Origin of the sequence: Naasia sp. (genome assembly GCF_025465545.1) — a bacterium.
Classification (GTDB): Bacteria; Actinomycetota; Actinomycetes; order Actinomycetales; family Microbacteriaceae; genus Naasia.
Map to the genome: position 1 here is coordinate 1 of NZ_JAODMK010000011.1, position 91,468 is coordinate 91,468.

A 91,468-nucleotide genomic window follows, 5' to 3' on the forward strand; every position below is an offset into this window, starting at 1 on the left:
GCGAAGCCGCCCGCTTTGAACGCGCCGAACAGGATGCCTGCGGCGAAGATGCCCCACGGCTTGCTTCTGCCGAGCAGGGCCACGGTGATGGCATCGAAGCCGATGCCGGCGTCGATGCCTGCAGAGAACCCGGTCGTCACCGTCCCGAGCACCTGCATGACACCCGCGAGGCCGACGAGGCCGCCGGAGATGAGCATCGCGTAGACGTAGGTGTTCTTCACGTTGATGCCGGCGACCCGTGCAGCATTGGGGTTCTCGCCGACCGCCCGGAACTGGAACCCGAGGCTCGACCGGTTGAGCAGCCACCAGGCGAAGAAGGTTGCCGCGATGACCAGGAGGAAGCCGAGGTGGAGGTTGTACCGCGGACCGAGGATCTCAGGCAGTGTCGCCGTCTCGAACATGGCAGGCGACTTCGGGTTGACGGAGCCGGGCTTCTGCAACAGGCCCGGAGTTCGGAGCATCCAGGAGATCAGGTAGAACGCGACATAGTTCAGCATGATCGTGAGGATGACCTCGTGGGCGCCGGTGCGTGCCTTGAGGAAACCGACGAGGCCTCCCCAGAGGGCGCCTCCGGCGATTCCTGCGACGAGCGCGACAATGAGGTGGACACCCCATGGCAGCTGGAACGAGAAACCCACCCAGCCGGCGCACGCGGCGGCGATCAGCATCTGGCCGCGGCCACCGATGTTGAACAGGCCCACCCGGAAGGCGATCCCGATTCCGAGCGCTGCGGCGATGAGCGGCGTCGCGAAAGTGAGCGTCTCGGTCAGCGGCTTGATCCCATCCAGGAAACCGTCGCGGCGGAAGTTGTAGATCGAGCCCTGGAACAGCGCCCCGTACGCGCCGGACACCGCGTTCCAGATGGCACCGAAGGTGTCACCAGGGGCGGCGAAGAAGTAGCCGGATGCGGCCTGCACGTCTTCATTCGTCACAGCGATGAGGATGGCGCCGATCACCAGCGCGAACAGCACGGCGAGGATCGAGATGACGAAGCTGCCGTTGACGATGTCCGAGAACACCTGGTTGCTCCTGGAGCGTCCCTCCGGCTCCGGAGCGAGCTTCGGCTCGTTGGCCGACGGAGCCGTCGTCGCCGTGGTCTCGCTCACGCGGCAACCTCGCCCGGGATCTCGCCGGCCATCATGAGGCCGAGAACGTTCCGTGGGGTGTTCCCGGGGACGATCCCGACGATGGAACCTCTGTACATCACTGCAATCCTGTCTGCGAGAGCGACGACTTCGTCGAGTTCCGTCGATACGACGACGACAGGGATGCCGGCATCCCGCGTCGCCACCATTCTCTTGTGAACGAATTCGATCGACCCGACATCGATTCCTCTGGTGGGCTGGCACGCCACGAAAAGCTTGAGGTCCCGGCTCAGCTCACGGGCGAGGACCACCTTCTGCTGGTTACCGCCGGAGAGCTGGCCCGCCTTCGAGTTGATCGATTCGGCGCGGATGTCGAACTCGTCCTTCTTCTCTTGAGCGAACTCCGCGAGGTACCCGAGCTGCAGGTTGCCGTTTCTCACGAAAGGCTCACGGTCCGACCTGTCGAGCATCAGGTTCTCGGCGATGCTGAAATGACCCACCAATCCGTCCTCGGTGCGGTCCTCGGGCACGAACCCGACTCCGGCGTTGAGGATCTTGCGCACGCTGAGGCCGGTGAGAGGTTTCCCGTTGAGGCTGATCTCCCCGGTCACCCTGGGCTGGAGGCCGAGGATCGCTTCGGTGAGTTCGGTCTGGCCGTTGCCTTGCACTCCTGCGATCGCGAGAATCTCTCCCGCGTGCACCTCGAAGCTGACGTTGTTGACGACCTTGAGTCCGAGGGGGTCGATCACGTCGAGGTTTCGGACGACGAGTCCTGCCGCACCCGGCCGCGCCGGTTGCTTGTGAACGGTGAGTTCGACGGCGCGTCCGACCATCAGGGCGGCCAGCTCCGAGTTCGATGCGGCCGGGGATGCTTCACCGACGACCTTCCCGAGGCGGATGACGGTGATCCGGTCGGCGACTTCCCGCACCTCACGCAGCTTGTGGGTGATGAAGACGATCGAGGTCCCCTCGGCCTTGAGCTGGCGCATGATCGTCATCAGCTCGTCTGTCTCCTGCGGCGTCAGCACAGCGGTCGGTTCGTCAAAGACCAGGACCCGGGCGTTCTGAGAGAGAGCTTTGATGATTTCGACCCGCTGCTGGACGCCGACAGGGAGGTCGCCGACGAGGGCGTCTGGGTCGACGTGGAAACCGAACCTGGCCGAGATCTCGCGGACCTTCGCTCGGGCGGCGTCGAGATCGAGCCGTCCCCCGAAACCGGTCTGCTCATGGCCGAGCATGACGTTCTCCGCCACGCTGAAGACCGGGATGAGCATGAAGTGCTGGTGCACCATCCCGATGCCGGCGCGCATGGCGTCGCCGGGGCCAGCGAACCGCTGCACCACGTCGTCGAGCAGCACCTCTCCCTCTTCGGCCTGGTAGAGGCCGTAGAGGACGTTCATCAGGGTGGATTTGCCAGCACCGTTCTCACCGAGGAGGCAATGGATCTCGCCTGGCTGGACGGTGAGGTCGATGGAGTCGTTGGCGACCAGCGATCCGAATCGTTTGGTGATGCCGCGAAGTTCGAGCTTCATGGGGAAATCCTACGTTCCAACAGATTGGGGAGACCAGCCGGAGCTGGTCTCCCCTTCTGTTTGCGGGTGTGACGTGAGGGAACTGCTACTCGGAGGCCGGTGACGACGGCGAGGTGACCTTGATGGACCCGTCGATGATGCCTGCCTTGATGTCGTCGAGTTCACCCTGCAGGGTGTCGTTGACCTTGCCCTCGAAGTCGTGGAACGGCGCAATGCCGACGCCATCGTTCTCCAGGGTGCCGACGTACGGGGATGCGTCGAACTCGTCGTTGCCCGCCGCGACGACGACGTCATAGACGCCTGACTTCATCTGCTTGAGGATCGAGGTGAGGAACAGTTCCTGACCCGAGTCAGCGGTCTCGTACAGGTCGGCGTCGACACCGAGCATCGCGACCTCCTTGCCGGAGTCCGCGATCGCCTCGATGGCGCTGAGGAAGATCGGTCCGCCGACGGGGAGCAGCACATCGGCGTCCTGCCCGATGAGCGTCGTTGCGAGCTGCTTGGCCGTGTCGTTGGCCTCGAAGCCACCGGTGAATGAACCGGTCTGGCCGGCGACATCCCAGCCGACGACCTTGACGTTCTTGCCCTTGGCCTCGTTGTAGTACGCAACGCCGTCGGCGAAGCCGTCCATGAAGATGGTGACGGTCGGGAACTGCATGCCGCCGAAGGTTCCGACAACGCCGGTCTTCGAGTAATCGGCTGCGGCGTACCCGGCGAGGAACGCGGCCTGGGCGGTGTCGTAGATGATCGGCTTGACGTTCTCAGCATCGATCGATGCGTCGTCGAGCATGATGAAGTTCACATCGGGGTTTTCCTCGGCAGCGGCAGCTGTCGCGTCGGCGAGAGCGAAACCGATGGTGGCGATGAGGTTGCAGCCCTGGTCCACGAGGCTCGTGAGGTTCGGGGCGTAGTCGTCTTCGGTGTCCGACTCGACCTCTTTCATCTCGACGCCGAGTTCGTCGGCCGCCTCTTTCATGCCTTCATAGCTGGACTGGTTGAAGGATTTGTCGTCGAACCCACCCGCGTCTGAGACGATGCAGGGCAGGAAGTCGGATGCCGCCTCCTTCGAGTCGCCATTGCTGGCCGGAGCCTGTCCGCAGCCGGCGAGCAAGGCGAGAACACCTGCACTGGCAAGGCCGGCGAAAGCGACCTTGCGGGTATTGATTGTCAATGTGACCTCCAGGATGCTGCCCTGCGGGACTCGCTAGGGCGGGTATGGGTACGTTACCGAATGTTACGAAGGTCGCTGCGCTCGGCGGAACTCTCGAAACAGAAGCGTTACATAGCGGTTCCCCGCGAGCGTATGGGGAACGCGTGAACGGGGGGCCTGTTCTCTCATGAGCATGTCTCCTCGAGCCGGCTGCCCGGATGAGCAGAAAGCCCTGCGGGAGAGCACAGCGCGGGATCCCACCCGACGTGCCACAATCAACCCATGAACGGGCGATTGATGCTTCTGGACACCGCGTCGCTGTACTTCCGCGCCTTCCACGGCCTACCCGACACCCTGCGTTCCCCAGACGGCACGCCCGTGAACGCGGTACGCGGCCTGCTCGACTTCATCGCGAAGCTGGTCACCGACTATCAGCCCGGTGAACTCGTCGCCTGCTGGGACGACGACTGGAGACCCGAGTGGCGGGTCGACCTCATCCCCAGCTACAAAAAGCACCGCGTCCTGGCCGGCGGCGAACCCGACGTCGAGCAGGTCCCCGACCTCTTGGTCGCGCAGATCCCCCTCATCCGGCAGGTTCTCAACACGTTCCGGATCGCTGTGGTCGGGGCGGCGAATCACGAAGCAGACGACGTCATCGGAAGCCTGACCGCCCAGGCGACCGGCCCTGTCGATGTCGTAACGGGAGATCGGGACCTCTTCCAGCTCGTCGATGACGCCCGCGACGTGCGGGTCATCTACACGGCTCGGGGCATGAGCAAGCTCGACGTGCTCACTGAGGATGTCATCCGCGCCAGGTATGGCGTGTCGGCTTCGCAGTACGCCGACTTCGCAGCCCTCCGCGGTGACACGTCTGACGGCCTGCCGGGTGTTTCCGGTGTCGGGGAGAAGACGGCTGCCGGGCTGCTCGACACCTTCGGTGACCTCGACGCGATCGTCGCCGCCGCCGCCCAGCGGGGTTCAGGCATGTCCGAATCCGTGCGGGCGAAGATCCTCGCCGCTGCGGACTACCTGCGGGTGGCCCCCACGGTTGTCAGGGTCGTGCGCACGCTCGAGCTTCCGAAACCGGAATCCCGCGTTCGCCCCCTGCCCGATGACGCACTCGATGCAGCGCGCCGGCTGGCCGCTGAACTCGGCCTCGGCGGGTCTGCCGACCGGGCGCTCCGCGCTTTGGGAAACGACCGGGAAGCATCCGCCGGCCCTGACCGCTCCTAGAGGACGTCGTCCCTGCCGGACAGCTTCAGGGCGTCGACGACGCTTTTCACCCGCTGGGCGTTGGCGCTTGTGGTCACCAGGAGGGCGTCAGGCGTGTCGACGACGACGATGTCCTTCACCCCGATGAGGCTGATCACCCGGCTGGTCTGGCTGACGACGATGCCGCTGGACGCGTCAGACAGCACCCGCGCGTTCTCGCCGAGGATCGCCAGGTCGGTCTTGCGCCCGCCGGAGTTGAGCTTGGCGAGCGAGGCGAAGTCCCCCACGTCGTCCCAGTCGAAGTGCCCGGGCACGACTGCAAGCCGGCCGGCGGCGGCAGCGGGTTCCGCAACGGAGTAGTCGATGGCGATCTTCGTCAAAGTGGGCCAGATCCGGTCGACGGCTGGGCCGCGAGTTGCCGGGTCGTCCCAGACGGATGCCAGCTCGACCAGTCCGGCGTGGAGCTCCGGCTGGTTGCGGGCCAGCTCCTCCAGCAGCACGTCCGCACGACTGATGAACATTCCGGCGTTCCAGAGGTGGGCGCCCCCTGACACGTATTTCTTCGCTGTGGCGAGGTTCGGCTTCTCGACGAACGAGTCGACGAGAAGCGCCGAGTCGGCGCCTTCCACGTCGAGCGCCGCACCGCAGTGGATGTAACCGAAGCCGATCGCCGGCTCGGTCGGCTGGATGCCGATGGCCGTGATGTAACCGGCATCGGCGGTTGCAACGGCCTGGGCGACGGCCGAACGGAAGAGGCGGTCGCCGCGGATCACGTGATCGGCCGCGAACGACCCGATGATGACATCCGGTTCGCGGTGCATGAGGATCGCTGCGGCGAGGCCGATCGCTGCGGACGAGTCACGGGGATCGCTTTCCAGAACGACGTTGTGGTCGGCCAGGTCCGGCAACTGGGCTTCGACGGCGGCCCGGTGCGCGCGACCGGTGACGACCATGATGCGCTGTTCGCCGGACAGGGGGACGAGCCGGTCCCAGGTGGCGCGGAGAAGGGTGCTGCCCGAGCCGGTCAGATCGTGAAGGAACTTCGGGGCGTCCGCCCTAGAAAGCGGCCAGAGCCTCGATCCGATGCCGCCGGCGGGGATCACACTGTAGAAGCGTTCGAGTGGACTGGTCATGATGCCCAGAGTACGGCACCGTCGTTTCGCGCCCGCTCGCGTCCAGATATCTCGACGTCAAGATGCTTAGGTTCCCCTTACCGGCGGACCGATGCCCCAGGACCGTAGACTATTGGGGCGCCGTTGTGACGCATGACCGCCTCATCAGCGGCCAGGAACGCTTTCAAACAGGGAGGGCCGTTCGTTGTCAGCGAAGACTGCAAGAACACCACCATTGGATTCCACTACCTCTCCACGCCCGGCAGGGACTCTCTACCGTGGGCGCGAGGGAATGTGGTCGTGGGTGCTGCACCGGATCACCGGTGTCGCCATTTTCTTCTTCCTGCTTGTGCACATCCTCGACACGGCCCTCGTCCGGGTGTCGCCTGAGGCGTACAACGCGGTCATCGGCACCTACCAGACACCCATCATGGGTCTCGGCGAGGTCGCGCTCGTCGGAGCGATCGTGTTCCACGCGTTCAACGGGCTCCGCATCATCCTCATCGACTTCTGGTCGAAGGGCACGCGCTACCAGAAAGTGATGTTCTACGTGGTGATCGCCCTCTGGGTTCTCACGATGCTGGCCTTCACGCCCCGCCACCTCATCAACGTCTTCAGCCACTAGGAGGGGAAGCACAATGTCTGCAACTCTCGACGCTCCCCGCACCGCGCTCCGTCCCGCCCGCAAAAGGGGCGTGAACTGGGAGAAGTGGGGCTGGATCTACATGCGCGTCTCCGGTGTCGTGCTCGTCGTCCTGATCTTCGGCCACCTGTTCATGAACCTGATCGTGGGCGACGGCGTCAGCGCCATCGACTTCGCTTTCGTCGGCGGCAAGTGGGCCGACCCGTTCTGGCAGTGGTGGGACGTCGTCATGCTGTGGCTCGCGCTGATCCATGGCGGCAACGGCATGCGCACCCTGGTCAACGACTACGCCCGCGGCCCGCGGATCCGTGCAGCTCTCAAGCTGTCGATCCTCGCCGCCGTTGCGATCCTCATCCTTCTGGGCACTCTCGTCGTCTTCACCTTCGAGCCGTGCCCGGTCGGGCAGCCCGCCGACCTCCTCCCCTCGTTCTGCACCGCGTGACGAGGAACTGAACATTTTGGATGCATCTGTGACTCAGGACCCAAGCGACGACGTCATCATCGACGGAGTGCACTACCACCAGTTCGACATCGTCATCGTAGGAGCCGGCGGCGCCGGCATGCGTGCGGCGATCGAAGCCGGCCCAGGCGCCAGGACGGCGGTGATCTCCAAGCTGTACCCGACGCGCTCCCACACCGGAGCCGCGCAGGGCGGCATGGCGGCGGCGCTCGCCAACGTCGAGGAGGACAGCTGGGAGTGGCACACGTTCGACACGGTCAAGGGGGGCGACTACCTCGTCGACCAGGATGCCGCTGAGATCCTCGCGAAGGAGGCCATCGACGCGGTCATCGACCTCGAGAACATGGGCCTCCCCTTCAACCGCACCCCTGAGGGCAAGATCGACCAGCGTCGGTTCGGGGGCCACACCTCGGATCACGGCAAGTCGCCCGTTCGACGGGCGTGCTATGCGGCTGACCGCACCGGGCACATGATCCTCCAGACGCTGTTCCAAAACTGTGTCCGCCTCGGCATCAACTTCTTCAACGAGTTCTACGTGCTCGATGTCATCATGAGCGACGTCGACGGCGTCGAGCAGCCCGCAGGCGTCGTGGCTTACGAGCTCTCCACCGGTGACCTGCACGTCTTCCACTCGAAGGCGATCATCTTCGCGACCGGCGGGTTCGGCAAGATCTTCAAGACAACCTCCAACGCGCACACCCTCACCGGTGACGGCGTCGGAATCATCTGGCGCAAGGGACTCCCGCTCGAGGACATGGAGATCTTCCAGTTCCACCCGACCGGCCTGGCCGGCCTCGGCATCCTCCTCACCGAGGGCGCGCGCGGCGAGGGCGCCATCCTCCGCAACGCGGACGGCGAGCGGTTCATGGAGCGCTACGCCCCCACGATCAAGGACCTCGCACCACGTGACATCGTGTCGCGCTGCATGGTGCAGGAGGTGGCGGAGGGCCGCGGCGCGGGCCCGCTGAAGGACTACGTGCTGCTGGACTGCACCCACCTCGGCGCCGAGGTGCTCGAGAAGAAGCTCCCCGACATCACCGAGTTCGCCCGCACCTACCTCGGGGTCGACCCGGTCGTCGAGCCGGTCCCCGTGATGCCGACCGCGCACTACGCGATGGGCGGCATCCCCACCAATGTGCGCGCCGAGGTGCTGAGCGACAACGACACCGTCGTTCCCGGCCTCTATGCCGCCGGCGAGTGCGCGTGCGTCTCGGTGCACGGCTCCAACCGGCTCGGCACCAACTCGCTCCTCGACATCAACGTGTTCGGCAAGCGGGCCGGCAACAACGCGGTCGAGTACGTGCAGACCGCCGAGTTCGTGCCGCTGCCCGCTGACCCGGCACGGGAGATCCGGCAGCTCCTCGAGCAGCTGCGCACGTCCACCGGCACCGAGCGGATCGCCGCGATCCGCAAGGAGCTGCAGGACGAGATGGACCGCAAGGCTCAGGTGTTCCGCACCGAGGAGTCGCTCGGCGAGATGATGGAGATCATCGTCGGGCTGCGCTCGCGGTACCGGAACATCGCCGTGCAGGACAAGGGCAAGCGGTTCAACACGGACCTGCTGGAGGCCATCGAGTTGGGCTTCCTGCTCGACCTGGCCGAGGTCGTCGTGTACTCCGCCCGCAACCGGCACGAGAGCCGGGGCGGGCATATGCGCGATGACTACCCGAAGCGCGATGACGCCGAGTACATGAAGCACACGATGGCCTATCTCACGGGCGACCCGCACTCCTCGCACGCCGACGACCACATCCGGCTCGGCTGGAAGCCGGTCGTGATCACGAACTACCAACCGATGGAACGGAAGTACTGATGTCGACAGTCACCGTCGAAGCGGCTCAGGGCCCGGCGCTCGGGGACGACCTCGAGGCGGCCCCTCCCGGCTCCTTCCTCGTCACGCTGATCATCCGGCGCTACATTCCCGAGATCGACGACGAGCCCCGCTGGCAGGACTTCGACGTGCGCGTGCTGCCCACGGACCGCATCCTCGACGCCCTGCACAAGATCAAGTGGGAGCAGGACGGCTCGCTCACCTTCCGCCGGTCCTGCGCGCATGGAATCTGCGGCTCGGACGCGATGCGCATCAACGGCCGCAACCGGCTGGCCTGCAAGACCCTCATCAAGGACCTCGACCCGTCGAAGCCGATCTATGTGGAGGCCATCAAGGGCCTGCCGCTGGAGAAGGACCTCGTGGTCGACATGGAGCCCTTCTTCGAGTCCTACCGGCAGATCCAGCCGTTCCTCATCGCGAGCAGCGCCCCACCCGAGGGCCGTGAGCGGATCCAGAACGCGGTCGCCCGCGAACGGTTCGACGACACCACCAAGTGCATCCTCTGCGCCGCGTGCACCTCATCCTGCCCGGTGTTCTGGACGGACGGCCAGTACTTCGGGCCGGCCGCCATCGTGAACGCGCACCGCTTCATCTTCGACGACCGCGACGAGGGCTCGAAGGTCCGCCTCGACATCCTCAACGACAAGGAGGGCGTGTGGCGCTGCCGCACGACGTTCAACTGCTCGGAGGCCTGCCCCCGCGGCATCGAGGTCACGAAGGCCATCCAAGAGGTCAAGCAGGCTCTGCTCACCCACCGCAGCTAGCCCTTTCCCTTCGCTCAGCAGGCATTTCGAACGCCGATCCTCCCTGCGCGCCCTTTCTGCCTGCGCAAGAGAATTGTGCCTGCTGAGCGAGAGTGAGAGGCGGCGGAGAACGCCCCTCCCCAGGCCCCGCCGGGCAGCGGCTCTCCTCGGTCGAGACACGGGTGGAGGTGCAGCGGGCTGAGCAGGCGAGGACACTGCCGGGATGTCCGCGGGATACGCCTCACCGCTACTTCGCACCTCCGCCCTTCGAGGTCGCGGAATGACCGCCGCGCAGATCGAGCGCGCAGTCGCGAGCGGAGATCTGTGGCGCGTCGTCCGCGGCTGGTACGCCGAGCCCGGGACCGACCCAGAACTGATCCGCGCGATGCGTCTTGGCGGGCGGCTCGGCTGCGTGTCGGCGCTCCGCCTGCACGGCGCATGGACACCGCCTGACGCGGGCATGCACCTCGCGATGCCCACGTCGGCGTCCGGCCGCCGGCTTCGGGACTCTCGCGAGCTCGTCGATGTCACCGTCCACTGGCGCTCCAAAGTCGGTCAGCAGGAGTGGCGTGCCGGAGTCAGCTCGGTGCCGAACGCGCTCGCGCACGCCGTCGAGTGTCAGCCGCCGCACCTCGCGGTCGCCGTGCTCGACTCGGCTGTTCGCCGCAGGCTCGTGTCACGGTCGGTCGTCCTGGCCCTTCTCCGCTCGCTGCCGGCGCGTCACCGTCCGATCGCGGAATTCCTCGACGGGCGCTGCGAGGAGGGCATCGAGAGCATCACCCGGTATCGGCTCGCCACAGCTGGGATCCAGGCAGAGCCCCAGGTGGTCGTCGACGGGGTCGGGCGCATCGACCTCCTGATCGACGGCTGGCTCGCGATCGAACTCGACGGGCGCGAGCACCATGCGCAGGAGCTCGCCTTCTCCCGAGATCGGCGTCGCGACGCCCTCCTGGCACAGCACGGGTTCTCGCTGTTGCACTTCAGCTACTCGCACGTGCTGTACGACTGGCCGCTCGTCCAGGCGAGCATCGAGTCGGTTCTGCAGCGCCGATGACGCGCGCGTCGCGGACCCAAATTGGGTACGTCGGCAGGCGAAATTCCTTGAGCAGGCAAATCGGGCCGCATGCCGACATCAGAGTCGTGGACGCCTGCTGAGGAAAGGGGACGACGGTTCTGCCTGCTGAGGGAAGGGGACGAGACACTGCCTGCTGAGCGGGAGTGCGGGGCGGCATCCCGGGCTGCGCGGCGGGTCAGTCGATGAAGGGCTTCTTGGGCGTGCTGTCGACGAGTTCCGCCCGGTCGAGGCGAGCGGTGGCGACGACACATGCGACGGATGCGCCGCCCATGACGGCGGCGAGAACGGCCATCCAGGATTCGATGTACATGGCAACCTCCTGCTTTCCTGAGAGGTATTCGGCGCCCTCGCTTCTGCGGTTTGGCGCCGTTTCCGGCCCTCGCCCAACACCGTAGGCTCTGGCCATGGCGAAAGACGCGGACGCGCTCGCGGTTCGCGACAATGAGGCCGTACTGACCGCCGCGAGCGCCAAGGCGACCTCGGCGCCCCCGCTCACGGGGATCGCCGCCCTCATCGACAAGCTGATGCGCACCCGCCCGATGCGGGTCTTCCAGCACTACAACGCCGACGGCGGCCCTCTGATGGCCGCGGGCATGAGCTACAACGCCGTGTTCGCCACGTTCGCCGCACTCTGGGTCACGTTCTCGGTGGCGGGCTTCATCATCTCGGGCAACGAGCTGCTGAAGCAGGGCCTGCTCAACGGGATCAACTCGGCGGTGCCCGGACTGGTGTCGAAGGACGGGGTCATCGACCCGAACGACCTCCTGTCCGCCAGCACGCTGAGCTGGGCCGGCGCGATCGCCCTGGTCGGCCTGCTCCTCACCGCCCTCGGCTTCCTCGCGTCCATGCGGGACGCCATCCGGCGCATCTTCGCCCTCCCCGGCGACACCACGTTCTTCTTGCTGCAGAAGGCTCGCGACCTGGGGCTCGCCCTCGGCTTCGGGGTGCTGATCCTGGTCTCGGCCGGACTGTCGTTCATCAGCAATGCGACTCTCGGCGCGATCCTGAACATCCTCGGCATCGACGAGAAGTCGATCTTCGCCGCCGTGCTCCTGAAGATCGCGAGCTATCTGCTCGTGTTCCTCGTCGACCTCGTGACGGTCGCGGGCGCCTACCGGATCCTCTCCGCCGTCGAGATCCCGCTGCGCCGGCTCCTCGTCGGTGCGGCGATCGGCGCTGCGGGGATCGGCATCCTCAAGGCCGCCTTCGGGCTCGGCCTGATCGGCGGCGTCGGCAACAACCCACTGCTGACCGGCTTCGCGGTGATCTTCGGCCTGCTCATCTTCTTCAACTTCTTCTGCCAGGTGCTGCTCGTCGCGGCGTCCTGGATCGCGGTCGGCATGGCTGACGCGGGGATCGATGCTCGCGCCCTGGGCCCGATGCAGGTGGAGCTCGACGACGCCGTGCGACTGGAGGAGGCACGGCGGCTGGTCGCCGACGCCAACCACCGGAAGGCCGAAGAGGAGTACCGCGCCGCGCGAGGCATCCGGAAGTGGCGACTGCGGCGCCGGATCGCGCAGGACGCCCGGAAGGAGGCTCGGCGGCGCCAGGCGGTGCCGACCACGGACGAGTTCGCGGCCGCCGAGGGGACGCAGGAATCGGGGTCCTAGGGCCCAAATAGGATGGGGACATGGCCGCAGGCAGCACCCCCCTCCGCCTCGCGACCGTCAACGTCAACGGCGTGCGGGCCGCCTTCCGGCGCGGAATGGGAGAGTGGCTCGAGGGCCGCGGGGTGGACATCCTCGCGCTGCAGGAGGTCCGGGCCTCGACCGAGGACCTGGAGGAGCTGCTCGGTGCCGAGTGGAGCATCCTGCACGACGCCGCGAGCGCCAAGGGTCGCGCCGGGGTGGCGATCGCCAGCCGGAACCGCGCCCACATCCACCGCGTCGCCATCGGCGAGGAGGACTTCGACACCGCAGGCCGCTGGCTGGAGGCCGACTACGAGGTCGCCGGCACCATCCTGACCGTCGTCAGCGCCTATGTGCCCTCCGGGCAGGCCGACTCCGACAAGCAGGTCGAGAAGTACCGGTTCCTCGACGCGATGGAGGCACGCCTTCCCGAGCTCGCCGCGCACAGCGAGCTCGCCGTCGTCGTCGGCGACCTCAACGTGGGCCACCGCACGCTCGACATCCGCAACTGGAAGGGCAACGTGAAGCGGGCCGGCTTCCTGCCCGACGAGCGCGCCTGCTTCGACCGGATCATCGGCGCCGAGGGCGAGGACGGCTACAACGATGGCGCCGGGATCGGCTGGGTCGACGTCGGGCGCAAGGTCGCCGGCGATCTGGCCGGGCCGTACACGTGGTGGTCGTGGCGCGGCAAGGCGTTCGACAACGACTCCGGCTGGCGCATCGACTATCAGCTCGCCAGCAAGGCGCTCGGCGATCGCGTGACCGACTGCGTCGTCGACCGTGCCTCCTCCTACGACACCCGATTCTCGGATCACACCCCCGTGGTCGTCGACTACGCCATCTGACGCCCGAACAGGACCATGAGCACCCTTCCTCCCTCCTCCCCCGCCCGGCTCTTCTCCGGCATGCAGCCGAGTGCCGACTCGCTGCACGCCGGCAACTACGTGGGTGCCCTGCTGCAGTGGCGGGAGCTGCAGCAGACCCACGACGCCGTGTTCTGCGTGGTCGACCTCCACGCGATCACGGTTCCCCAGGACCCCGAGTCCCTCCGCGACCAGACCCGTCGCACCGCCGCGCAGTACATCGCGGCCGGCATCGATCCGGAGCGGTCGATCCTCTTCGTGCAGTCCCACGTGGCCGCCCACCCGCAGCTGGCCTGGGTGCTCAACACGATCACCGGCTTCGGCGAGGCCAGCCGGATGACCCAGTTCAAGGACAAGGCCGCCAAGCAGGGCACCGATGCCGCATCGCTCGGCCTGTTCACCTACCCCGTGCTGATGGCCGCGGACATCCTGCTCTACGGCACCGATGTCGTGCCGGTCGGCGACGACCAGCGCCAGCACGTGGAACTCACGCGCGACCTCGCCCAGCGCTTCAACACCCGGTTCGGCCGCACCTTCGCGCTTCCCGAGACCCTGACCCTGCGCGAAGCCGCGCGCATCTACGACCTGCAGAACCCCACGTCAAAGATGAGCAAGTCGGCCACCACCGACCAGGGCGTCGTCTGGCTGCTGGACGAGCCCGCCAAGACGGCGAAGAAGATCCGTTCCGCAGTCACCGACACGGGCCGCGAGATCCTGTTCGACCGGCAGGGCAAGCCGGGCGTATCGAACCTGCTCACGATCCTGTCCGCGTTCAGCGGCACGGCGATCGCCGGCCTCGAGGCGGAGTACGCGGGGCGCGGCTACGGCGACCTCAAGAAGGATGTGGCCGACGCGGTGGTGTCGGTGTTCGAGCCGATCCGAAGTCGCGCGCTCGAGCTGCTCGACGATCCCGCCGAGCTCGATCGGCTGCTCGCCTCCGGCGCCGACCGTGCCGCCGCGATCGCCGACCGCACGCTGGCGACCGTCTACGACCGGGTCGGCCTCCTCGGCCGCCCCTGAAGCAGAGGAGGCCGCCATGGACGCCGTGCTGTTCGATCTGGACGACACCCTCTTCGCCCATCGCGCCGCCGTCGAGGCGGGACTGGTGGCGCACCTGGGCGGCAGCGACGCGATCGAGGACCCCGAGAAGGTGCTCGATCGGTGGCGGGAGCTCGAGGAGCGGCACTATCCGCGCTACCTCTCCGGCGATGTCTCCTTCCTCGAACAGCGCCGGGTGCGCGCCCGCGAGTTCGCTCTGGGCTCCAGCGCCACGCTCTCGACCGACGCGGATGCGGACGCCTGGTTCGAGGCGTACCTCGGCAGGTACCGGGAGGCGTGGACGCTGCACGACGACGCGCTGCCCTGCCTCGACGAGCTGCGCAGCCGCATCCCGGGCGTGCGGATCGGGATCATCACCAACGGCGAGCTCGACTTCCAGACCACCAAGCTGGAGGCGGTGCGCCTCTCCGATCGCGTCGACGCGGTGATCGCCTCCGGCGATGTGGGCGTGGCCAAGCCTCAGGCGGAGATCTTCCGGATCGCCTGCCGGCAGCTCGGGGTTCGGTTCGAGGCTGCCGCGTATGTCGGCGACCGGCTGCGCACTGACGCCATCGGCGCCGCGGGCGCAGGGCTGCTGGGCGTATGGCTCGACCGGCGGAGCGAGCCGGCCACCGCGGAGGACCTCGCCGAGGCGGCTTCTCTCGGGGTGGTGCGGGTCTCGTCGCTGGACGAGGTGCCGGAGATCATCGCGCGGCCCGCCTGACGCGCGATCCGGCTGGCACTGCTCGACACCTGGAATAAATCTCACTTCCCTGCGTTGCCGTATAACTGAACACAAGCAACACGTGCTCCGGGGTCGGTGCAATTCCGAACCGGCGGTCAAAGTCCGCGAACCGGCGAGCGTCTCCGCGAGGAGCCGCACGTCGGCCGATCCGGTGGAACTCCGGAACCGACAGTCAGAGTCTGGATGAGAGGCAGCACGGACGTCCGGGCGACCCCGGACGTCGATGGTCGCGCTTGCCCGCCATCTCCCGGAGTCCCGACAGGACGAGAACGAGATGAGCGAAACCTCCGGCGCGATCCGGGAGCCCGCAGTGGCTCCGGACCTCGAAGCCGCCATGGCGCATGCCCTCGAGCTCGCTCTCCGAGGCCCCGCCTGGACCGCGAACCCGCAGGTGGGCTGCGTGATCCTCGACGCCGCCGGCCGGGTCATCGCCGAGGGCTGGCACCGCGGTGCCGGAACCCCGCACGCCGAGGTGGCTGCGCTCTCGCACCTCCCGGCCGGCGCCGCAGCCGGCGCCACCGCAGTGGTGACTCTCGAACCGTGCAATCACAACGGCCGCACCGGCCCGTGCAGCGAGACCCTCCTCGCGGCGGGCGTCGCCCGGGTCGTGTACGCCGTGTCCGACCCGAGCGCCGAAGCCGCGGGCGGTGGCGCACGCCTCGCTGCCGGAGGCGTCGACGTGCAGGCCGGAGTGCTTGCCCCCGAGGTGGAGGAGGCGCTGCACGCCTGGCTCACGTCCGCACGCCTGCGCCGTCCGCACGTGACCGCCAAGTGGGCGGCATCGCTCGACGGCCGCATCGCCGCGGCCGACGGCTCGAGCCAGTGGATCACCGGCGACGCGGCCCGGGCCGACGTGCACCGACTGCGCGGCAGCGCGGGCGCCATCCTGGTGGGCTCCGGCACGGTCCTCGCCGACGACCCCTCCCTCACCGCGCGCGACGCGGACGGCGCGCTGCTCGAGCACCAGCCGCACGCCGTCGTCCTCGGCCGCCGCCCTGTGCCTGAGGACGCGGCGGTGCGGCGTCATCCCGCCGGGTTCACCGCCTACCCGGGCGACGACCTGCACGCCGTGCTCGCGGACCTCTGGCACAAGGGCATCCGCACCGTCTTCGTGGAGGGCGGACCCACTATCGTCAGCGCGCTGGCGCGAGCGGGCCTCATCGACGAGTTCGTCGTCTACCTCGCCCCCCTCCTGCTCGGCGGCCCCAAGCTCGCGCTCGACGACCTCGGCGTCGGCACCCTCGCCCACGCCCTGCCCCTCGACCTCGTCTCCGCCGAACGCATCGGCTCCGATCTTCGCGTCGTGGCCCGGCCGCGCGCGCTCCCCCACAGCCCCGAGGAGGACTGACCCGTGTTCACCGGAATCATCGAAGAGGTCGGACAGGTCGTGAGCTTCGCCGATCTCGCCGACGGGAGCGCCCGGCTCACCGTGCGGGCCCCCCTGGCCGTCTCCGACGCCCGCCACGGCGACTCCATCTCGGTCGGCGGCGTCTGCCTCACCGTGGTCGACCAGGGCGAGGACTGGTTCGCCGCCGACGTCATGGGACAGACCCTCGCCGTGTCGGCGCTCGCCGGCGTCGCGAGCGGCGACCCGGTCAACCTGGAGCGCGCGGCCCGCGTCGGCGACCGACTCGGCGGCCACATCGTGCAAGGCCACGTGGACGGGGTGGCGACCCTGCTCGCCCGGACCGACCTCGAGTCCTGGCGAGTTCTCCGCTTCGCCATCGACCCGGCGCTCGCTCCGCTCCTCGTGGACAAGGGCTCGATCACCGTCGCGGGAGTGTCCCTCACCGTGTCGGCGGTGAGTCCGGCCGAGGCACCCGAGGGCTCCTGGTTCGAGGTGAGCCTCATCCCCGAGACCCTCGCCGCGACCACACTGGGGTCCCTCGAGGTCGGCGGAGCGGTGAACGTCGAGACGGACGTCCTCGCCCGGCACGTGCAGCGCCTCCTGGCGTTCGGCACAGCAGCAGCAGCGCCCCCAGTTGGCGCGGAAGGAGGTGCGAGATGAGTCTCGCCCGGATACCCGAGGTCCTCGAGGCGCTGCGCGCCGGACGGCCCGTGATCGTCGCCGACGACGAGAGCCGCGAGAACGAGGGGGACGTCATCCTCTCCGCCGAGCTCGCCTCGCAAGAGGTGCTCGCCTGGACGATCCGTCACACCTCCGGGTTCATCTGCGCCCCGATGAGCGACGAGATCGCCGACAGCCTCGAGCTGCCCCTCATGGTCGCCGTCAACGAGGACCCGCGCGGGACCAACTACACGGTCACCGTTGATGCGGCGGCCGGCATCAGCACGGGCATCAGCGCGGGGGATCGCGCGCACACCCTGCGCGCGCTCGCCGATCCGACCGCGACGCCGTCCCGCCTGCACCGGCCGGGCCACATCCTGCCGCTGCGCGCGCTCCCCGGCGGAGTGCGGGAGCGCGGCGGCCACACGGAGGCGGCTGTCGACCTGATGCGCCTCGCGGGCCTCCGACCGGTCGCCGCCATCGGCGAGCTGATGTCGGACAACGGCGAGATGATGCGCCTGCCCGAGCTGATCCGGTTCGGGCAGGAGGAGGGCGTGCTGGTCACCACCATCGCGGCCCTGATCACCTACCTCGACGAGCACCCCGACGCGGAGGTCCAGGACGCCGTCGTCCCTCCCGCCGAGTCCCCTCGGGTGCGGTTCGAGGTGGAGACCAACCTGCCGACCATCCACGGCCCATTCCGGATCCGCGCCTACCGCGACGGGATGACCGGGGCGGACCACGTCGCCGTGATCGTGGGCGAGCCCGGCGACGGCGCACTCGTGCGGGTGCACTCCGAATGCCTCACCGGCGAGGCGTTCGGCTCCCTCAAGTGCGAGTGCGGTCCCCAGCTGGATGAGGCGCTCGAGGCGATCCAGCGGGAGGGCGGCGTGGTCGTCTACCTCCGCGGCCACGAAGGGCGCGGCATCGGCCTCGTCAACAAGCTGCGCGCCTACCGACTCCAGGAGGAGGGCCTCGACACGCTCGACGCGAACCTCGCCCTGGGGCTGCCGGCCGACGCGCGCGACTACGGAGCAGCGTCCGCGATCCTCGCCGAATTGGGCGTCGACCAGGTGCGGCTGCTCACCAACAACCCCGAGAAGGTGCGCCAGCTGGAGGAGCACGGCATCACCGTCGCGAGCAGGGTGCCGCTCGTCGTGGGCGTCACCGCCTACAACGAGGGCTACCTGACCACCAAGCGGGATCGGATGGGACACGAGCTCACGGATGACGCACTCGCGTCGTCCGTGCTCAGCGGAACGGAAGGACACACCAAGTGAGCGGAGCAGGATCGCCCAGCGGGTCCCTCGAGGGCGTCGACGCGACCGGCCTGAAGATCACCGTGGTCGCCGGAACCTGGCACCCGGTCATCACCGACGGCATGAAGGCCGGCGCGCGCCGGGTGCTCGAGGCCACGGGCGCCACGATCTCCGAGATCGACGTGGCAGGCAGCTTCGAGCTGCCCGTCGTCGCGAAGGCCGCACTCGACGCAGGCGCGGACGCCGTGGTGGCGCTCGGCGTGATCATCCGCGGCGGCACGCCGCACTTCGACTTCGTGGCGGACGCGGCGACCTCCGGGCTCACCCAGGTCGCGCTGCTCACCGGCAAGCCGGTGGGCTTCGGCGTGCTCACCCTGGACGATGAGCAGCAGGGCCTCGATCGGGCCGGCCTGCCGGGGTCCAAGGAGGACAAGGGGGCCGAGGCCGCCGAGGCCGCGGTCCGCACCGCGCTGACGCTCCGGGAGCTCCGCGGCGCCTGACCGGCGTTCCGCGACGACTCGGATCGCCGGCCTGTCAGTACAGGCCGCGAGCGGCTTAAGGTTGATGGTCGGCTCTGCCGTCTGTCACCCCTCTCTGCGAACCAGCACAGCGCGAACAGGACCTCGATGAGCTCGACCACCGCCCCCCTTGCTCCCGCCAACCCGCGCTCCCGGGTGATCCTCGCCAGCCTCATCGGCACGTCGATCGAGTTCTACGACTTCTACGTCTACGCCACGGCGGCGGTGCTGGTCTTCCCGGCGCTGTTCTTCCCCAACACCGACCCGACGACCTCCCTTCTCGCCTCGTTCGCGGCCTTCGGCGCCGCGTTCGTGGCTCGGCCGCTCGGATCGATCCTGTTCGGCCACTTCGGGGACCGGATCGGCCGGAAGGGCGCCCTCGTCGCCACGCTGCTCACCATGGGCATCGCGACCGTGATCATCGGGGTGCTGCCCACCGCCCTCACGCCGGGCTGGGAGTTCCTCGCCCCGGCCCTGCTCGTGCTCATGCGCTTCTGTCAGGGTCTCGGTCTGGGCGGCGAATGGAGCGGCGCGGCCCTTCTCGCCACGGAGAACGCGCCCGAGGGCAAGCGGGCCATCTACGGCACCTTCCCGCAGCTCGGCGCCCCTCTCGGCTTCATCCTCGCGAACGGCGTCTTCCTGATCCTCGCCACGACGCTGCCTCCTGACGGCTTCGCGGCATGGGGGTGGCGGATCCCGTTCCTCGCCAGCGCGGTGCTCGTTCTCGTCGGCCTCTACGTGCGGTTCAAGCTCATCGAGACGCCGGCCTTCACGCGGGTGCTCGAGCAGGGCGAGGTCGTCAAGGTTCCCGTCGCCCGGGTGTTCCGCACGAGCTGGCGGCCGCTGATCCTCGGCACGTTCATCATGCTCGCCACCTATGTGCTCTTCTACCTGATGACGACCTTCACGCTCACCTACGGGACGGCGCCCGCGACGGTGGAGGCCGCGCAGGCGGCGGCCGAGGCGGCCGGAAAGCCGTTCAAGGCCGCCGCGTTCGTGGCCGGCCTCGGCTACGCCCGAAACGCATTCCTCATCATGCTGATCGTCGGTGTGGTCTTCTTCGGCATCCTGACCCTGGTGTCCGGCCCGCTCGCGGAGCGGTTCGGGCGCCGCAAGCACCTGATCTGGACCACGCTGGGCATCCTCGTGTTCGGTCTGCTGTTCGTGCCCCTGTTCGGCGGCGGCTTCGCGGGCGTGATGGCGCTGCTCATTCTCGGCTTCTCGCTGATGGGGCTCACCTTCGGCCCGATGGCGGCGGTCCTCCCGGAACTCTTCCCCACCAACGTCCGGTACACCGGCTCAGCCATCAGCTACAACGTCTCCAGCATCCTCGGCGCCGCGGTCGCGCCGTTCATCGCGGTGGCGCTCTGGCAGGCGGCCGGCGGCAGCACCGTGCTCGTCGGCGTGTATCTGAGCAGCATGGCGGTGATCACCCTGATCGCCCTCCTGCTCACCCGCGAGACCCGGGACGCCGCCTACGAGTCGAACGTCAGCTGACGACGGCGAGCGGCTGGAGCGCCGTCGATAGGATCGAGGCTCCCGCGCTGAACACGATCGAAGGAGACCGATGCTCAAAGGAATCGACCCCGTCCTGAGCGGCGAGCTGCTCAAAGTCCTCGACGAGATGGGCCACGCCGACAAGCTGCTCCTCGTCGACCGCAACTACCCCGCGTTCGCCAGCGGCCGCCCGGTGATCCAGCTCGGCGAGATCACTCAGAAGCGCGCCGCCGAGGCGATCCTCTCCGTGTTCCCCCTGGACACCTACGTCGAGCACCCGCTCGAGCGCATGGAGGTCAACGACGACGCATCCATCGTCGCCGAGGTGCAGGCGGAGGTGCTCGACGTCGCCCGTGCCAACCACGAGAAGCCCCTCGACTACCTCGTCGTTCCCCGGCTCGAGTTCTACGTGCGCGCGGCAGAGGCCTTCGCGGTCGTGCGGACGCTCGAGACTCGGCCTTACGGCTGCTTCATTCTGCAGAAGGGTGTCGTCTTCGACTGAGGCGGGCCGCTGTCGACTTCGGTTGACAGCCCCTGACGGCGTCAACTACGGGCGTTGATCGCCGTCGCGCTCGGCGTCAGCCGCCAGGCGGTGCACAAGCGATATGGGAGAAGATGAGCACGCGATGAGCACCGAAACCCCCCGCTTCGGACGGCGTTCCCCCTCGACCGGTCCGCGCGCCTCCCTCAAGCACCTCCTCCCCTACCTCCGCGAGCACCAGCGCGTGCTCGTCCTCGTGCTCGTCCTCAGCCTGCTCGCCTCGGTGGCGGACCTCGTGCAGCCCCTGCTCGTCAGCTCGGTGATCTCGGTGGTGCAGGCAGGCAAGCCTCTCGGCGGGCTCGTGTGGCTGCTCGTGATCCTCGTCGTCGCCTCCGGCCTGCTCAGCGGATACGTGCACTACCTGCTGCAGCGCACCGGCGAGGGCGTGGTGCTCAGCTCCCGCCGGCAGCTCGTGGCCCGCATGCTGCACCTGCCGATCCGGGAGTTCGACACCCGCAGGGTCGGGGACCTCGTCTCCCGCGTCGGCTCCGACACCACCCTGCTGCGCGCCGTCCTCACTCAGGGTGTCGTCGAGTCGGTGGGCGGCGCAGTGACCTTCCTCGGCGCGCTGATCGCGATGGCGATCCTCGACCCGGTCCTGCTGCTCCTCACCCTGCTCGTCGTCGCGGTCGCTGTGATCGTCGTCGTGTCGATGTCGGCGCGCATCCGGCCCGCCGTGCGTGAGGGGCAGACCAAGGTGGGCGATCTGTCCGCCGCGGTCGAGCGCTCGATCAGCGCCATCCGCACGGTGCGGGCCGCGAACGCGACCGAGCGCGAGGTGGCAGCGATCGATCGGGACGCGGTCGGCGCCTGGGCGCAGGGCGTCAAGGTGGCGAAGATCTCCGCGCTGCTGGTGCCCATCGCGGGCGTCGCAATGCAGGTCTCGTTCCTCGTCGTGCTCGGCGTGGGCGGCTACCGGGTGGCGAGCGGCGCCCTCTCCGTCGCCAACCTGATCGCCTTCATCCTCTTCCTCTTCCTGATGATCCTGCCGCTCGGCCAGTTCTTCGGCGCCGTCAATGCGGTCAATCAGGCACTGGGGGCGCTCGGCCGCATCCACGAGGTGCTGTCACTGCCGACAGAGAGCGAGCACGACCGGGAGATCGCGCCGCTCGCCGTGGTGGTCGGCGCGGCCAACGTGTCGGTGCGACCGGATGCACCCGCGCTCGAGTTCCTGGAGGTCCGGTTCAGCTACGTCGCCCTGGCGGACGACGCGGAGAGCACGGCGCCGGGCGACCGCGAGCTCGTTCGGCAGCCGGTGCTGCACGGCGTGAGCTTCAGCGTGCCGCGCGGATCGCGGACCGCCCTCGTCGGGCCGTCGGGTGCCGGCAAGAGCACCATCCTCTCGCTGATCGAGCGCTTCTACGATCCGGACTCCGGCCTGATCCGGCTCGGCGGCATCGACATCCGCGGGCTCCCGCGCGAGGCTCTCCGCTCACAGATCGGCTATGTGGAGCAGGACGCGCCGGTGCTCGCCGGGAGCCTCCGGGACAACCTGCTGCTCGCGGCGCCGGAGGCGACCGACGCGCAGTGCATCGAGGTCCTCCACCGGGTGAACCTCGGCGACGTGCTCGACCGCGACGAGGCGGGGCTCGACGCGCAGGTCGGCGAGGACGGCATCATGCTCTCCGGCGGCGAGCGTCAGCGGCTCGCGATCGCGCGAACCCTGCTCGCGGCCCCGCCGATCCTCCTGCTCGACGAGTCGACGTCGAGTCTCGACGGCGTGAACGAGCAGCTGATGCGGGAGGCGATCGACGCGGTGTCCGAGGATCGCACGCTCCTCGTGATCGCGCACCGCCTATCGACCGTCGTGGACTCCGATCAGATCGTGGTGCTGGAGCACGGGCGCGTCGTCGGGTCGGGCTCCCACTCGGAGCTCGTCCGCACGGTCCCGCTGTACAAGGACCTCGCGAAGCGGCAGCTCCTCGTCTGAGCCGCTCTCGCTCAGCAGGCAGAATTTCCTTCAGCAGGCAGGATCGGCCCGATCCGGTCCTCTGATGGAATTTCTGCCTGCTGGGCGAAGGACCGGGCTCAGGCGAAGGGGTTCGGGGTCATGGTGTACTTCGTGGAGAGGTACTCGTGGATGCCCTCGAAGCCGCCCTCCCGACCGACGCCGGACTGCTTGATCCCACCGAACGGCGCGGCCGCGTTGGAGAGCACGCCCACGTTGAGGCCCATCATGCCGGTCTGCAGCCGCTCGATCAGCCGCTGCCCGCGCGCCAGATCCTTGGTGAAGGCGTAGCTGACGAGCCCGAACTCGGTGTCGTTCGCCAGGCGAACCGCCTCGTCCTCGTCGGCGAAGGGGACGATGGTGATCACCGGACCGAAGATCTCGGTGCGGAGGATCGCGCTGTCCCTCGGCACATCGGTGACGACCGTGGGCGCGTAGAAGGACCCGGCGCCGTCGACCCGCTTGCCGCCGGTGCGCACGGTGGCTCCCCGGCTCACCGCGTCCTTGACCAGGCTGTCGACCTTCTCGACCGCGTCCTCGTTGATGAGCGGGCCGATCTTCACGTCCGGCTCGGTGCCGCGTCCGATCTTGAGACCCTGCACCCGCTCGGTGATCCGGTCGCTGAACTCGGCGGCGACCGACTCGTGCACGAGGAACCGGTTGCCGGCCGTGCAGGCCTGGCCGATGTTGCGGAACTTGGCGAGCATCGCGCCGTCGACGGCAGCGTCCAGGTCGGCATCCTCGAAGACGAGGAATGGCGCGTTGCCGCCCAGCTCCATCGAGGTGCGCAGCACGTTCTCGGCGGCCTGCTGCATGAGCTTCACGCCCACCGGGGTGGAGCCGGTGAAGCTGAGCTTGCGCAGCCGGGAGTCGGCGATGATCGGAGCCGAGACCGCACCGGAGGTCGACGTGGTGATCACGTTGAGCACCCCCGCCGGCAGACCCGCCTCGGTGAAGAGCTTCGCGATGTAGAGGGTGGTGAGCGGAGTCAACTCGGCAGGCTTGATGACCACGGTGCAGCCCGCCGCGAGCGCGGGGGCGATCTTGCGGGTCGCCATCGCCAGCGGGAAATTCCACGGCGTGATGAAGAAGCACGGTCCGACCGGATGCTGGGACACGATGGTGCGCCCGGTGCCCTCCGGGTTGATGCCGTAGCGACCGGTGATGCGGACCGCCTCCTCGGAGAACCAGCGGAGGAACTCGCCGCCGTAGGCCACCTCGCCGAGCGCCTCGGACAGCGGCTTGCCCATCTCCATGGTCATCAGGAGCGCGATCTCGTCGCGCCGGTCCTGCACCAGCTGCCAGGTCTTGCGGAGGATCTCACCGCGCTGCCGGGGCGGGGTCGCCGCCCAGTCGTCGGCGGCCGCGACGGCCGCGTCGAGGGCACGGATCCCGTCCTCCGGCGATGCGTTCGCGATGGTCTTGAGGACCTCGTTCGTCGAGGGATCGCGGACGACCAGCGTTGCCGACTCTGCGGCCTGCACCCATTCGCCTCCGATGAGCAGGCCGTGCGGGACGCGATCGAGCAGGGCGGATTCGTCGGCGCTGGCCATGCGGGGCTCCTCGGGGAAGGGATTTGCTTCCATGCTAGAGGGAGCGGCCGGCCGCTTCCGCCGCAGAGGTTTCGCCCACGATGGCGATGCCCGCCGCGCGCATCTCGACGAGGGCGGCGGCGCTGGACTCGTGCGCCACGCCCGCCACGAGCTCGGTGAGCACACGGACCCGCTTGCCGTCGTGGGCGGCATCGAGCGCCGATGCGCGCACGCAGTAATCCGTCGCGATGCCCACCACGTCGACGTCGGTCACTCCCCGCTGGTCCAGCACGTCGCGGATGGGAACGCCGTCCGCGGTGGCGCCCTCGTAGATGGAGTACGCCGGCACGCCCTGCCCCTTGAGGATGTGCACGTCGACCGCGGCGGTGTCGAGATCCGGGTGGTACTCCGCGCCCGGACTGCCCGCCACGCAGTGCGCCGGCCACGAGTCCACGAAGTCCGGGGCTGCGTCGGCGGCGAAGTGCCCGCCGTTGTCGTTGCGCCCGTCGTGCCAATCCCGAGAGGCGACGACCACCTGGTAGCGCCCAGGGTGCTCGCGCAGGTATCGCGAGATTCCCGCTGCGACCGCGGCGCCACCGTCGACGCCGAGGGCTCCCCCTTCGGTGAAGTCGTTCTGCACGTCGATGATGAACAGCGCGGAAGTCATGGCGGAGATCCTAACCGGCGGCCTGCGCGCGGATCGAAGGGTCCGACCGGGCTCCGCGGAGGCCCGCGGACGGGCGTACGGGAGGATCGGAGAATGGTCTCCCGCCCCTTCGCCCAGGTCGATGTCTTCTCGACGACGCCGCTGCGCGGCAATCCCGTGGCAGTCGTGCTCGACGGCGCGGGCCTGCGCGACGACGAGATGCGGGCGTTCGCGCGATGGACCAACCTCTCCGAGACGACGTTCCTGCTCCCGCCCCGGCATCCGGACGCGGACTACCTGCTGCGCATCTTCACCCCGGGCGGCGAGCTGCCCTTCGCCGGGCACCCCACGCTCGGCAGCGCGCACGCCTGGCTCGAGTCCGCGGGGAGCCCGCGGACGCCCGGCGGCATCGTGCAGGAGTGCGGCATCGGTCTGGTGCGCCTCCGCGCGACCGGCGACACCATCGCCTTCGCCGCCCCGCCCCTGATCCGGGAGGGCCCCGCCGACCCGGTCGACGCCGCGCGAGCGATCGCCGTCCTGGGGGTGGATCCCCGCCAGGTCGTCGACGTGCAGTGGGCCGACAACGGGCCGGGCTGGCTCGCAGTGCTGCTCGACAGCGCAGAGACCGTGCTCGCCCTCCGGCCGGACTTCGTCGCGATGGGCAGCCTCAAGGTCGGCGCCGTCGGACCGCACCCCGCGGGCGGGGGCAGCCAGTGGGAGGTCCGCGCCTTCGTGCCCGGCATCGGGGTGCCTGAGGACCCGGTGACGGGGAGCCTCAACGCAGGCCTCGCCCGGTGGTTCTTCCGGGACGGCATCGCCGACGGGCCCTACGTGGCGAGTCAGGGCGCCGCGCTCGGCCGTCGGGGCCGGATCACCGTGCGGCCGGAGGATGGCGAGCTGTGGGTGGGCGGGGCGAGCACCACGGTGGTGCGAGGCTCCGTCGAGCTGTGACCGGCGGCCGCTAGTAGTTCGAGAGGTTGTCGCCGCAGTCGTAGAACGCGGTGGCGAGCGTGTCGATCGCCTGCTTCGCGTCGTCGCTCACGTCTCCGAGCGCGTAGATCGCGAAGGTGAGCGGGGTGCCGTCGGCGGCGTCGATGATCCCGGCGAGCGTGTAGCCGTCGTCGATCCAGCCCGTCTTCGCGTGCACCGCGCCATCCGCGCGCGCATTGTCGCCGGCGAAGCGGTCGGAGTAGCCGAGCGAGCCGAACTCCCCCGACACGGGCAGCCCGTCGTAGAGCACCCGGAGGTCGCCGTCGCCCGCGCGCACCTTGCGGAAGAGCGAGGTGAGGTAGGACGGCGGCACGGCGTTGTTCCCGCTGAGGCCCGAGCCGTCCGCGATGGTCAGCTGCGATGTGTCGATCCCGTAGGCCTGGAGCCCGCTCGTGATGCCCTCCTGCAGGTCGCCGAAGCTGCTGCCTGCACCCGCCTGGATGGCGGTCACCCGAGCGAGCGCCTCGGCCAGCGTGTTGTCGGACACGATGAGCGCCTGGCGGATCAGGGTCGACACGGGCTGCGACTCGACGATTCCGAGCACCTGGGCCCCCTCCGGCGCCGTGCCGATCTCCACGGCGGATGCGCCCAGCTCCGCGGCGAAGGCGTCGCCGGCGCGGCCGAGGGGATCCTCGCTGCGGGCGGAGACGTTGGCGTACGGGTCGTCCCGGTCGCCATCCACCATCAGCGCCGTGATCTCCGGCATGTAGCCGTCGAAGAGCTCCTTGCGGTTCCAGCTGGGATCCCAGGCATCGCCGGAGAAGTAGGACGCGTCGACGACGACCCTCTCGATGGCCGTGCCCGCCGTGTCCGGGTCGGACTCCCAGGCGTCCCGCACCTGATCGGCGAGGTCGTCGAGGTGCGGGGCGCCCTCGTATGCGGTGCTGTCCCCCGACGGCGTGCGGGAGAGGGTCGGGTCGCCCCCGCCGACGAGGACGACCGTCCCGGTGCCGGCTCCGCGGACGACCTTCGTCTCCAGCCGATAGTCGGGGCCCAGCACGGAGAGGGCTGCCGCACCGGTGAGCACCTTGAGGACGCTCGCGGTTCGGGACGGAGTCTCGCCGCCCCGGTCGAAGAGCACCTCGCCGGTGTCCGCGTTCACGACGCGCCCCTGGAAGTTCGCCAGCCGCCCATCCGTCGCCGCCCATTCGACCGAGCAGGTGCGCACGGGGGCTGCGGGAGCCGGGTCGTCGGGCACCACCCGAGGAACGGGTGTCGGCGTCGGGGTCGGGGCGGACGCGGTCGGGGCGGACGCCACCGGGCGCGGCTGCGGCGCCGCCGCTGCGGGCTTTCCCGTCGCCGCCGCACCGAACGCGACCGCGCCTCCCGCGGCGGCGAGGTAGACGACGACCGCCCCGGTGATCGCCGCGACGATGCGGCTGCGTCGGGAGAGGCGAGGCGTCACCCGAGCAGTCTAGGCAGGCGCCTCACCCGGATAGCGGAGGCCGATCTGGCTGCGGATGTCGTCGAGGACATCCATGATGGCGACGCTCTCGGCCGGGGACAGTCGCGGGCTGGCGATCTCACCCGCCCGGATCAGCCGCTCGGCCTCCAGCGCTTCGTACTGCATCCCGCGGCCCTCGATCGACGACTCGTACCGCTCCACCATGCCGCCGGTGTTGTCGTAGACGGTGAACGAGGTGGGCGAGTACCAGACCGAGTCGATGTCGACCCGGCCGAGAGTGCCGATCACGCTCGCGGTGTTCGGGCCCTTCGTGTCGAGGGCCGTGTGCAGCAGCGACTGCCTGCCGCCCTCGTGCTCCAGCAGGATGGCGGTCTGACGGTCCACCCCGGTGGCCGTGAAGCTCGCCATCGCCGAGACGCGGGTCGGCGCGCCGAGCATGTCGACGGCGAACGAGACCGGGTAGATGCCGAGGTCGAGGAGGGCTCCGCCGCCGAGATCGGGGTTGTTGATGCGGTGCTTCGGATCCTTGGGCAGGTCCTGGTTGTGGTCGGCGATCACGGTGCGCACGTCGCCGAGCGTGCCGTCGTCCAGGATCTCGTGCAGGCGGATCATGTGCGGCAGGAAGCGCGGCCACATGGCCTCGAGCACGAGCAGGTTCTTCTCGGCGGCGAGGCTCGTGACCTTCCGCGCCTCGTCAGCGTTCACGGTGAAGGGCTTCTCTATCAGCACGTGCTTGCCTGCCTCGAGGGCGAGCAGGGCCGCCTCGGCGTGGCCGGGATGCGGCGTGGCGATGTACACGATGTCGACGTCGGGGTCCTGGACGAGCGCCTCGTAGCTGGGGTGCCGGTGCGGGACGCCGAACTCCTGGCCGAACGCGTCCGCGGACTCCTGAGAGCGGCTGCCGACGGCGACCGCGGTGAGCCCTGCGACCGCGAGGTCCCGCGTGAAGGCCTTGGCGATCCCTCCGGTGGCGAGGATCCCCCAGCCGATCTGCTCAGACATGTAGGCCCTTCGGCTCCGTTGACGCGTGGCGGGTCAATGCTAGCGACGGGCTGACCTGCCGGCTGAGTAGCAGCGTCGGCCGTGGTTCCTCCTCGGGGAGGAGGGGTCAGCAGTCCGTCCAGCGGGCGGAGGCCCGGGTGAAGGCGAGCGGCTCGTCCGGCAGACCGCCGTGCACCATCGCGAACGCGATGCACACGTCGTCGAGGGACACTGTCTCCGCCGGCCGGTACAGCGATGCCCGGTGGTGCGGCGACTCCCACCACTTCTGAGCGACGGTGGCGCCGGTGTTGCCTGCGCCGCCGGCGAGGTTGCCGTCGCAGCCGGTGCTCGGCAGGCCGTCGCTGCGGACAGCGCCGTCGTGGCCCCAGGCGCTGCCCGGGTCCTCGCTCGGGTCCTCCGCCATCCATCGCAGGCGCTCCTGCAGGCAGGAGTCGAAGACGAAGTTGGCGGCGGGGATCGGCTCGAGGCAGTGCGTGGCTCGGATCTCGTTGAACCGGGCGGCGAAGCCGGCCAGGTCGGCGGACGTCGTGCCACGGACGTTCCCGTCGTCCCAGACAGAAGCGGGCGCCTCTGCGACAGAGGCGTCGGGGACGAGGCCGGAGCAGTGCGAGTCGAGGACCTCCGCATCGATCACGGAGGCCTGCTGCCGGGAGGCGGAGGAGTCGTCGACGCCGGCGAGGAAGGCGATGCGATCGGCTGCGACCGGCACGAGGAGCGTCAGCGCAGCGGTCAGGGCCGCCGCCGCCATCGCAGATCGGGCCAGGTTCAGCATGCGGTCGTTGTCCCCCAACAACTCGGGCACCCATCTACCCAATGGCGCCGTGTGCGGTCGCTTCCCCCGCAACCTGTCCCCCAAGTTATGCCGAGTCGAAGTGTCGGCACAAGCGCCCGAGACCCTTTCAGCCGTGTTCTGGGGGCGTGCGCTGGCCCTCCCGGCTCGGCTGGCGCCATTTCAGCGGGTCAGGAGGGGACCGGGTAGTTCGCCGCCGAGAGGAGGGCGGCCAAGTGCACGGCATTGGCGGCCGCCGTCTTCGTGGCGGAGAGCACCTGCTCGGGCGTCTCGTCGAGATCCTTGTAGTCAACGGACCCCATGGCCTGGCCGTTCCAGTACGTCACGCCCTGGGCCGGGATCGTGAAGCCGACGTCGTTGAGCGCCTGGAAGAGTTCGGCGCTGATCTGGTGGGCGCCGTCCTCGTTGCCCACGACGGCCGCCACCGCGACCTTCCCGAACATCGACGGTCGCCCCTCGTCATCCTGCTCGGACAGCTCGGCGTCCAGCCTCTCGAGCACCCGCTGGGCGACGCTCGACAGGTGCCCCATCCAGGTCGGCGTCGCGAGGACCAGGATGTCCGCCGCGAGCACGCGCTCACGGATGCTCGGCCACTGATCGCCGTCGCCCATGTCTGCCGCGACGCCCGGCTTGACGTCGTAGTCGACGACGCGGATGAGGGACCCTGGTGCTCCGGCGGCCTGCAGCTGGTCGAGCACCTGCCGCGCCAGCAGCTCGGTGCTCGACTCCGCTGGCGAGGGACTGAGCGTGCAGACGAGGGCGAGGGCTGTCAGTGGTGTGGCCATGGGCTTCCTTCCGAGGATGCGGGAGCCGTCCACCCGCATCCCCGAAGCCTTCCGCTCCTCCGCCGTGCGTTGGCTGTGCGCCTCCGGGCCTGCCGACGACCGGCTTCAGGTCAGACCGGCTGGAGGAGCCTCCGAGGGGGCCGACGAGCCGGCGCGCGTCCGCGGATCTCCTGCACGGGCCGGAACGGCGCCCGAGGGTCGCCCGTCCAGACGCAGAGGGTGGAGTGGCTCGTGTGCAGAGCTCCCGCTTGCGAGGATCGGGAGAGGTAGAACAGGCCGTTCCCGAGGGCCTCGAGACCCACGTCGGCGCTCTGGTACCAGCCCCGGACTCCGGTCGCCGGGTCGACGAGCCCGTCGTCGGCGAGCGCGAGAAGGAGGCCCCGTTCCCCGCCGAGGCCGCTCAGCCGAGTTCTGCGGGGGCGGCTCTTGGCGTCGACCGCGAACAGGGTGAAGTTGGGGAACCGCGCCTTGGCGCCGGCGTAGACGCCGAGGAACCAGCGTCGGAGGCAGGAGTCGTACTCGAGGTTCTGGACTCCGAAACGGGTGTTGCCGGTGAAGAGGAAGTACTTGCCCGTCACCTGGGGTGGGCCGCTCCGATCTGGGGCCTGGGTGAGGGGCCGCTGATACCGGGCCCAGTTCCGGATGTCGTACTGCAGGAGCACCTGGTGGTCGTTGTCGCTGCGTTGCACGCCCGAGTGAACGCCGTAGGCGACGGTGAGGAGCTGGGGACCGGTCGTCTGTCCGAATCGTGGCCCGAAGGTGATCCCGTCGATGCCACTGCAGCCGTAGCGTGAGGCGGGGAGCTCGATCCCGCCCCGGGCCCGCTCCCCGCCGCCGGTGTAGTCGCGAGCGACCTCCGCCAGGTGCACTGTGGTGAGCACCGTTGCGTCCTCGGCCCGCATCCCGACGCCGATGATGGCGTCGACCTCGACGACAGCCACGGAGAAGGCACCCGCCGCCTTGTCCTCCAGCGACGCATAGAGTCGCCGGTTCTCGGGGTTGAAGGTCACATCCCCCATGTGCCCCGGAATCCCGGTCACCGTTCCCAGAAGCGCTCCGGACAGGTCGGTCTTCACGAGGACCGTCGTGAAGGAGTAGTAGACGCGGCCCCGCTCGCGATCCACTGCGATCCCCTGCACGTGACCGGTCTGCCACAACCCCGAGTTCAGGGCGGGCGGATAGCCGAGCAGAGTCGCATCCATGTCTGCCGACTACACCGGCCGCAGATGAACCCCCGGGCTCCGGCGGGTTGCGCCCGTCGGAACAGCAGAGGGCGGGACGAGGTGGATCCCACCAGACGGGTCCCCGCGCGCATTGCACAGTTCCCGTCGGAAATCAGCACGAGCCGGCCCGGGTATGCGCGTCCGGCCCGGTGGGGTAAGACGGAGGTATGAAGAACCTGACGTTCCCCGGCACCGGTCTCTCCCCGTCCAACATCATCCTCGGGCTCATGCGCATCCAGGACCTCAGCGACGAGGAGATCAGGACGCTGATCGGCACCGCCCGCGACGTCGGCATCAACTTCTTCGACCATGCCGACATCTACGGCTCCACGACGCACGGCTGCGAGACGCGCTTCGGCGAGGCGATCACGCTCAGCCCGAGCGAGCGGGAGCAGGTGATCGTGCAGAGCAAGGTGGGCATCGGGAAGGGCTACTTCGACTTCTCCCGCGAGCACATCCTCACGTCCGTGGACGAGTCGCTCGCCGCACTCAACCTGGACTACCTCGACATCCTCCTGCTGCACCGCCCCGACACCCTGATGGAGCCCGACGAGGTGGCCACGGCGTTCGACGAGCTCCAGGCGGCCGGCAAGGTGCGCCACTTCGGGGTCTCGAACCAGACTCCGGGACAGATGGAGCTGCTGCGGCGTTCGCTGGCCCAGCCCATCCTCGTGAACCAGGTGCAGCTGAGCATCACCCACGCATCGCTGCTCAGCCAAGGCGTCGCCGTCAACATGGCCGGGCTCGACCAGTCGATCGATCGCGACCTGGGCATCCTCGACTACTGCCGCCTCAACGACATCACACTGCAGGCCTGGTCGCCGTTCCAGAAGGGCTTCTTCGACGGCGTCTTCGTGGGCGACCGCAAGGCCTACCCGGAGCTCAACGACCGCCTCGACGAGCTCGCCACCAAGTACGACGTGACGCCAACGGGGATCGCGGTGGCCTGGATCACCCGGCACCCCGCGAACATCCAGGTCGTGCTCGGCACCACCAAGCCCGAACGGGTGCGCGACTCCGCTGCCGGCTCGGAGATCCCGCTGACCCGCGAGGAGTGGTACGGCCTGTTCCGGGCGGCGGGGCACATCCTGCCCTGAGCTCCGGCTCGGTCGGGGTCGGGTCAGCCGTCCTGGTCGGGATCCGTCGCGGACCCGGTGAGCCAGCAGCGGTAGAGCTCCGCACTGTCCCGCACGACGCCGCGCGCTCCGGACCGCACCAGGCGGTCCGTCCACCCGCCATAGATGCGGTCGTACTGCACGCCGTCGAGCGAGGCGAGCAGCCGGGCGAGGTGACGCGCGGGCATGGGCAGCAGCATCGGGTAGCTGCGCATGAAGGACACCCGACGGCTGCCCGGCAGCACCATCATCGTGTCGCTCACGAGCAGGGCGCCCCTGCCCTCGGCGGCTGCCGCGAGATGGAGCACGGCGCTGCCGGCGAAGTGCCCGCCGGTGCGGATCAGCGTCACGCCCGGCGCGACCTCGAGCCGGTCGTCCCACCAGTCCACCGCATCCCACGACCGCAGCACCCATTCGGCGTCCCGGCGCGGGATCCAGAGCGGCGCACCCCGGCCGTCGCTCCGCCGGAACCGGTCGCTCCACTCCCCCTGCACCCCGCAGAGGTGGGGGTGGCTCTGCGCGACACCCAGCAGCCCGCCGTTCGCTCGCACGAACTCGACGGCGGCCTCGTCGAGGAACCCCGGCGGATCCCAGAGCACGCCGCCCCTCGGGGTGTGGACGAGCAGGCCGCGGTGTCCGATCCCGAGTGACGGGGTCACGGCGAGTTCGAACAGGCCGGGCTCGAGCTCGGTCCAGGACGTGCGGTGCCCCTCAGCGGCGAGCTCCTCGAGACTCGTCCACTCCTGGCCGGTCTCGGGCACGTACTGCCGCTCCTCGGCGCAGATGCGGCACTTCCCCGGCGGCTCGGCGGAGGCGGGGTACTGGTTGGCGCAGGTCCGGCAGATCCAGGACACCTCGGCGGTCATCGCGTCGCACCTCCGTCTGCTCTCGCCCATCCTGCCTCCCCGCTCTCGGCACCGAAAGGGCGGCGCAGCAGGTGCATGTCCGTCGACGACGACCGGGACCGGTGCTCCTCATCGTGCGCCAGTGCGCCCCGCCACCAATTGCTTCCAGGTCTCCTCCAGCGGCTTCAGCACCGTGATCCTCGAAGAACTCCACCCACGACGCCGCCACGTGACCGAGCGGATCCCAGTCGTGCACCAGACAGGGCAGGTGCGAGCGCCGGGCCCGGCGCCCCCATTTCGCGATTCTTGGGCACGCTTCCCGCACGTCGGGTTCCTGCTCGGTTACGCCTGCCGCTGCCAGCGCGACCGAGGGGTCAGGGACGCTCGGGCACCTTGAGGAACAGGCCCACGGCGAGCAGCGCTCCGGCCGCGAGGATGTGTGCGGCCGACCACAGGGGTCCGGCGAACTCGAACGGGGCCACCGGGTTCCAGAGGACAACGATCGCCCCGAGCACCGGAAGCCACCACCACGCCCGGCCCTGGACCGCGAACACCGCGATGATGCAGGCCAGGATGCTGAGGAGGAGTCGCACGGCGAAGTAGAGGTCGGACCCGATCAGGAAGATCCCGATCACGGCGGCGATAGCGGAGAGCAGTCCGGGCAGCAGAGCCGGGCGGAGCATCTCCGGCTGCGGGGTTTCGCGGGCCCGGCTCACCGTCGGACTCTACCGCTCGGTGCCGCACTCGTCGCCCCCGGCGTCGCCGTCGGTGTCAGCTGCGGAAGTCCTCGGGGTCGGCCTCGTCCAGGAACTGCCGGAACTCGGCGACCTCGGCCTCCTCGTCAGGGGCGTCCTCGGTGACCTCGTCCGGGATGCCCGCCGCCGCCAGCACCTCGTCCGCGACCCAGATCGGCGCATCGACGCGCGAGGCGAGGGCGACCGCATCGGAGGGGCGGGCGTCGAGGGTGTGCCGACCGGTGGGAGTGAGCAGCGTGATCTCCGCGTAGAAGGTGCTGTCCTCCACCCGGGTGACCTCGACCCGGGTGACGGCAGCTCCGGAGATCTCGAGCAGGCTCTTCATCAGATCGTGCGAGAGCGGGCGGGCGGCCTGGGCGCCCTCCACCGCGAGCAGGATCGAGCTCGCCTCCTGGCCGCCGATCCAGATCGGCAGAACCGTGCCGCTGCCCGGCTCGTCGCCGATCGGCTTCAGCAGGATGACGTGCTGGCCGACGGGATCTCGGGCTACTCCGGCGACGCGGACCTGAACCATGACGACTCCCTGAAAGGGCGGCGGGACTGCCATCGTAGGCCAGCAGCATGCGCAGAGGGCGGGAGAGCCGCATCCCACCGGCCAAACCGCATCGGCACGCGGTCGCGCCGTGGCCGCACCGTTGCGGTCGTGCGAGCACGCGCGAGCACAGGCGGTTCGCCGCTTCATCGTCCCGATCTCGCATCGAGCCGATATGCCCTCCAGTGCGTACGCATAGCCTTCCGGCACATCCTCGGGTCGACCCCTCCGCCAGGAGAGGGAGACAGAAGGGACATCACAGATGACGAAGCGCAGAACGCTCACCGTCGCGGGGCTCTCCGTTGCCGCCGCGATCACCGGCGCAGCACTCACCGCAGCCGCACTGCCTGCCATGGCAGAGGGTGCCACACCCTCCCCGAGCTCGAGCTCGAGCTCGAGCGAGTCGACGACGACCACGCCGTCGGCGGACGACCCGAGCAAGGGCGGCCACCAGGCGAACGGCGTCACCGAGGAGCTCCTCACCGGTGACGCCGCCGCCAAGGCGACGGCGGCAGTGCAGGCGAAGTACCCGGATGCCACGATCCAACGGGTCGAGAACGACGCCGAGGGTGACTCCTACGAGGCGCACATCCTGCAGGCCGACGGCAGCTCCGCCACCGTCAAGCTCGACGACTCGTTCACCGTGACGGGTCTGGAGGCCGGCGGTCCTGGCGGCGGCCGGCACGGCGACCGGCAGGGCGACGACGATTCGACCACCTCCGACAGCTCGTCCACCACGACGTCCTGATCCGGCCGGCGGTGGGGGCGATCCGCGTCCTCACCGCCGATTCCCCGGCCCCTCCCGCAGAGTTCGACGCGGACCGGCCGTGAGCGCCTCAGTCCGGCAGCGCTCTCGCCAGCTCCTCCCAGAGGAAGGCGAGGGTCGCGGCGCCATCGAGCAGGGTCGGAAGGTGCACGCTCTCGTCGCTGTCGTGCCAGTCGTCCTCGATGTAGCCGGTGCCGAAGAAGACGATGGGAGCCTTGAGCATCCGGGCCATGAGCTCCGCCGGACCGCCGCCGGCGTTGCCCATCCGGCCGACCGTCGACACCCGGAAGCCGCGGCGCATGGCCGCGTCGAGAGCATCGACGGCGGGTCCGCGCGGCGTCTCATAGGCGAGCTGCGCGCTCTCCTCCGCAACCTCCACGGTCGCCTCGACCGTGTCGGGCAGCCGCTCCTCCGCCCAGCGCCGGATCTGCTCGGCGACCCGGTCGTTGCGCTGACCGGGAACCGTGCGGAACGAGATGTCGGCTGCCGCCACTGCCGGGATCGCCGCCCGGGTGGGGCCCACCGGATCTCCCGCGATCATCGAGATCACCTCGACGGACGGGCGCAGCCAGAGCTGTTCGAGGACGGTGTACCCGCTCTCGCCGCCCACCTTCCGGGTATGGGACCGGGCGAGCCAGTCCTCCTCGTCGAAGGGCAGCGCCGCGAGCTCCTCGCGGCGCTCGTCCGGGATGGGCCGGGCGTCGTCATAGAAGCCGGGCAGAGCGATCCTCCCCGACGAGTCGAGCACCGACGCGAGCAGCCGCGAGAGCTCCAGCGCCGAATTGGGAGCCGAGCCGGACGCCGCGCCGCTGTGGATGTCCTTGACCGGCCCGTACACCTCGATGTGGGCGCTGATCATGCCCCGGACGCTCGTGCAGATCGCCGGGGCGCCCGCCCGCCAGAGCAGGGTGTCCGAGAACACCACGAGATCGGCGGCGATCTCCTCCGCCTTCTCCTCCAGCAGCCCCGCGAACGACGGCGAGCCCAGCTCCTCCTCCCCTTCGACCAGGAACTTGAGGTTCACCAGCGGCGCTCCGTGCTCCGCGAGATGCGCTCGCAGACCCCAGAGATGGGCGAGGATCTGCCCCTTCGCGTCGGAGCTCCCTCGCCCGTACAGGCGCCCGGCGCGCACGACCGGCTCGAACGGGGCGGTCTCCGACCAGTTCTCCTCCTTGACGGCGCGGACGTCATGGTGGCTGTACACCAGGACCGTTGGCGCATCGCGATCCACCGCCCACTCGGCGAAGACGGCCGGCGCCTCGCCGGCCCACCAGATCTCCACCCGGGGGAAGCCGGTGTCCCGGAGCGCCCCTGCCAGCCAGGCCGCCGAGCGGCGCAGGTCAGGGTCCCGATTCGAGCCCGCGACGGACGGGATGCGGACCCACTCGGCCAGCTGCGCGACGAGCCGGTCCTCGTTCGCACGCAGGAAGTCGTGCACCCGGTCGTCGTCGCGCTCGTGGCCGTCGTGTTCGCGGCCGGATCCGGCCGGTGCACTGAGCTTCTCCGCAGTCATGGCGTCCTCCGGAACGAAGGCTACGGCGAGCCGCTCGCCGCGTTCAGCCCTTGACGGGGGCGTCAGACGCGGGTCCCGATCGCCTTCGACCGACGACCGCAACGCTGCGGCCAAGGTGCAACCGTGCACGGTTGCAGGTTGGCCGGACGGGTGCGTTCCTCGGCTCAGCCCTGGGCGACCGCGACCGCGAACAGGCCGACCAGTCCGTGGGTGTGCAGCATGAGCACCGCGAACCCCAGGCCGAGGATGCGCCGCTGCGGCCGGAGGAGATGCCGAGGGAAGAGACCAGGGTCGACAGGATGCCGATCCCGGTCAGGCGGATGCCGGTCGACTGCGCCCCGGGAAGCGCGTCCTTTCCGGAGCTGGGCGTCGCCACGAGGAACAGCACAGGCAGGAACGCGTTCCCGCCGGAGATGTCGTTCACCGCCAGCTTGTGGTCCCCCTGCCTGACCGACGCGAGACCGGTCGAGATCTCCGGCAGCGAGGTGGCGAGCGCCAGGATGGTCGCACCGAACAGCTCACCGGACGGACCGATCTGGCCGGCCATCCCGCTGCCGCTGCACTGGAGGTGCACGCCGGCGCCTCCCCACTGACGTGCCACGGCAGGCCCTTGCCCACCCGCCGCACGGGCAGCGGCCCGGTGACCCGGAGGACAGTGATGAGCACCCGCCCGGGCTCAGGTCCCAGACGACGAGCCCGGCGGGCAACTGGCTGCTCAGCTGGATGCCCCGCCATCCAGACGCGACAGGCGGAAGCTCCACTACACCTCGTGCGGGCCGGCGTGTCCAGCCCTCCCGAGGTCCGCAGCACGGGCGTACGTTCTCGCCATGATCGATCGCATCGCCGACATCTGGGGGACCCGCACGCCGTTCGCGCAAGGCGAGCGATGGCCGGTTCGGGTCGACATGAAGCTCGCCCAGGGACTCGACGAGGACCAGGTCGACCGCTGGGTGCAGTCCGCCTGCGTGCTCTGCAGCAACGGCTGCGCGGCCGACATCGCCGTCAAGGACGGCCACATGGTGGGCATCCGCGGACGCGCGATCGACCTCGTCAACCATGGCCGACTGGGCCCGAAGGGGCTGTTCGGCAGCTGGCAGGGCGTCGACAACGGCGACCGGCTCACCCGCCCGATGATCCGCGAGGGCGACCGCCTCGTGGAGACCGACTGGGACACCGCGATGTCGCGGATCGCCGACCGCAGCAGGAAGCTGCTGGCCGAGAAGGGTCCTCTCTCGCACGGCTTTTACACGAGCGGCCAGCTCTTCCTCGAGGAGTACTACGCGCTCGGGATCCTCGGCAAGGCCGGCCTCGGAACGCCGCACATGGACGGCAACACCCGCCTCTGCACCGCGACAGCCGCGACCGCGATGAAGGAGAGCTTCGGCTCCGATGGCCAGCCCGGCAGCTACGCCGACATCGACGAGTGCGACGCGATGTTCCTGTTCGGTCACAACATGGCAGAGACCCAGACGGTGCTCTGGATGCGCGTGCTCGACCGTCTGGCCGGACCGAACCCTCCCCTGCTCGTCTGCGTCGACCCTCGTGAGACGGAGGTGGCACGCCAGGCCGCCGTGCACCTCGCGGTGCGGCCCGGCACGAATCTGGCACTGATGAACGGCCTGCTCCGGGAGCTGATCGCCATCGGCGGCGTCGACGAGGACTATGTGGCGGAGCACACCGTCGGCTTCGAGACCCTGCAGGGCGCCGTCGAACCATGGACTCCTGACGAGGTGGCCCGGGTGTGCGGGGTGGCCGCCGACGACGTCCGCCGGGCCGCCTCGATCTTCGCCACCTCGGAGCGCGTGCTGTCCACCGTGCTGCAGGGCTTCTACCAGTCGAGCCAGGCGACGGCGTCGTCGTGCCAGGTGAACAACCTGCACCTGCTGACCGGCAAGCTCGGCCTTCCTGGCTCCGGGATCCTGCAGATGAACGGCCAGCCGACCGCACAGAACACCCGGGAGAGCGGCGCCGACGGGGACCTGCCCGCGTTCCGCAACTGGGAGAACCCGGCCCATGTGAAGGAGCTCGCGGACCTCTGGGGCGTCCACCCGGACAAGATCCCGCACTGGGCGCCGCCCACCCACGCCATGCAGATCTTCCGCTACGTAGAGCAGGGCAGCATCCCGTTCCTCTGGGTGTCCGCCACCAACCCGGCCGTCTCGATGCCCCAGTCGGAGCGCATCCGCAGGATCCTGCAGAAGCCGGATCTGTTCCTCGTGGTCCAGGACCTCTATCTGACGGAGACGGCGCGGCTGGCCGACGTCGTGCTGCCCGCCGCGGCCTGGGGCGAGAAGCAGGGCACGTTCACGAACGTGAACCGCACGGTGCACCTCTCGGACAAGGCGATCGAGCCGCCTGGCGAGGCCCGCAGCGACCTGGACATCTTCCTGGACTACGCCCGCCGGATGGACTTCCGGCGCGACGACGGCGCTCCCCTGCTCGACTGGACCTGCCCGGAGGACGGCTTCCGGGCCTGGCAGGAGTGCACACGCGGCAAGCTGTGCGACTACACGGGCATCTCCTATGAGCGTCTCCGCGGCGGCAGCGGCATCCCCTGGCCCTGCAATGAGGATCATCCGGATGGAACGATGCGGCTCTACGGCGACGGCATCTTCCCCACCGAGGTGGAGCGGGCCGAGACCTACGGACACGACCTGCTGACCGGGGCGTCCGTGGGCCCGGAGAAGTACAAGGCGATGCGGCCGGACGGCCGGGCGATCATCAAGGCCGCACCGTACACGGCGCCGCACGAGCTGCCGAGCGAGGAGTATCCGCTGCAGTACTCCACCGGGCGGACCGTCTACCACTTCCACACCCGGACGAAGACGGCCCGAGCTCCCCAACTGAATCGGGCGGCGCCGTCGGCCTGGGCCGAGCTGTCCCGGGCCGACGCGGCGCGCTGCGGCATCGGTGAGGGCGATCTGATCCGCGTCGTCTCCGCCCGGGGCGAGATCGTCGTGCCCGCGCGCGTGGGGGACGTGCGCGAGGGGACCGTCTTCGCGCCGTTCCACTACGGCTACTGGGAGGACGAGCGCACCGGACCGGACGGCCGTCCGACCGCGGCCAACGAGCTCACCCAGACCGAGTGGGATCCGGTGTCGAAGCAGCCGATCTTCAAGGTCGCGGCGGTGCGGGTCGAGAAGGTGGCCGATGCCACCGGCCCGGCTCCAGCTCCCACCACCACGGCGTCCCGTCCTGCTGACCCCGGGTCGGCGCCGCCGACGAGGGGTGGCCCGGACGCCGAGACGATCGAGCAGCTCCGGCCGACCGAGCCTCCAGCGGTGCCGACCTCCGAGGAGCACCCGTGAACGTCGACCTCTACCTCGGCCTCCTCCGCACCGGCGAGCGCGTGCTCGGGGAGTCCTTCCGTCAGGTCGCCGAGGGCCACGGAGACGAGCCGGACGTCTACCGGCTGTGCACCACCCTCGCGGAGCAGTGCGAGGACCACGAGCGCCGGCTCGGCCCGATCGTCGGACGCTACGGCGAGCGACCCGACGACGAGCCCGAGAGATTCCACGCGGACGCCATCTCGGAGAGCCGGTCCGGTCCGGTTGGCCTGCTCCGGGACCTGCAGGACCTCTACCTTCTCGCCTCCCTCGTGGACGTCACCTGGGTCACGGTCCGCCAGGCGGCGCTCGCTCTCCGGGACGAGGACCTGCTGACCCTCATCGAGGACTGCGAGGCGGAGACCGGGGTCCAGCTCGCGTGGATCCTGACGAGGATGAAGCAGTCCGCACCGCAGGCGCTCCTGGTCGCCTCATGAGCGCGTTCCTCGGCGGCCCGGCCGACGGCCTCCGCCGCAGACGCGCCGGTGCGGCAGGGTACGCGGCGGCGCTGTGCCTCGTCGTGCTCGCCCTCTCCGGGGCGATGGGGCTCGCCCTCACGCAGCCGTGGCTCTTCCCGAGTCTCGGTCCCACGGTGATGCTCTTCTTCGAGTCGCCCGAGCAGCCCGCGTCGCGCCCGCTCAACGCCCTGGTCGGCCATGGCGTCGGACTCGTCGCGGGCATCGCCTGCCTCCTGGCCCTGGGGCTGGCCGGTCAGCCGTCGGTGCCCGAGGCGGGACTGACGCTCCCCTACCTCGTCGCGGGCGCCCTCTCGGTCGCGATCACGACGCTCGTGCTGACGCTGATCACGCTCCCTCATCCTCCCGCCGGCGCTACCACGCTGATCGTGAGTCTCGGGATCCTGACCCAGCCGCTGCAGCTCCTGTCGATGGCGGGTGCGGTGATCCTGATCACGGTCGCCGGATGGGCACTGAACCGGCTGCTGCTCGGGCGGCGCACCCAGTGACCTGTGCGGTCCGGCGGGATTCCGGAGACGCCCGCAACGCTCCGGCCAAGGTGCAACCGTGCCTGGTTGCACCTTGGCCGGACGGATGCGTTTCTCGGCTCAGCCGCGCCCCTGGCGTGGGGCCTTCTCCTGCTTCCGCATGGCGCAGGCGCTCCGCCGATGGCGAGCCGGGTTCGGCGGTGCAGATCATCAGCACCAGGCCGGGCTGCACGGTGATCGTGAGCTCCTCGCAGCCGAGCACCAGCTCGCCGACGAGAGGAGGGGTGAAGCGCTTGGTGCCGGTTCCGTGGGTGCGCGCATCGTGGGCCCCCCACAGCGTCCGGAACGTCTCGCTGCGGGGGGACAGCTCCCCCACCAGGTCCTGCAGGCCCCGGTCATGCGGATCCCGGCCCGCCTCGACGCGCATGATCGCCACGCACATCTCGGAGAACAGCTCCCAGTCGGGTAGAAGTCGCGGGTCGCGGGGTCGGGGAACTGGAAGCGGGCGAGGTTGGGCGTCCGCCCCGCGTCGCCGATCACCGGCGAGTAGAACGCGCGGCCGAGCGGGTTCATCGCCGAGCACGTCCTGCTGCTGGTTGCGGACGAACGCGATGCCGTCGACCGACGCGGATGCGCCGGTGATCGCTCCGCGCTCCAGCTTCGAGCAGAACTCGACGCTGACTCCGGCGAGCGCCGCGACCTCGGTCAACCTCGCCATCTTCGGCGCCGGCATCCTCGGAGCGGCCCTCCTCGTGCCCTTCGACGGCCTCGTGCGCCCCGTCGCGGTGCTGGCGCTGGCCTCGTCGCGCTCCTGCTCACCTTCTCCGGCCGCCGCTGCGCGTTCCCCGGCAGGCGGTGAAACCCGCCGGAGCCCGCCGGAACCCGCCGATCCGCGCTCAGGCGGGGCGCAGCGCCGACCCACCGGTCGGCTCGTCCGATGGCAGCTCGCCCCGCCGCACGGCCTGCACCAGCCGAGCGTGGTCGGACTCGGTCTGATCGGCGTAGGCCCGCGCGAAGCGGACCATCGCCTCGTCCAGGCGGCCCGAGCCGCCGACATAGCCGGCGATCATCGACGCGCCGCTGGTCCGGGCGTGGCCCTTCGCGAGAAGGTGACCGACGATGCCGGCATAGTCGGACACCGCAGCGGCATCGATCGCGTCGATGGCGATGGTCCCCTTCATGTTGCGGAACTGCCGCACGTAGAACTGCAGGCCGTCGATGGTCGTCCAGCCGAGCAGCGGGTCGGACACCGTCTGCAGTGCCTGCTGGTATTCGACGACCCGCTGCCCCTGGTGCGCGTGCCAGGCGGAATCGCCGTGCACGAACGGTGCCAGCACGGAACGCCTGGCCTGTTTGAGCTGCAGGAACAGCACATCATCGGGACTGCTCCCCTCGAGCAGAGCCACGTAGGCGCGCAGACCGACGCTGCCGACACCGACGACCTTGTGGGCCACGTCGACGAGCGTGTAGCCGCCGACGGCCCGCCGCCAATGCGGCGCCAGCGTGGAGAGGTAGTCGTCGAGGGCCGCTCCCACCAGTTCCTGCTCGGCGTCGTCCAGTCGAGTGATCAGGGGCGGTTCCGCCACGATCCGCCGTCGGCCCTCCCGCTCTTCGGTGAACCGGGGCAAGGCTCGGTCGCTCGTCCGGTTGCGGGCGCGCTTCGCGGACCGCCGGATCTCGTCCCGCAGCGACTTCTCCGTCGCGGTCTCGTGCAGCCGGTCCACGTCGAGCCGGTTGTAGGACCTCTGCAGCAGCGGCTGATCGGCGAGGAAGCGAACCTCCTTGCGGTATGCAGCGACACAGGATCGCACCGAGTCCGCGCACTGGTCCTCGCTGGAGCCGTTCTCGCGGCCGGCCACCCAGATGCTCGCGACGAGGCGTCGCAGGTCCCACTCCCAGGCGCCCGGATGCGCCTCGTCGAAGTCGTTGAGGTCGATCACGAGCTCCCCCTCGGGCGAGGCGAAGAAGCCGAAGTTGCCCAGGTGTGCGTCACCGCAGATCACCGGGGTGATGCCGGTCGCCGGGAGGGAGGCGACGTCCGCGGCCATCACGACTGCCGAGCCGCGGAGGAAGCCGTACGGGGAATGCATCATCCGGCCCACCCGGACCGGGATCAGCCCCGGCAGGCGGCCGACGTGCGACTCACGGATGAGGTCGACCGGATCCGGCCGCAGATCGGAGGGCGACCAGATCCCCATGCTGCCCCGGGGAACTTCGCTCCTCAGCGCCTTCCCTGTGGCGTAGCGCTCCGTGCGGGACGTGGGCCGCCGTCGCACCGAAGTGAAGGCCTCGCCGCCGACCGAGGGAAGGACGGTATGGCTCTGCCCGGACCGATCGGCGAGAGATCCAGCGACCTCAGGTCGTGCCGGGTGGGTGCCGTCCGCCGGTCGGTTCGCAGCCCAGGGCGTCTCCGTCATGCCACTCGCTCCACGGCCACAAGCGTAGCGACGGGCATCCCGCACACTGTGGCGGGGCGGGCGGCTATGGTCTCGGGGCGCCCGCTCCGCTCACCAGCCGAGGGTGCCGGGGGCGCCCTTGAACGGCCCCACCACTCGGGGGGTGATCCAGCCGCCGTAGAAGCCGCCCTGCTGCGGCTCCACTGGTTCCCCGTCCACCTCGCACGCGTCCATCGCTCCGGGGTAGAGGGAGACGTGATCGACCAGCTCCTCGTAGCCCGGCAGTGGGGACGAGTAGGTCCACGCGGCACGCTCGGCGACGGCTCCCCCTCCCTCCACATCCAGGTAGGAGGCGCGTCCCTTGTACTCGCACACCGAGAACCCGGCCGCGGGGGTCAGCGCCCCGGGGGCGAACGCCGACCGCGGGAGGTAGTAGGCAGGCGGATGGCTCGTCTCGAGCACCCGGAGGGCCTCACGGGTGTCGGCGACAACGACGCCGCCCAACCGCACGACCACCCGCTGCCCGCTCGCCTCCACGCGGGGCGGGCGGGGGTAGCCCCAGACCGACTCCTGGCCGGGGCCCGGAGGAATGCGCGTTGTCGTCATGCCGGCACGCTAGGGGTTCGCGCTGACCGAACGCCGACGACCGGTGCGCGTTACGTCCTGTGGCGGCTCGCCATCGAGACTCCCGTCCGCGCCCGGTACGGTGCCCTCATGACCGACCGCGCCTACGGCTTCCGCACCCGGGCCATCCACGCTGGCAACATCCCCGACGCCGTCACCGGCGCGCGTGCCGTTCCCATCTATCAGTCGACGGCCTTCGTCTTCGACGACACCGCGGACGCCGCGTCGCGGTTCGCCCTGCAGAAGTACGGAAACATCTACAGCCGCCTGGCCAATCCCACCGTCGCGAGCTTCGAGGAGCGGATCGCGTCGCTCGAGGGTGGCCTCGGGGCGGTGGCGACGGCGAGCGGGCTGTCGGCGCAGTACATCACCTTCGCCTCCCTGGCCGGCGCGGGGGACCACATCGTGGCGAGCGCGTCCCTCTACGGCGGCTCGGTCACCCAGCTGGACGTCACCCTTCGCCGCTTCGGGATCGACACGACGTTCGTGCGGGGAACCGATCCCGCCGACTACGCGGCGGCCATCCGTCCGGAGACGAAGCTCCTGTTCGTGGAGACGATCGCCAATCCTTCCGGCGAGATCGCCGACCTCGAGGGTCTGGCGGCCGTCGCGCACGCGTCGAATGTCCCGCTCATCGTCGACTCGACCGTCGCGACCCCCTACCTGAATCGGCCGATCGAGTGGGGCGCCGACGTGGTCATCCACTCCGCCACCAAGTTCCTCGGCGGGCACGGCACCACGCTCGGCGGCGTGGTCGTCGAGAGCGGACGCTTCCCCTGGGCGAACGAGCGCTTCCCCCTCTTCGACCAGCCGGTCCCCCATTACGGCGGCCTGAACTGGCATGGGAACTTCGGTGAGTACGCCTTCCTCACCCGGCTGCGCGCCGAGCAGCTGCGCGACATCGGTCCCGCGCTCAGCCCGCATTCGGCGTTCCTCCTCGCCCAGGGCGTGGAGACCCTGCCGTTCCGGCTCCAGGCGCACGTGGACAACGCGCGCCTGGTCGCCGAGTGGCTCGCCGGCGACGACCGCATCGAGTACGTCAACTGGGCGGGACTCCCAGCTCACCCTCACCACGAGCGCGCGGCGAAGTACCTGCCGAAGGGTCCTGGGTCCGTCTTCAGCTTCGGCGTGAAGGGCGGCCGAGAGGTCGGCAGCCGCTTCATCGAGTCGCTCGACCTCGCAAGCCATGTCGCCAACATCGGCGACACGAAGACTCTGGTCATCCACCCGGCATCCACCACGCACGCCCAGCTCAGCGAGCAGCAGCTCAGCGACGCGGGAGTCGGCCCGGGGCTGGTGCGGATCAGCGTGGGCATCGAGGATGGAGACGACATCGTCTACGACATCGATCAAGCGCTCACGGCGGCACGGAAGGCGGCGGGATGACCCTCACCGAAGATTCCCCGGAGCAGAGCGTGACGAGCCAGCTCGCCAACGGACTCACCTGCGACCTCCCCGCCGGCTCCCCGCTGGCGAGGCTCCTCAAGTCGCAGCGCACCTGGGTGGGCCCGTCGGCGAAGGAGCGGCTCGCCATCCTTCGCCGCGCCAAGTCGATCGCCATCGTCGGCGCCTCCCCCAACCCGTCACGGTCGAGCTACTTCGTGGGCACCTACCTGCTGCAGTCCAGCGACTACCGGGTCTACTTCGTGAATCCCCATGCGACAGAGATCCTCGGTCACCGCGCCTACCCGGACCTCGCGTCGCTGCCCGAGGTCCCCGACATCGTCGATGTGTTCCGCAAGGCGAGCGACATCCCGTCCGTCATCGACGACGTACTGGCGGTCGGCGCCAAGACCGTGTGGGTGCAGCTCGGCATCTGGAACCAGGAGGCCGCCGAATACGGTGAGGCTCATGGACTCACCGTCGTGATGGACCGCTGCCTCAAGGTGGAGCACGCCCGGTTCCACGGCGGGCTGCACCTCCTGGGCTTCGACACCGGTCAGATCAGCTCCCGCAAGGCGATCCGCTAGCACCTCGCCCCCGCCTCGCCTCGCCCGGCACTGCGGAGGCGATCGCCCATAGTGGCGCGCTCTCGCCCTCACGTCCACCCCCCGCGGACCGCGAGAACACGCCCGATCCGCGGCGCGGCGGGCAGGGATCGAGCTCCGCGGACTTCGGCGCCTCGTCACGGAGAGTCATGTGGCGTCGCGGTCCGTAACGAGAATTCCTCGCTTTGTTCCGAGTGGCTAGCGTCGCCGCCACACCTTCCTCTGAGCATTCCGGAGTTCCCATGTCGATCGACACGTCCGCCCCCTCGTCCGCCCAACCTGCCGAGCGCGGCTTCGAGTTGCGCAAGCGACGCCGCTGGCCCTGGATCGTCGCAGCGCTGGTCGTCGTCGCGCTGGTGGCCGGCTTCTTCGTGGTGCGGGCTCTGCAGAGCGGCGGCGCCAACGCTGCGGCGGGCGACCACTTCGGCCGCGACCTCAAGGTCGCGTTCCTCAGCACCGATGCCGCACAGGAGGCATTCCTCCAGTTCATCGCAGACGACATCGCCTCCGATTACGACATCACGGTGGAGCCGGTCGGCGTCGGCGACCCGAACCAGCTTCACGCGGCGGTCAGCGACGGGGAGATCGCCGCAACCATCTACGCCCACGCGCCGTGGATCGAGCAGGCGAACGCCGCGAACGGCTGGACCCTCGAGCCGACCGAGCCGGTGTTCCAGTGGGCGTACTCCCTCTGGTCGTCCCAGTACGGGAGCTTCGACGAGCTGCCGGACGGGGCGAACATCGCCATCCTCGACGACCCGGCCAACACCGCGCAGGCCCTCCTGCTCCTGGCGAACGACGGCCAGATCACGCTCGATCCCGGGGTGGACGCCGCCAAGGCCACCCTCGACGACATCGCCGAGAACCCTCGTGAGCTGCACTTCACGCCGATCGCATTCGGCACCGCGGCGCGCACCCTCGACGACTTCGACGGGATCATCAGCTACAACTTCGAGTTCGCCGCCGCTGACATCCCCGCCGAGTACAAGATCTACGCCCCCGAGGCGCCCCTCGTCTTCGCGTCGCAGCTGGCGATCAGCCAGCCGTATGTCGACGAGGCGAGCGTGAAGGACCTCATCGCGGCCTTCGCCGACCCTCGCGTGGAGGACTTCCTCGCGACGACCGAGGACCCGGCCGTCAAGGGCCAGCTCGCGCCGGTCAGCGGGCGATGATCGTCCTCGACCGGCTCACCAAGGAGTACGTCGTCGGGGGCGCCGCCTCCCGGGTCCTCGACGACGTGTCCCTGACGGTCGAACGCGGTGAGATCGCCGCCGTGGTCGGGCCGAGCGGCGCCGGAAAGAGCACGCTCGCGAAGTGCATCAATCTCCTGGAGCGGCCGACCAGTGGCCGGGTCCTGGTCGACGGAGTCGAGCTCAGCGCGCTCCGTGGACGGGCGCTGCGCCGCTCCCGGCATTCCATCGGCACCATCTTCCAGGGCGCCAGCCTGCTGCGGCGCCGGACGGCCGCCGACAACGTGGCCCTTCCCCTCGACTACTTCGGCGTCACCCCCGCCGACCGCCACCGCCGGGTGGCCGAGGTGCTCGAGCTGGTGGGACTCAGCGACAAGGCCGCCGCCTACCCGGCCCAGCTCTCCGGCGGCCAGCAGCAGCGCGTGGGAATCGCCAGAGCGCTCGCCCTCCGGCCGGGCATCCTGCTGGCCGACGAAGCGACCAGCGGACTCGACCCGGACACTACCGCGTCGATCCTCGGGCTCCTCCGGGACCTGCGGGACGAGCTCGACCTCACCGTGATCCTCATCACCCACGAGATGGACGTGGTCCGCGACGCGGCGGACACCGTGTGGCGGCTGGAATCCGGCCGGGTCGCCGAGTCCGGTCCGCTGACAGCGATCCTCGCCGACGCGGGCTCGCGGTTGCGGGGCCAGCTGCTGCCGCACCGACCGGCCGCGGCCGGGGACGAGGGCGTGCGGACCTGGCAGCTCTCCTACGGCGCTGACCTCGTTCCGGCGGATTGGCTGCTCCGGGTGGCCGACGAGGTGGACGCACGGATCGGGCTGCTCGGCGCCACGGTCGAGTCGGTGCACGGCCGCCTCGCCGGCCGCGTCACGGTCGCGTTTCCCGGCGATCTGCCCGAGGGCCGGATCCACGCCGCTCTGGGGAGGGTGGGCCTCACCGGGCAGCCGACGCTCGTCCCGTCAGCTCAGGCCGAGCTCCCGGAACGGGCGAGCGCATGAACACCCCCTGGAGCGACGTGCCGGAGCTGCTGATCCCGGCGCTCGGCGAAACCCTCGTGATGGTGGGGATCGTGATGCTGCTCATCGTCCTGCTCGGCACTCCCCTCGGGCTCGTGCTGCACAACACCTCGCCCTCCGGCCTGTTCCCGAATCGGGGGCTGTACGCGGCGATCTCCAGCATCACGAACGTCGGCCGGTCGCTGCCCTTCCTCGTCCTGATGGCGGCGGTGATCCCGTTCACGCGGTTCGTGGTCGGCACCAACATCGGAGTGGGCGCCGCGATCGTGCCCATGACGCTGGCGGGCATCCCGTTCGCCGCCCGGCTCGTGCAGAACGCGATCCGGGAGGTTCCCCGCGAGATCACGGCGGCGGGGATCGCGGCGGGAGGCTCGCCGGTGCAGATCATCCGCACCGTGCAGCTCTCCGAAGCCCTCCCAGGTCTCGTCGGCGGCTTCACCATCAACCTCATCGCCCTGATCGAGTACTCCGCGATCGCCGGCGCCATCGGCGCGGGCGGCCTCGGCTACCTCGCCGTCAACTACGGCTACCAGCGCTTCGACGGCACCATCATGCTCTCCTGCGTCGTCACGCTGATCCTCGCAGCGCAGCTCCTCCAGTTCGCCGGCGACCGCACGGTCGCCCGGCTCACCCGCACCGCCTCATGACCCTTCCGAATCCAGCAGAGGACACGACATGACCACGCAGCGCATCGCCTTCAACGCCTTCGACATGACCTGCATCGCGCACCAGTCCCCCGGGCTCTGGACGCACCCCCAGGATCAGTCCACCCGGTACAAGGACCTCGACTACTGGACCGAGCTGGCCACGCTGCTCGAGAAGGGCAAGTTCGACAACCTCTTCATCGCGGACGTGCTCGGCGTGTACGACACCTACCAAGGCTCGCCCGACGCCTCCATCCGCCGGGCCATGCAGGTTCCCGTGCACGACCCGCTGATGCAGGTCTCCGCCATGGCCGCCGTCACGCAGAAGCTGGGCTTCGGCATCACCGTCTCGGCCACCTACGAGCAGCCGTACGCCCTCGCGCGCCGCTTCAGCTCCCTCGACCACCTCACCAAGGGCCGCATCGCCTGGAACATCGTGACCAGCTACCTCGACGGCGCCGCCCGCAACCTCGGTCACGCCCGCCAGATCTCCCACGACGAGCGCTACGCCCTCGCTGAAGAGGTCGTCGAGGTCTGCTACAAGCTCTGGGAGGGATCATGGGACGACGACGCGGTCATCGACGACCGGGCGGCGCAGATCTACGCCGACCCGGCGAAGGTCCGCGGCATCGGCCACGAGGGGACCTACTTCTCGGTGCCCGGCGTGCACCTCTCGGAGCCGTCGCCGCAGCGCACCCCGGTGATCTGGCAGGCCGGCACCTCGTCCACCGGGCGCGGCTTCGCCGCGAGGCACGCGGAGGCGGTCTTCACCGTCGCACCGACGCCCGCCACGCTCCGCCGCTACGTCGACGACATCCGCAGCACCGCCGAGCTCGAAGGACGCGACCCCCGCAGCCTCAAGATCTTCACCGAGATCACGATCGTGACCGCCGCGACCGACGAGGCCGCGCAGGCGAAGTACGACGAGTACCTCTCCTACACCGACTACGAGGGAGCGCTGGCGTTCTATGCCGGCATCACCGGCATCGACCTGTCCCAGCTCGACCCCCACCAGCCCCTGCAGTACGTGGACACCGACTCCGCCCGCTTCGCGCTCGAGATCTTCTCCAAGGCGGACCCCGACCGGACCTGGACTCCGCACGAGGTCGCCAAGTTCGTCGGCATCGGCGCGATGGGACCGGTCCTGGTGGGCGGCCCCGCCACCGTGGCCGACGAGATCGAGCGCTGGATCGACGACGCGGACATCGACGGCTTCAACCTCGCCTACGCCATCACGCCCGGCACGTTCGAGGACTTCATCGAGTTCGTGGTGCCCGAGCTGCAGGCGCGCGGCCGGTACTGGGACGACTACGACGAGGCGAACACCGTCCGCGAGCGCCTGTACGGCGTGGGTCAGGCGCGGGTCCGGGACGACCACCCTGCCGCGAAGTACCGCGGAGGCCGGAACCTCGGTGTCGCCGAGGACGCGCTCGATCTCGTGGGGGCCGGCGATGCCGCATCCGTCTAGCCCATCGGTCGACACGCTCCCGCGGCCCGGCGACCGGCACGCCGCCTCGTCGCCGGGCAGGGTACTCACGGTCGTCGGGGTGAGCGGATCGCCGACGACGCCGTCCAAGACGAGCGTGCTGGTCGGCGAGGTCGCGGGTGCGTTCGCGGCCGGCCTGGGCGGGCGAGCGTCGCTTCTCGAGCTCGCCCCCCTGCTGCCGGAACTGGCCGCGGGACCGTCGCGGACCGACCTCGGGAAGAACGCCCGCCTCGCCCTGGAAGAGGTCGAGGCCGCCGACCTGATCGTGGTCGGCTCGCCCGCCTACCGGGCGACCTACACGGGACTCTTCAAGCTGTTCTTCGACCACATCGGCCAGTACGCCCTCGTCGACAAGCCGGTCGTGCTGACGGCGACCGGCGGAAGCGACCGGCACGCCCTCCTCGTCGAGCACCAGATGCGTCCCCTGTTCGGCTTCTTCCAAGCGCTCACCCTGCCGCTCGGGATCTTCGCCCAATCCAGCGACCTGGAGGGCTATCGCCTCTCATCGGCAGACCTGCGCCACCGCATCGACGTCTCGGTCCGGCGCACCCTTCCGCTCATCTCGTCGCAGCTCGGGGGTGACACCGGAGGCAGGTCCCGCGACTTCGCCCGTCCCGACGCCTTCTGACCTGGCCGACCGCTCCCCCGGGGCTCGGAACGGGCGTGCAGGCGCCGGTACTAGGCTCCCCCGCATGGCTGCCCGCCGCGACCCGCTCGAGGACCTGCGCGATGCCGTCGGCCACCTGGCCGATCAGCTCAAGCGCCCCGGCTTCCAGCGGGTCGACGACCTGGTGGGCGACATCTTCGGCGGACGTCCCTCGCCCGCGCGGCCGCTCGCGGAGGTGCAGGCCGACCTCGACCGCCTCGTCGGGCTCGACGTGGTCAAGGAGCAGGTCCGTGCGCTCGTCGCCTTTCTGCAGGTCCAAGCGCGTCGCAAGGCGCACGACCTGCCCGAGGTCGCGACCTCCCAGCATCTGGTGTTCCTCGGCAACCCCGGCACCGGCAAGACCACGGTGGCGCGGCTCCTGGCGGAGATGTACCGGTCCATCGGCCTCCTGCAGAAGGGGCACCTGGTCGAGGTCGATCGATCCGGCCTCGTCGGGCAGTACGTCGGCGCGACTGCGCTCAAGACCGACCGGGTGATCCGGCGGGCGCTGGACGGCGTCCTCTTCATCGACGAGGCCTACGCCCTCGCTCCCGAGGACGGACGGGGCGACTTCGGACCCGAAGCGATCGAGGTCCTGCTCAAGCGGATGGAGGACCACCGGCACCGACTGGTGGTCATCGTGGCCGGCTACCCGCGCCTGATGGACGCCTTCCTGCTCTCGAACCCGGGGCTGCGCTCCCGGTTCGCGCGCGAGATCACCTTCCCCGACTACTCCGTCGACGAGCTCGAGGCGATCTTCACGACCACCGTGGAGCAGCACGAGTACACCCTGGAGCCCGGCGCCGAGCAGACGGTCCGGAGCATCCTCACCGGCCTGCGTGCGGGCGAGGACTCCGGCAACGCCCGCTTCGCCCGCACGCTGTTCGAGCAGGCGCTCAACCGGCAAGCGCTCCGGCTGTCCCGCAACCAGGACCGCAGCCTCGACGCGCTCGATCGCACAGAGGTGATGACGCTCACCGCGGACGACATCGCCGAGGCCGCCCGCGCCCTGGGCGAGGAACCGGCGCCCGAGCAGGAGCCGTCGCGCTGGCGGCGCTGGCTCGGCTGAAGCCGCACGGCACGGCCTCGGGAGCAGCGACCGAGGATCAGTGCGACTCGCGGCTGACCTTCGATCCGCTCCCACCGCGGAGGAAGTCGAGATCGGCACCCGAGTCGGCCTGAAGCACGTGGTCCACGTAGAGCCGCTCCCAGCCGCGCACCGGGTTCGCGAAGCCGTCCAGCGTGGCCTGATTCGGGGTCCGCTTGGCGAGCTCGTCGGGCGGGACGTCGAGGTCCAGTCGCCGTCCGCGAACGTCCAGCGAGATCCAGTCGCCGGTCTGGACCAGCGCGAGCGGCCCCCCTGCCGCCGCCTCGGGTGTGACGTGCAGAACGACGGTGCCGTATGCCGTGCCGCTCATCCGGCCGTCGCAGACCCGCACCATGTCGCGCACCCCCTTCTCGAGCAGCTTCTTGGGCAGGGGCATGTTCGAGACCTCCGGCATGCCGGGGTAGCCCTTGGGGCCGCAGCCGCGGAGCACCATCACGGAGTTCTCGTCGATGTCGAGCTCGGGGTCGTCGATGCGGGCGTGGAAGTCCTCGATGGTGTCGAAGACCACGGCACGGCCGCGATGCTTCAACAGGTGCGGTGACGCCGCCGCCGGCTTGATCAGGGCCCCGCCGGGCGCGAGGCTCCCCCGAAGGACCGAGATGCCGGCCGCGGGAAGGAACGGCGCGCTGCGCGGGGTGATGACCTCCTGATCCCAGATCTGCGCGTCGTCGAGATAGTCGACGAGGGGCCGCCCCGTGATGGTCAGTGCCGTCGGATCGAGCAGGTCCCGCACCTCCCGCAGGACGGCGAGGAACCCGCCCGCCCGCTGGAAGTCGTCCATCAGGAACTGGCCGGCCGGCTGCAGGTTCACCAGCAGGGGCACCTCCGCTCCGATGCGGTCGAAGTCGTCGATCGTCAGCTCGATGCCCAGGCGCCCGGCGATGGCGAGCAGATGCACGACGGCGTTCGTGGAGCCCCCGGTCGCGGCGAGCGCGACGATCGCATTGTGGAAGCTGCCCTTGGTGAGGAAGGTCGACGGACGCCGGTCCTCGGCGACCAGCTGCACCGCGAGCCGACCGGTCTCGTGCGCCGCCTCCAGCAGTCGGCTGTCCGGGGCAGGGGTTCCGGCGAGCCCGGGCAGAACGGTGCCGAGAGCTTCGGCCACCAGGGCCATGGTGGAGGCGGTGCCCATCGTGTTGCAGTGCCCGCGGCTGCGGATCATCGACGACTCCGACTTCAGGAAGGCCGCCTCGGACAGGGTTCCCGCGCGAACCTCTTCGCTCAGCCGCCAGACGTCGGTTCCGCAGCCGAGCGCCTGGCCACGGAAGTGCCCCGTGATCATGGGGCCGCCGGGAACGACGACGGCCGGAAGGTCGACCGAGGCCGCAGCCATCAGCAGCGACGGGATCGTCTTGTCGCAGCCGCCGAGCAGGACGACACCGTCGATCGGGTTCGCGCGAAGCATCTCCTCCGTCGCCATCGCGGCCATGTTCCTCCAGAGCATCGCAGTGGGGCGCACCTGCGTCTCGCCCAGGGACACCACAGGCAGCTCGAGCGGGATGCCGCCCGCCTCGTAGATCCCGTTCTTCACCGACTGGGCCACCTCGTCGAGATGCGAATTGCAGGGCGTGAGGTCGGACGCGGTGTTCGCGATGGCGATCTGCGGACGCCCCTCGAAAGCACTGCCGGGGGCGCCTCGCCTCATCCACGCGCGGTGGATGTAGGCGTTGCGGTCGTCCCCGGTGTACCACTGGGAGCTGCGGAGGTTCGGCGCCATTGCGGTTTCAACTCTCGTGATCGGATCTGGTGATTGCCACGATGCTAGGACCGTGCACTCGGCCACGGGAGCGCAGCGTCGTGCGGGATCCGCCCGCTCGACCTTCAGGCGCGCGATAAGAGGAGAAGAGATCATGGTCACCTGCGACCCCCGCCCGGCCACCGAGGAGTGCGTCGTGGGACCCCGATGAAGGCGTTCGTCATCACCGCCCCCGGCGAGGCCGGAGTCCACGACGTGGAGCCGCCGACGGCGGCGCCCGGCGACGTGCTGGTCGACGTCCACCGCGCAGGCGTCTGCGGAACGGACGTCGAGCTCTACACCGGAGAGATGCAGTACATCGAGGACGGCCACACGACCTTCCCCATCCGCATCGGCCACGAGTGGATGGGGACCGTCTCGGCGATCGGCGAGGGCGTCGACAGGGCCTGGCTCGGGCGCCGGGTGACCGGCGACACCATGCTCGGCTGCGGAATGTGCCGGAGGTGCCGGTCGGGACGCCAGCACGTGTGCCAATTCCGTGGCGAGCTCGGCATCCGCGACGGACGGCCCGGCGCCCTCGCCGAGCAGGTGGCCGTTCCCGCCACATCGCTCCGTGCCCTTCCGGACACGGTCGACGACGCCCTCGGCGCACTGGTCGAGCCGGGCGGCAACGCCCTCCGCTCCGTGCAGGCCGCCGGGCTTCAGCCGGGCGACCGTGCACTGATCCTGGGACCGGGCACGATCGGCCTCCTGGCGGCGCTGTTCGCCCGCGCCGCCGGAGCCGAGGTGCACCTCCTGGGGCGCAGCGAACGCTCGCTCGAGTTCGCGCGCTCCCTCGGCTTCAGCGGCGTCTGGACCGAGGAGGACCTGCCCGACCTGCCGTGGGACGCCGTGATCGAGGCCTCCAACGCGAAGCACCTGCCTGCCAGAGCCCTCGACCTCGTCGAGCCGGGCAAGCGGGTCGTGTACGTGGGCCTGGCCGGCAGTCCGAGCCTTCTCGATTCTCGTACTCTCGCGCTCAAGGACGTCACCGCTGTCGGTGTGCTGAGCGCCTCGCCCGGCCTCACGGGGGCCGTCGAGGCCTACGGCAGCGGTGCCGTCGACCCCCGGCCGCTCATCGCGGCGACCGTCGCCCTCGATGGCCTTGCGCCGGTGCTCGCGGGCGCGCGCCCCGACGACGCAGGACAAGGACCCAAGATCCACGTCGCCATCGCGGCAGAGAATCGGAAGGACTGACACAGAGGAAGGCACGGGACGACCCCCGGGTCGCCGAAGTGCCGGGAGACGGCTGCCTCATCGTCCTGCTCCCGGCACCTGGAGAACGCCTTCGGCAGCGATGGGGGTGACTGAGATCAGCGGGAGGCCGACGTCCCGCACCCGATGCAGCAGACCATGAAGGGCGGCCTGGTCCGGGACCGAGCAGTCGAGGGTCGTGGTGCCGTCGTCCTGCCGAGTCAGACGGTGGCCTTCGAACCAGGCGCTCCACCTGTCGTCAAGATGCCCTCTGAGGCGGATCTCGTACCGCCCTCCGTTCTCGGGGAATGCGGCTGGGTCTGATCGACTCACGAGAGCTCCTGTTCCGATGCGGTCGTCCGCACGCCGGCGATGACGCGCGGACGGCGTGCGCCTTGGTCGGAAGGTAGGGAGCGCCCTGGTGAGGAGTCGTCACCACATGGGATGACCCGCGTGGTGAATCGTGGTTCGCCGCTCGGAGAGCCACTCGATCGGACGGTCAGGGTCGAGGAGACCTGAGGAGACCGAGTTCGCCCGCCCGCCGGACGGCCGCCCGCCGGTCGCCCACCCCGAGCTTCGAGTAGATGTTCTTCGAGTGAGTGCGGACGGTGTTGAGCGACACCACGAGCTGCCGAGCGATGTCGGGACCGCTCAGATCGGTCGCGAGGAGCCTGAGCACCCCGAGCTCACGATCCGTCAGCACGTCAGCGTGCGCCTCATCGGCGGGCCACGCCTGCGCGAACGCCGTCAGGAGGGCGCCGGCGAACCGCGGCGCGTCCGCACGTGAGGCAGCGGACCGGATGAGTCCCTCCATGGGGCGCCCCTCATCGAGGAAGAGCCGGACATGCCCCTGCGGCTCTGCGAGGGTCAGGGCCCGGTCCAGCGAACGGAACGCCGACCTGCTGTCGTTCTGCAGGCGCGAAGCGAGAGCCAGCAGGGCGAGTGCCTCGACGACGCTGCCCCCTCTGCTCCCCGACTCTGCTGCCTGCAGCAGGCGGCTGAGCAGGGCGACGGCCTGACGGAGTGCGGGGCCCGCCGGCGATCTGCGGGCCTGGGCCACAAGGATCCGGGCGAGAGTGAGGTGCTCGTACTCCGAGAGATAGCCGAGTTCGTCGTCCGCGCCGAGCATCCTCCCGTCGGCCCACCGGGCTGCTTCGTCGAGGCGCCCCAGGCGGAGCACCATCCGCGCGCGGAGCGCGGGAATGGGTCGCACGTTCGGGGAGAAGTCACTCGTGAACACCTCGCTCGCCTCATCGACGAGGGCGAGCGCGACCGCGGGGTCCCCTCGCAGCTCCGCGAGGCGTGCGCGAACCACGCGTGAGCGGTACGGGTTCTGCGGGAAGCCCTTGTGCTCGCCGAGCTCGTCGCTCTGCCGGAGGTGAACCTGCGCTCCTGCCAGGTCGTCGGCCTCGATGTCCAGGGCGGCGAGGCCGACGTGCATGTCAGCGATGCCGCGCAGCTCGGCGCCCCCGGCTGTGCCGCGGAGCAGAGCCTGTTCGTAGAGGGTGCGGGCGTCGCTCGGTCGGCCCTGGGCGATCCGGATGTCGGCGAGGACGACCGTCCCCCCGACCACGTCGGTGACGAAGCCCGCCTGCCCGAGGCTGTCCATTCCCGCGGAGAACGCGGCGTAGGCCGCGTCGAGGTCTCCCCGGGACCAGTCCGCGATCCCGCGGAGGGACTGCACGGCGCCGCGAGCGGCGCCGTCGTCGGCGGCGATCAGCCGCAGCGCCTCGTCCGCATGCTGGACGGTGGCGACGAGATCGCCGCGCAGCTGGGCCGATGCAGACCGGTAGATGGCCACCCATCCCGACAGTCCGGGGTGGGCGGCGCTGGTTGCGGGGGAGGCCAGAGACCGCGCGGCCTGACCCAGCCGCTCCTCGACGAGGCTCGTCTCCCCCACCCCGAGTCGTGAGCCGGCCGCGGCGACCGCGAGAGCCGGCCGATCCGGAAAGACGTCGTCGGGAAGTGCGTCCAGCCACCGCCGCAGCGTCGCCTCCCGCCGGGACTGGCGCATCGCCGGGATCGTGCTCTCGATCAGGTCCGCCGCACGTTCGGGGTCGCCCCCGCCGAGCGCGTGCCGAACCGCATCTCCGGGCTCCCCGTTCTGCTCGAACCACTCGGACGCGCGCCGATGCAGCTCCGGGACCAGTTCAGGCAGCTCCTCGACCAGTCGGGCCTGCAGCACATCGCCGAACAGGTGGTGGTACCGGTACCAGCGTCGGCGGTCGTCGAGGGGGACGACGAAGAGGTTCGCGCGATCGAGCGCCTCGAGATGCGCCGTGCCGCGTGAGCCGCCCGCCACGGCGTCGCACAGCGGGCCGGTCAGTCGACTCAGGATCGACGTTCGGAGCAGGAAGCCACGAACGTCGGCGGATTGATGGTCGAGGACCTCCTCGACCAGGTAGTCGAGGATGTAGCGGTCGTCGCCCGCGAATCCCTCGACGAAGGCGCCGACATCATCGACACGCTGCATGGAGAGCGCGGCAAGCTGGAGTGCGGCTATCCAGCCCTCGGTCCGCTGCTCCAGGGCGTCCACATGGGCGGGACGCACCTGAACGCGCAGCATGCCAGAGAGGTACTCGTCCGCCTCCTGCCGCGTGAAGCGCAGATCGGCCGCGCGCAGCTCGAGCAGCTCGCCGCGGCCGCGCAGCCGAGCCAGCGGGAACGGCGGATCGCTGCGACTCGCGATCACCGTCCTCAGCTGAGGCGGGAGACTGCCGACGAGGAAGGCGACGCCCTCCTGCAGCTCAGTGGCCTCGATCACGTGGTAGTCGTCCAGGACGAGCACGACGTCTCGCACGGCGGAGGCGAGATCGTTCAGCAGCAGGGTGAGCAGAGTGCGAAAGTCGACCCCCGGCGACTCCCCGAGCAGGGCGAGCGACCTGTCCCCGACTCCGGGCTCGGCCCGCCCCAGCGCCGAGATCACATACGTCCAGAACGAGACCGGGTCGTTGTCGCCCGGATCCAGCGACACCCAGGCGACGGTGCGATCGGTCGCACTGCCCGCGAGCCACTCCGCGAGCAAGGAGGTCTTGCCGAAGCCGGGCGGAGCCGAGATGAGGGTGAGAGCAGGCAGCGTCTCCACATCGAGGCGCTGCCCGAGGCGCAGCCGGGCGACGTGCCCCTGCCGAAGCGTCGGCAGATGGAGCTTGGTCTCGAGCAGCGCGATCGGGATGGTGCTCACCTCCCTCGACGGTCGAGTCGAATCCTAGGACCGTCCGACGAGGGCAGCCGCGGCGGGCACCGGGCCGCACGGCGGCCAGCGCCTACCGGACGCTCCTGATGGGCAGGATGGCTGCGGCGCCGGCCAGCGCGCACACCCCGGCGACCGCGTAGAGCGCGCTGTAGCTCCCGCCGCTGACGGCGAGAATCACCGGGGCGATCGCGGGAGCGATGGAGGACGGCAGCGCGCCCGCGATGTTGAGGACGCCCAGATCCTTCGCGCTGTGGCGCTCGTCGGGCAGGACATCCACGACGAGGGCGAGGTCGACGGCCATGTAGAGACCGAATCCGAGACCGCTGATGGCCATGCCCACCAGGAAGCCACTGAACTCGGTGACCATCGCCAGCACGAACATCGCCGCGCCGTAGACCGCCGCGGCGGTCACGACGAAGACCTTGCGCCGGCCCGCCCGGTCCGAGAGCCTCCCTCCCCCGACCGAGGCGAGGATGACCAGCGCGGCCTGCGCGAGGGTGCCGAGGAAGACCTGCTGGGGAACGTCCGCTCGAGCGCTGCCCAGATGATCGAGGAGGTAGAAGGCCTGGAAGGTGGTCAGGAAGGCGTAGGCGAGGACCAGGCAGAAGCGGCTGAGGAAGGCCCAGCTGAAGTCCGGGTATCGCCGGGGGTCCAGATAGAAGGACTGCGCCAGTTCGCGAAGCGACCACGGTGGCAGGTCCTCCGGCGCACGCACGCGATCCTTCAGCGTCGCGACGAAGAGGAGAATGAACACCGCGGCTGCGGCGCACGGCGCGAGGAACATCAGCAGCTCGTTGCCCGTGAAGAGGTTCACCAGAAAGGTGCCGCACACGGCGGCGGCGGGGACGCACACGCCGAGGATTCCTGCGACCTGGCCGCGCTGCGCGGTGGGCACCTGGTCGGGGAGCACGGCGGTCATCGCGGCGAGCAGCGCGTTGAGGAAGAGCTGCGCCACGCACCACCCCACGAGGACCACGGGGATGCTCGGGGCGAGCGCGACGAGGAGGACGCCGAGGGTGCCGCCGACCAGACCGACGACCATCCAGGTGCGGCGCATGCCGAAGCGAGCCGTCGTCCGGTCGCTCAACCGGCCGAAGAGGGGGTTCGCCACGATGGCGAGCAGGGCTCCCACGCCGGCCACGAGAGCGAGGCTGCCGGGCGCGCGCTCGATGCCCACGAGCCCGGTGATCTTCAAGGCGAGGGTGACCAGCAGCGGCGCGAGGAAGAGGAGGCAGGCACTCGCATAGGCCGCCGTGTACAGCGAGATGAAGAGCCAGCCGACCCGGGCGACCGGTTCCCGGGACTCCGCGACGGGTGCAACCGCATTCTCCTGGCTCGCGGTCATCCCGCTCTCCTGCTGCCTCGGTGGAGCAGGGAGAACGGGATGGGGGAAGGACGTCCGAGTAATCGGTCGTCGCGCAGAAGCCTCGCCGTTGTCGGACGGCACCTTATAGTGGCGCGATCCGCGGACGAAGGCAACGGCGGCAGCGGTCCCGCGCGAAGGCGGAGCCGATGCCGGTCCTGCCCGGAGGGGCTTCAGCGGGCGGGGACCTCCGCGTACCGGTCCCGACCGGTGTCCTGGCCCTGCGCGCCCGGCCTCGACGGCTGTGCGGAGAGCACGACGAGGACGACCAGACCTGCCACCGGGAGGAAGAACCAGAAGAGGTGGCCCCAGCCGTAGCCGGCATCTCGGAGCCTGCGCACCTGCACTGAGAGCGAGGGCAGCAGCACGGCGATTCCCCACACCGCCGCGTAAGGGGAGCCGGACGCCGCACTGTGGTCGAACGGGAGCGCACCGATCGCGGCACTGGCGAGCACGGTGAAGAGCACCCACCACCAGAACTCGGATCGTGTGGCCCGGCCACGGAATTCGGCGTAGCGGCGGAACGCTGCAGCTATGGCGCCGAAGAACGTGGCGGTGGGGGCGTCGGGGAAACCGTCCTGGTCCGTCGACTGCTGTGGCTTCGGGGCGTGGGAGGAAGTGGGGCTGGTCATGCGGTTCTCCTTGTCGGCAATGGTGCTGGGGTGGAGATCCGCCGACGGGTTCGCCGACGGATGACGTGCTCTGCGACCGCGAGGTTGATGCCCCAGGCGGCCCCCATGAACGCTGCCCGCGCCAGCTCGTTGGTGGGCCCGAAGAAGATCGACTCCGGGATGAGGACGAGGGCCTGGGTGCCCGCCGCTACTCCGATGGCATAGGCGCGGGTCATCCATTCGCCGTGCCGCAGGAAGTCGCGGCGGGCTATTGCGCGGACTCCGAGCGCGATGCTCATCAGCATCGCGCCCCCGAAGAGGAGGCGCAGGACGAGCAGGAGGTCGCCGTCTCCTGGCGGATGCGGGTAGAAGGTCGCCATCCACATGCCGGACAGGGCGGTGAGAACACCTGCCGGAATGAGCACGCGGCCCGACATGCGGTGCCAGCCGCCCCGGCGACGTCGCAGTGCGGGGACGAACTGGAACGCCCCGAGCAGGCTGAACACCGTCACGCTCACGATGTGGACCAGGACGGGGATCGGGGAGTCGAGGAAGCGCGAGTTGTTCGCCGTCTCGGCCGCTCCACCGGTCAGCTCGGTCACGCGTGCTCCTCCTGCGAGGATCGGGATCAGGGAGAGAAGGATCAGCCCGGTGGGCACGAGCCAGGACGACTTCGACGTCCGGCGTGCTGCGGTCAGGACGCTGCTTCGGGTCATGGCTCGTACCTCGTCTCCAGGTTCTCGTTCGCGTCAGACCGCGAAAGTGCGGTCGCGGTCCGGCAGTTCTGCCTCCAGAGGCCCGCTCGCGGTCGTCGTGCCGTGGTTCGCCCAGAGGGACCAGCCGAGCCAGATCAGCGCCGCGCCCACCGGGATCGCGGCCATCCGCTCGAGAGCATGAGGCAGCAGCGCGCCGGCGATGGGCGTGATCGCAGCGGCGACGATCAGGAGGATGGCCGCGCCGCGGGAGAGGACGCGGGCACGGAGGATGGCGATGCCGAACAGCACTGCGCCGGCGACGTAGAGGGCAGCCCCGACCGAAGGCACCGCGGCGAGGGGACCGAGATCCGTTTCGGCCGCGTGGCGCCCGAACAGGCCCACGATGTCCGTCGCGAGCTGCGGAGCACTGACCGCGAGAAGCGGCGCGACCAGGGCCTCGACGAAGGTGTACGCGGCCTGCAGGAGGAAGAAGAGAGCGAGCATCGCGTAGGCGACGAGCCCGAGGACCCCGAACTGCCGCACCTGCCGGAGGTAGAGGCCGGTCAGTCCGATCAGCACCAGGACCGCCATCCCGAAGCTCACGAAGTGCGTGGTCGCCCACAGCGGCGTCACGAGCGACTCCACCTCGTCGGCGGGGTGGATGAACTGGATGACGATGTAGATGAGCCCTCCCAGCGCGGCGGCCGAAGCAGCCACCCTGGTGAGGACAGGAGCGGTGATGCTCATGAGGATTCTCCGATGTCTCGAGTTTCCCGGGCGATCGCCCTGGGACGCCCCAGAATCTAGGAAGGCGTGTGGTGACGCGGCCTCACCCTGTGTGGTGAACGACGTGGTGATTCAGCTGTGCGCCCCCTCTCAACCCGACAGCAGTGGACAGGAGAACGCGTGAAGCCGCCGACTCGCTCGGAGCCGCTTGCCCGAGAGCCTGGGGCCAGGTCTACCGAGCAGGCCATCGCTCGACTCGCCCGCGTGCTCCCGTGAATCGCGTTCCCTACCTCGACGCGGCGGCAGTGTCCTCCGCGCTCACCCCGCTCGAGGCCGTTGAGGCGATTGTCGCAGCGCTCTCCGGCGGCTTCGACCCGGCATCGGACATCCCGCGCATCGCTGCCGACACCAGCACCGGGCAGTTCCTCCTCATGCCGTCGGAGGTCGGCGCTCAGGCGGGAGTGAAGGTCGTGACCGTCGCGCCGGAGAACTCAGCGCGGGGCCTCCCTCGCATCCAGGCCACCTACCTGCTGTACGACGCCGCGACGCTCAGTCTGCGGGCCATTCTCGACGGCACTGCACTGACGTCGCTGCGCACGCCGGCCGTCTCGATCGCGGCCGTGCGGCCGGCACTCGCCCTCGTCACCGGGCCTCTGCGGGTCGTGGTGTTCGGCGCCGGGCCGCAAGCGGTCGGCCATGCCATGACCATCCGGGCCGTCAGCGCGAACCCGCTCGGCCGCCTGACCTTCCTGGTGCGCAGCACCTCCAGTGCCGGCGCGGCACGGAGCATCGGGCACGTCGTGACAGCGGACTCCCGAGCGGGGAGGATCGCACTCGCCGAAGCTCACCTGATCGTGTGTGCGACCACCGCCCGCACGCCGCTTTTTCCGCCGGATGCCGTTCGATCGGACGCGATCGTCATCGCCGTCGGGTCCCACGAGCCTGACGCCCGAGAACTCGACGGGCGCCTTCTGGGATCCGCGTCCGTGATCGTCGAGGACATCGACACGGCTCTCCGGGAGGCGGGCGACGTGATCCTCGCCCACCGGGATGGCCTGCTCGACACCGGCGCGCTTCTCCCGCTGAAGGACGTCGTCACCGGAGCCGCCTCGCTGCAGCGGGACCGTCCCGTGGTGTTCAAGGGCGTGGGCATGTCCTGGCAGGACCTGATCATCGCAAGAGCCGTGCTCGCTCGCTCGGAGGACCAGGATGGAGGCCGGGGGACGACTGACACTCCCGTGGTCTCGCCGGCAGACCGCTGATCGTCGTCCCAGCGTCACACGTCGGACAGCCATCCGTCGCTGTCTGCATAGCCACCAGCCTCGGGCCCCACCGGCGAACCGGGATGGGTCTCCCGTCTGATCTTCTCGTCGAGCTCGACGAGGACATCGGCATCCTGCAGCTGCGTCTCGTCCTGATGCACCTCGAGAGCGGTGAGCTGGGTGCCGGGACCCATGACGAGCTGCACCCAGGTGGAGCTGCCGTTCGCGACCACGGGGATCCGGACGACGTCGCTCCGGCCGCTCTGGGTGAGCGCGATCGAGTATTGGAGCAGCTTCTCCGCGACCGCGTCGGTGGTGTTGAAATGCTCGTCCGCGTAAGACACGATCCTCATCACTCCACGATGCGGCGTCACCCGTGGCAAATGGAAGGCCTTGCGACCTGGCGCGGACCCGTTCCGCCCGTGACGGAGCGCTCCTCGCACGCGGCATGATGAGGCTATGGACGCCACTGAGGTCTTCCGTTCCGCTCGCGACGGGCTGATCGCCCTCCGCGACGACCACCTGCGGGCGTCAGGCGAGTTCGAGTGGCCCGACGTAGGTCCTGCGTTCAATTGGGCCACCGACTGGTTCGACTCCATCGCTCGCGGCAACGATCGCATCGCTCTGTGGATCGTCGAGGAGGACGGCCGGGAGCAGCGCGTCTCCTTCGAGCAGATGCGGGAACGCTCGGACCGCCTAGGGGCGTGGCTGGCCTCCCAGGGCGTTGCTCCCGGCGACCACGTGATGCTCATGCTCGGCAACCAGGTGGAGCTGTGGGAGTCGATGCTCGCCGTGATGAAGATCGGGGCGGTCCTCCTTCCCACCACCACCGTGCTCGCCGCCCACGACCTGGCCGACCGGATCGGGCGCGGCCGCGTGCGGCACGTGATCGCGAATGCGACGGAGGCCGGCAAGTTCGACGGGCTCAGCGGGTTCTCCCGAATCGCTGTCGGGGGCTCCGTCCCCGGTTGGGCCGACTATGGCGACGCGCACTCCTACCGCAGCCCACTGCCGGGGCTCGTGGTGCGTTCGGACGAGCCGTGCCTCGTCTACTTCACCTCCGGCACGACGAGTCGCCCCAAGATGGTCGTCCACACCCGCACGTCCTACCCGGTGGGGCACCTCACGACGATGTACTGGCTCGGCCTGCAGCCGGGCGACGTCCACCTCGCGATCAGTGGCCCGGGCTGGGCGAAGCACGCCTGGAGCTGCTTCTTCGCTCCGTGGATCGCCGAAGCGACGGTGTTCGTGTTCAACTACAGCCGCTTCGACCCGGTGGCGCTTCGGGAACAGCTGAACCGTGCCGGGGTCAGCACCTTCTGCGCTCCACCGACGGTGTGGCGGATGCTCATCCAGGCGGATCTCGGCACCCGGCCGGCCGCCCTCCGAGAGGCGCTGTCCGCCGGTGAGCCGCTGAACCCGGAGGTGATCGAGCGGGTCGAGGCAGCCTGGGGCCTGACCATCCGCGATGGATACGGACAGACCGAGACCACCGCCACTATCGCGAACACGCCGAGCAGTCCCGTCACGAGCGGATCGATGGGCCGACCGCTGCCGGGCGTGGCCATCACGCTCATCGACCCTCTCACCGGGCACGAGGCCGTCGAGGGAGAGATCTGCGTCGACCTCGAGCGCGGCGCCCCGAATCTGATGGCCGGCTACCTCGGCGCGCCCGGGACCGGCGCCGCATCGAGCGACCGCTACTACCGCACGGGCGACGTTGCCCGGCGGGACGAGGACGGCGTGATCACCTTTCTCGGCCGCACGGACGACATCTTCAAGTCCTCCGACTACAAGGTGTCCCCGTTCGAGGTGGAGAGCGTGCTGATCGAGCATCCGGCCGTGGCGGAGGCCGCGGTCGTTCCCGCCCCCGACGAGACGCGCCTGAACGTCGTCAAGGCCTACGTGGCGCTCGCGCCCGGCTGGCCCATGGACGCGTCGACCGCCCTGGCGGTCCTCCGGCACGCGCGCGAGCGGCTTCCGCCCTACTCGCGGGTCCGGCGCCTCGAGTTCTTCGAGCTTCCCAAGACCGTCTCGGGCAAGATCCGGCGCGTGGAGCTCCGGCAGCGGGAGGCCGACGCGGCTCGAGACGGCCAGGCCCTCCCCGACGAGTGGCGCGACGACCGCTTCCCCGAGCTGCGGTCCCAGCGGAGCTGACCGCACCTCGGACCAGCAAGAGGGGCGCGAGATGCGCTGCACGGATCACGGAGCCCTCGGCCCCTGCCGGCACCACAAGGTCTGCATCGCGTGACCGCCATCGCGGGTGAGCCGGAGACGAGCATCGACTTCTGCGGGGCGGAGTGCCTCCTGTCCGTTGCGGGATAGACCTCACCCCTGCTCGGCTATGCCGAGAGGATCACGAGCTTCTGCTCGGTCAACTCCGCGACCGCGTACTTCACACCCTCGCGCCCCTGGCCGGAGTCCTTGACACCCCCGTAGGGCATCTGGTCAGCGCGGAACGACGGTGGCACGTTCACCAGCACCGTCCCGGCCTCGGCGCGGCGGGCGTAGTCGAGGGCGGCGCCGATGCTCGCCGTGTAGATCGAGGTGTTGAGGCCGTAGAGGGAGTCGTTGACGAGCCCGATCGCCTCGTCGAGGTCGTCGAAGGCGGTGACAGCGACCACCGGTCCGAAGACCTCCTCGCACACGACGCGGTCGTCGGCGCTCACGTCGGCGATCAGGGTGGGCGCGAGCACGGATCCTTCAGAGGTGCCTCCCGCAAGGATGCGGGCACCTGAGGCGACCGCCTCCGCGAGCCAGGACTCGATGCGTCCAACCTCGGAATCTGCGACGAGCGGACCCACCACGGTGTCGTCGTTGCGCGGGTCGCCCGTGACGACGGCGTCGAAGCGCAGGCGCACCGCCTCGAGGTAGTGCTCGGCGATCGAACGATGAACGTAGACGCGTTGCAGGGACACGCAGGCCTGGCCGGAGTTGGTGAGGGATGCCCCCACCGTGTCCTTCGCGGCCCGCTCGAGGTCGGCATCCGCCGCCACGACCATCGCCGTGTTCGACCCCAGCTCGAGCACATGCAGCTTGCGGGGACTCGCGGCCTTGAGCAGCCAGCCGACTTTGGACGACCCAGTGAACGTCACCACCGCGACTCGGTCGTCCTCCTGCCACGCGGTGACGACGTCGTCCGGCGACCCGGTGACCAGGTTGAGCTGGCCGGCCGGAAGTCCCGAGGCGATGAACGCGTCGATGAGCAGCCCCGCCGTCAGCTGGGTGCGATCGGAGGGCTTGAGGACGACCGGGCAGCCTGCCGCGATCGCGGGACCGATCTTGTGCGCCACAAGGTTGAGGGGGAAGTTGAAAGGCGTGATCGCCGCGACTATTCCGATCGGCTGCGCGATGGTGAAGCCGATCATGCCTGCCCCGGCGGCTGTCGCATCGAGCGGAACGGTCTCCGAGGGGAGGCGACGCGCCTCCTCTGCCGCGAACTGCAGAGTGCTCACCGCGCGGGACACCTCGAGTCGCGAAGCGGTGATGGGCTTGCCGACCTCGGCAGTGATCGACTGCGCGAACTCCTCGGAGTGCGCGGCGATGTAGTCGGAGACCCGGGAGAGCAGGGCGGCACGCTCCGGCACCGGGAAACCGCGCTGAAGGGCTGCCGCGGCGGCGTCCACCGCCGCGACCGCATGTTCGGGTGACGCGCGGTGCACCCGGCCGATGACCTCGCCCGTCCAGCGGTCGTGGATCTCGTCGACGCGGTCGGTGCGGATCCAGGTGCCGTCGATGAACAGTTCTTGCTCGCGCATGGCTGGGGACTCTCTCGATCAGTAGGGGCGGCCGGGAGTGGGGGACCTCGAGGGCCCGCCTGCCGGGGGTGTCAGTGGCTGAGTTCGGCGACGATAGCTGCGCCCACCTCGGTGGTGGACGCAGATCCCCCGATGTCGCGGGTGCGGACGCCGGACGCGGTGACCTTTTCGAACGCCGCCGTGAGGTCGGCGCTGGCTGCCGCGTAGCCGAGGTGCTCGAGCATCATCGCCCCTGTCCAGACTTGGCCGATGGGATTCGCCAGCCCACGACCGGCGATGTCGGGAGCCGACCCGTGCACGGGCTCGAAGAGCGAGGGGAACTCCCGAGAAGGGTTGAGATTCGCGCTCGGCGCGACGCCGATGGACCCTGCGATCGCGCCCGCGAGGTCGGAGAGGATGTCGCCGAAGAGGTTCGACGCGACGATCACATCGAACGCCGCCGGGCGCAGGATGAGCTTCGCCGCGAGCGCGTCGATGAGGATCGACTCGAGCTGTATCTCCGGGTAGTCCGCGAGCGTCTCGGCGACAATCTCGTCCCAGAACGGCATCGTGTGGATGATGCCGTTCGACTTCGTCGCGGACGTGATGTGGTTGCGACGGGTCGCCGCGAGCTGTGCCGCATAGCGAGTGACCCGCTCGATGCCCATGCGGGTGAAGACGTTCTCCTGAATGGCCGCCTCCTGCGGCAGCCCACGGAAGATGCGGCCGCCGATCTCGGAATACTCGCCCTCATTGTTCTCGCGCACGATCAGCAGATCGATGTCGTTGCCGCCTCGGACGGGGCTCTCGATTCCCGGAAGGGCGCGCACCGGGCGGAGGTTGACGTACTGCTGGAATTCGCGACGAATGGGGATGAGCAGGCCCCAGAGCGTCTCGGTATCGGGGATGCCCGGCAGGCCGACCGCGCCGAGGAAGATCGCGTCATGGCCGGACAGCGTGGCGATGCCGTCGGCGGGCATCATCACGCCGTGCTTCAGGTAGTAGTCGGAGCCCCAGCCGAGATACGTCCACTCGACGGCCTGGTCGTGACGCGCGAGCGCGGCGTCGACGCATTCGATCCCCACCGGGACGACCTCTTTGCCGATGCCGTCGCCGGCGATGACCGCGATGCTCATGAAACGGCGCCGTTCGGGGTGATGAAGACCTTGTCGAAGGTGCCGTCACGCTGGGCTTGCAGCGCATCCTCGATCTGGTCCATCGAGAAGTAGCCGAACTCGAAGTTGTCGAGGCCCAGATGGTTCACGATGTTCGCTGCGCGGCGGTGTGTGAACGGGTTGAGAGCCGTGCCGAGGATGGTGAGCTCTTTGGCGTAGATCTCGTTGGGGCTCACGGTCAGGCGGTCGTCCGGTCTTGCGACACCGAAGATGAGGATGTTCGCCCCGCGGGAGGCGAGCGGGATGGCCTGGTCGAGCACCCGGGAGGAGCCGACAGCGTCGATCAGGTAGGGGAACCCGACTCCGCCGGAGAGCTCCATCATGCGCTCGGTGAAGTCGGAGGCCGTGGGGTCGAGTGCCGCATCGGCCCCCATCCGGAGCGCCAGGTCGCGGCGCTGCTCCCGCATCTCGACCGCGACGATCGGGGTGAGCCCGGCCTTTCTGGCCAGCGCGATGAGGATGGAGCCGGCGGGGCCCGCGCCGAAGATCGCGATCGGGCGCCCCGAAGTCGCTTGCAGCCGGTCCATCCCGTGCACTGCGCAGGCGAGGGGCTCGGCCATCGACCCGATTTCTGGAGAGGTTCCGGCGGGAAGCTTGTAGGCGATCGTCTCCGGCAGCACGAGGAACTCGGCCATCCCCCCGTCGAGATGCACGCCGGGGGCCTTGCGGTTGGGGCACATGTGCGGCTTGCCGGTCTGGCAGTACACGCAGACGCCGCAGTAGTAGTGCGGCTCCATCGTGATGAGATCGCCGACCTCGAGCGTCGTGACGCCCTCGCCGAGCCCCACCACCTCCGCGCAGACCTCATGGCCGAGGGTGACGGGCGGGTTCGACGCGTAGGCGCCTTCGAGGATGTGCAGGTCCGTGCCGCACACGCCGACGGCGAGCGGTTTCAGCAGGACCTCCCCGGGGCCGGCGACGGGATCGGGCAGCTCCTGAACGGCGACCTTGTGGTCCCCGAGATAGCGCACGGCCTTCATGGCGGACGTTCCCTTCGGCATTCGCGTCAGCGCGTCGTCACGCCGGAGATTCACGCTAACGACATGTTGTTGGATTATCAACATCTATCTAGAGTGAGGGCGTGACCACCATTCCCTCGATCGTGTGCGTCGGAACCGTCGCGCTCGACATGATCCTCACGGCCGACCGCCTGCCTCCCGAGGACGGGCGGGTCGAGGCCGACCAGGTCGCCCTGGTCGGCGGAGGCAACGCCGCCAACGCCGCCGTGGCCATCGCCCGGCTCGGCCTCCCGGTCGAGTTCTGCGGGACGATCGGGGATGATCGGGCGGGCGGCCTCCTGCTCGACGAGCTCATCGCGGAGGGCGTCGGCACCTCGCTCGTGGAGCGTCGTCGCGGCTCTGTGACCGCACAGACCGCCGTCATCGTCTCCTCCGGCACGGGCGCGCGCACGATCATCACCCGCCCCGCACCTCCGCCCCCCGCGATTCCGCGGGGCTTCGACATCACCCACCTCGACAAGGCCGGTTGGGGGGCGATGCCCCGGGAGGGCGTCGCGGGAACACGAGTGAGCGTCGACGATGGCAACCTGATCCCGGACCTCGACCTCGCGCTGCTCGAGTGGTACGTGCCGACCGCGACGGTGCTGCGCAGCCGCTACGGCACGACCAGCATCGAGGCGGCCCGGCGCGCTCGGCTCGACGGGGCGGCGACCGTCATCGCGACGGACGGGGCGCGCGGCTCCTTCGCGGTCGACGACTCCGGGCTGCACTTCGCGCCGGCGCTGCCCATCACCCCCGTCTCCACGCTCGGCGCGGGCGACGTGTTCCACGGTGCCCTCGTCGCGGCGATCGCCTTGGGGCGACCCATGGCAGCCGCCATCCGCTTCGCGAACGTGACGGCGGCACTCTCCTGCCGCGCCTTGGACGGGCGGACGGGCATACCCGACCGCGCGGAGGTCGACGCTCTGGTCGGCGCACTCGGTGACCCCCGACTCAGCGACCGGGAGATCGCGGCGCGGTTCAGCAACGAGGACCCGGCGTAGCAGGATGGCGCCCGTGACCGAACCCCGGGGAAGCACAGGGATGCGCTACCGATCGGCGCCTGAACGTCGTGCCCGCCTGCTGCAGATCGTCGAAGAGCGGGGGTTCTCCTCTACGACCGAGCTCATGATCGAGCTCGGCGTATCTGACATGACCGTGCGCCGGGACGCACAGAAGCTCAGCGAGGGCGGCAGCGTGCGCATCGTGCACGGCGGGGTGAGCGCTCTCCCCTCGACCGATCTGCAGGGCAGTCGTCAGTACGAGGAGCGCGCGGGACTGATGGCGACCGCGAAGGCGGCACTCGGGCGAGCAGCCGCGTCCCGGGTCTCCCGCGACCAGGCGATCGCGATCGACGCGGGCACGACCTCGCGGGAACTCGCCCGCGCCCTCCCGGCGAGCCTGCCCATCACGGTCGTCACCCACTCCGCGAGCGCCGTCGCCGACCTGATGACGCGCTCGTCGACGACCCTCATCGCGCTGGGCGGTGTGCTGCACCACGAAACCCTCTCCTTCGAGGGAGAACTCGTCGTGCGGGCGATCGGAGAGCTGCACCTCGACACCTTCTACCTCGCTGCGAGCGGAATCGGCCCGCGGGGCGTGTTCTGCGCCAACGACTTCGACGCGGTCACCAAGCGAGCACTGATCAGCGTCGCCGACCGGGTCGTGCTGCTCGTGGACAGCAGCAAGTTCCATGCTTCCGCCATGGTCCGCGTGTGCGACTTCTCCTCGGTAGACGAGGTCCTGGTTGACGACGGCATCTCCGACGACGATCTCGCCATGCTGATCGACGCGGGAACCGCGGTCACCGTGGTCCCCGTGGCCGGCTAGCCTGCCGAGCTGCCGCCGGCGGCTGAGGCCAGCGGCGTGGGAAGAACATGCTGCTCCTGCAGCCGCCGGATCCAGAACGCGAACATGTCTTCGGTGTCGCGGCTGGGGGTGAATCCCGCCTGGCGCAGCTTGACGGTGCTGAGCAGCACAGGATGCTCCCGGCTCGCGAGCACGGACCCATCGGGCGTCCAGGCGAAGGCGTTGTCTGCGTAGTGGTGGGACTCGCCCAGGAGGCGCAGCAGGTCCGGCTGCTGCAGGCCCTCCCTGCCGGCGATTCTCGCCCAGGTGTCTGCATGGCTCGGAAGCCACTCGGCCAGCGAGCGCGGCGCGTCGTCGCCGACCTCGACGCCGAGCAGGGCGGCGAACGACGGCCACAGGTCTCGCCACTCGAACACGTCCCCGTTGGTGATGTTGAAGACCTGGTTGCGAGCAGTGGGCGAGTCGGTCGCCCAGTACAGGGCCTCTGCGAGCAGCCGCGAGTCGACGGCCTCCGCGATGTAGGAGCGGCCGCCCGGGTACGAGAACGGCAGGCCGAGCTCCCGGCAGAGCGCGCCGTAGACGCCGATCACGGGGATCAGATTCATGGCGGCCCCCTGGGCGTCGCCGAAGATGAACTGCGGTCGCCAGATGGTGTGGGCCCAGCCGTGTTCGCGCGACATCGCTTCGAGATAGTCCTGCTGCACCCAGTAGAAGTTCTCGTGCTCGACGCGCGGCTGCCGTTCCTTCGCGGGGACCCGCATGCGAGCGACGTGGAAGCCATACGCCTTCGTGCCCTGGAGCACGGACACGTGTTCCAAGGGCGCGCCGGAAGCGATCAGCGGATCGAGGACGTTCCGCAGCATGGCCCCGTTGTTCTCGATCTGGTCAGGGTCCACCCAGCCTGCGATGAGTCCGGGCTTCTCGAACAGCGCGGCATATACGACATGGGTCACCCCTCGGAGCGCGCCGAGCGCGCTGCGCGTGGCCTCGCGATCGAGGAGGTCGATGGCCAAGTGCTCGAACCTGCCCGCTCCTGGCGGGTGCGGGCGCCGACGGGACACCGTCACGACATCCGCCCCCCGCTCCAGGAAGTGCTCCAGTGCAGCCGAACCCACGACGCCCGTCGCACCCACGAGTACTGCCTTCATGCCAACGTCTCCCTCTAGACTTCTCCGGACAGTGTGAAACCTGTCACATATTTCCGTTACTGTCTCCGCATGGTGAGAGCGACGTCTCCCCTCTCGGTGGCCGCCCGGCGCGACCTGGTCGTGCGAATCGTCGGCGAGCGCGGCCACATGGTGATCGCCGAGCTGGCGGTCGAACTCGGGGTCTCCGAGATGACAGTCCGGCGGGACGTCGTCGAACTCGCGAGCCAGGGCCGCGTGATCTCGTACTACGGAGGCGTGCGCGCACCGCAGCTGCAGACGGTGCCAGGGCCGTACGGGCGGCGGCTCACCGAGGAGCCGCTCGCGAAGGTTCGCATTGCACGGCGCGCCGCGGAATTGGTTCCCGACGGAGCTGTGATCGCTGTCGACGCCGGATCGACGGCGGCGAAGCTGGCCCAGCAGCTCACCGATCGGAGCCGGTTGCGGGTCGTCACAGCGTCGGTGCCCGTCATCGACGCGTTCATGGGTGGCGGCACCGTCGAGGTCGTCGCACTCGGGGGCACCCTCCGCCGCGAGATGCAGTCCTTCTGCGGACCGGGCGCGGTTGCGGCCGCCCGCGAGCTGCAGGTCGAGACATACTTCCTCGGGGCCTCGGCGCTGTCCGAGCGCGGAGTCTTCGACATCACGGACCTGGACACCGCGCTCAAGCGTGAACTCATCGCCGTTTCCGGGCGCGTGGTCGCCCTCGCCGACAGCACGAAGTTCCGCAGACGCGCCATGTCCCGCACCTGCGGCTGGCAGTCGGTCGACGTGCTGGTGACCGACGACCGGATCGACTCGGAGTGGCTCGCAGTCCTCCAGGACGAGAACGTCGAGGTCATGCTCGTCCCCAGCGGCGAGCCCGCCTAGGCAACCGAGTGCACCATCTCGAGCACTTCGGCGGTCGTCGGCATCGCGGCCGAGCACTCGAACCGCGTCGCGACGATGGCGCCCGCCGCATTGGCGAACGCGAGAGTCCTTGCGAGCGGCCAGCCCTCGACGAGACCGTGCACGAGAGCGCCACCGAACGCGTCCCCGGCACCGAGGCCATTGACCACGTCGACGGGAATTGGCCGCACCTCCAAGGTCTCCGTACGAGTCTTCGCGAGCACGCCGAGGGGCCCCATCTTGACCACGGCGAGATCCATGCCGCGGTCGAGCAGGGCATCGGCGGCGCGCTGGGGATCCCGCTCCCCCACGGCGATCTCGCACTCGTCGAGGTTGCCGACCGCGATGTTGACGTGCTCGAGCGCCCGCGGGATCTCCCGCGCCGCTTCCTCGGCGGAATCCCAGAAGCTCGGCCGGTAGTCGAGGTCGAGCACGGTGGGACCCTGGCGGTTGCGCGCCTTCCACGCCGCGTAGTGGGCGTCGCGGGAGGGCTGGCGTGCGAGGCCCGTCGCCGTCGCCCAGAAGAGCGGCGTCGTTGCGACGAGGTCGAGCGGCACGTCGTCGATGCGCACGAACATGTCCGGCGCGGTTGGGTTGCGGTAGGTATAGAACGGGAAGTGGTCGGGCGGGAACATCTCGCAGAACGTGAGCACCGACTGCATGCCCGCGACCGGGATGACGAAGCGATTCTGGATCCGGTACCGCTCGAGCTGCTCCACCAGGAACTGGCCGAACTGGTCTGCGCCGGTGCGGGATACGAGCGCGACCTCGTGGCCGTGTCGCGCGATCGCCACCGAGACGTTCGCCGCGCTGCCGCCGATCGTCTTCGTGAATCCGGAGACGTCCTTGAGTGCGGTGTTGACCTCCGTCGGGTAGAGGTCCACCCCGATGCGGCCGATGACGACGATCGGATTCTCGGCGGTCGGCGCGGAAATACCCATCAGTCGCCGGAGTGTCCCTGGCCCGCTGCGCTTGCAAGGCTGCGCAGTCGCTCCGCGGAGACGGTCTCGAGGAAGGCTTGCGGGTTCTCCGCGGGGATGGCGTCCATCCAGATGGCGCGGCCGGCGAGGAAGCCGCTCGCACCGCCGGCCCGCGACATCGCGACGGCCTCGGCGAAGCGTGCCGCAGGAACGCCGGAGGACAGGACGACCCACGGGCACTCGACCCGGTCGGTGATCCTCTGCGCCGTTGCGACGATCGCGTCGCGGTCGCCTGCTCCGAAGAGGGGGACTTCCGCCTTGTAGAGATCCGGCTTCGTCCTGCCGAGATCCGTTGCGGCATCCACGAGGGCGTCGTTCTTCTCCGCATCGGACCACGAACCGAAGTCCGCGGGGCGCACCACGCCTTCAACGATGCCGAGCATGCCGGTTCGGCGGCAGAGGTCCATGAACCGCTCGGTCAGCTCGATCGCGGCGTCCCGGCGGTCGGGCAGCCACGGCACGAGCATCTTGAGCGCGGAGGCCCCGAACTCGGCGATGACCTCATCGTTCACCCCTGGGTCGATCTCCGCCCGGTTCACCGGCCCTCCCGGCACCTCCTGAAACAGGTTGTCAGCCGCGAGGATGATGGGGCACTCCGAGATCCGGGCGGCCTCGAGACCGTAGCTCCGGTCTATCAGCGCGGCGCTGGCGAGGGGCGAGAGCGTGCGGATCACGGCGACCTTGAACCGGACGAGCTCCTCGTCGGCAACGGTCTCGGAGCCCGCGGCCTTGGCGAGCATCTGACGCAGCGACTCGCGCTGGTCGATCGCGAGCATGGAGAAATTGCCCCAGGCATCACGGAACTGGTCGATCGTCACGGCGGGAGTTCTCTCGGTCATCGTGGGTCTCCTAGGGCTCGATCGGGTGGGTGGTCGGAGGCGAGCAGGTCAGCGGATGACGATCGGGTTGACCGGCGCGCCACTGCCTCCGACCACCTTGAGCGGCGCAGCGGTGTACAGGAACGTCCACCGGCCATCCGCCGCGCACGCGTCCGCGAGCTCCTCGAGCCAGCAGACTTCGGTGAAGACGACTCCGAGGTTCCGCATGAGCGCGGAGTGCAACGGGATCTCGACGACCGAGCCGGGGTAGTGCGTCGCCTCGTTGCCGATGAGGTCCGTCACCAGGCTCGGGATCTCCATCTGCTGGAACCACGCGACCGTCTCAGGGGAATAGGTGAGTCCGGGCTCGCTCCAGTCGGCGTAGAACTCGTCCCGGGGAACGTCATAGAACCGCGAAAGCCATCCGGTGCGCAGGAGCAGCACGTCGCGCTTCTCGATGGTGACGCCCTGGGCGGCGGCCGCCTCCAGGACTTCCTCGATGCCGAAGCTCTCACGGGACTGGAGGTATCGCACTCCCCTGTGGCGCGCGATGTCGACGAGGACACCGCGACCCACGATGCCCCGCTCTCCGAGGGGCTCGACAGAGGCCTTGCTGAGGCTGCCCTCCGTGGTCGAGGCGTCGTATCCGTTGTAGATGGTGCCGTCGTACCAGATGTGCCCGAGGGCATCGACCTGCGTCGATCCCTGCAGGAACATCTCGATCTTGTCGTCGGCGTAGTGGTGGTCGCCGCCGGTCGGCGCGGCCTCGCCGCGACGGAAGAATCCCTCATCCATGACCGCTGTTCGGATGGCGGACGATCGGTTCGGCCACACCGGGTCGCCGTCCGACTTGGGAGACCCGATCGGGACCTGGAGGGTGAACGTCTCGCCCGACCTGACCGCGGCGACGCCGCGCAGCACCTCGGCGGAGGTCAGGTAGTTGAGGCTGCCGACTTCATCGTCCGGCCCCCACTTGCCCCAGTTCTTGGGCGCGTCCGGGCCGAGGAGCTCGGCGATCGTCGTGGGTGCGTCGTCGGTCATGGCTAGGCCCCTGCCTTGATCATCTTGCGGGCGACCGTGCTGAAGGACACGGCCGCGATGAGCAGGATGCCCTGGAAGAGGAACTGCACATACGAGGGGACCCCTGCGAGCGCCAGGCCGTTGAATCCCACCGTGACGGTGAGGACACCGACCAGCGTGCCGACGATGTGGAACTGGCCTTCTCGGAGCACGGCCGTCCCGAGGAATGCCGCCGCGAACGCGGAGAGGGTGTAGCCGTCGCCGCCGGTGGGTTGACCGCTGCCGATCACCGAGGCGAGGAGGATTCCGGTGATGGCGGCGCAGACCGAGCAGATGACGAAGGCGATCGTCGTCGCCCCCTTGACCCCGACGCCGGCCAGGCGGGACGCCTCGGCGTTGCCCCCCACCGCCTGGATGTTGCGGCCGAGGTCGGTGCGGTTGAGTATCACCCAGAGGATCGCCACGATCACCACCATGTAGTAGACGTTGCGCGGAACGCCCAGCCACTGACCCACGGAGATGAGGGAGAACTCCGGCACGACGGAGCCGAAGGGCTGCGCCGATCCGGTGGTGATGAAGTAGTTGACCCCCACTGCGACGCTTCCGACCCCGAGAGTGGCCACCAGCGCATTCACGTTGAGTCGCGTGACGAGCAGGGCGTTGACCAGGCCGACAGCCACCCCGATGAGCAGCGCAACGAGGATCGCGATCGGGATCGGAACGCCTTTGATCATGAGGAAGGCGACGGTGACCCCGGCGAGGCTCGCGGTGTTGCCCACGCTCAGGTCGAACTGGTTGGAAGCAAGGACGAGCGTCAGACCGCAGGCGACGATCGCGGAGAGCGCCGACTGGTTGAAGATCTGCACGATGTTGCCCACGGTGAGGAAGTACCGGGGCGAGAGAACAGTGAAGACGATGATCAGCAGCGCGAGCACGATGAGTGCGCCGTACTTGCCGACGAACAGCGTGATCGACTGTCCGGTGCTGCGGCGCAGGACAGTCGGCTCTGACACCTGCGGGGACGCGGCGGTCTGCGTCATGAGATTGCTTCCTTCGCTTCGTGGTTGTGGCTGTAGATGACGGACAGCATCTGCTCTTCGGTGACGCCCGGCCCTTCGAGCTCGGCGACGGTGCGCCCCTCCACCATGACCACCACCCGGTGGCAGATGGACAGCTCCTCCAGTTCGGACGAGACGACGACTATCGCGCCGCCCGCAGCCGCGAAGTTCTCGACCGTCTGCCAGATCTGCTGACGGGCGCCGATGTCGACACCACGGGTCGGCTCGTCGAGGAGCAGGACTTTCGAGTCGCGTGCGAGCCAGCGGCCGAACACGACCTTCTGCTGGTTCCCACCGGAGAGGGTGCGCACCGGCACCGAGGAGTCCTTCGCCTTGATGCTGAGCGCCGCGATCATCCGCTTCGCGATGCCCTCGGACCTCTTGTCACTGATGAAGCCGAGGGGCGGCGCCGCACGCATCGCCTTCCAGTTGCCGAGCGTGATGTTGGTGCGGATCGACTCCTCCATGACAAGGGCCTGCGACCGGCGCTCCTCGGGCACAAGCGCCACCTGAGCGGCGATACCCGCCTGGACGTTCGACGGAGCGTGCGCCTTTCCGTCGATCGACATCGTCCCGAGCTCGGGCTTGCGATCGCCGAAGACGAGTCCGAGAGTCTCGCTGCGGCCCGCCCCGACGACGCCGGCGAGGCCGAGGATCTCCCCCGCGCGGCACGTGAACGAGACATCCTTCACGCGTCGCCCGTCGCTGAGATGCTGCACGTCCAGGACGACGCGGGCATCGGGAGCCACCGGCGCGAGGGATTCGCGCAGCTCGAGGCCGCCCGCGAGGCCCGTGATGCCCTTGATGAGGTCCTGGCGGTCGTAGCCGCCGCGATCGAAGCGGCCGCTGACCTTGCCATCCTTGAAGACCGTGACGCGGTCCCCGAGAAGCTCGATCTCATTGAGCCGGTGGCTCACGTAGGCGATGGTGACGCCGTCGCCGGTGAGCTGGCGCACGATCTGGAAGAGTCGCTGACATTCGACGTCGGACAGGGCCGCGGTCGGCTCGTCCATTGCGATGAAGCGGGCGTCCCGGGCGAGGGCGCGCCCGATCGCGACCATTCCCCGCTCGGCGACGCTGAGTTCCCGCACCGGGCGGCGGAGGCTGAAGGCGAGGCCCAGTCGGTCGGCCACCTCCCGGGCAAGCTTGGCGCGCGCCTTGCGGTCCTCGAATCGCAGCGGGTTGTCGGATTTGATGCCGAGAGTCATGTTGTCGATGGCGTTGAAGTCGGGGATGAGCGCCAGCTCCTGGTGGATGAAGGCGAACCCGAGGGCATCCGCCTGTGCAGGCGTGTGGATCCTCACCTCCTCGCCATCGACGAGGATCGTGCCGCTCGACGGTGTGATGGCGCCGGCGAGCACGTTGAGGAAGGTGGACTTGCCGGCGCCGTTGGCGCCGACAAGTCCGTGAACCTCACCGCGGCGGAAGTCCACGCTCACATCCGTGAGCGCCTTCACCGCGCCGAACGTCCTGCTGATCGACTTCGCGTCGATCAGCGGGGTCTGTTCGTGAGTCATGAGATTCGACCTTCCTCAACCGTGTGCGTCTGCGAAAGCGGCTGTTCCGAGCTATTCGAGAGTCTGCGGGTTCCGCGTGACGTAGTCCTCGATGTTGTCCTTGGTGAGGATCTCGACCTCACCAGGAACCTCCTGAGTCTTGCCGGTCTCGAAGTACGCGGTGATGATCTCGGCGACCTGGCGTCCGACGGTGTTCCCGTCGAGGCTCAGGGTTGCGGCGATCGCCCCGCTCTTGAGGGGCTCGTAGATGGTCTTGTTGAAGTCCCAGGTGAAGATCGGCAGGGAGTCGGTGCGTCCGGCCTGGTTGATCGCGGCGACCGCGCCCGCGCTCGGGTCGGTGAAGCAGGACCAGATCGCGTACTTGCCGGCACCCTCAGTGTTGGCGGCGAGCCAGGCGGCCGTCGCGTTCTGCGCATCGACGACCTGGCCGGGGATGGTGAACTCGTGCTCCTGGACCTTGACGTCCGTGCCGGCGAGCAGCTCCTGGCGGTACTCCTTGCGCAGACGGCAGGGGGTTCCCGGGGAGTAGTCGAGCGCGAGGACCGACGTGATGCCGTTGTCCTTGACGTACTTGATGAACACGTCGTTGATCGGCTTCGGCGACGTGACGTCGACCGCGCCGGCCATGCCCTCCAGCAGGGGGCTGGCGATGTAGAACACCGGGATGTTGGCACCCTTGGCCTCGGACATGCACTGGGCCATCTGGTCCATGGCGTAGGTCGTCACCACGAGGGCGTTGACCTGGCGAGTGATGAACTGGCTGCAGATGCTGTTGGCCTGGCCGGGGTCACCCTGGGGGTCCTGGCTGACCACTTCCCAGCCCAGCTTCTCGAGTTCGCTCTTCGCGCCGGCTGCGGCGAGAGAGTCGAAGGGAGCCGTGCTGTCGAACTCCACGATTCCCACGGTGCCGGGAGCGTCGCCGGTGCCGGGGCTGGCGCTCGAACCGGGATCGGCCGCCCCGCCTCCACCCGAACAGGCTGCGGTGCCGATGAGGACCGCGCCGGCGATGACGCCGACTGCGATTGTGCGGCTGTGCTTCAAAAGGGACATGTGACTACTCCACTCCATTGTCGATATAGCTTGCGAACGCCCGAGCATCGCGGTTCGCGAAGGCTTGGAGCGCTCCGCGGGGAACGATTCCCCAGTCGAGTTCAACCTTGAACCCGTTCGTCCGACCACGGTTGCCCGCAGGTCGCGACGCTACGCGGGTGCTTACCACTTGTCAACATTACCTGACACCTAGTCATCTGGTACTCTAGGTCGGCCATGAGCTCGTCGACATCGCAGTCCAAGTTCCTCAGGAGCTTGAGCGCGCGCCCGCTGGTGCGCAGCGGGGCGGTCTCGCTGCACTGGCAGTGCAGCGAGGCCCTCAAGCGGACGATAGAGGAGCTGCACTACCCCCCGGCCGTTCCACTCCCGCCGGAGAAGGAGATGGCTCTCGCCCTCGGCATCAGCCGGCCGACCCTGCGCCAGGCCATGGCGAGACTCGCGAGCGACGGCGTCATCCACACGCAGCGGGGCATCGGTGCGTTCGCGCTCGGCGGCGGTCTTGTGCGCGCCGTCGGACTCAACAGCCTGTATCGCGACCTCATCCGCGACGGACGGACACCCACGACTCTGGTCGTGTCCATGGGCGAGTCGCTGGCCGATGACCGAACCGCGCAGGCCCTGCGCATCCCGCCAGGCTCGACCCTCCAGGAACTCGAACGCGTCCGGCTCGCGGACGGTGTGCCGATCGTGCTCATCCGCACGAAGCTCGCCCTCCCCGATGGCATCCGCCTCACCCGGGAGGGCCTGCTTTCCGATGGCCTCTACAACCAGCTGCACCGAGTCGCCGGCATCGAACTCGTCGGCGGCAACCAGACTATGACGGCTCGCAAGGTCACGCCCGTCGAGGCAGACCTGCTCGAGTTGCCGAGGGATTCGGCCGTCATGGTCGCCCAGCGTTACGCCTTCGACGCGCGGGGTCGCGGCGTCGAGAGCAGCAATATCGTGTATTCGGAGGGCACCGAGCTCTTCACGTCCGACCTGCGCGGCACGTCTGTGCGCCCGACGGACTAGCACCAGCGGAAGGACACCATGCAGCTCAGCGCATCCACCATCGGCTCGCTTCCGGTCGATGTCGCGGTTCCGGGCTACGACCGCTCGAGCGTGACTGTCGGGATCGTGCACTTCGGCGTCGGCGGGTTCCATCGCTCGCATCAGGCCATGTTCGTCGACCGGCTGATGAACCGCGGCGAAGCACTGGACTGGGGAATCTGCGGCGTCGGCGCGATGCACCAGGACGCCGGCATTCGCGACGTCATGGACGCGCAGGACTGTCTCTACACCTTGGAGCTCAAACACCCCGACGGCAGCCGGGACCTGCGGGTGATCGGGTCGATCGTGCAGTTCCTGTTCGCCCCCGACGACCCCGATGCCGTCATCGAGCGCATGGCGGACCCGGCGGTGCGGATCGTCTCGCTCACGATCACCGAGGGCGGCTACAACTTCGATCAGGTGACCGGCGAGTTCGACGTGACGAACCCGGCCGTCCTCAAGGATGCCGCGCTCACCTCGCCGCCCGCGACGGTGTTCGGGCTCGTGGTCGAAGCGCTCGCCCGGCGCCGTGAACGCGGCATCGAGCCGTTCACCGTCATGTCCTGCGACAACATCCAAGGCAACGGGGAGGTCGCGAGGCGCTCCTTCTCCGCATACGCGCGACTCCGCTCCCCCGAGCTCGGCGACTGGGTCGAATCCTCGGTCGCCTTCCCCAACTCGATGGTCGACCGAATCACTCCCGTGACCACAGATGACGACCGTGCCGAGATCGCTGATCGCCTCGGGGTCACCGACGCCTGGCCCGTCGTCGCCGAGCCATTCGAGCAGTGGGCCCTCGAGGACCACTTCCCCCTCGGACGCCCCGCGTTCGAGAGGGTCGGCGTCCAGGTCGTCGAGGACGTCGAGCCCTACGAGCTGATGAAGCTGAGGCTGCTCAACGCGACGCATCAAGGCATGTGCTACTTGGGCTACCTGGCCGGGTACCGCTACGCGCACGAGGCGTCCGCGGATCCGGCGATCGCCCAATTCCTGCTCGACTACATGGATTTCGAGGCGACTCCCACGCTGCGCCCGGTGCCGGGAGTGGACCTTGCGGGATACAAGCGGATGCTCATCGAGCGCTATCGCAACCCGGAGGTCCGGGACACGCTCGCTCGACTCTGCGCGGAGTCGAGCGATCGGATTCCGAAATGGCTGCTGCCCGTCGTGCGGGAGCAGCTCGCCACGGGCGGGCCCGTCAGGAACTCGGCCGCGATCGTCGCGAGCTGGGCTCGATACGTCGAGGGCGTCGACGACCAGGGCGCACCGATCACCGTCGTCGACCGCCTGCGCGACGAGCTCGTCCCCCTCGCGCAGAGCCAGCGCGAGAACATCCTCGCGTTCCTCCAGAACCGGTCGCTGTTCGGCGACCTTGCCGAGAACGACCGCTTCACCACGGAATACCGAGCGGCGCTCGAGTCCCTCTTCGAGAACGGCGCTCAGGCCACGGTCGAGGCCTACGCCGGCTTCTCGCCGCGGGTCGCCTCCTAGCCGCACCGGGGTCGTCGATCGGGCTGTCATGACTGAGGCTCGACGACGACCTTGAGTGATTCTGGCTCGTCGTGAGCGAGGGTCATGGCTCGGACCGATTCCGCCAGTCCGAAGCGATGAGTGATGACGCCAAGGACGTCCACCTTGCGTGAGCTGATGAGGCCGAGGGCGATCGGGTAGCAGTTCGCGTAGCGGAACACCCCGAGCACGGTGAGCTCGCGCGCCTGGAGGACCGGGACATCGATCGGGGCCGTGTCAGCACCCATCCCCACGAGCACCATCCGTCCGGCACGGGCAAGCGAGCGCATGCTCGAGAGCACGACGGGCGCGGCACCAGAACACTCGATCGCGACATCGAACTCTCCCTCGATCTCCCCGGGCAGGCGGGCGTCGAAGCCCATGCTCCTGGCCACCGCAAGCCGGTACGGGTTCAGGTCCGAGATGGTCACCGAGCTCGCCCCGAACGAGCGGGCGACCTGGGCGACGAAGTTGCCGATCGGGCCAGCACCCGTGACGAGCACGCGATCGCCCGGACCGACCTGCCCGCGTCGGTTCGCCCACACCGCGACGGACACCGGTTCGGCCATCGCCGCCTGTTCGGCCGTGATCCCCTCCGGAGCGACGTGCGCGAAGCTCGCGTCGAAGGCGACGAACTGGCTCATCGAACCGTCGACCGGCGGGGTGGCCAGGAAGACGACATTGGGGCACAGGTTGTACCGGCCGGCGAGGCACTCGCTGCAGGTGCGATCGGGAACCCCCGGTTCGAGCGCCACGAGCTGGCCGATGCGGGCCGGGTCCACGCCCTCGCCGACGTCGACGACGTGGCCGGCCGACTCGTGTCCCAAGATCATCGGCGAGCGCATCAGGTGGGATCCGATACGACCGTGCTCGAAGTAGTGCACGTCCGATCCACAGACTCCGACGGCGGCGACGCGTACGAGCACCTGGCCGGTGCCGGCGGCGGGAATGGGCCGTTCCTCGATTCGGAGGTCGTTCACTGCGTGCAGGACCGCGCTGCGATTCGCCATCTCAGAGCCCCAGCAGTCGGGCGAGGTTTCCCCCGCAGACGAGAAGCCGTGCTTCCTCGGAATCCACTGTCCTGCTCACCTTCTGGTACTCCCACGTGTAGTCGCAGAAGGGGGAGTCACTTCCCCAGACGACCTTCTCTGGCCCCAGCTCACGGATCTGCACCGAAATCTCATATGCGGGCACCCTGGCGCACTCCAGATAGAGGCTGGGATGTTCCCGCGCCGCCTCGATCGCCTCCTCGTGCATCTGGAACACCCCGCTGTGGGCCATGAGCAGGGGGACCTCCGGATATGCGCGGGCGATCTTCGCGAACGCCGGCGGCGCGTTCAGCACGTCGGACGCCCCGTGCGCGATCACGATCAGGGCACGCTCCCGCGCAGCGTCGAGGATCGGTGCGAGCAGCGCGAGGTCGCCCAGGTTGTAGCCGTGGATGGTCGGGTGCAGCTTGATGCCGCGATAGCCACGATCCGCTCGCCGGTGCAGCTCCTCCACCGCGCTCCGGCCGACCCACGGGTTGAGCGCCATGAACGGGATGAAGCGATCCGGCCGCTCGGTCATCGCGACGTCGACTTCGTCGTTGCTGAAGCCCGCCTCGACGTGCGGGAAGATGCAGGCCAGATCGACGCCCGCCGCATCCATCCGGTCCGCGAGTTCGGCGCCCGTCTGATGCGAGCCGATCCTCGTGCCGATGTGGCTGTGCGAGTCGATGATCATTGCGTCGCCCCTCTGCGAGCGGCTCCTGTCGGTCGGAGGACGGGAGCCGCGAGGCAACCCTAGGGATCGCGGCGGGGAACTTCCTAGCCTCGCTGATACGATCTTCTGATACTTATTTGCAGAAATGGTGTGGAAGGGCGGGCATGGCCAGCTTGACCGCCGCAACTGTTGCGGAGCGGCTGCTCAGGCGTTCCGCCGAGCGCGAGGTCGTCATCCAGGATCCCGCGCAGTCGATGCGGTGGAGCCAGCACGACTATCCGACGAGCGTCGCCAAGTGGAACTATCACCCGGAGTACGAGATCCACCTCATCCGCTCCACGACGGGCCGGTTCATCGTCGGGGACCACATCGGCTCGTTCGGCCCCGGTCAGGTGTCGCTCATCGGGTCGGGGGTGCCGCACGACTGGGTGAGCGACCTCGAGCCGGGAGTCGTGGCCCGCAACCGGGATGCGCTGGTGCAGTTCGACGGCGACTGGCTGAAGCGATCGACGGCGGATCTCCCCGAACTGCTGGAGGTGAAGGCGCTGCTCGAGGACTCCTCGCGCGGACTGCTCTTCAGCGGGCGCACCGCGGCCGCCGCAGCCGGCGAGATCGAGAGCATGGGGATCACGGCCGGGCTCGCCAGGCTGGCTCACTTCCTTCAGCTGCTCGCCATCCTGACGCGCGCTCCCGAGCACGAGCGGGAACCGCTGGCGCGCGAATGGTTCACCCCGCCTCAGGCGGAGTCCCCGGAGTCCCGCGCGGTGGAGATGGGACTCCGCTACATCTTCGAGAATCTCACCGCGACGGTGCGCATGTCGGCGGCGGCGAGACTGGCGGGCATGTCCGAGCCGCGGTTCTCCCGCTTCTTCCAGCGCGCGAGCGGCCGCACCTTCAGCGAGACGGTGCGGGTGCTGCGGATCACCCGAGCGAAGATCCTGCTCGAGCAGACGAACGACCCGATCGCGGGGATCTGTTACGAAGTCGGCTTCTCGAACCTGTCCAACTTCAATCGCCAGTTCCTGCGCGAGGTGGGCATGACGCCTCTGCGGTACCGGCGGGAGGGTGCGTCCCGGACGCCTCCCGAGTAGCCCGTGAGGCGGCGGGGCTACGCCGTGGGATCGATGTGCAGCTTCGGCCCGCTACCAGCGTGGACCGGACGCCAGCCGGCCAGCGCGTCTGCGGCTCTGCCGAGCGGAACAGTCGCTGCGACGAGCGGCGTGGGGTCGACGGAGCCGTCGGCGTAGGCCGCGATCGCGGCGTCGAGGCCGAGTGAACCGCCAAGGATGCCGGCCGCCGTGACCTCCTTGCGCACGATGCTGCGCGTGTCGGTAAGGCTCGCCTCGTGGGAGATCCCGATGAGCACGACGGTGCGGCCGGGTTCCACGAGCTCGATGGCGCGCGACGGGATGCTCGGGGCATCGGAGGCGTCGATGACGGCCCCCCACGACAGTGGCGGCAGCGTCGACGCGTCCCACGCGCCGGCGAGGCCGAGCGATCGAGCGAGGTCGAGGGACTGCGCCGAGCGGCCGAGGACGTGCACGTCGATGCCGCGCGCCACGGCGAAGAGCGCCGCCAGGAGCCCGATCGTGCCTGCACCGATCACCAGCAGGGGGCCACCCGCGACCAGTCGCGCGGCGTCAACGGCTCGCACGGCGTTCCCGCCCGGCTCCACCAGGGCGCCGAGAGTGAAGTCGACGGTGTCCGGCAAGGCCCGGAGTGCGGTCGCGGGCAGCGGCATCCGCTCGGCGATGGCCCCGGGCCATCCCCCCCTGACCCCGACCTCGTGCCGTGTCGCGCACAGGAAGTGGCGGCCGTCGAGGCAGCGCGCGCACGAGCCGCAGCCGAGCATCGTGTCGCCCGTTGCCCGGCGGCCGAGCCAGGCGGGGTCGACGCCGTCGCCGACCTCCGTCACGACGCCCGCCCACTCGTGGCCGATCCTCAAGGGGTATTCGGCATTCAGGCGCTGCAGCCGCTCGGGCGCGCCCTGGAAGAGGCCCATGTCGGTGCCGCAGATCCCCACCCGCTGGATGTCGATGACCACGAGACCGGGTGCGGCCTCCGGAGGGGCGACGTCCTCGATGGAGGCCTCCTTCTGGCCCGTGATGACGAGTGCCCTCATCGCGCGTACACCTGGTTCTCGAGGAAGTCGCTGTGGAATTTCGCCTCTGGGTCGAGCGATCTCGCCAAGGCGCGGAAGTCAGCCATGCGCGGGTATCGCTGCTCGATCGCGGCGGCGTCCAGCGCGTAGAGCTTGCCCCAGTGCGGGCGCGGCTCGAACGGCGCGAGCGCCTCCTCGATCGCCGGGAGCACTCCGGCGATCGCTGCCGTCTCTCTGCGGAAGGTGAAGTGAATCGCCACGGTCTGCCTGTCGTATGCGGGGCTCAGCCACAGCTGATCGGCGCTCATCGAGCGGATCTCGGAACTGAGCAGGATCGGGTCGATGGAGTGGCCGAGTTCGCGAACCGCCGCGATCGCCGCCACCGCGTGACGGCGATCGACCATGTATTCGGTCTGGACCTCCTCGCCGTAGCCGGGTGGCAGCTCGCCGCGAAAATGTGCGAGTCGCTCATTCCACGGGCCCGGCACGCCGTTCACCGTCTCGTTCGTGAGTCCCGACGGCGACACGTACTCGCCGCTCGTCTCGAGGACTGCGCCGAACAGGTCCGATCGGATGACCGGCGCTTCGTCATCCACGCGCGTCTTCACCCACACCTTCGTGAGGAGGTCGCCCTGCCACCTGCCCAGGACGTTGACGCTGTAGCCGCTCGACATGATGTCGTCGAAGTGCGCGAAGAGGCTATCCCAGGGGAGCCCGAGGTAGAGGTCCTGGCGCACCGAGTAGGAGGGGCGCGTCTCGAGAGTCAGTCGGGTGACGACGCCGAGCGCCCCCAGTGCGACGACCATGCCGTCGAAGCGCGCGTCGGTGCGATCGGCCGCGATCAGGGAGCCGTCGGCCAGCACGATCTCGAGTCCGATGACGGCCGAGGAGAGGTTGCCGTTGCGGTCGCCCGAGCCGTGAGTGCCGGTGGAGCAGGCGCCACCGATGGAGATGTGGGGCAGCGAACCGAGGTTGTGCAGCGCGAGGCCCGCCGCCTGAAGCACCCGGGCAAGCTCGCGGTAGTGCGTTGCTGAGTTGACGCTCACGCTGGCGCCATCTGGGGCGATGCGGATGTCGGGGCCGAGGCGCCCGAGGTGCACCAGTTCACCCTCGGTGTCGGCCACTGCATTGAAGGAATGGCGCGATCCGAGCGCGTGCAGCCTGGTAGCGCCCTCGACGACCCGGCGCAATTCATCCACGCTCGCGGGTTCGTGGATCGCGGTGGCGGCATAGCGATAGTTGCCTGCCCAGTTCCTCTCGTCCACCCCTAGAACTCGTAGTCCCCGGCGCCGGCGGCGTCGTCGTATGCCGCGCGCGGGATCTGGGTCGCGAACTTGCCGCCGCTCACATCGATCAGCGTGCCCGTGATGTAGCCGGCACGATCGGAGGCGAGGAAGCAGATGAGATTGCCGATGTCGTCCTTCGAGCCCCAGCGGCGGAGGGTGAGGGTGTCGAGCAGGCGGCTCTGCTCCGCGGCCGGGCGCTCCGTGAAGCCGTTCATCTCCGTCGGCACCATGCCGGGGGCGTACGCGTTGACGGTCACGTTGTAAGGACCCAGTTCGCCGGCGAGTGCGCGTGTGAAGTGGGCGACGGCGGCTTTCGAGGAGGCGTAGGCCGCGTGATTGACCGTCGGCACGATCGCCGCGAACGACGACGCATTGATGATCCTCCCCCAGCCCTGCTTCTTCATCACGGGGATGACGGCCTTCGACATGAGAAAGGTGCCCTTCAGGTTGACGTCATGGGCGAAATCCCATTGCTCCTCGGTCAGCTCCTCGATGGACGCGGTGGCGGTCACGCCGGCGTTGTTGACGAGGATGTCGACACGCCCATAACGGGAAACGACGTCCGCCACGATTGCCCGGAGCCGGGCGAAGTCGCGCACGTCCCCCGCGAACTGCGCCGACTGGAAGCCGCCGTCCGAGAGCTCGACGCCGAGCTCGTCCAAATCGGCGCGGTTGATGTCGATCGCCACCGTCGTCACGCCTTCGTGCGCGAGGATGCGCACGATGTCGCGTCCTATGCCACGGGCGCCGCCTGTGACGATGGCGATCTTTGCGTTGAGGTCGATCTGCATCGGCATGTCTCCTGGTTGTCAGCCCGCGTACTCGAGTACCGGGAGTCCGGTGACCCCTGGCCGACACGCGAAGACTGCGCCGGCCTCGGGCTGCTCGTCATCGGGAAGGTTCTCGCGGGACGTGGTGATGTAGAGCGTGTCGAGGGCGTCTCCCCCGAATGCGCATGAGGTGACGTTGGTGACCGGCAGCTCGACGACGTCGACGACCTCGCCGGACCGGTTGAACCCTCGCACCGCCGACCCGCCGTAGAGCGCGACCCAGACCGACCCGTCCGACGCCACGGTGAGTCCGTCCGGGTTGCCCGCAACGTCGCCCACCTCCGCGAAAGGACGCCGATCGACCGGCCGACCCTCGGCCATCGTGAAGACATCGATGCGCCGAGTGGGCGTGTCGACGTAGTACATGAGCGCACCGTCCGGGCTGAAGCCGAGTCCGTTCGAGATCGTCACGCCGGAGAAGATCACCGAGACCGCATGATCGGCTGCGAGGCGGTAGAGCGAACCTGCCCCCGCGGGCGCACCATAGCCGAGCGAACCGCAGTAGAGGGAGCCGTCGGGAGCGCATCCCCCCTCGTTCATCCGGAGGCCGGCGTCACTCCACAGGTCGGGCAACTGTGTTCGCGTGCCGTCGAGGTCTTCGAGGGTGAAGCCGCGTTCCGTCGCGATGACGACCCCGCCGCCGTATCGCGGGCGCACCAGCGCCGCGATGGGCGAGCCCGAGGAATCCCGCGAAATCTGACCGGTCGCGTCATTGCGGGTGAGGTACTCGCCCGCCAGCATGTCGACCCATCGCAGTCCGCCCCAGCTTCGGGACCACACAGCGCCCTCACCGTGGAAGGCGAGCGGAGCGGTGAACTGTTCCGCAGCGGTCACCCACTCCTCCTTCGGTGTGTGCAGCGGCGAGAGGCTCAATCTGGATCAGGTTTGTCGGAATTCCATCACCCGCTGTGACATTCCTACCATGATGGTTGCATGCTCATCTCGGTCTTCCCCAAGGGATTCCTGCGCGAAATGATCGTCGACCGCACGATGACAGTCTTCGACTGGATCACGACCGCGAGGCAGCTGCCCCCCGTCGATGGGCTCGAATTGCACGCCGACTTCTTCTGGCAGACCGACGACGGCTACCTCGATCGCGTTGGGGACACGCTCGCGGCCGCAGGATTCGTGATGCCCATGGTGTGCGTCTCGCCCGACTTCGTGAACCCGGACCCGGAGATCCGGAAGCGCGAGCTCGATCGCGAGATCGACATGATCCGGATCGCAGGCCGCATCGGGACCGACAACGCGACCGTACGCGTACTCAGCGGCATGGCGCGGCCCGAGGTGCCGCTCGAGCAAGGTCTCGACTGGGCTAGCGAGGCCATCCTGTCTCTCATCCCCATCGCCAAGGAACACGGCGTCACCCTCGCGCTGGAGAATCACTACAAGGCGAGCACGTGGGAGTACCCCGAGTTCGCGCAGCGCCGCGAGGTCTACCTCGAGCTGCTCTCCCGCATCGACGAACGCGCCGCGTTCGGAGTCCAGTTCGACCCGTCGAACGCCATCACCGCCGGGCTCGACTCCGCCAAGTTCCTGGAGGAGGTCATCGATCGGGTGGTCTCGATGCAGGCGTCCGACCGGTTCCTGAGCGATGGGGCGACTCTCGACGAGTTGCGGCTCGCCGACGGCACGATCGGGTACTCGCCGGCGCTTCAGCACGGTGTGATCGGCCGCGGCCTCAACGACTATCCGAGGATCTTCCGCACCCTGGTGAACGCCGGGTACGACGGCTGGATCTCCATCGAGGACGGCGTCAACGGAATGAGCGAGATGGCCGACTCGATCGATTTCCTGACCGACGCGCGGGACAGGTACTTCGGAGGCTCCCGCGCGAACCGCATCGCGACGCTCGAGCGCGCGCGGACCGCCGCGGCCCCAGTCGCGAGGTGATCGACCGCCGAACCGACCTCCATCCGCGGCCGCTCACGGCGGTGACACCTACGCCGCGGTGTAACCGCCGTCGACCGCGATGTCCGTCCCGGTGACGAACGTGGAGGCGTCGGAGGCGAGGAAGATGGCGGCGCCGGCGATCTCGTGAGGTTGCGCCAGCCTGGCCATGGGCGTCAGACGCAGCCACTCCTCGAGGCGCTCGGGCATGGTGCGGCTCCTCTCGGTGAGCGGTGTCTCAACGTAACCGGGAGAGATGCTGTTCACGCGCACTCCCCGCTTCGCCCATTCGACCGCGAGGGACTTGGTGAGCATGACGACCGCGGCCTTCGAGGCGTTGTACGTCGCCTGTGGCTGCGGCCGGTTGACGGCGTACGCGGACATGGACGCGATGTTCACGATGGAACCGGCTCCGGCATTCAGCATGGCGCGGCCCTCCGCCCGACAGCAGCGGAACACTCCGGAGCTGTTGATGTCCATGACGGTCGCCCAGTCGTCGTCGGTGACATCCGTCGCGGGTCCGCCCAGATGACGGATGCCCGCGCAGTTCACCGCCACATCGAGACGTCCTTCGGACTCGAGCACCGTCGCGACCGCTGCATCGACCGAGGCGCTCGACCGCACGTCGAGGGCGACGAAGCGTGCGCCGATGGAATCGGCGGCCGCGGTGGTCGATTCCGACGGAAGGTCACCGACCGTCACCTTCGCGCCCGCCTCTCCGAGGGCGCGCGCGATCGCGAGACCTATGCCTCCCGCGCCGCCGGTGACAAGGGCGGCGCGACCGGAAAGGCTGAACGGCTCCAGTCCCGTGGGGATGCTCATGGGTGTCTCCTTCGACATCGGTGGATTGGGCATTCGCTGCGGACGGGACCGGGTGGGCCGCCGGGTACCGCGAACTTACCGCCCATCGGCTCATCGAGTCTGTTCACAGATCGCCACCATGTTCCCGGCGAGCCTCCCAACGGTGCGACACCGTCCGTGCGGCACCTTTGTGGACCTCCAGTAAGGTTTGCGCGATGCTTCGCCGCGTGAGGGAACAAGAGGTGCCGCCGTGACCGCCGAACTCGATCTGTGCGTGAATCCGGGGGTCTGGATGACCGGCTGGAACCGGGATCGGGCCCCTCAGATCGTGCAACGCCTTGCCCGCATCGGCTACCGCCGCGTCATGGTGGTGCTGCGCGATCCGTCTGTGTTCGAAGGGGACGGGATCCGCGAACTCGTCGAGGGCGCAGGTCTGGGCGTCGTCACCAACACGAATCAAGTGGCGGGACAGGACATCTCCAGTGACGACGCCGACGCGCGCGAGCGCGGTGTCGCCCGGCTACGCCGCGCCATTGCGCTGTCGGCGGAGCTGGGCTCCGATCAGCTCACGGGGATCCTCTACGGCCCCCTGGGCTCACGCGGCCCCGTCGCCGGCCAGACCTTCGACCGCACCGCGAAGATCCTCGGCGACCTGGCCGAGGAGGCCGCCGCGATCGGGGTGCGCCTCCTGTGCGAGGTCGTCAACCGATACGAAACCGCCATGATGAACACGGCTGCGGACGGCATGGACTTCGTCCAGCGTTCCGGATCGGAGCGGCTGGGTCTGCACCTCGACCTCTTCCACATGAACATCGAGGAGGACGACATCGTCGCTGCGATCTCGGACGCGCTCCCGCGGCTCGGCTATCTCGAGATGGAGCAGAACCACCGGGGAGAGCTGCACCGGGGCCATATCCCGGTCGTGGCCATCCTCGAGGGCGCGATCGGGGCGGGCTACCAAGGCCGGTTCGGCTTGGAGGCGTTCACGGCGTCGGCCATCGAGCCTGCTCACGCGGCCGGTCTCTCGATCTGGCGGGACGTCCTCGAGACGGACACCCGCATCGCGGAGGATGCCTACGAGGTGCTCAAGGCGGTGTCGTCCGGGATTCGCTCCTGACCCGGCCGGGATACCTGGTTGCTGCCGGACGGCAGCCGCAAGGGCGTCTGCGGCTGCCCTCCCT

The 91,468-nt window shown here is 69.3% G+C and carries 86 protein-coding genes and 1 riboswitch; of the genes, 42 read left to right on the top strand and 44 right to left on the bottom strand.

Annotation, left to right across the window (positions count from 1 at the left end; genetic code table 11):
• The 3 genes from JWR33_RS03115 to JWR33_RS03125 form a co-directional block, all read right to left on the bottom strand.
• Positions 1–1,106: ABC transporter permease (locus JWR33_RS03115; RefSeq protein WP_297409383.1), on the bottom strand; the 1,106-nt coding region annotated here is incomplete at its 3' end.
• Positions 1,103–2,617 carry an ABC transporter ATP-binding protein gene (locus JWR33_RS03120; protein ID WP_297360624.1) on the bottom strand — a complete coding sequence of 505 codons (1,515 nt, stop codon included), beginning with the start codon at positions 2,615–2,617 and terminating at the stop codon, positions 1,103–1,105. The genes JWR33_RS03115 and JWR33_RS03120, both read right to left, overlap by 4 nt.
• 85 nt (positions 2,618–2,702) lie before the next feature.
• Positions 2,703–3,788, bottom strand: a complete 1,086-nt coding sequence (locus tag JWR33_RS03125) for a BMP family ABC transporter substrate-binding protein (protein ID WP_297360626.1) — start codon at positions 3,786–3,788, stop codon at positions 2,703–2,705.
• A 261-nt stretch (positions 3,789–4,049) separates the two neighbouring features.
• Here JWR33_RS03125 and JWR33_RS03130 point away from each other — a divergent pair, with 261 nt between their 5' ends.
• Complete coding sequence (locus JWR33_RS03130; protein WP_297409384.1) at positions 4,050–5,000, top strand: 5'-3' exonuclease; 951 nt, start codon at positions 4,050–4,052, stop codon at positions 4,998–5,000.
• Here JWR33_RS03130 and JWR33_RS03135 read toward each other — a convergent pair.
• A complete protein-coding gene (locus tag JWR33_RS03135; RefSeq protein ID WP_297360632.1) occupies positions 4,997–6,112 on the bottom strand; it encodes a mannose-1-phosphate guanylyltransferase in 1,116 nt (371 codons plus the stop codon). The two genes, JWR33_RS03130 and JWR33_RS03135, sit on opposite strands and share 4 nt — an antisense overlap.
• Positions 6,113–6,326: 214 nt before the next feature.
• Here JWR33_RS03135 and sdhC point away from each other — a divergent pair, with 214 nt between their 5' ends.
• From sdhC to JWR33_RS03160, 5 genes are all read left to right on the top strand, one after another.
• The gene (sdhC, locus tag JWR33_RS03140; RefSeq protein ID WP_297360635.1) at positions 6,327–6,716 is read left to right on the top strand and encodes a succinate dehydrogenase, cytochrome b556 subunit; all 390 of its coding nucleotides are present in this window, start codon (positions 6,327–6,329) and stop codon (positions 6,714–6,716) included.
• Positions 6,717–6,729: 13 nt separating this feature from the next.
• Positions 6,730–7,176 (top strand): succinate dehydrogenase hydrophobic membrane anchor subunit, encoded by a 447-nt coding sequence (locus JWR33_RS03145; protein ID WP_297360639.1) that lies wholly within the window; start codon positions 6,730–6,732, stop codon positions 7,174–7,176.
• 28 nt (positions 7,177–7,204) lie between these two features.
• Positions 7,205–9,007 (top strand): succinate dehydrogenase flavoprotein subunit, encoded by a 1,803-nt coding sequence (gene sdhA, locus JWR33_RS03150; protein ID WP_297409386.1) that lies wholly within the window; start codon positions 7,205–7,207, stop codon positions 9,005–9,007.
• On the top strand, positions 9,007–9,789 hold the full coding sequence (locus JWR33_RS03155; RefSeq protein ID WP_297409388.1) for a succinate dehydrogenase iron-sulfur subunit: 783 nt from the start codon (positions 9,007–9,009) through the stop codon (positions 9,787–9,789). The genes sdhA and JWR33_RS03155 overlap by 1 nt, the downstream gene beginning before the upstream one ends.
• A gap of 259 nt (positions 9,790–10,048) precedes the next feature.
• On the top strand, positions 10,049–10,822 hold the full coding sequence (locus tag JWR33_RS03160; protein WP_297409390.1) for a DUF559 domain-containing protein: 774 nt from the start codon (positions 10,049–10,051) through the stop codon (positions 10,820–10,822).
• A gap of 196 nt (positions 10,823–11,018) precedes the next feature.
• On the opposite strand, the gene JWR33_RS03165 is transcribed toward JWR33_RS03160, so the two are convergent.
• A complete protein-coding gene (locus JWR33_RS03165) occupies positions 11,019–11,153 on the bottom strand; it encodes a hypothetical protein (RefSeq protein WP_297409391.1) in 135 nt (44 codons plus the stop codon).
• A gap of 94 nt (positions 11,154–11,247) precedes the next feature.
• Here JWR33_RS03165 and JWR33_RS03170 point away from each other — a divergent pair, with 94 nt between their 5' ends.
• The 11 genes from JWR33_RS03170 (at position 11,248) to JWR33_RS03220 (ending at position 22,870) form a co-directional block, all read left to right on the top strand.
• On the top strand, positions 11,248–12,453 hold the full coding sequence (locus JWR33_RS03170) for a YihY/virulence factor BrkB family protein (protein WP_297409392.1): 1,206 nt from the start codon (positions 11,248–11,250) through the stop codon (positions 12,451–12,453).
• Between the two features lie 20 nt (positions 12,454–12,473).
• The gene (locus tag JWR33_RS03175; RefSeq protein WP_297409394.1) at positions 12,474–13,316 is read left to right on the top strand and encodes an exodeoxyribonuclease III; all 843 of its coding nucleotides are present in this window, start codon (positions 12,474–12,476) and stop codon (positions 13,314–13,316) included.
• A gap of 15 nt (positions 13,317–13,331) precedes the next feature.
• Positions 13,332–14,354 (top strand): tryptophan--tRNA ligase, encoded by a 1,023-nt coding sequence (gene trpS, locus JWR33_RS03180; protein WP_297409396.1) that lies wholly within the window; start codon positions 13,332–13,334, stop codon positions 14,352–14,354.
• Positions 14,355–14,370: 16 nt separating this feature from the next.
• Positions 14,371–15,096 (top strand): HAD family hydrolase, encoded by a 726-nt coding sequence (locus JWR33_RS03185; RefSeq protein ID WP_297409398.1) that lies wholly within the window; start codon positions 14,371–14,373, stop codon positions 15,094–15,096.
• Positions 15,097–15,174: 78 nt separating this feature from the next.
• A riboswitch (FMN riboswitch) is annotated at positions 15,175–15,318 on the top strand.
• Positions 15,319–15,391: 73 nt separating this feature from the next.
• Positions 15,392–16,465, top strand: a complete 1,074-nt coding sequence (gene ribD, locus JWR33_RS03190) for a bifunctional diaminohydroxyphosphoribosylaminopyrimidine deaminase/5-amino-6-(5-phosphoribosylamino)uracil reductase RibD (RefSeq protein WP_297409400.1) — start codon at positions 15,392–15,394, stop codon at positions 16,463–16,465.
• A 3-nt stretch (positions 16,466–16,468) separates the two neighbouring features.
• Entirely contained in the window at positions 16,469–17,125 is a 657-nt protein-coding gene (locus JWR33_RS03195; RefSeq protein ID WP_297409403.1) for a riboflavin synthase, read from the top strand.
• Positions 17,122–18,405: a GTP cyclohydrolase II gene (gene ribA / locus JWR33_RS03200; RefSeq protein WP_297409405.1), complete on the top strand. Its 1,284-nt coding sequence runs from the start codon at positions 17,122–17,124 to the stop codon at positions 18,403–18,405. The genes JWR33_RS03195 and ribA overlap by 4 nt, the downstream gene beginning before the upstream one ends.
• Positions 18,402–18,884 carry a 6,7-dimethyl-8-ribityllumazine synthase gene (gene ribH / locus JWR33_RS03205; RefSeq protein WP_297409407.1) on the top strand — a complete coding sequence of 161 codons (483 nt, stop codon included), beginning with the start codon at positions 18,402–18,404 and terminating at the stop codon, positions 18,882–18,884. The genes ribA and ribH overlap by 4 nt, the downstream gene beginning before the upstream one ends.
• A 126-nt stretch (positions 18,885–19,010) precedes the next feature.
• Positions 19,011–20,399 (top strand): MFS transporter, encoded by a 1,389-nt coding sequence (locus tag JWR33_RS03210; protein WP_297409409.1) that lies wholly within the window; start codon positions 19,011–19,013, stop codon positions 20,397–20,399.
• A 70-nt stretch (positions 20,400–20,469) separates the two neighbouring features.
• Entirely contained in the window at positions 20,470–20,901 is a 432-nt protein-coding gene (locus JWR33_RS03215; RefSeq protein WP_297409411.1) for an RbsD/FucU domain-containing protein, read from the top strand.
• 124 nt (positions 20,902–21,025) lie between these two features.
• Complete coding sequence (locus tag JWR33_RS03220; RefSeq protein WP_297409412.1) at positions 21,026–22,870, top strand: ABC transporter ATP-binding protein; 1,845 nt, start codon at positions 21,026–21,028, stop codon at positions 22,868–22,870.
• A gap of 98 nt (positions 22,871–22,968) precedes the next feature.
• On the opposite strand, the gene JWR33_RS03225 is transcribed toward JWR33_RS03220, so the two are convergent.
• Positions 22,969–24,441: an NAD-dependent succinate-semialdehyde dehydrogenase gene (locus tag JWR33_RS03225; RefSeq protein ID WP_297409413.1), complete on the bottom strand. Its 1,473-nt coding sequence runs from the start codon at positions 24,439–24,441 to the stop codon at positions 22,969–22,971.
• A 34-nt stretch (positions 24,442–24,475) separates the two neighbouring features.
• Entirely contained in the window at positions 24,476–25,087 is a 612-nt protein-coding gene (locus tag JWR33_RS03230; RefSeq protein ID WP_297409415.1) for an isochorismatase family protein, read from the bottom strand.
• 93 nt (positions 25,088–25,180) lie between these two features.
• On the opposite strand from JWR33_RS03230, the gene JWR33_RS03235 reads away from it, so the two are divergent.
• Positions 25,181–26,017: a PhzF family phenazine biosynthesis protein gene (locus JWR33_RS03235; RefSeq protein WP_297409417.1), complete on the top strand. Its 837-nt coding sequence runs from the start codon at positions 25,181–25,183 to the stop codon at positions 26,015–26,017.
• A gap of 10 nt (positions 26,018–26,027) precedes the next feature.
• On the opposite strand, the gene JWR33_RS03240 is transcribed toward JWR33_RS03235, so the two are convergent.
• The 5 genes from JWR33_RS03240 to JWR33_RS03260 all read right to left on the bottom strand — a co-directional run bounded on the left by JWR33_RS03240 (position 26,028) and on the right by JWR33_RS03260 (position 31,240).
• Positions 26,028–27,461 carry a D-alanyl-D-alanine carboxypeptidase gene (locus JWR33_RS03240; protein WP_297409419.1) on the bottom strand — a complete coding sequence of 478 codons (1,434 nt, stop codon included), beginning with the start codon at positions 27,459–27,461 and terminating at the stop codon, positions 26,028–26,030.
• A 9-nt stretch (positions 27,462–27,470) separates the two neighbouring features.
• Complete coding sequence (locus JWR33_RS03245) at positions 27,471–28,463, bottom strand: Gfo/Idh/MocA family oxidoreductase (RefSeq protein ID WP_297409421.1); 993 nt, start codon at positions 28,461–28,463, stop codon at positions 27,471–27,473.
• A gap of 106 nt (positions 28,464–28,569) precedes the next feature.
• On the bottom strand, positions 28,570–29,265 hold the full coding sequence (locus tag JWR33_RS03250; protein WP_297409423.1) for a hypothetical protein: 696 nt from the start codon (positions 29,263–29,265) through the stop codon (positions 28,570–28,572).
• A 158-nt stretch (positions 29,266–29,423) separates the two neighbouring features.
• The gene (locus JWR33_RS03255; protein ID WP_297409424.1) at positions 29,424–30,038 is read right to left on the bottom strand and encodes an NAD(P)H-dependent oxidoreductase; all 615 of its coding nucleotides are present in this window, start codon (positions 30,036–30,038) and stop codon (positions 29,424–29,426) included.
• Positions 30,039–30,148: 110 nt separating this feature from the next.
• A complete protein-coding gene (locus tag JWR33_RS03260; protein WP_297409426.1) occupies positions 30,149–31,240 on the bottom strand; it encodes a hypothetical protein in 1,092 nt (363 codons plus the stop codon).
• Between the two features lie 188 nt (positions 31,241–31,428).
• On the opposite strand from JWR33_RS03260, the gene JWR33_RS03265 reads away from it, so the two are divergent.
• Positions 31,429–32,358 (top strand): aldo/keto reductase, encoded by a 930-nt coding sequence (locus JWR33_RS03265; protein WP_297409428.1) that lies wholly within the window; start codon positions 31,429–31,431, stop codon positions 32,356–32,358.
• 23 nt (positions 32,359–32,381) lie between these two features.
• Here the strand turns inward: JWR33_RS03265 and JWR33_RS03270 are convergent, their stop codons facing one another.
• The 3 genes from JWR33_RS03270 to JWR33_RS03280 form a co-directional block, all read right to left on the bottom strand.
• Complete coding sequence (locus JWR33_RS03270; RefSeq protein WP_297409429.1) at positions 32,382–33,242, bottom strand: hydrolase; 861 nt, start codon at positions 33,240–33,242, stop codon at positions 32,382–32,384.
• Positions 33,243–33,595: 353 nt separating this feature from the next.
• Entirely contained in the window at positions 33,596–33,937 is a 342-nt protein-coding gene (locus JWR33_RS03275; protein WP_297409431.1) for a DUF6804 family protein, read from the bottom strand.
• 55 nt (positions 33,938–33,992) lie between these two features.
• Positions 33,993–34,490, bottom strand: a complete 498-nt coding sequence (locus tag JWR33_RS03280) for a bifunctional nuclease family protein (RefSeq protein WP_297409432.1) — start codon at positions 34,488–34,490, stop codon at positions 33,993–33,995.
• 280 nt (positions 34,491–34,770) lie between these two features.
• Here JWR33_RS03280 and JWR33_RS03285 point away from each other — a divergent pair, with 280 nt between their 5' ends.
• Positions 34,771–35,256, top strand: a complete 486-nt coding sequence (locus JWR33_RS03285) for a hypothetical protein (protein ID WP_297409434.1) — start codon at positions 34,771–34,773, stop codon at positions 35,254–35,256.
• A gap of 88 nt (positions 35,257–35,344) precedes the next feature.
• Here JWR33_RS03285 and JWR33_RS03290 read toward each other — a convergent pair whose 3' ends face one another.
• Positions 35,345–36,787, bottom strand: coding sequence for a M20/M25/M40 family metallo-hydrolase (locus JWR33_RS03290; RefSeq protein WP_297409436.1), 1,443 nt, complete (start codon positions 36,785–36,787; stop codon positions 35,345–35,347).
• A gap of 43 nt (positions 36,788–36,830) precedes the next feature.
• Entirely contained in the window at positions 36,831–37,388 is a 558-nt protein-coding gene (locus tag JWR33_RS03295; protein ID WP_297409437.1) for a sodium/calcium exchanger protein, read from the bottom strand.
• 226 nt (positions 37,389–37,614) lie between these two features.
• Here JWR33_RS03295 and JWR33_RS03300 point away from each other — a divergent pair, with 226 nt between their 5' ends.
• From JWR33_RS03300 to JWR33_RS03310, 3 genes are read left to right on the top strand one after another with little or no spacing between them, the layout of a single operon-like run.
• A complete protein-coding gene (locus tag JWR33_RS03300; protein WP_297409439.1) occupies positions 37,615–40,095 on the top strand; it encodes a molybdopterin-dependent oxidoreductase in 2,481 nt (826 codons plus the stop codon).
• Entirely contained in the window at positions 40,092–40,550 is a 459-nt protein-coding gene (locus JWR33_RS03305; RefSeq protein ID WP_297409441.1) for a hypothetical protein, read from the top strand. The genes JWR33_RS03300 and JWR33_RS03305 overlap by 4 nt, the downstream gene beginning before the upstream one ends.
• On the top strand, positions 40,547–41,077 hold the full coding sequence (locus JWR33_RS03310; RefSeq protein WP_297409443.1) for an HPP family protein: 531 nt from the start codon (positions 40,547–40,549) through the stop codon (positions 41,075–41,077). Before JWR33_RS03305 ends, JWR33_RS03310 begins: the two co-directional genes overlap by 4 nt.
• Here the strand turns inward: JWR33_RS03310 and JWR33_RS03315 are convergent.
• From JWR33_RS03315 to JWR33_RS03325, 3 genes are all read right to left on the bottom strand, one after another.
• Complete coding sequence (locus JWR33_RS03315; RefSeq protein ID WP_297409445.1) at positions 41,022–41,774, bottom strand: hypothetical protein; 753 nt, start codon at positions 41,772–41,774, stop codon at positions 41,022–41,024. The two genes, JWR33_RS03310 and JWR33_RS03315, sit on opposite strands and share 56 nt — an antisense overlap.
• A gap of 178 nt (positions 41,775–41,952) precedes the next feature.
• The gene (locus JWR33_RS03320) at positions 41,953–43,254 is read right to left on the bottom strand and encodes a DUF2252 domain-containing protein (RefSeq protein WP_297409447.1); all 1,302 of its coding nucleotides are present in this window, start codon (positions 43,252–43,254) and stop codon (positions 41,953–41,955) included.
• Positions 43,255–43,563: 309 nt separating this feature from the next.
• The gene (locus JWR33_RS03325; RefSeq protein ID WP_297409449.1) at positions 43,564–44,058 is read right to left on the bottom strand and encodes a DUF427 domain-containing protein; all 495 of its coding nucleotides are present in this window, start codon (positions 44,056–44,058) and stop codon (positions 43,564–43,566) included.
• A 108-nt stretch (positions 44,059–44,166) separates the two neighbouring features.
• Here JWR33_RS03325 and JWR33_RS03330 point away from each other — a divergent pair, with 108 nt between their 5' ends.
• The 8 genes from JWR33_RS03330 (at position 44,167) to JWR33_RS03365 (ending at position 52,121) form a co-directional block, all read left to right on the top strand.
• Positions 44,167–45,462 (top strand): O-acetylhomoserine aminocarboxypropyltransferase/cysteine synthase family protein, encoded by a 1,296-nt coding sequence (locus tag JWR33_RS03330; RefSeq protein WP_297409451.1) that lies wholly within the window; start codon positions 44,167–44,169, stop codon positions 45,460–45,462.
• The gene (locus tag JWR33_RS03335) at positions 45,459–46,046 is read left to right on the top strand and encodes a CoA-binding protein (RefSeq protein WP_297409453.1); all 588 of its coding nucleotides are present in this window, start codon (positions 45,459–45,461) and stop codon (positions 46,044–46,046) included. The genes JWR33_RS03330 and JWR33_RS03335 overlap by 4 nt, the downstream gene beginning before the upstream one ends.
• Positions 46,047–46,306: 260 nt before the next feature.
• Complete coding sequence (locus JWR33_RS03340; protein ID WP_297409456.1) at positions 46,307–47,236, top strand: MetQ/NlpA family ABC transporter substrate-binding protein; 930 nt, start codon at positions 46,307–46,309, stop codon at positions 47,234–47,236.
• Positions 47,233–48,258 (top strand): ATP-binding cassette domain-containing protein, encoded by a 1,026-nt coding sequence (locus tag JWR33_RS03345; RefSeq protein ID WP_297409458.1) that lies wholly within the window; start codon positions 47,233–47,235, stop codon positions 48,256–48,258. The genes JWR33_RS03340 and JWR33_RS03345 overlap by 4 nt, the downstream gene beginning before the upstream one ends.
• The gene (locus JWR33_RS03350; protein ID WP_297409459.1) at positions 48,255–48,923 is read left to right on the top strand and encodes a methionine ABC transporter permease; all 669 of its coding nucleotides are present in this window, start codon (positions 48,255–48,257) and stop codon (positions 48,921–48,923) included. Before JWR33_RS03345 ends, JWR33_RS03350 begins: the two co-directional genes overlap by 4 nt.
• 28 nt (positions 48,924–48,951) lie before the next feature.
• The gene (locus JWR33_RS03355; protein WP_297409461.1) at positions 48,952–50,388 is read left to right on the top strand and encodes an LLM class flavin-dependent oxidoreductase; all 1,437 of its coding nucleotides are present in this window, start codon (positions 48,952–48,954) and stop codon (positions 50,386–50,388) included.
• Positions 50,372–51,034 carry an FMN reductase gene (gene msuE, locus JWR33_RS03360; protein WP_297409462.1) on the top strand — a complete coding sequence of 221 codons (663 nt, stop codon included), beginning with the start codon at positions 50,372–50,374 and terminating at the stop codon, positions 51,032–51,034. The genes JWR33_RS03355 and msuE overlap by 17 nt, the downstream gene beginning before the upstream one ends.
• A 64-nt stretch (positions 51,035–51,098) precedes the next feature.
• Entirely contained in the window at positions 51,099–52,121 is a 1,023-nt protein-coding gene (locus JWR33_RS03365; RefSeq protein ID WP_297409463.1) for an AAA family ATPase, read from the top strand.
• A 37-nt stretch (positions 52,122–52,158) separates the two neighbouring features.
• On the opposite strand, the gene JWR33_RS03370 is transcribed toward JWR33_RS03365, so the two are convergent.
• On the bottom strand, positions 52,159–53,877 hold the full coding sequence (locus tag JWR33_RS03370) for an IlvD/Edd family dehydratase (RefSeq protein WP_297409464.1): 1,719 nt from the start codon (positions 53,875–53,877) through the stop codon (positions 52,159–52,161).
• Positions 53,878–54,063: 186 nt separating this feature from the next.
• Between JWR33_RS03370 and JWR33_RS03375 the strand changes: the two genes are divergently transcribed.
• A complete protein-coding gene (locus tag JWR33_RS03375) occupies positions 54,064–55,092 on the top strand; it encodes an alcohol dehydrogenase catalytic domain-containing protein (RefSeq protein WP_297409465.1) in 1,029 nt (342 codons plus the stop codon).
• 496 nt (positions 55,093–55,588) lie between these two features.
• Here the strand turns inward: JWR33_RS03375 and JWR33_RS03380 are convergent, their stop codons facing one another.
• The 5 genes from JWR33_RS03380 to JWR33_RS03400 all read right to left on the bottom strand — a co-directional run bounded on the left by JWR33_RS03380 (position 55,589) and on the right by JWR33_RS03400 (position 61,701).
• On the bottom strand, positions 55,589–58,273 hold the full coding sequence (locus tag JWR33_RS03380; RefSeq protein WP_297409466.1) for a LuxR C-terminal-related transcriptional regulator: 2,685 nt from the start codon (positions 58,271–58,273) through the stop codon (positions 55,589–55,591).
• Between the two features lie 82 nt (positions 58,274–58,355).
• Complete coding sequence (locus tag JWR33_RS03385) at positions 58,356–59,630, bottom strand: MFS transporter (RefSeq protein WP_297409467.1); 1,275 nt, start codon at positions 59,628–59,630, stop codon at positions 58,356–58,358.
• A gap of 191 nt (positions 59,631–59,821) precedes the next feature.
• On the bottom strand, positions 59,822–60,280 hold the full coding sequence (locus JWR33_RS03390) for a DUF805 domain-containing protein (protein WP_297409468.1): 459 nt from the start codon (positions 60,278–60,280) through the stop codon (positions 59,822–59,824).
• Positions 60,277–60,975 (bottom strand): DUF2306 domain-containing protein, encoded by a 699-nt coding sequence (locus JWR33_RS03395; protein WP_297409469.1) that lies wholly within the window; start codon positions 60,973–60,975, stop codon positions 60,277–60,279. The genes JWR33_RS03390 and JWR33_RS03395 overlap by 4 nt, the downstream gene beginning before the upstream one ends.
• 33 nt (positions 60,976–61,008) lie before the next feature.
• Positions 61,009–61,701 carry a hypothetical protein gene (locus tag JWR33_RS03400; protein WP_297409470.1) on the bottom strand — a complete coding sequence of 231 codons (693 nt, stop codon included), beginning with the start codon at positions 61,699–61,701 and terminating at the stop codon, positions 61,009–61,011.
• 251 nt (positions 61,702–61,952) lie between these two features.
• On the opposite strand from JWR33_RS03400, the gene JWR33_RS03405 reads away from it, so the two are divergent.
• Positions 61,953–62,942 (top strand): ornithine cyclodeaminase family protein, encoded by a 990-nt coding sequence (locus JWR33_RS03405; RefSeq protein ID WP_297409471.1) that lies wholly within the window; start codon positions 61,953–61,955, stop codon positions 62,940–62,942.
• Positions 62,943–62,956: 14 nt separating this feature from the next.
• Here JWR33_RS03405 and JWR33_RS03410 read toward each other — a convergent pair whose 3' ends face one another.
• The gene (locus tag JWR33_RS03410; RefSeq protein ID WP_297409472.1) at positions 62,957–63,295 is read right to left on the bottom strand and encodes a hypothetical protein; all 339 of its coding nucleotides are present in this window, start codon (positions 63,293–63,295) and stop codon (positions 62,957–62,959) included.
• A 106-nt stretch (positions 63,296–63,401) separates the two neighbouring features.
• Here JWR33_RS03410 and JWR33_RS03415 point away from each other — a divergent pair, with 106 nt between their 5' ends.
• Complete coding sequence (locus JWR33_RS03415) at positions 63,402–65,099, top strand: AMP-binding protein (protein WP_297409473.1); 1,698 nt, start codon at positions 63,402–63,404, stop codon at positions 65,097–65,099.
• 185 nt (positions 65,100–65,284) lie between these two features.
• Here the strand turns inward: JWR33_RS03415 and JWR33_RS03420 are convergent, their stop codons facing one another.
• The 3 genes from JWR33_RS03420 to JWR33_RS03430 form a co-directional block, all read right to left on the bottom strand.
• On the bottom strand, positions 65,285–66,700 hold the full coding sequence (locus tag JWR33_RS03420; protein ID WP_297409475.1) for an aldehyde dehydrogenase family protein: 1,416 nt from the start codon (positions 66,698–66,700) through the stop codon (positions 65,285–65,287).
• Positions 66,701–66,771: 71 nt separating this feature from the next.
• Positions 66,772–67,815: a tartrate dehydrogenase gene (locus JWR33_RS03425; protein WP_297409477.1), complete on the bottom strand. Its 1,044-nt coding sequence runs from the start codon at positions 67,813–67,815 to the stop codon at positions 66,772–66,774.
• The gene (locus JWR33_RS03430) at positions 67,812–68,834 is read right to left on the bottom strand and encodes an alcohol dehydrogenase catalytic domain-containing protein (protein WP_297409478.1); all 1,023 of its coding nucleotides are present in this window, start codon (positions 68,832–68,834) and stop codon (positions 67,812–67,814) included. Before JWR33_RS03430 ends, JWR33_RS03425 begins: the two co-directional genes overlap by 4 nt.
• 101 nt (positions 68,835–68,935) lie before the next feature.
• Here JWR33_RS03430 and JWR33_RS03435 point away from each other — a divergent pair, with 101 nt between their 5' ends.
• On the top strand, positions 68,936–69,856 hold the full coding sequence (locus JWR33_RS03435; protein ID WP_297409480.1) for a PfkB family carbohydrate kinase: 921 nt from the start codon (positions 68,936–68,938) through the stop codon (positions 69,854–69,856).
• A gap of 13 nt (positions 69,857–69,869) precedes the next feature.
• Positions 69,870–70,682, top strand: coding sequence for a DeoR/GlpR family DNA-binding transcription regulator (locus tag JWR33_RS03440; protein WP_297409481.1), 813 nt, complete (start codon positions 69,870–69,872; stop codon positions 70,680–70,682).
• Here JWR33_RS03440 and JWR33_RS03445 read toward each other — a convergent pair.
• A complete protein-coding gene (locus tag JWR33_RS03445; RefSeq protein WP_297409483.1) occupies positions 70,679–71,809 on the bottom strand; it encodes an SDR family oxidoreductase in 1,131 nt (376 codons plus the stop codon). The genes JWR33_RS03440 and JWR33_RS03445 overlap by 4 nt on opposite strands.
• A 69-nt stretch (positions 71,810–71,878) precedes the next feature.
• On the opposite strand from JWR33_RS03445, the gene JWR33_RS03450 reads away from it, so the two are divergent.
• A complete protein-coding gene (locus JWR33_RS03450; RefSeq protein WP_297409485.1) occupies positions 71,879–72,676 on the top strand; it encodes a DeoR/GlpR family DNA-binding transcription regulator in 798 nt (265 codons plus the stop codon).
• On the opposite strand, the gene iolC is transcribed toward JWR33_RS03450, so the two are convergent.
• The 6 genes from iolC to JWR33_RS03480 are packed head-to-tail and all read right to left on the bottom strand — an operon-like array spanning position 72,673 to position 79,137.
• Positions 72,673–73,635 carry a 5-dehydro-2-deoxygluconokinase gene (gene iolC / locus JWR33_RS03455; protein ID WP_297409486.1) on the bottom strand — a complete coding sequence of 321 codons (963 nt, stop codon included), beginning with the start codon at positions 73,633–73,635 and terminating at the stop codon, positions 72,673–72,675. The genes JWR33_RS03450 and iolC overlap by 4 nt on opposite strands.
• Positions 73,635–74,513, bottom strand: a complete 879-nt coding sequence (locus JWR33_RS03460) for a hypothetical protein (RefSeq protein WP_297409488.1) — start codon at positions 74,511–74,513, stop codon at positions 73,635–73,637. Before JWR33_RS03460 ends, iolC begins: the two co-directional genes overlap by 1 nt.
• A gap of 48 nt (positions 74,514–74,561) precedes the next feature.
• On the bottom strand, positions 74,562–75,533 hold the full coding sequence (locus tag JWR33_RS03465) for a cyclase family protein (protein ID WP_297409490.1): 972 nt from the start codon (positions 75,531–75,533) through the stop codon (positions 74,562–74,564).
• A 2-nt stretch (positions 75,534–75,535) separates the two neighbouring features.
• Positions 75,536–76,552 (bottom strand): ABC transporter permease, encoded by a 1,017-nt coding sequence (locus JWR33_RS03470; RefSeq protein ID WP_297409492.1) that lies wholly within the window; start codon positions 76,550–76,552, stop codon positions 75,536–75,538.
• Positions 76,549–78,087 carry a sugar ABC transporter ATP-binding protein gene (locus tag JWR33_RS03475; protein ID WP_297409493.1) on the bottom strand — a complete coding sequence of 513 codons (1,539 nt, stop codon included), beginning with the start codon at positions 78,085–78,087 and terminating at the stop codon, positions 76,549–76,551. Before JWR33_RS03475 ends, JWR33_RS03470 begins: the two co-directional genes overlap by 4 nt.
• 51 nt (positions 78,088–78,138) lie before the next feature.
• A complete protein-coding gene (locus JWR33_RS03480) occupies positions 78,139–79,137 on the bottom strand; it encodes a sugar ABC transporter substrate-binding protein (RefSeq protein ID WP_297409495.1) in 999 nt (332 codons plus the stop codon).
• A gap of 216 nt (positions 79,138–79,353) precedes the next feature.
• On the opposite strand from JWR33_RS03480, the gene JWR33_RS03485 reads away from it, so the two are divergent.
• Positions 79,354–80,148 carry a GntR family transcriptional regulator gene (locus tag JWR33_RS03485; protein ID WP_297409497.1) on the top strand — a complete coding sequence of 265 codons (795 nt, stop codon included), beginning with the start codon at positions 79,354–79,356 and terminating at the stop codon, positions 80,146–80,148.
• An 18-nt stretch (positions 80,149–80,166) separates the two neighbouring features.
• Positions 80,167–81,657, top strand: coding sequence for a mannitol dehydrogenase family protein (locus tag JWR33_RS03490; RefSeq protein ID WP_297409499.1), 1,491 nt, complete (start codon positions 80,167–80,169; stop codon positions 81,655–81,657).
• A 26-nt stretch (positions 81,658–81,683) separates the two neighbouring features.
• On the opposite strand, the gene JWR33_RS03495 is transcribed toward JWR33_RS03490, so the two are convergent.
• Together JWR33_RS03495 and JWR33_RS03500 are read right to left on the bottom strand one after the other, a co-directional pair.
• Positions 81,684–82,685, bottom strand: coding sequence for an NAD(P)-dependent alcohol dehydrogenase (locus JWR33_RS03495; RefSeq protein WP_297409501.1), 1,002 nt, complete (start codon positions 82,683–82,685; stop codon positions 81,684–81,686).
• Position 82,686: 1 nt separating this feature from the next.
• Positions 82,687–83,400, bottom strand: coding sequence for an amidohydrolase family protein (locus JWR33_RS03500; protein ID WP_297409503.1), 714 nt, complete (start codon positions 83,398–83,400; stop codon positions 82,687–82,689).
• 143 nt (positions 83,401–83,543) lie between these two features.
• Between JWR33_RS03500 and JWR33_RS03505 the strand changes: the two genes are divergently transcribed.
• On the top strand, positions 83,544–84,470 hold the full coding sequence (locus JWR33_RS03505) for an AraC family transcriptional regulator (RefSeq protein ID WP_297409505.1): 927 nt from the start codon (positions 83,544–83,546) through the stop codon (positions 84,468–84,470).
• A 17-nt stretch (positions 84,471–84,487) separates the two neighbouring features.
• Here JWR33_RS03505 and JWR33_RS03510 read toward each other — a convergent pair whose 3' ends face one another.
• Genes JWR33_RS03510 through JWR33_RS03525 form a run of 4 tightly spaced genes read right to left on the bottom strand, consistent with a single transcriptional unit; the run spans position 84,488 to position 88,430 of the window.
• Positions 84,488–85,501 carry an alcohol dehydrogenase catalytic domain-containing protein gene (locus JWR33_RS03510; protein ID WP_297409507.1) on the bottom strand — a complete coding sequence of 338 codons (1,014 nt, stop codon included), beginning with the start codon at positions 85,499–85,501 and terminating at the stop codon, positions 84,488–84,490.
• The gene (locus tag JWR33_RS03515; RefSeq protein WP_297409509.1) at positions 85,498–86,745 is read right to left on the bottom strand and encodes a D-arabinono-1,4-lactone oxidase; all 1,248 of its coding nucleotides are present in this window, start codon (positions 86,743–86,745) and stop codon (positions 85,498–85,500) included. Before JWR33_RS03515 ends, JWR33_RS03510 begins: the two co-directional genes overlap by 4 nt.
• 2 nt (positions 86,746–86,747) lie before the next feature.
• On the bottom strand, positions 86,748–87,563 hold the full coding sequence (locus JWR33_RS03520) for an SDR family NAD(P)-dependent oxidoreductase (protein WP_366073635.1): 816 nt from the start codon (positions 87,561–87,563) through the stop codon (positions 86,748–86,750).
• Between the two features lie 12 nt (positions 87,564–87,575).
• Positions 87,576–88,430: an SMP-30/gluconolactonase/LRE family protein gene (locus JWR33_RS03525; protein WP_297409511.1), complete on the bottom strand. Its 855-nt coding sequence runs from the start codon at positions 88,428–88,430 to the stop codon at positions 87,576–87,578.
• Between the two features lie 99 nt (positions 88,431–88,529).
• Between JWR33_RS03525 and JWR33_RS03530 the strand changes: the two genes are divergently transcribed.
• Positions 88,530–89,489, top strand: a complete 960-nt coding sequence (locus JWR33_RS03530) for a sugar phosphate isomerase/epimerase family protein (protein WP_297409513.1) — start codon at positions 88,530–88,532, stop codon at positions 89,487–89,489.
• Between the two features lie 48 nt (positions 89,490–89,537).
• On the opposite strand, the gene JWR33_RS03535 is transcribed toward JWR33_RS03530, so the two are convergent.
• Complete coding sequence (locus JWR33_RS03535) at positions 89,538–90,308, bottom strand: SDR family oxidoreductase (protein ID WP_297409515.1); 771 nt, start codon at positions 90,306–90,308, stop codon at positions 89,538–89,540.
• A gap of 229 nt (positions 90,309–90,537) precedes the next feature.
• On the opposite strand from JWR33_RS03535, the gene JWR33_RS03540 reads away from it, so the two are divergent.
• The gene (locus JWR33_RS03540) at positions 90,538–91,404 is read left to right on the top strand and encodes a sugar phosphate isomerase/epimerase family protein (protein WP_297409517.1); all 867 of its coding nucleotides are present in this window, start codon (positions 90,538–90,540) and stop codon (positions 91,402–91,404) included.
• Positions 91,405–91,468 lie beyond the last annotated feature (64 nt).

What these genes read in the sequence shown, in the direction of transcription:
- trpS (WP_297409396.1), top strand. Translation starts at nt 13,332, where the DNA reads ATGAGCACCCTTCCTCCCTCCTCCCCCGCCCGGCTCTTCTCCGGCATG.
- JWR33_RS03310 (WP_297409443.1), top strand. Translation starts at nt 40,547, where the DNA reads ATGAGCGCGTTCCTCGGCGGCCCGGCCGACGGCCTCCGCCGCAGACGC.
- JWR33_RS03185 (WP_297409398.1), top strand. Translation starts at nt 14,371, where the DNA reads ATGGACGCCGTGCTGTTCGATCTGGACGACACCCTCTTCGCCCATCGC.
- JWR33_RS03290 (WP_297409436.1), bottom strand. Translation starts at nt 36,787, where the DNA reads ATGACTGCGGAGAAGCTCAGTGCACCGGCCGGATCCGGCCGCGAACAC.
- JWR33_RS03300 (WP_297409439.1), top strand. Translation starts at nt 37,615, where the DNA reads ATGATCGATCGCATCGCCGACATCTGGGGGACCCGCACGCCGTTCGCG.
- JWR33_RS03135 (WP_297360632.1), bottom strand. Translation starts at nt 6,112, where the DNA reads ATGACCAGTCCACTCGAACGCTTCTACAGTGTGATCCCCGCCGGCGGC.
- JWR33_RS03375 (WP_297409465.1), top strand. Translation starts at nt 54,064, where the DNA reads ATGAAGGCGTTCGTCATCACCGCCCCCGGCGAGGCCGGAGTCCACGAC.
- JWR33_RS03350 (WP_297409459.1), top strand. Translation starts at nt 48,255, where the DNA reads ATGAACACCCCCTGGAGCGACGTGCCGGAGCTGCTGATCCCGGCGCTC.
- JWR33_RS03170 (WP_297409392.1), top strand. Translation starts at nt 11,248, where the DNA reads ATGGCGAAAGACGCGGACGCGCTCGCGGTTCGCGACAATGAGGCCGTA.
- JWR33_RS03450 (WP_297409485.1), top strand. Translation starts at nt 71,879, where the DNA reads ATGGTGAGAGCGACGTCTCCCCTCTCGGTGGCCGCCCGGCGCGACCTG.
- JWR33_RS03510 (WP_297409507.1), bottom strand. Translation starts at nt 85,501, where the DNA reads ATGAGGGCACTCGTCATCACGGGCCAGAAGGAGGCCTCCATCGAGGAC.
- JWR33_RS03255 (WP_297409424.1), bottom strand. Translation starts at nt 30,038, where the DNA reads ATGGCCACACCACTGACAGCCCTCGCCCTCGTCTGCACGCTCAGTCCC.
- JWR33_RS03235 (WP_297409417.1), top strand. Translation starts at nt 25,181, where the DNA reads ATGGTCTCCCGCCCCTTCGCCCAGGTCGATGTCTTCTCGACGACGCCG.
- JWR33_RS03345 (WP_297409458.1), top strand. Translation starts at nt 47,233, where the DNA reads ATGATCGTCCTCGACCGGCTCACCAAGGAGTACGTCGTCGGGGGCGCC.
- JWR33_RS03145 (WP_297360639.1), top strand. Translation starts at nt 6,730, where the DNA reads ATGTCTGCAACTCTCGACGCTCCCCGCACCGCGCTCCGTCCCGCCCGC.
- JWR33_RS03270 (WP_297409429.1), bottom strand. Translation starts at nt 33,242, where the DNA reads ATGACCGCCGAGGTGTCCTGGATCTGCCGGACCTGCGCCAACCAGTAC.
- JWR33_RS03520 (WP_366073635.1), bottom strand. Translation starts at nt 87,563, where the DNA reads ATGCCGATGCAGATCGACCTCAACGCAAAGATCGCCATCGTCACAGGC.
- JWR33_RS03445 (WP_297409483.1), bottom strand. Translation starts at nt 71,809, where the DNA reads ATGAAGGCAGTACTCGTGGGTGCGACGGGCGTCGTGGGTTCGGCTGCA.
- JWR33_RS03365 (WP_297409463.1), top strand. Translation starts at nt 51,099, where the DNA reads ATGGCTGCCCGCCGCGACCCGCTCGAGGACCTGCGCGATGCCGTCGGC.
- JWR33_RS03160 (WP_297409390.1), top strand. Translation starts at nt 10,049, where the DNA reads ATGACCGCCGCGCAGATCGAGCGCGCAGTCGCGAGCGGAGATCTGTGG.
- JWR33_RS03220 (WP_297409412.1), top strand. Translation starts at nt 21,026, where the DNA reads ATGAGCACCGAAACCCCCCGCTTCGGACGGCGTTCCCCCTCGACCGGT.
- JWR33_RS03415 (WP_297409473.1), top strand. Translation starts at nt 63,402, where the DNA reads ATGGACGCCACTGAGGTCTTCCGTTCCGCTCGCGACGGGCTGATCGCC.
- JWR33_RS03280 (WP_297409432.1), bottom strand. Translation starts at nt 34,490, where the DNA reads ATGGTTCAGGTCCGCGTCGCCGGAGTAGCCCGAGATCCCGTCGGCCAG.
- JWR33_RS03490 (WP_297409499.1), top strand. Translation starts at nt 80,167, where the DNA reads ATGCAGCTCAGCGCATCCACCATCGGCTCGCTTCCGGTCGATGTCGCG.
- JWR33_RS03325 (WP_297409449.1), bottom strand. Translation starts at nt 44,058, where the DNA reads ATGACGACAACGCGCATTCCTCCGGGCCCCGGCCAGGAGTCGGTCTGG.
- JWR33_RS03260 (WP_297409426.1), bottom strand. Translation starts at nt 31,240, where the DNA reads ATGGATGCGACTCTGCTCGGCTATCCGCCCGCCCTGAACTCGGGGTTG.
- JWR33_RS03400 (WP_297409470.1), bottom strand. Translation starts at nt 61,701, where the DNA reads ATGAGCATCACCGCTCCTGTCCTCACCAGGGTGGCTGCTTCGGCCGCC.
- JWR33_RS03410 (WP_297409472.1), bottom strand. Translation starts at nt 63,295, where the DNA reads ATGAGGATCGTGTCTTACGCGGACGAGCATTTCAACACCACCGACGCG.
- JWR33_RS03165 (WP_297409391.1), bottom strand. Translation starts at nt 11,153, where the DNA reads ATGTACATCGAATCCTGGATGGCCGTTCTCGCCGCCGTCATGGGCGGC.
- JWR33_RS03340 (WP_297409456.1), top strand. Translation starts at nt 46,307, where the DNA reads ATGTCGATCGACACGTCCGCCCCCTCGTCCGCCCAACCTGCCGAGCGC.
- JWR33_RS03485 (WP_297409497.1), top strand. Translation starts at nt 79,354, where the DNA reads ATGAGCTCGTCGACATCGCAGTCCAAGTTCCTCAGGAGCTTGAGCGCG.
- msuE (WP_297409462.1), top strand. Translation starts at nt 50,372, where the DNA reads ATGCCGCATCCGTCTAGCCCATCGGTCGACACGCTCCCGCGGCCCGGC.
- JWR33_RS03535 (WP_297409515.1), bottom strand. Translation starts at nt 90,308, where the DNA reads ATGAGCATCCCCACGGGACTGGAGCCGTTCAGCCTTTCCGGTCGCGCC.
- JWR33_RS03390 (WP_297409468.1), bottom strand. Translation starts at nt 60,280, where the DNA reads ATGACCAGCCCCACTTCCTCCCACGCCCCGAAGCCACAGCAGTCGACG.
- JWR33_RS03530 (WP_297409513.1), top strand. Translation starts at nt 88,530, where the DNA reads ATGCTCATCTCGGTCTTCCCCAAGGGATTCCTGCGCGAAATGATCGTC.
- JWR33_RS03155 (WP_297409388.1), top strand. Translation starts at nt 9,007, where the DNA reads ATGTCGACAGTCACCGTCGAAGCGGCTCAGGGCCCGGCGCTCGGGGAC.
- JWR33_RS03395 (WP_297409469.1), bottom strand. Translation starts at nt 60,975, where the DNA reads ATGACCCGAAGCAGCGTCCTGACCGCAGCACGCCGGACGTCGAAGTCG.
- JWR33_RS03430 (WP_297409478.1), bottom strand. Translation starts at nt 68,834, where the DNA reads ATGAAGGCCGTGCGCTATCTCGGGGACCACAAGGTCGCCGTTCAGGAG.
- JWR33_RS03315 (WP_297409445.1), bottom strand. Translation starts at nt 41,774, where the DNA reads ATGGCGAGGTTGACCGAGGTCGCGGCGCTCGCCGGAGTCAGCGTCGAG.
- JWR33_RS03225 (WP_297409413.1), bottom strand. Translation starts at nt 24,441, where the DNA reads ATGGCCAGCGCCGACGAATCCGCCCTGCTCGATCGCGTCCCGCACGGC.
- JWR33_RS03210 (WP_297409409.1), top strand. Translation starts at nt 19,011, where the DNA reads ATGAGCTCGACCACCGCCCCCCTTGCTCCCGCCAACCCGCGCTCCCGG.
- JWR33_RS03245 (WP_297409421.1), bottom strand. Translation starts at nt 28,463, where the DNA reads ATGTCTGAGCAGATCGGCTGGGGGATCCTCGCCACCGGAGGGATCGCC.
- JWR33_RS03230 (WP_297409415.1), bottom strand. Translation starts at nt 25,087, where the DNA reads ATGACTTCCGCGCTGTTCATCATCGACGTGCAGAACGACTTCACCGAA.
- JWR33_RS03320 (WP_297409447.1), bottom strand. Translation starts at nt 43,254, where the DNA reads ATGGGGATCTGGTCGCCCTCCGATCTGCGGCCGGATCCGGTCGACCTC.
- JWR33_RS03130 (WP_297409384.1), top strand. Translation starts at nt 4,050, where the DNA reads ATGAACGGGCGATTGATGCTTCTGGACACCGCGTCGCTGTACTTCCGC.
- JWR33_RS03215 (WP_297409411.1), top strand. Translation starts at nt 20,470, where the DNA reads ATGCTCAAAGGAATCGACCCCGTCCTGAGCGGCGAGCTGCTCAAAGTC.
- JWR33_RS03335 (WP_297409453.1), top strand. Translation starts at nt 45,459, where the DNA reads ATGACCCTCACCGAAGATTCCCCGGAGCAGAGCGTGACGAGCCAGCTC.
- ribD (WP_297409400.1), top strand. Translation starts at nt 15,392, where the DNA reads ATGAGCGAAACCTCCGGCGCGATCCGGGAGCCCGCAGTGGCTCCGGAC.
- JWR33_RS03425 (WP_297409477.1), bottom strand. Translation starts at nt 67,815, where the DNA reads ATGAGCATCGCGGTCATCGCCGGCGACGGCATCGGCAAAGAGGTCGTC.
- JWR33_RS03475 (WP_297409493.1), bottom strand. Translation starts at nt 78,087, where the DNA reads ATGACTCACGAACAGACCCCGCTGATCGACGCGAAGTCGATCAGCAGG.
- JWR33_RS03385 (WP_297409467.1), bottom strand. Translation starts at nt 59,630, where the DNA reads ATGACCGCGAGCCAGGAGAATGCGGTTGCACCCGTCGCGGAGTCCCGG.
- JWR33_RS03330 (WP_297409451.1), top strand. Translation starts at nt 44,167, where the DNA reads ATGACCGACCGCGCCTACGGCTTCCGCACCCGGGCCATCCACGCTGGC.
- JWR33_RS03285 (WP_297409434.1), top strand. Translation starts at nt 34,771, where the DNA reads ATGACGAAGCGCAGAACGCTCACCGTCGCGGGGCTCTCCGTTGCCGCC.
- JWR33_RS03265 (WP_297409428.1), top strand. Translation starts at nt 31,429, where the DNA reads ATGAAGAACCTGACGTTCCCCGGCACCGGTCTCTCCCCGTCCAACATC.
- JWR33_RS03470 (WP_297409492.1), bottom strand. Translation starts at nt 76,552, where the DNA reads ATGACGCAGACCGCCGCGTCCCCGCAGGTGTCAGAGCCGACTGTCCTG.
- JWR33_RS03175 (WP_297409394.1), top strand. Translation starts at nt 12,474, where the DNA reads ATGGCCGCAGGCAGCACCCCCCTCCGCCTCGCGACCGTCAACGTCAAC.
- JWR33_RS03370 (WP_297409464.1), bottom strand. Translation starts at nt 53,877, where the DNA reads ATGGCGCCGAACCTCCGCAGCTCCCAGTGGTACACCGGGGACGACCGC.
- JWR33_RS03120 (WP_297360624.1), bottom strand. Translation starts at nt 2,617, where the DNA reads ATGAAGCTCGAACTTCGCGGCATCACCAAACGATTCGGATCGCTGGTC.
- JWR33_RS03505 (WP_297409505.1), top strand. Translation starts at nt 83,544, where the DNA reads ATGGCCAGCTTGACCGCCGCAACTGTTGCGGAGCGGCTGCTCAGGCGT.
- ribA (WP_297409405.1), top strand. Translation starts at nt 17,122, where the DNA reads ATGAGTCTCGCCCGGATACCCGAGGTCCTCGAGGCGCTGCGCGCCGGA.
- iolC (WP_297409486.1), bottom strand. Translation starts at nt 73,635, where the DNA reads ATGGGTATTTCCGCGCCGACCGCCGAGAATCCGATCGTCGTCATCGGC.
- JWR33_RS03355 (WP_297409461.1), top strand. Translation starts at nt 48,952, where the DNA reads ATGACCACGCAGCGCATCGCCTTCAACGCCTTCGACATGACCTGCATC.
- JWR33_RS03500 (WP_297409503.1), bottom strand. Translation starts at nt 83,400, where the DNA reads ATGATCATCGACTCGCACAGCCACATCGGCACGAGGATCGGCTCGCAT.
- JWR33_RS03420 (WP_297409475.1), bottom strand. Translation starts at nt 66,700, where the DNA reads ATGCGCGAGCAAGAACTGTTCATCGACGGCACCTGGATCCGCACCGAC.
- JWR33_RS03465 (WP_297409490.1), bottom strand. Translation starts at nt 75,533, where the DNA reads ATGACCGACGACGCACCCACGACGATCGCCGAGCTCCTCGGCCCGGAC.
- JWR33_RS03480 (WP_297409495.1), bottom strand. Translation starts at nt 79,137, where the DNA reads ATGTCCCTTTTGAAGCACAGCCGCACAATCGCAGTCGGCGTCATCGCC.
- JWR33_RS03495 (WP_297409501.1), bottom strand. Translation starts at nt 82,685, where the DNA reads ATGGCGAATCGCAGCGCGGTCCTGCACGCAGTGAACGACCTCCGAATC.
- JWR33_RS03460 (WP_297409488.1), bottom strand. Translation starts at nt 74,513, where the DNA reads ATGACCGAGAGAACTCCCGCCGTGACGATCGACCAGTTCCGTGATGCC.